Origin of the sequence: Chitinophaga sp. (assembly GCF_039596135.1) — a bacterium.
Taxonomy (GTDB): Bacteria; Bacteroidota; Bacteroidia; order Chitinophagales; family Chitinophagaceae; genus Chitinophaga.
The window spans coordinates 1-100,699 of record NZ_JBCNKH010000018.1; the positions used below are offsets into that span (position 1 = coordinate 1).

The window sequence follows — 100,699 nt, forward strand, 5'->3', positions numbered from 1 at the left end:
CAGGTAAGCCCGGCTATTCGTTGATCCGTCCAAACCAATAATACCACCTGGTCTTCGATCTATATACCCTTTTGCAAAATTCAAAATAGTCGAAAACACTATGGAATAATCAGCATGTTGTAAACTCTCCATATCTTTTATTCGACCCCTTCGATCCACCGGGCCAAATGCCAGATTATATGCATCGTCCACTAATTCATGAGGCGTGCTGGATATTCTTATCGCAATCTTCTTTTCTCTCCCACCCCTCAATCGTGTATAAAAAAATCCCTCATTCTCATTTCCATCCCGCACATTCACCGGATATACCCGTTCAAAATCTAACTTAACAATCATGAAATTTTATTTTAAAAAGCTTAAACAATACTTCCCCACCCACACTTTTGTGCGCTCAATTTCTTCCTCATATAGTATAGCTTATCTAAAAATCGGATTGTATAAATACTCCTCTAAATGGCTAAATGAATTTCCAGTTTTTCAATTGATAATAAAAACACCTACCCCCTTAAAACACAATAGCCACAAGGATCTACCGATCCGCGCAGCTATTTATATTACTTTCCAAATATACTACTCCCCTGCCTCACAAAAAACTTTTTCCCCGTTCATTTTTTGTTCATTTATAATAGGAATTTTGCCAGCCTTCTGAAAAATTCTAAATTGTTGCCAGAACAAATTTTTATGGGAGTAAGCTTATATACCATAACAGGACACAGTTTAGACTATAAAGGCATCATTGAGCTCCAAAACCGCCTTGAGTCAGACGAAGAATTATTACACCTCTATAAGTGGAAGAAAGACAATTACAGTATTTCCCCATGGACCTCTATTGCAACTGCCGAAAGACTAGAAGCCGCCTGGAAACATAACCAAACACAAAAAGAAATCGAAGCCGTTTTCCTTACCGATGAATTATCTTTCCCTACCTTCTTTGGAGAAATTCACTTTGATCGAAACCTTGTAACATTAAATGCCTTCGGACAAAAGCTTTGGATACTCGAAAGCAACTCCGACTTAAGAGCGTTTATTTTAAATTTCAATAATAGAATTGCTCAAATATTAGGTCAAAAAAAGATTATCTATTTCGGAGATAGTTCAGCAAAATCAAGTTGGATTGACAATTGGATGTACGGCAAAACGATTGATCAGATCGAAGAAAAGATCTTCTCTTTAGGTAATGGAAAAATAAAAGACATTGACACTTCTATAAAAGAAGAACATTTATACATACAAACAACTATTTCCTCTTAACCAGCTTCTTTTCAACAGGATCAAATTCTTCAAAATTTATCAGCTCCCCCTGCAAATCATAGTTCTTTCTCAATAACATAACATATGTAGCCTTTGACGTAACAACCTCATATTCAATCATGCCACCTTTCCTCCACCCAGTCACATGTATTGTTTCATCCTGCAATTCACTTCTGCTTCTCAAACTTCCATCTTCATAAAACACTTCCGAAAAATGAATGCTGTTATCAGTCCTGGATTTTTGAACTCCATCTTCATACCAGGCTTCCCCATCTATAAAATGATGATTTTTATATAGATATCGATACGCCAACTGCCCATTTTCGTACCACCCTTTGGTAACCCCTTCTATTCTCCCGTTTATATAAAAGGCCTCCTGTCTAAGCTGCCCATTATCATAAAATTCCTTATGATTACCATTTTTAATAAAGCTATGAATTTTACTATCCGGATTACTAAGCGCCTCCATTACAAAAACATCCCTATCCTCCCAGTTATTCACAATATGTTCAACCTGCCATGGATACAATGCATCGATCAGTTTTTCAATATCAAATTTCACTTCCATCAGGTTCCTTGGAAGATGCGTAATTTCTGCTACCGGAGGACTGACCTTTAAATTTTGATAAGCAAGCAACTTGTGATGTCCGTCCAACACGTAATACGCTGACACTATATCTTCAAAACAGGACCTGAGGGTAATAACAAACGGCCTTTCCCCATTACTGATCTTGTTTTCGAAATACCTCACCCGCTCCTTATTGATTTGTGATTCGGGCTGGGTTGCAATAAAGTACCAGTCATTCCCTTCGTAAAAATTGGGAGTAGTGTAATCAACAATATCACCTGAACCACCCCCCTTTTCTTTTTGCTCCTTCACCCAGTTCCTGTACTCTGCAAGCTTCCTTCCTCCATCATCAACATGAATTGGATTATTTACCTCAAAATACCACCCACACTTATCCTCCGATTCTTTACTTCGGTGAAAATTCAATGTATATTCTCCATTCTGAAACAATTTGAAAAGTGGCAGCAATAAGACATATAACTCGTCCAGGTTGTGCGTATCCAGCTCCAGGCTTCCGGTAATGTTTCGCCGTATTTCCTCCCTATACTTTTCATCATAGGGCAGCTGGCCAAGATATTTGCCAACAGAACCTCTGCAGTCATACCAAACTGCAGTCAGCGGTTGCTGAAAGCTGAAATAGCTACCAATGCTGCTAAGTGCAATTGATACAATATTGAGCCCGTTAGATACTTCAAATCTCTTCATCTGATTATGCTGTTTTATCTGAAATACTACCTCAATAAAACACATCATTTATTGAGGCACCAATTAGCAAAGAGAAATCCTTTTTATAGTGGGAAGAATAAACAGAAAGTCCAAACAATTGCAGCTTTTTTAAAAAAGCTACCGCAAAAAAAAAGCGGGAACAAATTGAATTTCAATTTGCTCCCGCTTTGTGACCCCGCTCGGGCTCGAACCGAGGACCCAAAGATTAAGAGTCTTTTGCTCTACCAACTGAGCTACGGAGTCGTCTCTTATCCCCACATTTCATGTGGTTGGGGTTGCAAAACTACAACCTTTATTAATATTTCACAAAAATAATTTAACTTAAATTTCTTTAATTTTTAAAACAGTCCGGATATACCCCCGGTAAAATATACTCAGTTATGGAAACAGCATACATTGTTGCCGGATACAGAACCGCTGTGGGAAAGGCTAAACGTGGCGGGTTCCGCTTCTACCGCCCCGACGATCTCGCCGTAGATGTCATAACAGGTTTGTTAAAAAGCGTACCCCAGCTTGACCCAAAGCGCGTCGATGACCTTATTGTAGGGAACGCCGTTCCCGAAGCTGAACAAGGTCTCCAGATAGGTAGAATGATTTCCGTCAGAGCACTCGGCATCGAAGTGCCCGGCGTAACCGTGAACAGGTACTGCGCCTCTGGCCTCGAAACCATCGCCATCGCTACTGCCAAAATTCAATCTGGCATGGCCCACTGCATCATCGCCGGTGGTACCGAAAGTATGAGCCTGGTGCCCGTAGCCGGCTGGAAAACAGTTCCTAACTTCAAAGTGGCCAGCACCACACCTGAATACTACCTCGGCATGGGCCTTACCGCCGAAGCCGTGGCCAAAGAATACAACATCTCCCGCGAAGACCAGGATGCCTTTGCACTCAACTCTCATCAAAAGGCCATCAAAGCTATCCAGAATGGCTACTTTAAGGCCGGTATCCTCCCCATCAACATTGATGAAGTATACGTGGATGAGAAAGGTCGCAAACAACAACGCACCTACACCGTCGATACAGACGAAGGTCCTCGCGCCGATACCTCCGCCGAAGCCCTCGCTAAACTCAAGCCCGTTTTTGCCGCCGGCGGCAGCGTCACTGCCGGCAATTCCTCTCAGACCTCCGATGGCGCTGCCTTCGTCATCGTCATGAGCGAAACCATGGTCAAAGAACTGGGCCTCGAACCTATCGGCCGCCTCGTAGGCTGCGTTTCCGCAGGTGTACACCCACGCATTATGGGTATCGGCCCTGTCGCTGCCATACCCAAAGTATTGCAACAGACAGGAAAAACCCTGAATGATATCAACCTGGTAGAATTGAATGAAGCATTTGCCTCCCAGTCTGTAGCCGTGATCCGCGAACTGGGCATCGACCCCGATATCGTCAATATCAATGGCGGCGCCATCGCCCTGGGGCACCCCCTCGGCTGTACCGGCGCCAAACTCACCGTACAGATCCTCAATGACCTGAAACGTCTCAATCAGAAATATGGCGTCGTCACCGCCTGCGTAGGTGGTGGCCAGGGCATAGCCGGTGTCATCGAAAGGTTATAAAAATTGAAATGACTATAATATTTGCGAAATGCCTCCTGGATAAAAGGGGGCATTTCCTTTTTATGTCTATATAGCAAACCCAATAAAGAATTGATTCTCAACCCTACAAGTTATATTTCTTCTATATTCCCCCCATACTCTTTCCCCCGCAATACCTTCCGCCCTACTTTTACGTTTTAAAAATACTCAATCAATAACCATTTAAAAATCCGCTATGAAACCACTTACCTGGCTCTGTTGCTGTGCCCTGCTACTATTTGCATGCAATAAACAACAGGAAACCAAATTGCCCTTAAACAATGAAACTGTAGCTGCCACCCCCGTCAGCAAAACCACGAACAAAAAGATCTTTATCCACTACATGCCCTGGTTCGAAACACCCGAATCCAAAGGCACCTGGGGATACCACTGGAAAATGAACACCCAGAACCCGGACATCATCACCAATGGCAAAAGACAAATCGCCGCTTACTATTATCCTAAAACCGGCCCTTACTATTCCAGCGACCCGGCCATTATCGAGTACCAACTCCTGCTCATGAAGTATGCCGGCGCCGATGGCGTATTCATCGACTGGCCAGGTACAAGAGTGCTCTACGACTATCCTGACAACCTCGCCAATTCCAATGCCCTTATCAACAAACTGAATGCTGTCGGCCTGCAATTCAGTATCGTCGAAGAAGACCGGAACTGGGATGCCGGCAATACCTCCGGCGCCCACGGCGACTTCGTCTACATGCAAAACAATTACTTCAACAAGTCTAATTACCTCACGACCAATGGTAGCCCGGTTGTGCTGAACTTTGGCCCTATCACCTTTCACCAGTCTTCTCAATGGGATGCCATCCTAAGTGGTATCAGTCCGAAACCGAAAGTGCTGCCACTCTATGGCTTCACTTCCGAAGTAGGGGCCAACAATGCTGGTGGTGAATTTCCCTGGATCTACCAGGATCACCCCACTGTTGTGAATAACTACTATGCCCAGGCAGCAAATTTTGCACTGTCTGTCGGAGTAGTATATCCCGGTTTCAATACCTTCTATGCCGCCGGTGGCGCCGATGGCCCTACCTGGCAAATCGCCTATAATGGTACTGGCTCCTTCTCTACTATGCTGGATAAGGCCCTCGCTTCTTCTGTGAGTATCATCCAATTTGCTACCTGGAATGACTATGGAGAAGGTACCATGATCGAACCTACTGAAGAATTTGGCTACTCCTTCCTGACCACCATGCAGCAAAAACTAGGCGTGCCTTATAGTCAGCATGAACTGGAAGTGATCTATCAATTATACCAGGCCAGAAAAACATATGCCGGCAATACTACCATTCAGGCCCAACTGGACCAGGTATTCACCTACCTCGCCAATCAACAGGTAGCACAAGCCGAATCCCTGCTGAATAACCTCGGCGGTAACAATAACACCACCGGCGTGTATATCAAAAACAAATGGCTGAGCACCTACCTTTATGAAGACAATGGCCAGGTGAAATATAGCTCCACCAATTCCGGTAACCAATATAAATGGGTACAGGAAACAGTGAATGGACACATCCGTTTCAAAAACCTTTCCACAGGTCACTACCTGAATATAGAACATCTCTATTCTTACGTGGAAAGCTCCGATGTACCCAATACTTTCTACAGCAGCTACTGGGTGCTGGAAAGCTATAATGGGTATACCAGGTTGAAAAATGAATGGCAGAATACTTATCTGAATCTCGAAAATCAAAGTGGATTGGCACAATGCACCGCCGTGCCGAACTATTTTGAAAGTAGTCAATGGACACTCCAGCAATAATAATATTTCCGGCCCTTTTCAATCCACTGCAAAAGGGCCGGTGTATTTTCCTCCCTAATAAGCCCCCGCCCCTAAAAATAAATTTTTAAGTGAACGATCGCTCACTTATATTTGCACTACCATGAGGCAACGCGACGAAAATAAAATCCTGACCATCACCGAAAAAGCAATCGAAATAATCGCCGATGAAGGTCTGGAAAACTTTGGTATCAACAAGCTCGCAAGGGCTGCTGGTGTATCGCCTGCCACTATCTATATTTATTACAAAGACAAAGAAGACCTGCTCACCCAACTCTCTGTTGAAGTAGGTAAAAGAATCAGCGACGCCGCCCTCAATGGCCTTGAACCCGATATGTCCTTCGAAGCCGGCCTTTGGCTCCAATGGCAAAACAGGGCTAAATATGCCATGACAAACAAGCGCAACATATCCTGCGGAGACCAGCTACAGCACTCCAATTACCGGGATACGTTCACACAAGCTATCTCTGCAGAGATGAAAAAAAAATTAGGACCGTTTTTTAAAAATGCCGTAGCCAGGGGAGAAATAAACCAAATGCCCCTTGAAATATACTGGTCAGTTGCATTTGCGCCACTATATTCACTGGTACGATGGCACAAAGATGGTTACAGCCTGGATGGAAGATCATTTACACTCACACCCAAAATCATGCGCGAAGCATTCGAATTAGTTATCAGGGCCTTTAAAAAATAAGCCCTTTTTTTTCACATGATAAGTAAGCGATCGCTCACTTAAAATATTTTTAATTCGCCTTTCTATGAACCAGACAACCAATTTTTCACCCTACCAGAAACTGGTGGTAGCCCTGCTGGCACTCACCCAGTTCACGGTTATTCTCGACTTCATGATCGTCTCGCCATTGGGAGATATGCTCATGAAATCACTCACTATCAATCCGCAGCAATTTGGATTAATCGTCTCTGCTTACGCCTTCAGCGCAGGCATTTCCGGCTTACTCACCAGCGGCTTTGCTGACCGCTTTGATCGCAAAAAACTTCTTGTATTTTTCTATGGCGGGTTCATTATCGGCACTGCCTGCTGTGGTATAGCCAACACCTATCATATGCTGGTAGCTGCACGCATCGTCACCGGTCTCTTTGGCGGCGTGATCAGCTCTATCTCTATGGCAATTGTTACAGACCTGTTTCCCATGCAGCAGCGTGGTCGTGTAATGGGATTCCTGCAAATGGGATTTGGCGCCAGCCAGGTGCTGGGTATTCCTATCAGCCTTTACCTGGCAAATGCATGGGGATGGGAAGCACCCTTTCTTTTAGTGGTCGGACTGGCTGTCATCATTATGCTACTCATCGTTGTAAGAATACAACCGGTCACTGCCCACCTCGCCTTACAGCATGATAAGTCAGCATTGATACACCTGTGGCATACCCTTACCAAAGGCAATTATGCGATCGGCTTTGCCACCACTGCCATGCTTTCTATCGGCGGCTTTATGATGATGCCTTTTGGTAGTGCATATGCAATTAATAACCTCCACATCACACAACAGCAATTGCCATTACTGTTTATAGTAGCAGGCATCGGTACACTCATCGTTATGCCGCAGATCGGAAAACTCAGTGACAAGATGGATCGCTTTACTATTACCAGTATGGCTACACTCCTCATGATTATCTTAGTCGCTATTTATACCCACCTGCCACCCGTACCACTCTATACAGTGATCACCATCAATGTACTGATGATGGCCGCTATTATGGGTCGCTCGGTACCAGCCATGGCACTTATTACAAGTGTGCCTGATATGGCAGACAGAGGCGCTTTTATGAGTATCAACTCCTCTTTACAACAGATAGCCGGCGGTATAGCGGCAGCTTTTGCAGGGATGATAGTGGTGCAGAAAACAAAGACTAGCCCGCTGGAAAATTTTGATCTGGTGGGATATGTAGCCATCGTTGTTTCACTGTGCTGCCTGATGCTCTTAGGTAGAGTCAGCAAGATGGTGAAAACGAAACTCACACCAGCGTTATAAAAAAATCCTGAGACTCGCTTAAAACGAGGTACCCAAATAAAAAGGGGATATATCATAGTTCTGATATATCCCCTTTTTTAAAAATTATTCTACCCAGTAAGTCAAGGTCACCACAATATAACCATCACTACCTACCTGGCTGTCATCCAGCGTGACAGTTTTAGAAACTACGCCATCCCAGTTACCCGGATTAGCGCCAAACTGATAAGTACCCGCCGGCAGGTCATAGATCTCGAAACCTTCACGATCAGCTTCGTAAGTAACACCGGTGGACTGATTCACAGCCCAGAAACCATGCAAACCAGTACTACCTGTGTATGGATTACCGTAAATGTCTACCAGCTCGATACGTACATTGTAAGTAGTAGCTACCGCTGGCTTTGGTGTTGCAGCAAAAGTGTTCGCAACAAATAAAATTGACAGCAAACTGCAAATGAGTGAGAATCTCATGGGCTAAAACAATTTAAATTGAGGGAATTAAATTATCAGCCCTAAGATATATTTTTTCGATAGAAATAATGCATTATCACTTCCCTCCCGTCGACACATAATCATACGGCACCTGGTCCGCCAGCTTCTCCCATCCCCAATACCCACTAAACAACATCGCCAACGGATTCACACATACCCCCTCCTTACTAAACGTACAATCCGGTTGCAAAAACCGTATCATCGACTCCTGCTCCTTCGGCAATCTCCCCATCAACCTTGCGTACTTATTCGCCTCCAACTCCTTCACATAGCTTACCAGCAACATATTCTCACAATGCAGATCATACTTATCCTCCAGCGTATCTGAAGGCTTCATCAGATCAACCGGCCTTAGCGGCGTCGGCATCCTGTAATTCACATAATTACTATCATCTGAATACGCATCCCTGTTCAACATAATCTTCCCATTCTTCACAATCGTATCCCGTACATACCCACGCTGCCGCGGCCGCCTTACAATCTCATTCACCACAAAACCTTCCTCCGCCGTATTCCCGTTGATCAGTGACCTGAAGAAATGTAAAGACGATCCATGAAACACCAGCTCCCTGTTCGCCGCCCACTGCCGCGCCTGCGATTTCTTCTTCGATGTCATATTCTCATAAAATGCATACCCGTAATAAGAGATGGTATGATCCCTGTCTGAATTCACATACTGCTTCAGCAGGAACCGGATCTTATACCCCAATGCCGCATTCATAATCACCAGGTAATCTTCCGTACTCGCCTTCAATGCCTGCTCCGCATTGTCATACCCAATATCCAGGATCTCATCATTGGTAATCACACACGTCTTTGCAAACTCCGTCTTCCCTATAAATGTCTCTTTGAACTTCTTAATATTCGCCTCTCTCTTTGGATCACGCTTCACCTCAAATGCTTTCAACACGGTCGCCTTCGGTTGCAGGGTGATCTTAATATTCACATCCTCCGTATTCACGTCCAGGTAATTCGATGCGGTCTCATACCCTACATAAGAAGCAATTAATTCATACCTGCCCGCTACAATCCCACTAATACTAAAATTCCCCTTCTCCGTCGTTGTACCACCCTTACTGGTGTTATTAATAAATACCGTCGCAAACCCCAGTGGCTTGCCATCAGTAGCTGACACCACCGTACCTGTAATTTTGACCTGTGCAAAAATAACCTCCGTCAGTGTGATTAAATAACCGAGGATTAGAATTCTTCTCATGCCCGCGAAATAACACCGAAGCCGGAAAGCTATTTTGTTAATATCGATGTAAAGGCAGGATGTGCAGACAAAACAAAGAAAAAAGGCTTTTGCAATCCGCAAAAGCCTTTTTAAATATGATCAGTAGTTAGGATTCTTCGTCTCCGCACTTCCCTCTCCTCCCGGATTCAGATCCGCCTCATCCGCCGGCACATCCCAATAATCCATAAAGTTGAAGTTGATTGTTACATTCTTATTCAGTTTTCCCGCACTTGTCAGGAAGTTATTTCCATAACTACCGCCACCGGCTCCGATATCATAAGACCATCCCCACCGGCGTATATCATAAAATGACAATCCTCTGAATACCAGCGATACCCTTCTCTCCATCACCAACTCCTGCATTGCATTCACCGCTGTCAATCCCGTACCTGTCACTGCTGTTACACCAGATCCCTGGTAACTTCTCACGGCATATACATATGCCAATCCTGCATCTGTATTTCCCAAACGGATATTCGCCTCCGCCAGCATCAGTGCATTCTCCTCATAACTACCTGCTATGTATTGTTCATAACCACCTATCGCGGTAGTACCATACACATACACGCCCGAAGTGCCATTACCACCATCTATAATACTCCACCTTGTACCAAATGATAAATCATCCAGGTATTTGGTAGCCGTATCAAAGTTGTTCGCCACGCGCTTATCTCCATCATGGAAGTTCTGCATAAACCGCTCTCCCAATCTGAAGGTAGTCGATGTATTCACACCTACGGTCAGCACTGACGCCGTACCACCTGATGCTGAAAAGAATCCATTTGCAGCAGCACTTCTGCCAGTAAACACATAGTCGCCATTCTTGATACCATTCGTAGCTAATGTCAATACTTCATTCCAATCTGCCGTTGTCATCGGCGTTGTAGAAGTTGTAGTAATAGTAGCACTCAGGTTCTTATTCACAAAAGGCGCCAGCTTATTCACCAGCAGGTTTCTCGCCAGCAATGTATTGATGTTCCTGATCCACATATCAGTCGTTAATACACCACCATGACCTACCTGGCAGAAAGAAGGAATGAGCTGCCCCAGCACAGTGCTATAATCTGAAGAACTGCTGATACCTGTCTGCAACAGGCTCGCTGCCTGGTTCAGGTAATTGTTGGACAATGCAATGATACTATCCTTAATCAGGTACCTGTTAGACGTACCGCCAAATGTATCTATCCTTAATCCTGAATAATACAGTGAACCGATTTGTGAATAAGCATATCCTTTCCACCAGTAACACCATGCCTTAATCGTATTGGCACGCGTAGTAGCATCGCCGCTGAATGTAATACCATCTGCCAGGCTCAGTACCTGGTTCAGCGTATTATTCATAGCATACATATTCAACCACTGATAATAGGTAGGGTTATAACCAGACCCTGTTTGTGCACGGGTATTATTCGCACGCATCAGGCTTACATTCGCAATACCTGTTTCAGTTTTGGTACCATCGTCAAGTATAAAGTATTCAGGAATGCTCATAGTACTTATCAACTGGTTCGATGCCTGCGCACCTACCACATCTCCCAACAGCTCTGCATATCCGAAAGGCAGTGAAAAATAACTGTCGCCCAGCCAGTCGTCGCCAGTTTTAAAACCATTGATGTATACGCCACCTGTAGCCAACGAAATGAGGCCGGTCTCCGTATTCACATTCCCTTCCACCGTAGGCAGGTTCGGGTTTCCTACATTCAGTTCTTTCTTGCAGGACAGTGTTCCCAATAATAGCAAACTGCAAACAAGAGATAAGATATATTTATTATTACTCATGATGATGTTCCCTTTTAATATAAAAATTTAGAATCCTACATTTAAGCCTACCTGGTATGATCTCATGTTAGGAATGGTACTGTGGTCAATTCCCCTGTCGAAAGATGAGTTAGCCGCACCTGAACTTATTTCAGGATCAAAGCCATTATACTTTGTCACTGTCAGCAGGTTCCTGCCGGTGAATACTACCTGCAGTTTATTGAATCGCTGTACATGAAGGAATCTTGCCAGATCAAATCCTAAGGAAACATTTCTCAGACGCAGGAAAGAAGCATCTTCATAAAAATAATCCTTGGTCGCATTGTTACCCGGTCCATACAGGCTACCCCATGAGCTGGAATAAGCACTACCATAGTAAGCAGTGTAAGCAGCCCTTCTGCCATTGATAGTAACCGGTTTGGAGAAGTCGCCATCTATACCGTCGCGGTACATCCACTCTTTGGTTTGATTGTACAGGTGGCTACCATATACCCAGTCAAACTGGAAGGAGAAAGTGAGGAAATTCTTATAGGTAAATGAATTGATAAATGATGCATTGAATTTAGGATTCGGATCCCCAAAAGCAGTGGCGGTTTCGGCAAACTGGATCGCTTTGGTTGCAGTATCTACCACACGACCTTCTACTATTTCATACTTGCCCTTATCCGCATCTGAGATGTATTTGGTACCATCTCCTTTCACCGCATCCAGGCTTCTCAATGCCTTGTAACCATAGATCTGTCCGATCTTCTGACCAGCTGTCAGTGTCAGCGCCGTACTACCTGCAGCAGATGTTAAGATGATATCTGCACCACCCCTGATTTTGTCAATTGTGGAAGTCTGCTTGCCAAAGTTGGTGGTGAAATCCCAACCGAAATCCTTTGATTTATACACTGGAATATTTACCTGGAACTGTATCCCTTTCGAAGACATATCGATGGCATTTGTCAGCACAGCTGTACTACCTGTGGATAATGCAGAGCTAACCTTGTAAATTACATTTTGTGCTTTACGTGTCCAGTATGTAAATGATCCATTCACAGAACCCAGCCAGTTACCTTTAAACAACGTCACAGAGAAATCAGTACCGATTTCAAATTCTTTAGAGACTTCTACTTTCAGGTTCGGATTCTGTGAAGTAGCAGGATTGGAATAGTATAGAGAAGATCCCAGTGTACCCTGGTTCAAGGTAGGATACCTGTCAAAAACACCCGGTTGTGTACCTGCTTCACCATACGCAGAGCGGATCTTAAAGTAAGGTACTATATGTTCCAGCCCACTCCAGAAGTTAAAGGAGGAAGGAAGCACATAACCATTCACGTGCGGGAAGGTAGATGGTTTAGACCCGCTACCAAATGTAGAAGACCAGTCACTTCTAAATCCACCGGATACACCACCCCAGTCACCAATATCAAATTTCTGATCAACGAGGTAACCAAAGGTCACAAAAGTTTCCTGGTAATCTCCGTTGGTAGGTTCCGTGCTGGAAGAAGAAGTAGGCGCTACATAAAGGGCGGAAGCAGAGGCGAGATTAATAGGAGAAGTGGTAGGCAAGCCTAAACCATATATATCATATTCCCTGTACTTTCTCTGGCGATAGTCATAAGATGCCAGCGTCGTTGTTTGAATGGGAAGGTTCCAGCCAAAGTCTTTCTTAAAATCAGTTCTGAAAAAAAGACTTCCCAGGAAGTTCTGGAACGTAGTCGTATAGTTCCACTGGTCAATTTCACCGGTGCGGTCCGTCGCAAAGTAAGAAGCCTTGGTATCCCAATATTCTGCATTCGCATTTCCGGTCTGGTTCAGGTAGGTCCATGTAGCGCGTTCTGTTCTGTAGTTGATACCATACTTCGCATCCAGTTCCAGGAAGTGATTAATCTGGTAGTTGGCATTCACGCTTTGTACGATATCAATTTTGTTGTCCAGCCCATCTGCATACTCCTGTACATAGTATGGGTTAAAGGCGTTGATACTTAAGAAATCGGCAGTCTGATAGGCAGGGGAATGTCCATCCGCCATCTTCCATTTCAAACTGAAGAAAGGAGAAGTGTTCAGGAAGCTGTAGATGTTGCCGACATTCCCTGCCATGTTACCTCTACCGTAGAGGTAACCACCTGGAGCCCCGAGGCCCGGTGTCAGTGTATTTTTGGTGTAGATAACCTGTGTGGTAGAGCGGATACGGAAACCTTTGAATACCTCAGTACCAACGTTGGCAGTCAGGTTTGTACGGTCTACATAACCGTTGTGCATAACAGGGCTGAGTGTATGATTATTGGCGAATGCAATGTTGAAATCTGTCTTATCAGTACCGCCTGAAAAGTTGATGGCATTGTTCCAGGTACTACCTGTCAGGAACATTTCTTTGAAGTGGTCATAATACTTCAGGTTCATGTTGTAAGGCTTATCCGCAATATTTTTTGGATTCAATATGCCATAGCGGGTAGCGCCACCGTATGTATAACTAATACCAGAATAATCTCCATACTGATCAAGGGCCAGTATATTGCCACTGGCATCTACAACATTATTGTTGCCATCAGTGAGGTAGGGGTGTTTGCTAGCTTTGGTCACACCACCACTGTTGATGTAGTTATTAAAGGAATAACTGGTTGTATAGTTCACTTCCATACGTCCAGCCTTCCCCTTTTTGGTGAAGAGCTGAATAGCACCATTGGCACCCTGGGCACCATATAAAGCAGCAGAAGCAGCACCCTGTATCACCTCCACTCTTTCTACGTTGGCAAGATCAAGGCTATTGAAGTCAGTCGCAGCCACCTGCACACCATCCAGCATGATGAGAGGTTTAGTACCACCCTGAATTGTATTCACACCCCTGAGGAGGATGTTCACAGGGTCACTGGGGTTACCGCTTACAGTAGAGATTTGTGCACCGGGTATTTTACCAACCAGTGCCTGGTCAATACTGGTAGAAGCACCGGCCAGTTTCTCAGCAGAAACTGATTCTACAGAAATACCCAGCTTTCTCCGGCTGGTAGGCGTTCCTGTCCCGGTGACAACAAATTCAGTCAATATTTTTTTGTCATTCCCCAATTGTACACTGATAGGTAAACCATCTATAGTGACTTCTTTTGTTTCATAGCCAACAGCAGTAATGGTGAGCTTCTGTCCCCTGGAAGCCGTAATGGTGAAGGCACCGCCGACGTCGGCTACAGTACCGCCGCCCCCTTTTATTTTGATAGTGGCACCCGGAATAGGTTGCCCCGATTCATCTTTCACCGTACCGGTGACCTTCGTTGATTGTGCAAATAATGAAAACGTAAAGACATGGCACATCAGTACCATAAGGCATAGAAAACCCTTGATTCTCATAATTGTGATTTAAAATGACAGTAGATAACCTTGTGATCAAATAATAGCCACGTATGGGTTGCTGGCATCGCCCACCATAGCAGTCTTTTTCATTGTTTCGTTATTTTCTCATAAACAAATTATAATAGTAAAAACAGGCATACCGGAATGGTGGCGGCATGCGCTACAGCACAGGAAACGGGTTTTCCCCGAAAATTGATCTTACGGTAAACGGTTCGTCTTCTAACCCCTGCCATTTGGTTGAAATGGCTTGTTCATCTGTTTAGAAATAAGTTAAATAGTCATACTGTAAAAGAAGTCTCTTACAGCGGCAATCAATAGATGTTCATCACAATGTCAGCGTAAATATTGATTCGATTTTGATTCTTTGGATTCTGATTTTGGTTGTTATGTTAAATATAGATACTTGGTTTATAATTTCATAATTTTTAGAACAAAAAAATACAAATATTGTAATATAGAATTATTTTTAATATAACAAATAGCATGACAAACATTGAAGTTCAGAAAATTATAAAGGGGGCCTGCGCCCCCCCTTACAGCGTGATGCCCATCATCACCGTCACCCTGCTGAAAGAATAATCTGTCGTGGTAAAAGTTCCTAATGGTGCCTGCGTTTGCCAATCCAGGATGGCATTCTTCGTCTTAAATGCGGCATAAGCATACCCCGCCGAAATGTGAAATGAACTATTATACCTCCACCTGAATTTATATCCCAACCCCGCATGCACATATGTACCCGCTATATTTTTATCCGGCTCCTTCGAATTTTGTAATCCCCACTGTTTGCGTGTTAACCAAGGAATGGCCTTACCCGCACCTGCATAAGAAAAAAAAGTCCGCTCCGCCTTACTGAAATCATACCGGAGATCCCCAAATACAGGAACCGACCTTGCCTGGTAATCATCTAACCCAATCCCCACACCTACCTGGTACTGATAAGCAAACCGATAACCTACTATACACCTCCACACAGATCCTTTCCTGTCAGAAAATTGCAGGCCCGCTTCATCTATATTATAAAAACCATCAGGGGTTATTTTAGGATGTACCTTCTCCTGCTTCACACTATCCATCTCTGCACGACTAAATACTAACGTATCCTTTATCCTGTTCTCCATCTTCACCACCCCATTCTCAGTCGAAAAGATATGTCCCCTGATCACACTGCCGTTCTTAAAATAAAGCACATCCAGCTTTTGCTGCGCAGTCAATACCTGCATAAGCAGCAAACCTGCACATAACAACAGTATATATTTCATAGTAATTATTTAATAACAATACCAATCTTACTTAACAATGCTGGCTCACTCAAATTAGTATAATCGTACTGGTACAAACCATCTTTGGCTGTGACCAACAGCACGTGATTATTGGGGATCACATCATACGCTTCTATGTCTTTCACAGTGTATTTTATTGTTACATTCAATGGATCAGTGGCATCCATAAAGTGCAAGCCCTTCGTACCTTCACATACAAACAGGTTGGTTCCATCTATGCCCAATCCGTATGGCCCTGACATAGGATACGTTTTTAGCAATTGCGGGCTGGCTACATTTGCTACATTCAGTACATCCAGCTGATTCAGATTACTCCCACAGATCGTACCCGATCTTAATGTTACATAAGCCGTCTTCCCTTCTACCACCACAGGATCGCATGATTGTATATGTGAGAAAGTACCTGCTGCCGCCGGCAATTCAGGGTTGCTCACATCATAAATAAGCATACCGGTGGTACTGCCTATAAAGATGTAATGATCATAAGGGAAGATGGTTTCGATATTTGCAGGAACCGAAAAGTTATTTCTCTTCACAGGTTCACTTGCCTGCTGTACACTGAAAACCTGGATACCGAAATAATCTACTGTATACAGTGTATTATTCATCAGCCCAAAGCGTGCAGTAGAACCGGCTTTGCCAGTAGCAGAGGGTACAGAGACATTTGATTTATTAGAAACAGTGACACTGTTAGTCACACCATCATACATGTATTCGCCATTCCACCTCGCTTCATTACAGGTATTTGAGAGTACGGTATCCCTGATACTAAAACTAACGATCACCCCTCTCAGGGTATCGGCCATAATACCATATTCATATTGCCGTTGCGGGAAAACGTTGTTCAGGCGTTTCGTCTGGCGAATGTTGTGCGGATCGCTGATATCAAGTGCTACCAGGTCAATATAACTATCTACATACATCACATTCCCTTTTACTGCAAGGTCTACATTACCGGGAATGTTGATAAATGCGATTTTTTGTGGGTTGGCAGGATTGGAGTTGTCTATGACGTGGATACCTTTGTTCAGCTCGTTCAGGAAGATGTAGTTGCCGTAGAGATAGATTTTGCCTGGGGATGCAATTTCATGGGGCGATTCACTACGGATAGAAGATCTCAGGGAATCGAGTTTTGCATAAACAGGTGTGTACACTTTGGAAGGAATGTTGTTAGTACATTTATCCTTCAAACAACTGCTTAGTACGAACAAATAGACAGCCAGCAGCGCTGTCGGCAACAGTCTGGTTGATGCTACATTCATGGGGAATAGGTTTCCATTAGAACGAGGTACTCAATAAAAAAGTTACAAAAGCGAGCGGTTTTTACGACCGGCGTACAGCCGGCCGTAAAAACCGCAACTAAATAAAAAAGCCCTCCCAAAAGAGAGGGCCCACTCATCGTTTTACGTTTTTATTTTACCTCATCCAAAATAGCATGATCTATCCCCTGCACAACCTGTACTTCCGGCTTTATCAACTCTAACACTGCAATACTATTCTCTCCCTTCTTCAACCACTCCGCCGGTACAAACACCGTTTGCTGTGGCCCCACTTCCCAATACCTTCCCAGGTTATGCCCATTCACCCAAACCACACCTTTTCCCCACTGGCTCATATCCAGGTAAGTATCTCCTACCGCATTCAACTCAAAATTACCTTCTCTCAACACCGGCTCATTCACCCCAGCTTTCCCTGCCTGCACAGCCGGTACATTATTAAATGGTAAAGAATACATCTCCCATCCTTTCAGCACACGACCTCCAAATACCACGCTCTCTGTAATCCCCTTCTTATTCTGCAACAGGTAAGGCCCAAAATTGACCCTGCCTAAATTCTCTACCAGTATCTCCAGGCGTACCTTACCTTTCGGCAATGTTACCTGCAGATTATCCTGCTTCAGTCTTCTATCCAATGTGCCTACTCTTTTTCCATTCACAAACACAATTCCATAATCCCTCAGCGCATTTATCTTCAGCAAACCGGTTTTACCACCATCCACGGTCGTTCTATATAAAACAAATCCATACGCCTGTTTCAAATCTTCAAAAGTCAATGGAGTTGCATTTTTTACCGCCGCCGGCAGCAAACTAAACACCCCTGTAGCCTGTGTGAGTTGAACGGGGGGAATGGTAATCACCCCTCTCTTAGCAGGTACCTCCGGCAATGTCTGCCCCGGTTGCAAATGCTTTGCAATCACAGCACGGAACTGCATAAATTTCTCCGTTGCATTGCCTGCTTCATCCAATGGCGCATCATAATCATAACTGCTGGTCTGCGGCTCATAAGGATCCTTATCATTCGCATTTGCACCATTCATAAATCCACGTGTCGTACCACCATGGAACATATACATGTTAATAGAAATACCCGCACTCAGCACACTATCCAGTCTGCCCAGGTATTGCTGGTATGGCACCGTATGATGCTTTGTACCCCACCAGTCAAACCACGCAGGATACCATTCAGCAATATAAAAAGGCCCTTTTCCGCCATGATTTTCGCGGATCAGTTTCTTTACCTTCACTGGGTTATCCTGGCCATTAATAGCCGGCAATAAGCCCGGTAAATGCCCGTTTTTAATCGCTGCTTCCGGATCGCAGGTAAAGAGCAATCCATCAAAACCTGCATCGATGAACATCTTCCTGTTAATATCCAGGTACTCCTTATCAGCAGCATAAGAACCATATTCATTTTCAATCTGCACCATCAGTATATTCCCACCATGATTCACCTGCAAAGGCGCCAACTGCTTGCCCACTGCATTGATATAATTACGGTAAGCATCCAGGTAATGCGGATCTTTACTTCTCACTACCAACCCCTTCTCATTCTGTAACCAATAAGGGTAGCCACCAAACTCCCATTCCGCACATACGTAAGGGCTTGGCCGCAGTACCACATACATTCCCTCCTCTTTTGCAATCTTCACAAACTCCGCAATATCATTGTTGCCCGAGAACTCATAATGCCCCTTCTCCGGCTCATGCACGTTCCAGAATACATATGTACCTATGGTATTAAGGCCCATTGCCTTTGCCATCTGAATTCTGGCACGCCATGCCTCGCGGGGTACCCGGGGATAATGAATCTCACCCGAAATCATCTGAAAAGGCTGCCCGTCCAATAAAAAGGCGCTGTCTCCCAACGCAAAGGTGTGCTGAGATTGCCCCATCCCCTGCATACATAAAGCTATTAGGGCGATGATCGCTACGCTTATTTTTTTCATCCTGTCTAGTTTTATTATAACGCTATCATGATTAGTGCACTAAAAGGTCACTTAAAGGTCACTTCAATATCGAAAGGGATATTGAAGTGACCTTTTGGTGATCTTTTGGCAGCGACTTATCAGTATCAGTAACCTGTATTCTGGGTCAACTGACCATTAGACGCCAATATCTCAGCTCTTGGTATTGGCAGCCAATAGTTCTTGTCTGCAAACAAACGTCCGGCCAGTGCTGTCTTCCTGGTATAGGTATACACACCGTTTGATTTGGTGATCGTCATACCATAAGCAGGCACATTCTCTGTAGTAGATGCAATCTTCCATCTTCTCACATCATAAAAACGGTGCTCTTCAAATGCCAGTTCCACCTGTCTTTCCCGCTGAATAGCTGTTCTCATTTCTGCCTGTGTCATTCCCGTAGCCAATGCCGGCTGGTTTACACTGCTACGCTGACGAACCTGGTTCACAGCTGCATACACAGATGCATCTGGTCCCGCTGCTTCATTCTGGGCTTCTGCATAGTTCAGCAGTATTTCTGCATAGCGGAAATAAATCCATGGTTGTAATCCTGCCACATTCCATGGGTTGTCAATCGGGTTGTTATCGTCCATGAACTTCTTCAGGTAATATCCTGTCTTGGAAGTATTCCAGTTAGAATTACCATCCTTGCTATCCTTACCACCTGGTGTAAATGTTTCTACGGCACGGCCTCTATAAGTAGCTCCATTGTATAGGATAGTAGCATAGAAACGGGCATCCCTGTTAGCATAAGGGTTGGCTGCATCATAGCCAGAAGCCGCATCTGTAATAGGAAGACCATTATTCATTTCATACGCATCCACCATATTCTGTAATGGTGTATTACCTGCCCAGCCACCATAACCATTTGGCCCGTTGGAAATTTCAAGACAGGTATGTCTTGTACCAGTTACATATAGTCTTTCGAAAATGATTTCTTTACTCGCAGAGTTCTTAAACAATCCACCATAATCTGCATCGATTGAATACTGCCCCAGATCCATCACAGCTTTTGCTGCTGCAGCTGCATTTGCCCAGGTACCTACATTGTAGAGCGGACTTGCAGCATACAGTGCCAGTCTTGATTTCAGCGCCAGTGCCGCGCCTTTGGTAGCACGACCCAATGCCCATGAATCATCATTTACTGACGGTAAATAATAAGCAGCTGAATCCATTTCCTTGATGGCATAATCCATACAGGTCTGCAGGGATGCACGGGTATACAATGAAGCATCACTCAGGTTATCTTCCAGGTTATACACACTATCACCTACCATCACCACACCGCCATAGTTACGAATCAGATCCTGGTAGCGGAAACCACGGATGAAGTGTAATTCACCCCTCAGCTTATTACGCAGCCCTTCACTCATCGGCACAGCGGCAATATTGTTCAGTGCATAGTTTACTTCCCTGATGCTACGATAGCTTCTGGCCCATAGTGTGCCGGTGATACCTGTATTCTCAGGTGCCAGCAAACCCTGTTGTACCAGCCAGGTATTATCATCATTATTATAAATTGATTCATCTGTGAGGGAGCTCCACATCGCATATTCAAATCCTCTTCCAAAACCCGGAGGCGTACCTTCCGCTTCTTTGTCCTGGAGCTTTACACCCATGTAACGGTTGATCACATAGTCTACAAACAAAAGGGAGTCAGACAACACTGCCACGTCAGACACGCGGTCCGTAGGCACGATATCCAGGTAATTCTTCTTGCAGGACACAAATCCTATCGCCAGAAGGTATATAAAATATTGAATCTTTCTCATGACTGCAATTTTTCAGAATTAAAACTTAACATTCAGCCCCAGGTTCACAATACGCTGTTGCGGATAGAACTGTCCGCTGCTGCTGTTTCCTTCCGGGTCGTAATCTTTCACTTTGGTGATGGTGAAGAGGTTGTAAGCGCTGGCATACACACGGAGTGCACTGATCTTTGCCCTGTTCAACAAGGTTGCATTGATGGTATAACCCAGTTCTACGTTTTTCAAACGCAGGAAAGAAGCATTGTTCAGCCAGAAATTGTTAGCATACAAACCACCGTTTACAGATGATGAAGCACGGGCGTCCACTCTTGGATAAGTACCATCTGTATGATTTGGACTCCAGCGGTTATCGGCCCAGCTGCTGTAGAAGTTTCCGATTGTACCTGATTCCGGCAGTACATACTGGCTTACATGTGTCTGACCTGCGAATACAACAGATGCATCGAAACCTTTGTAAGCACCATTCAGCAGTATACCATAAGTGATTTCAGGAATGTTGCCATACTTCGTTCTTGTCTGGTCGTTTGCAGTGATAGCTCCATCATTGTTGTAATCCTGGTAGATCAGGTCACCCAGTTGCGCATTTGCCAGGTGTGGATATTTATCCAGGTCTGCCTGTGTTCTGAAAATGCCGATCGCATTATATAATAAAGAGGTGTTCATCGGGCGACCAGTCTGGCGCTGATAGTCGAGTGTACCAGCAGCCTCGTCGATGTAGATGATCTTGCTCTTTGCATACGTGATGTTGGTATTGATACCATAGCGGAAACCACCTTTGGTCACGTTGCTATATCCCAGCGTAGCTTCAATACCATTATTGTTTACCTTACCAATGTTCTCTGCAGGTACCAGCGGATCAGAACCATTAGGGTTTACGATACCTGAAGTACCAGGAATAGATGCATTGCGCAATGTAAGGATGTCAGAACGTTTCTGCTGGAAGTAGATAAATTCCAGGTTGAAATGTTTCAGGAAAATCGCATTCAGACCTACGTCCAGTTTCTTCGCTACTTCCCAGGTTACATTCTGGTTAGCCAGTTTGGTCAGGTCAATACCCGCATGTACCGCATCGCCAATTACATACTGACTGTTGAAAGAGTAGTTGTCAAAGTACTGGAACAGGGCAATGTTATCATTACCCAATGAACCATAAGATCCACGGAGTTTCAGGTCATCAATAAACCTGATACCCTTAAACCAGGGCTCTTCTGAAATACGGTAACCAGCAGAGATAGATGGGAAGAAACCATACTGGTGTCCGCTTGGGAATGCAGATGATCCATCCACACGTGCCTGTGCTTCTAAGAGATATTTCTCCTGGTAGTTGTACGCCAGTCTGCCGAAATAACTCTTACGGGTATAGTTGTAGCTGTTACCTGAATTATTCTTGTCAGCAGCAGCCGGCCCACCCTGTGACAGTTCCGGTGTAGTAGATGAAGGGTAGTTCATGCGGTAAGCACCCAGTGAATCCTGGGTAGTTTTACTCTGCTCATAAGCCACGAACGCAGCGATGTTGTGCTTACCAAACTGATGTGCATAATTCAGTTTGATGTTGCTCACCATCATAGTTCTGTTTAATTGTCCTTCTGACAAAGTAGCCAGTCCGTTTGAACCGCCTACGATTGTTTTATCGTAAGCACCGGTAGTTGAATTGTAGTTATATACTGAATAAGGTTTGCTGAATGTCTTTATAAAACTCCAGGATTTATCTATAGAGTAAAATCCATCCAGTGACAAACCTTCTACCCCGGGAATCTGGTAAGCACCTTTCAGTACACCATTGAATACCTGTGTAGGGTTGCGGGTAGTACCACCTATGCTGGTGCCTATCAGTGCAGGGTTGCTACCTTCAATACCATAAGTAGGTAATCCATTGGAATAGTAAGGTGCTATAGTAGGATACGCCCTGTAGATAGCGCGGAAAATGTCGCCGGCACCGGTTACAGGGAAGTTACGATCTTCCTCTCTGCCGGAGAGGTACAGGCTTACTTTCAGTCGTTTGGTCACATCCGCATCGATGTTGGAACGGAAGTTATACTGGTTGTATTTTGTTGCCCCATGTTTATATAATCCATCCTGGCTAATGGTACCCAGGGATGCATAATACCTTACATTATCAGTACCACCGCTTACTGACAGGTTATGTTGCTGCTGTGATGCTGATTTTTTCAGTACCACTTTCTGCCAGTCAGTGTTCGGGTAGTTCTGCGGGTCACTACCATCTTTGAATTTCTGAATTTCTGCATCAGTATAATACTGGTTCATGCCACCGGTTGGATTGGTGTAGTACGCAATCTCATTCTGGATAGCGGCAAAAGTGGGTGCATCCGCCATTTTTGGCAGCCGGGTGGGTGAAGAAAAACCCTGGTTAAAGGTGTAATTGATCACCGGCTTACCTTGTTTACCTCTCTTGGTAGTAACGAGGATCACACCATTTGCTGCACGGCTACCGTATACTGCCGCAGAAGCGTCTTTCAGTACGCTGATGCTTTCAATATCGTTAGGGTCCAGTCTTGATAACCCACCAATCTGACCTGGCACACCATCTACCACCACCAGTACATCGTTGTTGCCGGTGGTAGCCTGACCCCTGATGTAGATGTTGGAGTTGTCATAACCTGGTTCACCGGCGCGGTTGTTGGCAATCACACCAGAGAAACGGCCTGCGAGTGAGTTAGATACGTTTGGCTGCGGACTCCTCACGATATCCGCACCTTTTACAACGGAGATAGATCCGGTCAGGGTCTCCTTTTTCTGGGTACCATAACCCACTACCACTACTTCGCCCACCTGCTGGGCTACCTCGCTCAGGGTCGCGTTCACGGCAGGACCTGCAACGGCGATTGACTGAGGCGTATAAGACATGTGATTGAAAATCAGGGTATCTCCCTGTTTAGCTGTTACGGTATAGTGACCATTGATGTCGGTCACCGCCCCCTGGTTAGTTCCTTTCACTTTCACTGTTACACCTGGAACTGGTTGCCCACCGGAAACCACCCTCCCGGAAATTTTGCCCTCCTGGGCCTGTGCAAAAAGGACAGGGAACATAAATACTAAAAGCAATGACAGTCGCAGAAACAAGGGCAACTGCCGCACGTGCCTGTGCAAGACCTTTTTCATAACGGAATTCTATTTGAATGAGTAAACGGTTGATTTTCAGTTTTTCATTGATCAACTACAGGGGCAAATTAGGGACTTTACCCCCCTTGAGAAGGGGGGTAAATCATTTAAAAGAGGGGGTAAATTCGTTCAATTACCCCTCTTTTACGACAGTAAGGTCCTGGTTAAAAGAGTGACGATATCGTTTCACATACTCTGAAGGGTTCATGCCAAACAGCTTCACAAATTGCTCTCTGAAGTACTTCACATCCCCGATTCCAACCTCAAAGGCGGCCTGGTTGATGGTGTAATCTTCCTTTATCATCAGCATCGCCGCTTTGCGAAGGCGGATAGAGCGGATAAAAGCATTGATAGTCTGGCCGGAAATGGATTTTACCTTTTTATATAAGCTGGAATGGCTCATGCCAACCGCCTGGGTAAAGGTTTTGATGGAAAACTCCTCATTTCCCAGGTTGGCTTCTACAATACTGATGCAATTATTGAGGAACTCCCGGTAGGCAGCGGGAACTTTGACAGTACTCTTTTGTAGGGTGATGCTGTCCAGGAAGTATTGGCGGAGCAGGTTCCTGTTTTTCAGGAGGGTCTGTACCTTGGCCAGCAGCAGATCTTTGTCAAACGGTTTTGTGATGTAATCGTCCGCACCTTCTTCTATCCCTTTGATTTTCAGGTCATGGGCAGAGGTCAGGAGAATTACGGGAATATGGCTCAGGGCTTCCGTGTTTTTGATCCTGTTACAAAGTTCCAGGCCATCCATACCTGGCATTTGCACATCACTGATTACGAGATCAGGCAAATGCTCCTGTACCATCGCAAAACCATCATCCCCATTTTCTGCTTCATATATTATATAATGGTCAGAAAATAACTGGCGGAGGTAAGAACGGATGTCTGCATTGTCGTCGATGCAAAGCAGCGACTTTTTCTCTGTGACCATTTCTTCCAGCTGAATCTTCTCCTCTTTTTTCACCGGCACCGTGGTTTCTTCCATCAGCTCCTGCAAAATAGCTGAGCGCTCATTGGTAGCAAAGTCATATCCGTTGAGGTGACCCATACCTTTGCGCAGGCGAATCACAAAAGTAGTACCCTCCTGCTCGCGGCTATTGTAGGTGATGGCCCCATGGTGACTCTCTATAAAGTGCTTCACCAGGTAGAGGCCAATCCCAAAACCAGTCTGGCGCCCGCCTACCCTGCTGAATTTATCAAAGATGCGGTTACCCGTGGAAATAGGAATACCACAACCAGAATCCTGGATGGATATTTCCACTTCTGTGAATAACTCACGGATTTTGAACATCACTTTTCCGCCATCAGGGGTAAATTTGAAAGCATTGGACAATAGGTTGAATAAAGCCACTTCCATTTTTTCATCGTCCACATACATTTCGATAGGAGATTGTCCACCCTCAAACTGGTAGTCGATATTTTTGAGTTTTGCCTGCTGAGAGAAGCACAAAAAGACTTCTTTACAAAGCTCCACCATGTCCAGCCGATTGATTTTCAACCTATCTCCACCTGAATCAGTTTTCCTGAACAGGAGTAACTGATCGACCAAACTAAGTAACCTACGCGCATTTCTATAGACAATACTGAGTTCCGGGTCCTGGGTGTATGCCTTAAGAGGATTGATAATCAGACTCAAAGGCGTTCTAAACTCATGTGAAATATGAGTAAAGAAAGATAACTTCCTCTCATTCAGCTCTTTTTCTTTCTCATTTTCCAGATGCGCCAGGCGAATTTCATAATCGAGGCGTTCCTGCCTGGAGCGATAACGCATGAAAGTGTATAAAAGTCCGCCTATCACCACAGTATATAATAGGTATGCCCACCAGCTTCTGTACCAGGGTGGCAGTACGATAATACGGATGGTACTGATCTCAGAGCCCCAGCGGCCCTCGGCATTGGTGGCTTTGATTTTGAAAATATAAGTACCTTCCTGCAGACGGGTATAAGTGGCGGTGCGCGATTCACCCACATAGTTCCATTGCTTATCCCAGCCTTCCAGGCGGTAGGCGTAATTGATTTTGTCAGGAGAGGTGTATTCCAGGGCCACGAAGTCCATAGAAATAGCGGCTTTGTCATAAGGGATCCGCAATTCCTCTACGTTTTCAAGGGCGCTTTTGGAAATGTACTTCCCTTCCTGTTCCACAGGGGTGTTGTTAATTCTTATGCCTGTGAGGAAAACAGCCGGCACCGTCGTCTGGTCGTAAATGCTGTCAGGATAAAAAACATTGAAACCTTTGATGCCCCCGAACATACATTCGCCGGTGCGGAGTTTAAGGGCAGCGTTGTAGCTGAACTGGTTACTTTGCAGCCCATCAGATTGTGAAAAGCTGCGGCAGACTTTTGTCTTCGGGTCAAATCTGGCCAGTCCGTTGAAGGTGCTGAGCCAAAGATCGCCCCTGTTATCTTCAATGATACGAAGAATGGCGTTGCTGGGTAAACCGTCTGTTTCTGTATAGCGAATATAGCGGCCGGTTTGCTGGTTGAATTGTAATAAGCCTCCGCCATCGGTGCCTACCCAGAAGTTGCCCTGCTTATCCTCATGAATACTGCGAACGGTGTAACCGATGTGGAAAAACTTGTGTTGTTTGTGCACCCGGTCTATGGAGATCAGGTCCTGGTAGTTACCACCCCATAAGTGTCCCTGGGCATCTTCTGCCAGGCACTGAATATTCACAAGATTATTGTCAAAGAGTTCAAACTGGTTGGTGGTTCTGTTAAAAGTATAGAGGGTACCATTATTGGTGGTACTGGCCCATATATGTTTTTGCGCATCTTCATATACTACCCATACATTGTTTTCAGTAGCGTTGGTCACGGGGTTGTTGCAATGAAAATGCTCAAAGGTATTGCTACCTTTTTTGTATCGGTTGATGCCGCCGAACCAGGTGGAAACCCATATATCATCCTGCGCATCGCGGAGAATGCAGGTGATGAAGTTGCTGCTGATGGCGTTGGGCCTGGCAGCGTCGGCAGTGAAAGCAGTGAATTGATTATGGGGCCTGTCCCAGTGTTTGAGCCCACCGCCATCGGTGCCGATCCAGATGTCGTTGTTATCACCTTCGCAAAAAGAGAGGATGAAGTTGCACACGGTATTTTCCCCATTAAAGCGATGAAGTTCGAACGGGTTGCGGCGGGGTACGACGATACTGATACCTGCTCTTAAAGTGCCGACCCACATACGACCCTCCCTGTCTTCGTATACGGCATAAACAGCATTACTGTTCAATTGACACTTATTAATATTTTCACGCGAAGAGACAATGAAGACACCTGCCCCATCGGAAGCCACCCAGATCCGGCCATTTTTGTCTATGCAGAGGCCTACTACTTTGTTGTGAGTCTGGATGTAGTTTTCAGAGTAAGTATTACTGGAGAGTTCGTAACGAAAGAGACCGTTGTCAGTGCCCAACCATAGTCCACCTTGCTGGTCGCTGCGAAGACAGTTGGCCTGGCGGATGTTTTGATTGATGATTTGAAGGGATTGTGTTTGTGAATTGTATTTGCAAAGGCCGATGTCCTGTACAAATACAAAGGCGGTATTATGATCGAAGTCAATACCAGTTACTTCATAATTGGTGATGGTAGTGGTATATTGAATGATCGGCACCTGGATGCCGGCATATATATTTTCATGAAATAACAAAAGACCGTCACGTTCGGTACCTGCTAACACTGTTTTTCCGCTATCGCCGGCACGGATAATGTGGATAACGCCTATTTCGGGGCGGGGAGTGACACTCTTGTAAGGGGAAAAACGGGCAGTGGTGAATTGTTCATTGACAGGGTTGAAAACACTAATGCCTTTGCGGCCGCCGAGCCATATACGGTGCAGGTGGTCACCTTCGATAGTGAAGTTCCCATTGTCGTTCAGAGAAGTGGTATCTCCTATTTTATTGCGGAAGATGCGGAATTTGTAGCCATCGAAACGGTTGAGGCCATCATAGGTACAGATCCACATAAAGCCTTTGTAGTCCTGGTATACATTCATGACGGCGTTATTGGATAAGCCGTTTTCAATACCGAGATTTTTTATAGGTTCGTCGTTGGCATACAGCGTTATGTATAAAAAGCAGCAACAGAACGGCAGTAGCATCCGGATCAATAATTTCATAACGTGCGCGTTTTGATGGAATGTAAAATAAGGAATGTTTTCAAATTATACCGACGATTTTCGTCAGTCTGATGCGGAAGAAATTAAACTGATATACCTGATCTCATTACGCAATCCATATTATCATTAGGAGGAAACTTAATAACGCCAGGAGCAAACACCCCCTGGGGCTACACTGCCGTCATTGCAGATCCCGACGGCAGAAAAATTGAATTGGTCCAGTCTACCTATCCCGCTCTCTAAGCGGGAAATAATGTGATACCGCCCATATTATTTTACCCAACACCTCTTCGGGTAAATCCGGCTTTGTCTCAAAAATTGGGTCCTGGCCTTTGTGTCTTAATAATAAAAACTCATCTTCCTTGAAGCGTATACGCATATGCGGAGTGCCCTGCAACTTCCTCATATAAATAACAGCGCTATCAATCGTGATTTTGCGTCCCGTCATAATAAATTCGCATTAAGGATATAGGATGGGGGGTGCCATTTATAACCTGTAAGTGTCGTTTTGGTTTTAACATGCCTGAATTGATCGGACTACAATTAACTTGCAGTAGCTCACTCGAATATTCACCTCATAACCTGGCCGAATGTAAATCTTTTTCTCAAATCTTGGGCGATCACCCAATAAATATTTTACCCAATTGCCTCAACTTGGTTGCCGCAAGAAAATGGCTCCTGAACAGGCAAAAATATTAATCGTATTCGGCAATAACCTTCGGCAACTCCGAAAGGATAGGCAGCTTACGTTACTTGACCTGGAAGTGAGCAGCGGCGTGAATCAGGGAGATATTTCGAGAATTGAAAACGGGAAGAAAAATTTGAGTATTACAACCTTGTATAAGTTAGCAAAAGGATTGGATATGCACCCCTCAAAATTATTATCAATTTCTTTTCCTTAAAGTAATTTTGAAACGCAAAAAATCATCCTGTAGTAAGCGTTGCTTTTATTGGTATCAATGCCTGAACCGCAATGGATTCATTGACCTCATCCAATTTCCATCATGCAATTTCCGCTGATGCAATATAAATCCAATCACAATCAATATACCTGCCACACCTTCTGCAAACACCACTGCACTCACTCCTAACCGCTCCGCCAGGCTCCCCATTATCAAACTCCCAATCGGCAACACACCCTGGTACGCCATGATGTAATAACTCAATGTCCTTGCCCTCATTTCAGAAGATGCATGCGTTTGCAAATACGTATTAATCGCAGAGTTCTGTACCATCAAACCCGCACCCGTAAACCCTGTCGCTACCAATGCCAGCCAGATATGAGAAGAGAATCCCAAACAAACCACCGCCACTGCAAATAAAACACTGGAGAAAATAGTCAATTGATTCAGGTTGCGTCCCGGCCTTAACATCGCCATATAAACCGCACCAAACAATGCACCTAAACCCGCCGCACTCTCAAACCAGCTAAACGTTGTTGCATTACCATGAAACACATCTTTTGCAATCGCAGGTAACAAGGTAGTATATGGAATCACCAGCAAACTGGAGGCTGCCAGCATCAATATCAGTGAAGACAAATCAGGAGACTCACGCAAATAATCATATCCTTTCTTCAAATCTGCCCATATATTCTCTTCTGATTTCTCCTGTTGTTTAATCTTCAGTTTCATCTGCAATAAACAACCAATCACAAAGAAGAAACTCAAAAAGTTGATCAGGAAACAAATATCTTCTCCAAAAGCACTCAGTATAAAACCAGCAAATGCAGGCCCTACCAACCTCGCCGCATTAAATGCAGAAGAGTTCAACGCGATGGCATTGGGCAGATCTTCCCTATCATCCACCAGGTCTACCATCAGTGACTGACGGGCCGTAGTATCAAACGTATTAATAATCCCCTGGGCCAGACTCAGGGTGGCAATCATCATAATATTATAATAGCTTAACCAAACAATGAGCGCCAGTATTCCTGCCTGTACCATGAGGCCGGTCTGGGTAATGAACACTACTTTGTATTTATCATGCCTGTCAATAAAGCTGCCGGCATAAGGCGCCAGAACGAGGGAAGGGATTAAACTTAAAAAGGTCACCAGTCCTAATAAAAAGGTAGAGCCCGTGATCCGGTATACTAACCAGCTGATAGCTACCCTTTGCATCCAGGTACCGATAAGGGAAACGGACTGACCTGTGAAGTGTAATCTGAAGTTTTTATGTTTAAGTGAACGAAATATGGATGAATTGCTTAATAATGACCTTACTATCCTCATATGCCAAACTAAATTGATAAAGTTACTTTACAAAAGTACAACTTTTTTCCCAAACAGATCAGCTAAATCACTGTTAAATCCGCCTGTGGGAAATTCAGAAAAACTAAAGTACCTTTGTAAAATGTCTAAAACCTATGAGGTAGCTGCAGCTTTGCGCAGTACCGTCACCCGCCTTACCAGGCAACTGCGAAAACAAAATATCTCCTCCGCATTCTCCAATGCCGAGCTGCTCACCATGGGTCTGCTCGATCAGCATGGCAGTATGCTCCCTTCTGCCCTGGCAGACCTGGAACGCATCTCCGCACAGGCTATCTCCCAGATTATCAACAAATTAGTAGAAACAGGTGTCGTAGACCGCACCACCGACGAGTCAGATAAACGAAAAGTGCTCATCACCCTTACCGAAAACGGTAAGAAACACCTCGAAGAAAACCGCCGGATCAAGGAAGAATGGCTCGTAAAAGCAATGGACAACGTCTTCTCCACAGAAGAGCTTGCGCTCATCGAAGCATTCCTCCCCCTCCTCCAAAGATTAACCGAATACAACGGATAACAACCACTTAATAAGCAGCCCTATCCAAAAATAAAATTATAAATGCCCTATACGTTATAATATACTTATATTTGTAAAATCAATAGTTTAAATCAGAAATTACAGGCAATCAGATACTTTAGTGTCTAAATTGACATGGGCATAAGTCAGCAAATGTCAGATTGTAGTAAAACAATGTTATTTCATCTGTTTCCGGGAACCCCTGTGCAGAAGATTAGCTTGATTATTTATCCGATCCTAGATCCTATGATGACTATGAAACATCTATTTACGCTTCTTCTATTATGCTCTTTGTCCACCACTTCCATTCTGGCTCAGAATTACAAACAGGAGTTCGAAAAATTATGTGAACAGGGGGATACGGTAAAACAAAAGAAATTGTTAGAAAAGTGGGAGAAAAGCCGTCCTAACGATGCCGAACTGTATATTGCCTATTTCAATTTCTACGTAAGCAGAAGTAAAACTGAAATTGTTACCAAAGTAACCCACCCCGACGCTGACAAAAAACCCAAAGCCAAAAAGCAAACAGGATACACCAGCGAAATCGGTTACAGGGCTGATCCACTGGGTAAAGGTTTCAAATACATCAACGCCGGCATCGCCAAATACCCCGACCGCCTCGATATGCGCTTCGGTAAAGTATACATGCTGGGCGAAACTTTCAAATACGCCGCCCTTACTCAGGAACTGGTCAACGTATTGAACTACTCCACCACCATCCAGAACAAATGGAAATGGACAGACAACAAACCCCTGGAAAAACCGGAAGAATTTATGCTCAGCGCTATCCAGGAATACGTAGCCACCATCTACAACTCCGGCAAAAGCCAGGCAGACAATATGAAGGAAATAGCCGAAACCGTACTGAAATACTATCCTAAACACGTGGAAAGCCTGTCAGATCTCGGTATCGTCTATACCATGAAAGGAGACCTCAACATGGCACTGAGATACTTCCTCAAAGCAAGCGCTATAGAGCCGAAAGACTTTATCGTACTCAACAACATCGCAAACATCTACAATAAAAAGAAAGATACTACCAATGCCGTAAAGTACTACGAACAGGCATTGAAATACGGGGACACTGAAGCAAAGGAACTTGCTAACAAAGAACTGAAAAGACTAGCCAGGAAACCAGCTGCAACCAGCACTGCTGCAAAAACAAAAACAACTGCAACAGCAAAAAAACCAGCCGCTACCTCCACAAATAAAAAGGCCCCTAAGAAAAAATCTTAAGGACCTTTAAATGTGTTTACACGACGTTCTTTTACTTGATAGATTGTAAAAGACTACAGAACTCTAACTTCTGATCCGATGTAAGGAAGGAGTTAGCTATTGTTTCATTGATTAAGTCACTGGTAAGAGAGAATTCATCATAAAGATCATTCTGTTCTACACCGTACTTTTTAGCGGTGGAAAATCTTACGGCCATTAAGATCTCTTTTGAGGGAACCTTTTTTTCTACCAGCAACGGTCGGATGGAATACAACATTTCATTATTGGCAATTTCCAACTTTTTGACATAGTCAGTCTTGCCATTTTTGGAAAAGAAATGTCGTGTCAATAAAAAGACAATCAAGGAAGCCAAAATTCCAAAGATTGCTACGTAAACAGTGCTGTCTTGTAAGTGTATCATAGGTAAACTAAAAATGAACGTATTAATACATTCAAAATATACACAATATATGGAGGACTAGTTCCATAAAATCCTATGATCCAACTACGATTTATATAATAAATAACTGGATATCAATATGATTCCAGGAAACTATTATTTCCGAACCTGAGTACTGGTACTTAAAAGCAAACGAGCGCATTTAAAAATGAGGCTTATCCCCCATCTCCAATTCCAATGTACCACCTCCCATCAAATCTTTATGCGTAAAAAATAAATCCTTTAATTCCTTCCCGTTCATCTTCACACTTTGTACATATTTGTTCACCACAGAACAATTATGTGCCACCATTGTAAAATCCTTCCCATTCTCCAAATGCACCACCACCTTACTAAACACAGGACTCCCAATTGTATACACCGGCTCACCCGCCGTAACCGGGTAAAACCCCATCGATGAAAACACCACAAACGCACTCATCCCACCTCCATCTTCATCTCCCGGTATCCCAAACTCATTGTCCTTAAACCATATATCCAGCAGTGACCTTATCAACCGCTGCGTTTTCCATCCCTTCCCTATGTAGTTATATAAGTACGGAATATGAAAACCCGGCTCATTCCCCATCGAATACTGCCCTATCAACCCCGTCGCATCCGGAAACTTAGCCCAGAACTGGTACCGCTGCCTGCCCAGGTCCGCATGAAACAGTGCATCCAACCTTTGCTCAAACCCCTGCTCCCCTCCCATCAGCCGAATCAATGCCGGAATATTAAAAGGTACCTGCCATTGATACGTCCAGCCATTATTCTCATCATAATAATCCCTGCCCCCAGGTCCGCCATCCCACCCCGGATCAATATCTATCCACTCCCCTTTCTCATCTTTCGGCATAAAAAACCCCTTCTCTCCATTCCACAAATTCATGTATGCGCCTGCCCGCGCATCAAAAAACACCGCGTCACTGTCATGCTTCAATTCCTTCGCCAGCTGGCCCAGCGCCCAGTCATCATAACTATGCCCCAACGTCACCGCTACCGACTGCCTTTTCTCAAACGTATCTACAGCCACTACTGTTTCTTTCTCACCGGGATGCAATGCCGGGTAATACCCATTCTTTGCATAAAATACATCCAACGACGTTAGTTCTCCATTTCTCCAGGGCAACATCGTTGCCTGCAATGCATTCTTCTTCATCCCCGCATATGCTTTCTCCACATCTGCTATATGCAGCCCCTTTCTATACGCATCTAAAAATACAATCGTGGAATGAAATCCATTCATACACGGATGGTCTCCATACACCCTCGGAAACGTAGGCATCCACCCGCTCTGCTCATACATCCGTACATAAGATGCTAACATATCTTCCTCCTGGTGCGGATGCAGGATCATTCTTAAAGGATGCATTGCCTGGTATGTATCCCACGTGGCATCGTCCACATAAAAAGGTCGTACATCTGCATGCACCTGTTTATCAAAACCACTGTAATAAGCTCCCTCCTCACTGATATTCACCATGCGCTCGTGACACCTGTACAGCGCTGTAAAAAACGAACGGCGCTGCGCTTCTGTCCCACCTTCCACACTGACCTGGTTCATCACATTATGCCATGCAGCTGCCGCTGTTTTCCTGATCTTCTCAAATCCTTTTCCCGCCAGCTCCTGCTCAAAACTCACTTTCGCAGCTGCTACACTGATGTAAGAGATCGCATACTTTAAAGAGACAACGCTATCTTTAAAAGCCATCGAAGCATCGTACGGCGAATCAAACTGCCCATATAAATACACCTTCGTATCGCCATGATACACACTCGTTCCTGAAATCTCCCCATCCCCATTCAGCACCCAGCAATCCACAGGTGACAACAATACGCGATGTGGAGCATGTGCAGGATACGTAAACCTGTACATACCGCATTTTCGCCCCGGTGCATATTCTACCCGGATCTGATCGCGTACCAGCCAGTTACAATAATACCATGGATGAATTTCTTCCAACTCATGGTCATACAGTTGTTTTCTTTCCCATCGTGTACTATCCGTCACAGGTTTGATACAAAACACTTCTCCCTGGTTATGGCCTACTACCTGTAATGGAAATGCAGTGATCTGATCATCAGTATAATCCTTTCGTATAGGATACACCCTGATCATCTGGTTGGGTCGGTGCAATTGTGGTTTAGTGGTCTGTAATAATGGTGAGATATTACCAATTGTTGGGTCTATATATTGCTCGTTTCCTGCTGGCGCTGCCGGGCGGCAACAGCACAGCAATAAAAGTGGAATAAGTACAGCAGGTCGCACAAATTATTATTGAAGGAATAAGACAAAAAAAAAGCTCCCTCCCAATGGGAGGGAGCCGGGTTTCCGTAAAACTGTCTGAATTTATTTATAGCTAATCACCGCCATTACAGGAAAGTGATCTGATGGCTCTCTGGCAGTGAACTTTTCCAAACCCACTTCTTTCGGGAAGTTGCCGGAATCAGTCTTAGTTACATCCGCACCTTTACTGCGATAAGAATCTGTCAGTATACCATACTTCTCTACTTTAAACTGTTTGGTCAGGAAGATGTGATCAATACGGCTGTTAGTCATGCTATTTGGCTTAAAGGCATTGAATGTACCATTCAGCGCATAGCGGATGGCAGTGGTTTCATATGCATCTTTCAGTAAACCCGAAGTATTGATCAGCTGGTAAGATTCACTGGTCTGATCTACGTTGAAATCACCTGTCAGGATAGTAGGTGTGGCACCTGCCATCGTCCTGATCTTCGCCATTACCAGCTTAGCACTTTCGGCTCTCGCTACCACACCAATATGATCCATGTGAAGATTGAAGAAGAAGAAAGTAAAACCGGTTTTTATTTCCTTAAACTTACCCCAGGAGCAAATTCTTGGCAGCACCGCATCCCATCCTTTATTAGGCTTGTCAGTCACTGTAGACATCCAGAAATCTCCCTTTTCCAGCAGTTTAAATTTAGCAGTGTTATAGAAGATAGCAGAATGTTCTCCTTTGTCATGTCCATCATCACGACCTACACCGATGTAAGCATAACCGGGCAGACTGTCCTTGATATTTTCCAGCTGATCTTTCAGGCACTCCTGTGTACCAAAGATATCAAAGCCATGAAAACGTATCAACGACGTGATCACCGGATAACGTTGCTGCCAGCCATCGCCACGCTCTACATCCCCATTGTCACGGTTGTTGTTGCGCATGTTGTAAGTGCCTACCGTAAATTGCTGTGCCATCACAGCTGTAGTCATTACGGCAAAGCCTACCATCATTAAGAACCATTTTTTCATCTGCATCTATTTTATGAAATAATAATTACAAATTCTCCCATCCCACATTCTGCACCAGCTTGGTGTTCAGCTGCAGTTCTGTGTATGGTAACGGGTACAGGTAGCGGAAGTCTGCCCAGGTTACCCTGGCTATGTTATCCAGCCACTTGATCTCTCCATAGGTGCCGTGAGAGAGCTGTGTAGGATTCGTTACCCCGTTCACGGTAGGTGCTACACTGATGTAGGTCACACCACTCTGCTGTGATGCAGGTGGCGTCTGGTAGAAACATACATCGTTTACACCATCCCCATTCAGGTCCATTGGTACATCCAGTGCTGGTACATACATACCATTCCATTGCTGTACCAACAGCTCTCCGTCATTCCATCTTACCAGGTCATAGAAGCGGAAACCTTCCAGCACCAGCTCTATACCACGCTCTCTCCTGATCTCCAGGATAGAAGGATCGGTAGGATCACCTGCTTTGTTAAAGTAGTTAGTAGTTAAATACTGATCTGCCACGGTTGGTTTTGTAGCAGTACCGCTGGTAATACCAGCCCTTGATCTCAGTGCACCTACTGTTGCAGCCCAATCGGCATCAGTCAGTGTACCCAGTTCAGCTTTGGCTTCCGCATAGTTCAGCAGTATTTCTGCATATCGCATGATACAGATGGAATTCGTATTGTTGGACCCTCCGTCATAATAGGTATCATCCAGACACCATTTTTTAGGCATATAGCCGGTGTAAGTATAAGAAAATACCGGCGGAGCAGCAACTGTTTTTCCATTGTCGGTACGGGTATAATTACCCATGCGGATAGTCTGTGACAGACGCAGGTCCCTGTTCTTTGTTTCTTCTACAAATGGCTTGGTTTCATAACCACTCACACTGGTGAAAGGCGTACCATCTATGTTCAGGTAAGTGTTGATAAACTTACGTGTCAAACTTAAGCGCACACCATAAGTAGCACTGGTGTAATACCAGTTGGCATCGTTAAAAACAGACAGGGTGCTGCTGGCCACGTTGGCCAACATTACCTCCGAAGCCACCGGCGATGCACTGATGAACAGCTGACGGTAAGATCCGCTGGTGCCACCGGCCTGGTTCAGGCTAAATCCACCCTGATCCATTACTACCTTCGCTGCATCTGCTGCCGCCTGCAACAAAGCAGGTGCATCTGCTGTCAGCCCCAGTGAAGTGTGGTATTTTCTGAAAGTACCTTCAAACAGGCATACACGTGATTTCAATGCATATGCTGTGTACTTTGTAACCTGGCTGGCAGTTGCATCAGTACCCAGCGAAATATGCGCTGCGGCATAATCCAGGTCAGCGATAATGGAGTCCATTACCAGCTTACGGCTGTCGCGTGCTGCATACAGTGCACTGTCTGCAATACCCAATGGGGTTCCGATCCAGGGCACATTACCATAGCGTTTTACTTTATCAAAGTAGAACCACGCACGGAAGAAACGTGCTAAACCATTGTAATTTTCACGAATCGTCTGCCCTACTGCAGGGTTGGTATTATTAGCCAGGAAATAGTTGATGTTACGCAGCTTGGTCCATTTCCAGTTGTCAATTTCAGCCTGTACGCGGGAGTTGTAAGCACCGTCGCGCAGAAAATCTGGTACGGCATTCACCGCACTGTAGTCTGCCATCGCATCGCCTCTGAACACATCGCCCATAGCAGGCAGTACATCGTAAAATGAGTTGGCATATAATTTCAGACCGGCTTCGTTTCCGAAGATCGCATCCCTGTCAGCAGTGGATACAGGTCGCTGATCCAGTTCTTTTGAACAGCTGCCTGCCAGTACCCACAACACCAGCACCATCGAGGTCCATTTCAACCGGGTAATATATTGTTGCATGTTGCTTGTTTTAATTTTGATTACAGCGTAATATTTAAACCTAATGTGAAGCTCTTCAGGATCGGATAGTTGTTACCGTTACCAGAACTACTGGCATCTGTAATGGTGTCGGAACGACCAATGCTTTCCACATCCAGGTTTTTGGTAACCTTGTACAGCGGAGACCAGGAGAACAGGTTCTCTGCTGACAGGTATACTTTTGCACTCTGCAGTTTTGCTCTTGATACCAACGTCTTCGGCAGACTATAACCCACCTGGATATTCTTCATACGCAGGTATCTTACATTCTGCAGATACTTCGTTTGCTTGGCATACAGCTCGCCGGAACCATTCTGTGCTACATAACCACGATAGCGTGGGAAGTATGTATTTGGATTCTCTGCTGACCAGATTTTACCTATCTGTGATTTAGGCATGTAGTTGTAAGGTCTGTTGTACTGACCCCAGAATACATCGTTCTCGTTACCAGGCCACCAGTCCTGCTTACCTACTCCCTGGAAGAATACACCAAAGAAGAAGTTGTTCCAGTCTGCATTCACACCTACACCATAAGTATAACGTGGAGTAGAATTACCAATCACTTTCATATCACCATGACTCGCCAGCGTGTTAGCACCATTGTTAATCACACCATCCCCATTCAGGTCTTTGAATTTGATATCACCCGGTAACCATTGACCACTATTAGATGCCTTGAACAGTGCCTGCTTGCTGGCAGCCTGTGTATAATCTGCATCTGTCCAGTAACCATCATTTTCATACCCCCAGATCTCACCATACTTCTGACCCGCGTAGTAGTCAGTCAGCTTGTTGTTGGTATTATTATATTTAGTGATAGTTGCAGAATAGTCAGCCAGGTTCGCTGTTACTGAATAATGGAGAGGTTTCTCCGCTACATTGAATTCATCTCTCCAGGTCAGGGAAATTTCCCAGCCTTTTGTCTTCAGGTCTGCATAGTTACCTTTTGGCACATCTGTACCGAATACAGCAGGCAACGTCTGACCTACGGTAAACATATCGGTAGTGACACGGGTATACATATCACCGCTAAATGTCAGGTGATCGTTCAGTGCAGACAGGTCCAGACCAATGTTGCGGGTAGTAGAAGTTTCCCATGTCAGACCATTTGGAATTACAGAAGGCTGACCGGTTTGCTGAGGTTTTACACCATTGATAACACGACCGCTCTGGGTGATTGCAAATTTCTCCTGGAATGCATAGGAGTTGATGTTACCATTACCCAGCGAACCCCATGAACCACGAACTTTCAGGTCAGAGATCGCTTTTGCAGGTACTTTCCAGAATGCTTCTTTAGACACTCTCCAACCACCGGATACAGATGGGAAGAATGCATAACGCTGGTCCGCAGGGAACTTGGAGCTACCATCATAACGACCATTTACCTCTAGCAGGTAACGCTCTTTGAAGGCATAGTTCAAACGGAAAAACTCACCCTGGATCGCCCATTTTTCATAACCACCGGCAGTAGTGATATTGCTACCCAGTGCCAGGTTCATATCGTTTGCATCGCTATAGATCAGGCCATTCCTGTTGAGAGAGAAACCACTACCGGTAGACTGCTCATAGTTTACACCCGCCATCGCCTTGAAGTAATGGTTAGGGCCAATGTAAGTTTCATACTCAGCATACAGGTTGGTAGCGAGATATTTGGTAGATGAATCGGAATTCATCAGGTCATTATAGCCAGTACCTACATATGCTGTTACACCAGGTGCAGCGCTATAAGGCACCTGCACTCTTCTTCTCTTCTGATCGTCAGTAATGTTCTGCCAGGTCAGGTTACCGATGATGCGCAGTTTGTTCTTAAAAACATTGGCAGTAAAACCAGTGGTATTTCTGAACATCTGCCTATAAAGGTTGATGCCATTCTTACCATAATAGAAATCACCTACGGTGTAAGCAGCAGAATAAGTGAGGGTACCATCCGGGTTCAGCAGCATGGACGAAGGATGTGCCTCATCCGCCATGTTTCTGAAAATACCGCCACCTTCACCTACGTTCAGTGGGTTGTGGTAAGAGCGGTTAGCATATTCTGTATTATTATATACCTGCAGCCATGGGGTCAGTTGAATTGTACCCTTGGCGCGCATGTTGTACATTTTGTAATCGTCAGAGTTAAAACGGAAGAGGCCGTCCTGACTATAATAACGACCGGTAATATAATAAGATGCCTTGCCACTGCTACCGGAAACAGAAAGATTCTGGTCCATCGCCGCAGTGTGGTTTTTATATAACAAGTCATACCAGTCAGTATTACCATAATATACATAGTTACCATTGGCATCCTGTTCTGTTTTAGGCAGCGCCGGGTTATCATTATGTTCTTTCAGTGCCGCCAGGTAAGCTGCAGAAAACTTCTGGGTTTTGTTGATGTTCTGAGGCGTCTGTGCATAATCGTTCCATGCAGACCAGGCATCATTGAAGTTCTTTGCATATTCGTATCCGTTGGATACCATATCAGGTACAGTAGTCGGTTTCTTGCTGGAATAGTTGGAAGAGTAGCTCACAGTCACCCTATCTTTAGAAGGTGTTTTGGTGGTGATGAGCACGACCCCGAAGGCGGCCCTTGCACCATATACCGCAGCAGAAGATGCATCTTTCAGCACACTGATGCTGGCTACATCAGAAGGGTTCAGCATGCTTGGATCGCCTTCTACCCCATCGATCAGTACCAGTGCGTTACCACCCTGGCCGATAGAGGTCGTACCACGGATATTGTAAGCCGGCGACTGGATAGGTTTACCATCACCCATAGTCAGGTTCAGGTTAGGGATCACACCCTGCAGCCCCTGGCTGAGATTTGGAATGGGACGGTTCTCCAGCACCTTGCCGGTTACCTGTGTTACAGCACCCGTCAGGTTTACTTTTTTCTGTGTACCATACCCCACTACAACTACATCATTGAGGGAAGACACATTACTTTTCATCACTACCCGCACATCAGCCTGTGCAGTTACCGGCACAGTGTCAGACAAAAAGCCGATAGAACTGATCACCAAAGTAGGATTTGCTGTTGCATTCAGACTGAATTGACCTTTCTCGTCAGTACCAGTTCCGATAGCAGTGCCCAGTACTTTTACTGTTGCACCAATAATCGGTTGCCCGCTTTCGTCAGTCACCCGGCCTTTCACGATACGCGACTGTGCATATGTGTTCAGCACGCAACATGTAAATAGAAGGATGCATAACCATCTTTTCATGAGGAATAATTTTTTTGTACTGCAAAAGAAGAATTCAGAGGTGAACAGGGCGGTTAATTAGGGATTAACGCCGGCATTAATCAAAAAAAATTATGATTCTCCGGATTAATTATTTATTTTCAGTTAGCGCAGGGGGATATTTAAAGTTAACTTAACCTTCCTTTTGCATTTAATAGACAACCAAAAACTAATTTGCCACGTTATTTAAAAAGCCAATCGGAGTATGCCAGGGCTTCCCTCATCTGTTGTAGTAAAGAACCATATATTTATTACTACTGTTCTGTTGTCAGTTTTCGCATTATTGCCATGTGGGTTATGTGCGCAGGGCGTGTATGGACTTGAGTTTGCAGGAAAAAAAATCGCACAGGAGTTACGTACTTCATTGAATCTTTTTCCAGACAAACCATTGACTGTAAAGGACGATTGTGACCTTTCATTTGATCTCTCTTTTGCACCGGGATATGATTCTTATTTCGGCTACATTTTCAGAATCACAAATGAACTGGGGCAAAATACAGACCTTATATATAGTAACCAGACACAGTCCATTAATCTCGTATCCGGAGATGAATACACAGGTATTCTTTTCAAATTTCCGCCATCAGAAGTGGTGGGAAAATGGTATCACCTGCAGTTTTCATTCAACCAGGCTACGCGTATTACCACATTAAAGATGAACGGCCAGATGGTGGGAACCACAACTATGCCCGCTGCTTTAGGAAAAGAGTTGCGTATCTTCTTTGGTGCGAATCATTATAAACATTGTAATACATATGACCTGCCTACCATGCGCCTGCGCGATGTGCAGATTGCCCAGGCGGGCAAAGTGCAATACCACTGGCCATTGCAGCAGCATGATGGAGAAAAGGAATTCGACCTGGTTAGTCATAGCAAAGCAGTGATCGAACATCCCATCTGGCTGGCAAAAGCATATAGTGAATGGAATACACGGCAGACGGTCACCGTAAATGGTAATGCAGGTGTCACATTCGACAAAGAAACAGGTATATTATATATCACAGGCAGTGACTCCCTCTATCAGTTCGCCTGTAATGGAAATAAGCTGAGTGCCATACCACTGGCCCAATCCCGGGCATTACCTGCAGGAAATATCACAGAATATGATGCGAAACGGCATCAGCTCATGAACTACTTTGTGGATGAACGGGAAGTAGCCTGCTATGATGCCACGCAACGTACATGGAACAAACCATCCACAGAAAATAAAGTAACAGGATTCTGGCAGCATAACCATTTTTATTCACCCTACGATAGCAGCTTATACATCTTTGGCGGTTATGGACATTATCATTATACCGCCGAAGTACAGCAATACTGTACAACAAATGATCAGTGGAAAACAGTGGTAGCGAAGGGAGATAAATTTGCGCCAAGATATATGGCAGCACTGGGCGCTACTGCCAATGGTGATTCCGCTTATATACTCGGTGGCCATGGCAGTGCCACTGGTGATCAGCTGTTGAACCCGGAGAACTTTTACGACCTGCTGTTATTTGATGTAAAGACGCATACCTTCAAAAAAATCTATACACTGGATAAGCCAGATGTGCCGATGGCCTTTGGCAATGCAATGGTAATAGATACAAAAGAACATGCGTATTATGCACTGGCATATGCAAATGACAGGATGGAATCTTCTTTGCAGCTAATTAAAGGATCCCTCGATAAGCCTGCATATGAAAAACTGGGCAATGAAATACCTTACCGGTTTTATGACATCAAATCCAGCGCCTCTTTATATTATTATGCAAAAGGACAGGAATTAATCGCCGTCACCTTATATAACCCCGAGAATAACATCACAGAAATAAAGATTAACACGATACTTTTTCCACCAGCATTATTAATGCCTGCCGAAGGTGTTGGGGAAAGAAATTATCAATACCTGGTATGGGGGCTGGTTCTGTTAACCAGTTTATTAATCGGGTTATCACTGAGGAGAAAGAAACGTGAACAGGCCCCACCGGTGATCACTATTTATCGTTTGCCGGCACCACCACCACAAGCACCCGTATTCAGGGTCATTGAACTCCCTGCTCCTGTTGAAAAGAAAAAAGCAGCCATCTGTTTATTCGGACATTTCACCGTCATCGACCAGGAAGGAAATGATATCAGCAAGCTATTCAGTCCTTTGGTGAAAGAATTGTTCTTATTAATATTCCTGCATTCTTCATTCGGTAGAAAAGGTATTTCCTCAGAAAAAATTAACGAAATACTCTGGACGGGGCGGTCGGTAAAAGACGCGAAGAATAACCGGTCAGTGAATATGGTGAAGTTGAAAAACATTCTCGATAAACTCGGTGATTATAGCCTGGCAAAGCAAGACGGAAAATGGAAATTAACATTTGAGGAAGACGTGTATGTGGATATCCGGCACTGCCACCAGTTGATGGAAGAACAAAATATTGCACAACTGGTGCAGGTATGTGGCCGGGGCGGATTACTGATGGAAACAGATTATAGCTGGCTGGATAAATTTAAGTCAGACCTGACGACGGAACTGCTCAATATATTTACCAAACACCTGGATGAGCATGCAGAGCAGTTGCATCCGGAAAAGATCATACAGACCTGTGACACTATGCTGCATTTCGATTCCCTCTGTGAAGAAGCCATGATATACAAATGCAGGGCCCTGGTGACCATGCACCAGCATGCAACAGCGAGAAGCCTGTTCAGAACTTTTAAAAACGAATATGAGGCCATCTATGGAGAGCCATTTGAGAAAGATTATATGGCGGTGATGGTAAATGATTAATGTATCTTTGCACCATACAGACAGGTGCCATGGAACAGGAAGCAAATAAAAAACGAAAGATCATTCATATCGATATGGATGCTTTCTATGCTTCCGTAGAGCAGCGGGATCATCCTGAATACCGCGGCAAACCTGTCATCGTAGGCGGTCCCCCCAATAGCCGCGGGGTGGTAGCCACAGCCTCTTACGAAGCCCGTAAATTTGGCGTTCGCTCTGCCATGTCTTCAAGAAGAGCGGTACAACTTTGTCCTGATGGGATTTTTGTCTATCCAAGATTTGATGTCTATAAAGAAGTATCCAGGCATATCCGGGAGATTTTCAGCAGGTATACAGACCTGATAGAGCCCTTGTCATTAGATGAGGCCTACCTGGATGTGAGCGTGGATAAACTGGGAATCGGGTCGGCCATTGAAATTGCCAGACTCATCAAACAAGCCATAAAAGATGAACTGCACCTCACCGCATCAGCAGGTGTATCGATTAATAAATTCGTTGCTAAGATTGCCTCCGACATGAATAAACCGGATGGTTTAACTTTCATTGGACCTTCCCAGATTAATCACTTCATGGAGCAATTACCTGTGGAGAAGTTTCATGGGGTGGGAAAAGTGACGGCAGAGAAAATGAAGAAGATGGGGCTACATACCGGTGCGGATCTGAAGCGGTTGTCGGAGAATGAAATAAAACAGTATTTCGGCAAACCCGGGGCATTTTACTACCGGATAGTACGCGGGATTGATGAACGTGAAGTACAGCCACACAGAGAAACAAAATCAGCAGGTGCAGAAGACACCTTTCCGGTCGATTTAACGGCGATTGAAGATATGCACAGGGAGTTGGAAAGAATTGGCGGCCTGGTCACCACAAGGCTTAAAAGGCACAATTTAAAGGGTCGTACCATCACACTAAAAGTTAAGTACAGTGATTTTAAGCAGATAACCCGTAATCAGTCATTGTCATTTGCAACCAATGACCTGGAAATTATCGTAAGAACAGCGCAGCAATTATTAGCAGCCATAGACCACGAAGATAAACCCATCCGCTTATTAGGTATTTCTCTTTCAAACTTCGGAGAAATAATACCAATAAATGGCAGTAGTACGCAGCTATCATTATTCGATTAATAACGATGGTTGACCATCGTTATGAATCAAAAAGGTTTTGCCAGAGGCAAAACCTTTTTGATTCATTAATTATCTCGGATATCCATCATTCTGCTTGAGATTCGCATTCAACTGCAACTGCGTTCTCGGAATGGGGAACAACTCCCTATAACTTTCAGAAGCCACATGATCCCACCATGTCCCCGTCGTATACTTCCCAAAACGAATCAACTCCTGCCTCCTATACCCCTCAAAAATAAACTCACGCCCCAACTCAGCCAGCAACTCATCCATCGTAAGCGTAGTAGTCGTATACGCATGCGCCGGCCAGTCTGCTGCACTATAAGCACGTTGTTTCACCGTATTCACCAGGTCAACTGCCTCCTGCGTAGCCACACCTCCATTCTTACGCATGATCGCCTCCGCCTTCACAAAATAAATCCATGACAAACGATACACCGCCCAGTCACAACTACGATAACTAGGGTCAGACAAAGGACCGAGCCTGTATTTATTAAAGCGTACCCCACTGTTCTCTTCACCCTGTGTCATATCAGTAACTGTACTACCCTGTACATTCTTACGAATGTTATCTACAAATACCAGCTGCTTGCCATCATATTCATTACCACCACTACAAATTACCGGATCAGTACCATTGGAACCATATTTCCACTGTGGGCCTATCAGCATCCACTCGCTCTTACGCTTATCAGCGTCTTCAAATGTAGTATACACACCAGGTATCACCACTACCCCATCATTACCATTGATCGGGTTACCATTGATCTGGCCCTGGTTGAAGTGATAAAAGTCACCAGGCCATTGTGGCGCAAAGCTGGAAACAACATAATCATATGCGATAGAGAAAATGATCTCTTTTGACAAATCGTTACTGGGTTTATAAGTATCTGTCAGGTTAGGATCCAGTGCCAGTGCGCCATTCATACCACCAGCAGTATTGTTGATGAGGGCATCGCAGGCTGCAATACAATCATCCCAGCGTGCAGTACCAGACCATTTCTCTGCATTCAGGTACATTTCAGCCAGCATGGCATAGCCTCCAGCCTTAGACATACGGCCCAGCAATGCCTTTGACAAATTAGGGCTCTTGTCGATATTGTCTTTGATCTCCTGTTCGATGAAAGCAAATACCTCTGCACGGGTCTTTGTTTCAGGGCTGGTAGGTTCACCTACCTTAGTCACGATCGGAATATTACCATAAATATCCATCAGGCGCAGGTAGTGAAAAGCACGCAGCAGGCGCAGTTCACCGGTAAAGCCATCTTTCTCTTCCTGCGTGAGCCCCATCGCACCGGCATCACGACCTTCGATATTACCAATGGCGTCATTACAGAAACCCAGCCCTGTCCACAACAGGTTCCAGCAATTCTGTACAGTAGATTCATCCACAGTCCAGGTATGGTAGTGCAAACGGATCCACTGACCATTATCGTAACCGTGACGACCTTTCTGCGGCCATGCCAGCTGATCAGCAGAGAGCTCGCTCAATCGCCACCAGCCACTCTGGCCGGGAGTAATCCATGCATTTGCATGTGTGTAGGGCCTGAGTACGGCAGACACTACTTCGTTTTTATTATTATAAAAGTTATTCGTGAGCAGCGTAGAATAAGCCTTTTCATCCAGGTTAGTACAGCTGTTTTGCAGTACCGGAAGTAAAGCTAAACTTGTATATACGGCTATCTTTTTAAATCGTTTCATTCGACAAGTTTTAAATGGGTACATGTTAGAATCCTACATTCAATCCAAACATAAAGCCACGGGTACCCATATATGGGGTACGGCTATCTGAAGCATTCAAGGCATCAACACCTGGGTTCAGACCTGTATCTCTTATCATGTCAGGATCGTTACCAGTGTAGTTAGTGATAGTAAACAGGTTGGTAGCAGTGAAGTAAAGTCTCATGCTCTGGATAGTCTTTTTGCTCCTGAATGGAACAGTATAACCCAGCGTCAGCTCATCCAGTTTCATGAAGTTACCTTTCTCAATGTAGTAGTCAGAGTACTGATAACCACCAGTGATCTTTCCATTTTTAGTAAACGCTGTCTCCAGCACATTGCTGGGCAGAGAAGCTTTGGAACCGTAGAACATTTCCATGGTGTTCAGAATATTGTAACCAAACTTGCCACGCATGAAGGCTCTCAGGTCAAAGTTTTTATACTTAAAAGTGTTGGTGAAAGACAGGTATACTTTAGGAACAGCATTACCAATTACAGCAAAGTCTTTTTCGCTGTCCAGCTGGTCAGCAGAAGCCTTGGTACCATCTGCTTTGTAGAACAGCCAATCGCCGGAGTCAGTCAGGCCAGCAAAACGCTTACCATAAAAGTTACCAATACGGTCTCCCTCGTAAGTACGGATCGCACTACCCAACGCACCATAACCACCAATGTCTGCATAACTAACATATTTGATTGTATACAGCGAATTGGAATAGCGGTCCAGGATATTCCTGGAAGTACTGAATGCTACATCTACATTCCAGGAAAAGTCTTTCGTTCTTACAGGTACACCACTCAGTGTGATTTCTATACCTTTTGAAGAAACCTGACCTACGTTTGCATAAATAGAGTTGGTTACATAAGGAGGCAGCTGGGTCGTTACATTTTCCAGCAGGTCGTTGGTAATACGTTTGTACACATCGATCGCACCTGAAATACGGCCTTTGTAGAAACTGAAGTCAACACCCAGGTTGTATTCAGATTTCTTTTCCCATTTCAGATCCGGGTTAGGATTCTTGTTAGGACCATAAGTCTGGCGCCATACCCCATCCGGGTTGAGATAGGTACCACCGGTACCCAGGGTTACAAGAGAGCTATAGTTGTTGATACCGGAGTTACCAGTCACACCATAACCGGCTCTCAGTTTCAGTTCATCAAGGAAAGTAACACCCTGCATAAATGGTTCATCACGCATGTTCCAACCTAAGGACAGCGCCGGGAAGTTACCCCACTTGTTGTTCGCACCGAAACGGGAAGAACCTTCATGACGCAGAATCACGCTGGCCATGTATTTATCCTTATAGTTATAGTTCACTCTACCAAAGAATGCGATGAGCTTATTATCATTTTTATAGCTGCTCATACCGGCTTTACCAGCCAGGAGCTGGTTACCTGCACCAATGTTATTTTCTTCGAAGATATCATTTACGAAGCCGTAGTTGCTGGCATCAAAATATTTTTCTACTTCATAACGGTAGCTATAACCACCAATCGCGGTGAAATTATGGTTCTTGTTTACAGTGATATTATATTCCAGGGTAGGCTCTACTGCATATTTAATATTCAGGAAAGAAGATTGCCATGCATAACCGCTGGAATCATAGTTTTCAACCGAAAGCTCAGACAGCAGGTCTGCATAGCTACTTTCGTTATAACTATCGCGGGTCACTGAACCAAAAATAGATGCTCTCAGGCCTTTCACAATATCCAGCGATACCTTGGCATCACCTGAAGTAGTTTGCTGCTGGCGGATATCAGTCTCCTGGTTCAACCTGGCCAGTTCGTTGGTACTGGTTTGCTCAAAATAATAGGAACCATCCGGATTATAGGGAGAATAAGTCGGGTTAAAAGTATAATATCCCTGCAGGTTACCACCATCTGTGAGCAGGTTCGCTTTATTGAAGTTGGTGGCCAGGTTAAACTGGGAAGTCAGGCGATCATTCAATCCTTTTGATGTGATGCTCAAACGACCCCCATACTGTTGGCGTTCATTTTCCTTCAGAATACCCTGCTGATTCAGGTAATACACACTGGCACGGTAGTTAGACTGCTCATTACCACCAGAGAAGGCAAGGTTATGATTCTGTGTTAAGTTGTCGTGATTCACGAGCAGATCTACGAAATCCGTTCTGTAGCCTTTGTCAGTTGCATTGATTTCACCATCGGCGATCTTCGCTGCATATTGATCAGGAGTGAGGAACTTGGGAATACGATATTTATACTCCTTGCGGAAGTAGTTGTTGTAAGTCACGCGGGCAGGACCTTTTGTTCCTTTCTTGGTAGTCACGATGATTACACCACCATTTGCCTGTGTACCATAGATCGCAGCAGCAGAACCATCTTTCAGTACGGAAATACTCGCGATGTCATCCTGTTGTAACAGGTCGAGATTACCACCGGGAATACCGTCAATTACGATCAGGGGCGTCATGGTACCTGTAAATGAAGTGATACCGCGCAGCTGGATAGCAGGACTGGTATTAGGATTGGAACCACCGATGCGGGTGATCTGCAACCCCGCAACTTTACCCTGTATCAGGTCAAGTGCATTACGGGCACCGCTCTGACGGAAGTCCGTAGGCGTAATGGAGGTAATAGCCGAAGTCACTTCCTGTTTCTTCTGTGTACCATAACCTACTACTACCACGTCTTTGAGAGAAGTAACGTCAGCAGATAAGCTAATATTGAGCGTGTTGGAAGTACCTAAGGGAAGTTCTTCCGTCTTGTAACCTACGAAAGTAAATACCAGGGTAATGTTGCCACCTGGAACATTCAGGGAATAGGAACCGTCTGCCTTGGTCTGGGTGCCGATAGTAGCACCTTTTACCTGTACGGTTACACCGGGTAAGGGACTTTGTCCGCCTGCATCCAAAACCTTACCGGTAATGGTGCGGGACTGGGAAAATGCCAGCATGGAGAGGAATAACATCCATATACTGTGCAGGCATATCCGAGAAAGAAAAACTAGTCTTCTCTTCATATACTTTGATTTTGGTATTAAGCTTATCCTTTTATAGTTGGCACATACATCCCCCGTTCGCTGCAGCTTGTTTTTGCAGCGATAACAATTGTTTATTTAAAAAAAGACATACGTCTCCTGTGCGATGAAATAAGGCATTTCATCGTATGCAGTTACGATCAGAAAGACACACGAATTTCCCTTGCTCACTACCCGATCTGGCAGTGGACAAAAACTATTGGTTTAGTTCTACACCTCAAAAAACAGTACTCACCTTGAGCTACGGTTTTTCAATCCGCACATAAATTTTTGAAAAATAAACTGGCAGGCATTACGCGGATTCAATCATCATCTCCATTTTAGATTTTAGTTCGGTTAAAATGACTGATTAAAAACAATGTAACTTCCAAGTTCAATAACGTCGATTAATACAATGCTGTGTACAAGTTTATCTATTACTTTGCTACTCTCTCAATGCTACATCAGTTCTCGTTTCAGCAATTTTGATTTGGCTACCGGCAGTAAAAATAGAGAAGTTTTTCACAATCCAAAACTGATAAGCCGGGTTTTAAATTGTGTTAACAATGTTTAAAATTCATTAACAATTAAATGCTTAGCAATGAAGTAAGGTATTTTTATAATACATACATCAACGTTAGGAACCGTGTTTTAATATTTTTGTAGTGACGAGCAATTGGCCGGTATGGCGCATGGTATGTTCTGCGGCGTGAAATAATAAACCGCCGAGTGTAGTGGGAATTTGTTTTCTGCCGATGCCGCGGGGTACCCCCAGGGCATATTCTTCAGTAGCTTGTAGTTTGGCAATACTGATGGTGATTTGCGCGTCGAGGGCAGCGAGTAATGAATGTATAGTGATGTCGGGCTGCTTTTTGCCTTCGGCTGCAAGGGCGGCAAGTTGTGCTTCGGAGAGGGATTTGGATTCGGCATAGGTGAAGAGGCGGTCCAATACCCCTTTGATATGCTGGAGGTGAAAAGCGACGGAGGCGCAGTCGAATGGAGTGTCCCAGAGTTTGGATGCAGGGAAGTCTTTGAGATTAGCATGGATCTCTTCCTGGGCCTGCAGGAGGGCGTGGGCAATGGGTTGGAGCAGGGTGGGGACGCCGGCAATGGGGCCACGCATCCAGACTTCTAATTGCTGACTCATATAATGATTCGTTTACTAAAACAAACTTAGCCGATTTTGATGATTTTGCCTCCGGCAAAATCATCAAAATCAGGCAAAACTTCAGGGGCAGTTATAATTTTATCACCACATGCTTAATATTCTTCCTATCATACGTATAACTAATATGTATCTCCCCATTCTTCCCCTCTATCACCGCCGGATAACTAAACTCCCCTTTCTCATGCTTCTCCAGCTCATACACATCTTCCCAATGCTCCCCATCCTTTGACACTCCTACCCGCAACTCGTTCCTCCCATCAGACCAATCCTTTCCACTCACCGCCGGGTTATAAATCAACACATGTACCCCACTCTTTGTCGTCACCGCATCAATCCCACTATTCGGATTCAACATATCCTGTTTCCTCAACTTTGACCAGGTCAACCCATTATCTGCTGACCAACTCTCCACAATCGCATTCTGCCTGCTCCTGCACAGCATTTGCAGCTTATTTCCGGGATGAAAAAGAATCGTAGGCTGAATCACCCCAAACGTATCACAATCTATATTTACCCGCTTCCAGTGCTTTCCATACACATCAGAAAACTCCACATGCACATTCCACACCTTCTCATCCAGGCTCTCTGTACTGGACGGATGCAACAATAACCCGTTAGATAACAACACCGGTTTATTCCTGATGGGGCCTAAAATACTATCCGGCAGTGGTACTGCCTTAGACCAGGTCTTCCCATTATTCTTAGAAGTCTTCATCAATCCCCACCATTCCCGTGGATTAGGTCCTACTTTATAAAACAACAGCAGCTCCCCTTTCTTATTCGTATACAGCACCGGGTTCCAGGCTGCAAACCGGGTAGAATCATTCACTACCCCATCAGCTACTACCAGGGGTGCCGACCATTTTCCTTTAGAATATATAGCAGTATAAATACATACATCCCTGGCACTCTCCCGGCTCCCGCCAAACCACGACATCATCAGCCTGCCATCTGCCAGCTCCGTCATGGTAGACGCATGTGCTGCAGGCACCGGCGGCTTATCCATTACCATTTCTTCTCGTACCAGTGTAGCCTTACGCTGTGCCATTACAGGCAGTAGCCCACATAATAATAAACATGACAATACTCCTTTCTTCATATCACAAATTTAAAACAGGAAGGCCACAAAGATAAAAATCCTTGTGGCCTTCCACCATCTAAATTATAAGTGTGGTTATTAGTTTACATCCCAGAAGATTTTTGTGGTCCTGGTATCATTTGCCTGCACGGCTGAATAGCTTGTGTTATAAGCCTTTTCACTGGCAGGATAAGTGAACCTGGTTGGAGGCGTTGGATACAGGGAAGAAGAAGACTGCCAAACGGTGATCTGTGGATACTTCGTTCTGCGGTATTCAGCCCATGCCTGTCCACACTGTGTAAATCCAAATGCCAGCCATTTTTGTGTCCAGATCTTACCCAGTTTCTCCTGCGTAGTACCGGTATAAGCAACCGCTGCTTTAGCCAAAAAAGCATCTACATCAGTAGTAGATGGCTGAGTGACAGCTTCATACTGTGTAGTATTGGTAGAGTGCAGGTAATAAGAGAACGCAATAGCCTGGCGTACTGCCAGTTCATAACTCGCAGCCGCAGTACCACCGGATAAACCCCAACGTTCAAAAGCTTCTGCTTTCAGGAAGTTCGTCTCCGCAGCACTCATCATGACACCTGGCAGGTGAGAGTTGAAACGGTAAGTGGTAGAGTCAATGGTAGAGAAGTAGTTAATACTATCACTCTGCATGGCAGATGTCCATTGCTGTGACATTGCCCTGTAAGTAGCATTCGGCGTAAATACGTTATTCAAAGTAACACCCCATTTATCAAACATCAGCGGAATACGCGGGTCATTCACCGGCAGCATTACGGTATTCAACATATAATCCGGCGCCGCCTGTGAATTGATTTCCGTAAAGGCACTATTCAGGGTATTGGTATAGTTTGTCAACTGGAATATCAGTACGTCTGTATTGTAAGGGCTATAGTTATCACCTACACCATCCCCATCTACCAGTGGGTATTGCAGTGGGTTAGACAGCATTTCCTGGATCTCGGTCTTTGCTCTTGCCTCATCATAATAAGACTGGCGCATGAGGTAACGCAGACGCAGGGAGTTAGTATAACGACGCCATTTAGTCAGGCTACCATGGTTCACAAAATCCTGGTTAGCAAAAGCGGAGGAGGCTACTGTATTCAGGGTAGCAGCCGCAAACCAGTCAGCCATTGATTTCAGCTGAGTTAATACGGTATCGTATACCTCACTCTGTGAATCAAATTTGGGATTGGAGATCGTAGCAGTGGCATCCAGGCTACCGGCTTCGGAGTAAGGAATATCACCAAACATATCTACCATCTGCGCAGCCTGATCCAGCAACAGTACCCTGCCCGCCATCATGAATACTTCCATGTTCGGACGCTCATCGATAGGCAGTTCCTTGTACAACCGCTGCATGGTACGGTATTGTGCCAGCGGACCACTACCACTACCCGCATCATTTGCATTATTACTCTGGTTATTCGGTGTGTAGAAATCATTCCAGCGATCCTCTATATAGTCATCGATCTGGGAATAAGTCGTCAACTCGTTCAGATAAGCGACCATCTGACAATACTTCCCCATCTGGTTGAACTGTAAAGTACGGAGGTCCCAGTACATAGGGCGCACACGGTTATTATCCATCATAGAGGAAAATAACTTCTCAATAGTCGGATCGGTCGTCTTATCAGGATTTGTATAATATTCTTCAAGCTGTTTCTTACAGCCGGTCATCGCAATGGCCAGTGTAAAAACGCAACCTATATGTAACAAAATTTTTTTCATGATCATGTCTGTTTGTTAGGTCTTCAGAATAGTTAGAAGCTTGCATTTAAACTAAAACCAATACTGCGGGTAGCACCGGTAGAACCTTCATCAACACCCTGGTTTAACCAGCTTTGACCTACAGGAGCTTCAGGGTCAATGTTCTTCAGAGTTCTGTAGAAGTAAAACAGGTTTCTACCGATCAATGATAAACGAATGTTCTGCATGTGCAATTTCTGGGCAGTACCTTTTGACAGGTTGTAGCTCAGTACGGCCTCTCTGAATTTGATATAACTGTTCTTGATTACCGCAGGACCATTATAACCGTTGGAAGAAGCGTCGAATACAGTCAGGTAGTAGTTAGCTGCTTCTACGATTTTATCATTGTCAGTACCGTCAGATTCCTTCTTACCAGGTAGAATAATACCGTCGTGATAAGCTTTACCATATGGAGAAGGCGTAGTGTGGCTAGCCAGTCTGGTAGCTACACCCTGTTCGTTTACATAGTAAGGAAGACCACCGTTTGCTTCGTCCCTGTATTTCATGGTAGACTTGAACATACCAGCGTTGGTACCATATTTCTGTGGCATAGACATGATCTCACCACCAAAGCGGTAGTCGATGGTGATATCCAGGGTCAGCGCTTTGTAGCTGAAGGTATTGGACCATCCACCTACTACTTTAGGCAGAATGTTACCAACCTTCTCATATTTTGACTTGTCTACATAGTAGAAACCACTGGAGTTTACCAACATGTTACCATTAGCATCTTTCGCGTAAGGATACATATAGATATTACCGATCGTCTGTCCTTTCTCTGCTACGATTTCCACAGAGTTTGCATCACCACCTCTGAACACGATCTGGTTTACACCATCAGCCAGGCTTACCACCTTAGAGTTGTTGAACGCAAAGTTGAGACGGGTATTCCAGTTTGTTTTTGGACGTTTCAGCGGGTTAGCGTTGAAAGCGATTTCAAGACCCTTACTGTTCAGCTGACCTACGTTCGTGATACGTGTCAGCGCACCGTTGGATACCGGTGTGGACAAACGCATCAGCAGGTCTTTTACATTACTGTTATAAACAGAGATGTCTACCCCAATCCTGTTCTGCAGCATTTTGGTTTCGATACCAAATTCCATTTCAGTTTTCTTCTCAGACTTCAGGTCAGAGTTACCATATGCATTTTGTGCAGTCAGTACAGGTACAGAACCGGTAGTCGTAGAGATCGGTTTCTGTGTATAAACGACGTTTGATTCATATGGCGGAGGCGCGTTACCCACCATACCATAAGATGCACGCACCTTACCATAGCTTAACCATTTTGGCATTTCAAACGCATCTGTAAAGATGAAGGAAGAGTTCACAGAAGGATAGAAATAATGGTTGTTCGCAATAGGCAATGTAGAAGAATACTCCTGGCGGGCAGTAGCCTCTAAGAACACATAGTTTCTGTAGCTTAAGTTCATAATACCCAGGTAAGCGTATTTCAACAGTTTGCTACGTACTTCTGAAGTTGTCTGGGCATTGTAAGAGTTGTTCAGGGAGAACCAGTTAGCAGTTACCAGACCACCGCTTGTAGAGGAAGTCTGATCTGTGAAACTCTCCTGGCGGCTCTGGAAACCACCACTGATGCTATAACCAAATACTTTTGTCTGGTCATTTGCATAGGTAGCTAACAGGTCGGTATATACGATCGCATAGCGGTTTTTGGTTACACCATATGAACCGGTACTACTGGTTGTATTGAACGCGATTGGATATTCGTTATAGCTCTTCGCTTCCGTATTGATGCTGGTAAAGTCATTACCTACCCTGGTACGGAGTTTCAGACCTTTTGCCAGGTCGATATTCAATGTTACACTGGACAATAAACGATCCTGGTTCTCCACTTCATTGTTGCGCAGCTGGTACCACAGGAAGTTCAGCAGTTCAGGACGAATGTTGTACGCCAGGGCTTCATCCGGGTTCAGCTGGGTATTATCATAAGGTACCCATTTGTAACCTTTGGAAGTTTTGTACTTGTCAAATACAACAGCCATATCTTCAGCACGGCTGAAGAAACCATCGAATGAATTAAAGAGACGGTTCATCAGGCGGGCCCTGTTTGTCACAGTTGTATTTACATAACCACCTACCACATCTAAGCTTACCTTACTGTGCAACTTGATCGTACTATTCAGGTTGAAGGTATTTTTACCCTGCAGGGTACCTATCTGGATACCTTTGTAATCACCGCGTGTATAAGAGAAACGATAGTTTGCTTTTTCGTTCATATTCGAAAGGGATACATTCAAATTTGAATTGTATCCCTTCTGAAACATTTGTTTATAGTTATTTGGCTGGGGAGAATAGGGGTGCATAGAGCCATCCCACCATGGTACCATCTCACCTGTCATTTTTGGACCAAACTGACCATACGCTCTGAAGAAGGGTCGGACGGTTCCATCAGTACCCACAGGTACCCAACCTTCTTCGGTCGCACCCAATGCAACGTTGCTCGCCCTGTCGTAACCAGGACCGTAAGTGTTCTGGTACTGAGGACCGTTTGCAATCGACTCTCTCGTCGCATTGTAGTTGACATCTACACCAAGACCTCTGCCTTTCTGGCCTTTCTTGGTAGTGATTACAACCACACCACTCGCCGCATCAGAACCATACAAGGCTGTCGCACTCGCGCCTTTCAATACGGTCAGGTTTTCGATGTCAGTAGGGTTAATATCCAGGATACCGTTACCACGGATACGTGGGTCGTCCCAATAACCGGTAGAGTTACCACCTGCACCACCGCTTTCGTTATTATTCCTGATCTGCACACCATCTACCACATACAGCGGCTGGGTGCTATAGTTCAGGGAGTTTACACCACGAATCTGAATGTTAACGGCACTGGTAGCACCACCTGGCGCTGTGGTGATTTTCACACCTGCCGCCTTACCATATAAGGCGGAAGCGAAGTTGGTGTTACCAGCTGCGTTGATTTGCTCTGAAGTAATGGTAGAAACTGAGTAACCGAGGGCTTTTTCTTCCCTCTTGATACCCAGCGCCGTTACTACGAACTCGTTGATCATCTTATCTGCAGGCTGCAAAGTGATAGTCAGCGCAGTTTTTCCGTTCACAGGAATTTCCTGTGTTTTAAAACCTACGTAAGATACCACCAGGATTGCATCGTCAGGTACACTTAAAGTAAAACCACCATTTTCATCTGTAGCTACCCCATCCGAAGTTCCTTTGATTTTCACTGAAGCACCAATCAAAGCCTCACCTGTCTGATCCAGTACCTTACCGGTGATTTTCACAGTAGTGATTCTCTCACCCATAGGCACAATCACAATCAGGTTATTAGCCAGCTCCTGGTAGGTATAACCTGAGTTGTCCAGGATCATATCCATCACAGTGTTGATTTGTGCATCTTTCACATTAATATCCACTTTGCTTTTGTTAGGGATATTTCTGTTGCTGAACATAAAGCGATAATCGCTCTGGTGTTCGATAATAGAAAGCACCTCCTTAAATTCAACAGAGCGGAGGTTCAGTGTAATCGTTTTTGAGGAAAGAACATTTGCAACCACATGCAGATTCAGAAAAAGGATGAACCCTAACGTTAGTTGTAAAATCAGCAATGGCCTTAAAAGCCCGTAAGGGATCTTGACGCCCCTGGGGCGTACATAAAAACTCATAACTTAGATGTTAAAGGTGATAAAAGTGTTAAAACGACAGTACTCGTGCGAAAAGGCCTGCTGTTTTATTGGAATAAGTCATCTTTCAGCGGGGGTTATTTAAATGATCCCCGCATTTATTCAGTAGTAATCGCTTTCTTTTCCCATAGACAAAATTTTAGTTGTTTTTACTTTGCTTCTGGTGAAATGAAAGGGCGATTCCATAGGTATTACACATCATAGGCATCGGCATAGGGTCCTCATCTCACCTTTCACTACTTATGAAAGGAATTTCTTGATTTACCTGGTTCTTCTTTAATATATTACGATCGTTGAATCCTCAATCTTATAGTTGAAGTTCTCTGTCAGGTGCAATGCATTCAGTGCTTCTGCAATTGTCTCCCCTTCTAAAACACCTGTAAACCGCAACTGTCTGTAACCAACCCGGTTAAAGTGGATACTGATATTATACCAGCGTTCCATTCTCTTGGCCAGCGTTCCAAAATCTTCGTCCTGAAATACCAGTTTGTTTTGTAACCAGCTGGTTTCCATCACTACCGATGAATCTTTCTTGTCATTCAGATAGGTCATGGATGTTACACTTGGTACAGCTGGCACTAAATCTCTTATGCTGACAGCTTTTCTCTTTGTAGAGTCAAAGTTGTTCAGCACCAGTTTCTGAGAAGGCTTCAATATTATTTTCTCAGATGGATTGTCGGTCACGGTCACCTCTATCGCCCCTTTAATCAGCGTAGCTTCAGAAGAAGCTTCGTCTGGATAAGATTTTACGTTGAAAGCAGTACCCAGTACCTTGATATCCATTTTGGAAGTATGGATGATAAAAGGTTTTTGTGGATCTGCATGTACATCAAAAAATGCCTCCCCCGTCAGGTATACTTCCCTGTTTTTAGTTGCAAAGTCTTCTCTATATTCTAGTTTACTGTCCGCATTGAGTGTTACTCTTGTACCATCCTCCATTATAAAAGTGGATTTCTGCCCCTTGGCAGTCACTTTTTGCATCATAGTGCCGCGCTCATATATATAATAAAATGCGCCCGCAGTAATGAGGAGTGCCAGTGATGCTGCCGCTGCTACCCAGCGCATACGGCCTGTATTACGTACAGGCTTCATCAGCGGCGCCATGACCGGCGTACCTGCTTCTTTTTCCAACTCATTGATCCTGGTCTGCACATTTTCAAAAAGCCTGCGCCCATCTATATAATCAGTCTGATTCTGAGCCCAGTAGGTACGGAACATGTCATACTGCCTTGCTGAGACAGTATCCTCACGCATAATATGTTGTAGTTCCTGGCCTTCTTGAGGTGTGATGTCACCAACCAGGTCCTTTATAACCATTTCAAAAAAACGATCGCTCATTGTCCGTTGGAATAACCCTTTGTATATAGGACAATTTTTTAATGGTAATATGCGTACAAGCTTTAAAAAAAATTTTAACATATAATTCCAAGTCCTAATTACCCATAAATATGAATAAAACTAATATAGTACTGATGAGATTGTCTGTCGCCTGTCGGTTTACCTTCTTCAAATACGGATCCATCGCCTTACTCATCTTCTTCATAGCCCGGAGCATCTGCGTGTGAACAGTACGATGCGAAATATTGAGAATCTCCGCTACCTCCTTGTATTTCATACCGTTTTCCTTGATGAGCCGGAATATGATACCACATTGACGTGGCAGTGTACCAATCGCCTGATCCATTTTGAAAATCAGTTCTTTCTTCTCCAGCTCCAACTCCGGCGAGGCCTCTGTGATCAGTACCCCACCCCCATCATGGTCCTCAATATTGACAACCTGGATACTGGAAAAACGTTTATTATAGTTCAGGGCCTGGTTTTTTACAGCAATAAAAAGGTACGTTTCGGGCTTTTCTACCACCTGCATCTGCGCTCTGTCCATCCAGCATTTCACAAATACATCCGAAACTATCTCTTCAGCAACTTGCTGATAATGAACGTACAGCGTGCAAAATTTAATGAGTCGTGGGTTTAATTCATGGAATAAAACCTCAAATGACCGGGCATCACTCCCCTTCGTGAAGCGCTCCCATAGATCATTTATATTAACCTCTTTTTGCATTCTAACTTTTCATTATATTTCGGACAGCAATGTAGTAAAAGTATATGGCAAATAAAAATAATAAATCTTTCTGAATTAATTATTTATAATATATATTATTACCGATACATTAATATTTACAGGCATCAGATTTAGCCAAAAAAAGAAGGGGGAAGTAGTCCTTGTCAGACTACTTCCCCCTTCTATATCAAGGAGTTATATTTTTCCTATTGCTGCTCCATCGTCATAATGTCACGATCGAACAAATAAAGACCACTTTTGTCATCTCCAATCAGCTCCAGCTTATCATTACACTCGCGGGCCAGTCTTTCCTCTTCGATCTGCTCGTTTACATACCACTGCAAAAAGTTGTGCGTAGCGTAATCTTTCTCCTGCAATGCAATGTCTACCAGCTCGTTAATACCTTCACTTACCTTCACCTCATGGGCAAACAGCTCCTCGAATGCCTTTTTCAGGGATGGAAAGGTGAGAACTGGCTGACCTAATGCCGGTACGATGGCAAAACCTCCGCGCTCGTTTATATAATGGATCAGTTTCAGCATGTGCATCCTTTCCTCGTCACTGTGCTTAAAGAAGAATTTTGTAACTCCTTTCAGACCCGGCTGAATGTCTGCCCAGCTACCCATTGCGAGGTAAGCCTGCGATGACTGCGCCTCCATTAAAACCTGCTTATTCAGCGCTTCTTGCATTCTTTGAGACAACATAATATTCGCTTTTTGGTGATAATTAATTGATTATCTGGGTAAAAAATCTTCTCTCATGGGATTGAAGACGTCAATGAGTACACCCTCCGCTTTACAAACTACACCGTGGATAGCCTGGGAAGGCACCGAAAACACATCCCCTGTTCGCAATACTTTTTTGTGGCCGGCAATCTCCACCTCAAACGATCCGCTTTCTATATACGATAGCTGTAAATGTCGGTGCGCGTGTAAGGTACCTACTGCACCGGTTTCGAAAGCCACTTTTACGATCATCAGCTGGTCATTGTATGCCATCACTTTTCTCTTTACCCCGGGGTCCGTTGGCTCCCATGCAATATCAGCATCTAATTTATAAAAAACAGACAAGTCCGTCATTTGTTGATAATTAATGAATTCAAATATAATTATTTCAGGAGCATTCCAAAGGCCTTCCCTTTACTACTCGATTTTACCGCCGGCGATAACAATTGATACAACGAATCCGCTTTGGTATCAGGTACTCCATTCGCATACCACTGCAAGGCGACTACACTGATAATGGAATTGGGATGCGCAGCTGCATAACTGAGGTATACCTGCTTTTCATCATTCCGGGTAATCGTGTATTCATCCGCGATCGATGACTGAAATACAGGCAGGTGCCGGGCTTCCAGCGGAGCTGAGGTATATTCGCGGTAAATGTTCTTTTGCTTGTCCCGGATGGGTTTGAGCCTGGCCTTTAGTTCCTGGTATGCCTGGTTCACAGCACCAGCTGTAAAAGTAGCTGTCACGAGGGAATCCTTCCCAATCAATTCCATCGTATCCTTTTCTATGTAAAAAAGAATAGCATCCAGGGGCAGCGCACTAATATTCTGCGGGGTTCTCAAAATCATCAGCGCATCGGAGACATCATTGATCGTTCCTTTGAATTCAAATTTTCCATCCTGCAAATGTGTGCTGTCACTGATTTCCTTTCCATTAGAAAGATAGGACAGCAACAGTTGACAATCGGAACCGAGATGGCCAATCTGTCCCCTCAGGACAAACGGGGTTTGCTGGGCGGCTACCGTGAGGGGAAACAGTAGCACAAAGAGTAGTAGCTTCATTGCGTGGCAAGGGTTAATAATTCCTAATATAGGCAAAATTCAGTTACATTCCTGCCCCCACAAAAAAGCCACTTCTGCCGAATTCAATTACATCCCCGCCCGCCGCAGGCGCCCAAACAAAAGAACCACTTCTGCCGAAGGCAGAAATGGTTCTTTTGTGAGTATCTAAAAATTATTACTTAATCCCCAACTCTTTTTGAATCGCCTCCAATGACTTCCCCTTTGTCTCAGGCATCATCTTCAAAATAAACAACAACTGCAACAACATCATCCCACTATAAAACACAAATGAATAAAAACCACCCCGCTCACTCCCCTCCACAATAATCGGGAACGTCCAGGAAATAATCGCCGCCATAATCCAATGTGTAAAACTCCCCAATGATCCTCCCTGTGATCGCACAGAATTCGGAAAAATCTCCGAAATAAACACCCATATCACCGCCCCCTGGGAGAATGCAAAGAACGCAATGAACCCAATCAGGTAAATCAACACATTACTGTTCGCAGCATGCACATCCCTGAAAGCATAAGCTGTTAAACCCAGGAAAACAATCATACCCACTGAACCAATTAACATCAGCGTCTTACGACCAAATTTGTCAATCACCGTCATCGCCAGCATAGTAAATAAAAGGTTCGCCGCACCAATGTACACAGGTTGCAGGTAAGCCTTACTCTCATCAAATCCCGCCATTTCAAAAATGCGGGGTGCATAATACAAAATCGCATTAATACCTGACAACTGGTTGAACATCGCCAGCAATACCGCATACATCACAGGTTTCATATACCTGCCCTGGAACAGTTTTTCCTGGTGCGCCTGTACTGATTCTTTGATAGCCTGAATAGCACCATTCACATCAGTTTCCAGCAAACGGTTCATAACAGGAATCGCCTCTGCCTCCCGGTTATTGAGAATCAGCCAGCGTGGACTCTCAGGTATAGCGCGGAGCAATATCCAGAAGAGCGCAGAAGGAATCACCATAATGCCCAGCATCCAGCGCCATGCATGATCTCCCAGACCTACAAAGAGAAAATTAGTAAGATAAGCAATGAAGATACCAGCCACTATGTTCAGCTGGAACATGCCTGCCAGCCTGCCTCTGAGATGTGCAGGCGCTATTTCGGAAATGTACATAGGCCCTACTACTGAAGAGGCGCCCACTGCAAACCCACTGGTAAAGCGGAAGAATACAAACAGGAACCATGCAGATACAGAAGCACAGCCAATAGACGAGATCACGAAAATAACGGCAATGGTGAGCAGAACTTTTTTACGGCCGTAAATGCGGGCAGGAGCACCTACCAGCAACGAACCCAGGACAGTACCAATCAGGCTGGCGGCCACCGTAAAGCCATGCCAGAAAGAATCGAGTGCCCATAATTGTTGGATGGTTTTTTCCGCGCCTGATATAACGGCTGTTTCAAAGCCGAAAAGAAAGCCGCCAAGGGCAGCGATCAGGGCGATACGTACAGGATAAGAAAGCATATTGACTGAGTAACGTGGTTAAAAAAATAAATATAATATGCTTTTTTCGTAAAGAGAAATCCCAAACATCTTCACTGAGCGCAAAAATGTTTGGGATTTCAGATTATGACCTGCGGCCGGCCTTTATTTGGACAATGTGTCAAATTCTTCATTTGTCAATTCCACCTCTGCAGCTTGCAGGTTTTCTTCCAGATGCGCCACTGACTTCGTTCCCGGAATCAACAGGATATTATCAGCTCTCTTCAGTAACCATGCCAGTGCAATCTGTGCCGTCGTTGCCTGATGCTTATCAGCTATCGCCTTGATCTTGTCCGCCATTTTCTGCGGACCAGATGCCAGCGGGTACCAGGGTATAAATGCCAGGTTTTGCCCCGTAGTATAGTCCAGCACATCTTCCCACTTCCTTTCCCCCAGGTTATACAGGTTCTGCACTGATACAATCGGCAAAATCTGCTGCACCTGTTTGATCTGATCTACTGTTACCTCTGATAAACCCACATAGCGGATCTTTCCTGCCTTTACCGCCTCTATCACCGGCTTTAACGTCTCCTCCACCGGCGTATTCGGATCTATACGGTGCAACTGCCACAAATCAATCGTATCTACTTTCAGTCTTTTAAGACTCCCTTCAATATTCTCACGAATAAAATCAGGCTTCCCATTTGGCACCCAATTATCAGGTCCCGGGCGCACAAAACCACCCTTGGTTGCAATAACCAGGTCTGATTTATAAGGATGCAATGCTTCTGCTATCAGTGTTTCATTCGTTTTCGGACCATATGCCTCGGCAGTGTCAATGAAATTCACACCACCTGCTACAGCAGCCTGCAATACTTTCTTTGCATTCTCACGGTCATCCACATCGCCAAATACCCCCTTGCCGGTAAGCTGCATGGCCCCATACCCAAGACGGTTTATTTCCAGTGTTCCTCCAAGTTTAAATGTTGTTGCCATTTTGCGTGCTTTTAATTTGGGTTAATTATTCACCATCTATACATGCCTCAGTACAAAATAAAAGCAAAATAGGATGCACTCTTTTCGAATGCATCCTATTTTTTAAGATAGTTTGAAATAGATAATTAATGAAGTAGCCTGCTGAACTCCTTTTCACTTACCGTAAAAATAGTCCCATGCCTGATCCCCTTCGGTAAACTGATTTTATCAGAAATATCCTTCCACTCCTTTCCATCTGCAGAGCTGATCGCACCATACTTATGCTCCGTATACTTATCAAAATAGATCAGCCAGGTATTCCCTATCTTCACAGTCGTAGGTCCCTCGGCCCAGTACTTACCGGTGATGGAAGGCCCGGCTTTTGTATACGGTCCTGTCAGCTTACTGCTGTATGCCAGCCGAAGGTATTTTGCAGGTGGTTCAATGGTTTCATCCTTCATCACCATCATGTACCTGGCACCATCTTTTACGATCGTCGCATCAATTACATTGAAACCAGGGTTGTATAAAAGTTTCGTCTCAGAATACGTTTTAAAATCCTTCGTCGTCACATAATACATCCGGTGATTATACCCGGCCTCCTTGCTGGCCGCTGTTTCTTTAAACTGGCCTGAGATCGTCGTCGCCCAGTATATCATATACGTCTTTGATGGCGCATCGTACGTAATCTCTGGCGCCCAGCAGTTCCGCGCACTATCTTCCTTCGCCATCACAGGAATAAATGCCTGTTCAGACCAGTGAACCAGGTCCTTTGACGATGCATACCCAATACCTTTGTCGTTCCAGCTCACCGTCCACACCATGTGAAATAATCCATCTCCGCCCCTGATGATACAGGGATCACGCATCAGTTTATCTTTGCTCACTGTTGGTGTTAAAAAAGAAGAATCGCCCTTTAATGCCGACCAGTTATACCCATCTTTGCTGTAAGCAAGATGTAACCCATCTTCCCCGTTTCCCTTGAAATATGCGAACAGGTATACGTTTTGAGACATGCCGGCAACAGCCAGGAACATGCAAAGGCATGATAGTAATGTACGTTTGACCATAAATAGAAAAATAAACAATTAATTTGTGAGTACATACGCTTTGCCCTTCTGCGTTGGCAAATCATATAGTTGAGTAGCGGCAACCTGCATTGGTGCTACCTTTGATGCATCTTTCACAATCGGTTGTGCAATCTCCACTACCTCGTAAAAAGGATTCGGGTTATCCCCATTCGCTGCCACCAGCCCCTTTCCCTTCAGGGTATTCGGTACACGAAGCCGGCAATTACCACCTAATGTGGAAAGGATCTTCAGCTTCACAACTTTTCCATCTTTCCATTCCAATGCAGTAATGGTAAATCCACCTCTCGCCCGCAATCCATTCACATGTCCCTGCTTCCACTCCGCCGGCAATGCAGGCAATAACTGTATCGCCCCATCATGGCTCTGCATCAGCATTTCGGTAATGCCAGATGTGCAACCAAAATTGCCGTCAATCTGAAAAGGTGCATGCGCGTCAAACAGGTTGGTATACGTACCACCACCGTGTTCGCCCACTGGCGACAACTGGTTACTGATCAGTTTCAGTGCATGCTCACCATTCTGTAATCTCGCCCACCAGTTTACTTTCCAGCCCATGCTCCAGCCTGTGGATACGTCTCCCCTTTGCAGCAGGGTAGTATTGGCTGCACTATACAATTCCGGATGCCTGTAAGGAGAAATCTGTGCAGCAGGAAACAACCCATATAAATGAGAAATATGCCTGTGATGATCTTCCGGATCATCCAGGTCTTCCATCCATTCCTGCAACTGGCCATACTGCCCCACCTGCATAGGTGGCAGCTTGTCCCTGATTACCTTCAATGTATCGGTAAAAGCAGCATCAACTTTCAGTATATTCGCAGCACGAATGGCAGCGCTCAATGCATCAAATACAATCTGGTTATCCATTGTACAACCTGCGTCAAACGATACACCCGGCCTTATCTTCGGCGCATTCTCCGGCGAAGTACCAGGATTGATCACGAGCCAGTGATGCAGGGGATCCTCTACCAGATCGTCCACAAAAAACAATGCCGCCCCCTTAATGGCAGGATATACATCCCGCAAATAAGCGGTATCACCATTGTATAAATAACGATCCCAAAGGTGCTGGCTCAACCATGCACCACCCATACTCCACACTCCCCAGAAGATTCTGTCTACAGGTCCTGTAATCCGCCACAGATCAGTATTGTGATGAGCTACCCAACCCCGCGCACCATACATGGTGCGCGCAGTACGCTGCCCTGTCACAGACAGTTCCTTCACCATTTGAATCAATGGCGTATGCATCTCCGGCAGATTATCTTTTTCTGCCGGCCAGTAATTCATTTCAGTATTGATGTTGATCGTGTACTTGCTGTCCCATGGCGGCCGCATTTCCGCATTCCAGATGCCCTGCAGGTTAGCAGGTTGTCCACCAGGCTGTGAACAGGAAATGAGCAGATAACGTCCAAACTGGAAATACAATGCCACGAACTGCGGATCATAAGTATGCGCGAAGTTTTTCAACCGTACGTCGGTAGGCAATGCCGCTGCCGGCGATGTCCCCAGATCAATAGAAACCCTGTTAAAATAATGCTGATAAGCTGCTACATGCTCCTGCAATAACGCCTGAAATCCTTTAGTACTCGCTTGTTTCAGGTAAGCACCGGCTTTTGCTACCGCATTCCCGCCGATATCCTGGTAGTTGATGTAATTCGTCGCAACAGAGATATAGATCAACGCCGTTGTTGCACCGCTGACTGTAATCGCCGTATCATTGGCAGTGAGTTTTCCATTCGTCACAATCTTTGAGATCCCATGGAATACCACCTTTCCTTCCACACCCTCATGACTGTTGGTAATACCATGAATAGACAAGGTATCGCCCCCTGCTTTCACAGGCGCATTTGGCTGTAGCGTGGATAGGTAAGCACTGAATGACAGGCTGCCTGCTTTACTGCTGCCCAGTTGTACGACAATCGCCTGCGCAGGTACGCTGGCAAAAACTTCGCGGGTATACGTCACACCATTTACGGTATAACGCGTAGTAGCTACAGCACGGTTCAGGTCCAGCTCCCTGTAATAACCAGTAAACTGATCATGACCGGGAAAGGTTAAATTCAGGTTCCCCACTGGCTGAAACATTTGCCCGCTGCTGGTTTTGCATTGCATCTTTTCAGCAGCCAGCTCCTGTGCTTCTTTTTGTTTACCTGCAAAAATCAATCTCCTGATCTCCGGCAATGCTGCCAAAGCATCAGGGTTGTCGTTGTTGTTCGGACTGCCCGTCCATACCGTGGATTCGTTGAGCTGAATGATTTCATGAGCTGGATTGCCATAGACCATCCCACCCAGACGACCATTGCCGACAGGTAAGGCAGCTGTCCATACATTTCCGGCTGGTTGACGATACCAGAGTTTGAGACCAGGTTGCTGGGCAAAGGTTTGTAAGGCGAACAGACTGCTGATTAGCAGAAATAGTTTTTTCATAACGCATGGATATGCGTATAAAAATAACCTATATTGTCAAAATGACAACATAAAAAGGATGAACGTCATCTATATCAAAAAGCCGCCTTCATTTTTCGCACGAAATAAAGACAGACATTTATCTACTTAGACAATTCATCTACTAATACCACATCCCAGGGCGCCAGGTTTTTCTCTATATACAACACACCGGTTGCACTGGATAAAACCTGTTCTTCATTCACCCCATTGGCCACCTGTTTCATCACTTCTACCTGGTCTTTGTTCAGCGGCTCTGGACTTCCAGCTTTTGTCCACTGGAAAATCGCATTGCCATCTGCTTTTGACAAAGTATCCACGTTGAAACGGGCGTCAGGATGTATATTTTGAATTTTGAATGAATATAATTTTGTATCTCCCTTTGACATGAGTGCAGTCACTGCTGCCCTGTCTCCACCAGATACACCGGTTGTCACTGTAGCAGGGATATTGTAAAGAAGGGCGGTGATTTTCTTTGAATCTTTATGACGCGTCACTACGATGCCGTCTTTATTATATAACAACTCTTCACCCAGCGCATTCAGCATACGATATGCATGAAATGCCGGTTTGGGAATACCATTGGCATTCATCAATCCCTGGCCACCGTGAAAAGTATCTTTGAGTTCTTCAGGTCCATCTATAAAAGAACTATAGAACACACCATTCACCAATCCTGCAGCATCCACATTCTCTTTCACGATGAAAGCCGCTGCAGGCAAATCGTCACGTACGGCATCAGAAGCTACCGGGCTGGTACTCCACCTGCTTACATACACCTCTGCCTGTGGAAAATTCCTGCTCACCGTATTGCGCAATGCTGTCAGATCCTTTAAAAGAGAGCCCAGTTCACGGGGCTTGCCCGCACTGTCTGCAGGATAAGGATGCGCTGTTACAAAATCAACTGCCAGCTGCTCCTGTTTGCAATAGCCCAGGAACTCATCCAGCCATGCTCCCTGCGTATCGCCCGAAAGGCCGCTGGTAGCTGGTCCTCCCACTTTAACCTTTGGCGCCACCGCCTTCATGGCAGTGACGGTTGTTTTGTATAAAGTAAAATATTGTGATTTGGTACCATCCCAGAAAGCACGCAGATCTGGTTCATTCCAGGCTTCGAAGTACCATTTGTTTACTTCATCTTCAGTATACTTACCCACAATGTGTTTGGTAAACTCTGTCACCAGCTCACCCCATTTTGTGAAGTCAGTAGGTGGCACTACCCTGGCTTTCCAGCTAAACTGGGTAGCTTCGCTGCCCGCGATATCTTTTGGAAAGAAGCTGAATGCAATGAATGGTTTTACTCCTGCCTTGAGCGTTTTATCCAGCAGGTCGTCTACAAGTGTCCAGTTATATTGTCCGCCATTATACACCCCCATGTCGTCATGAAAGATGCCCACAAAACGGGCATACTTAAAGCCACAGTTCTTAGCTGCCACCGTCAGTTGCTCCTGCCATACAGGCCTGGAGGCGTCATTGGCCCTGCCGGCGCCGACCCCTTTGTTCCAATGTGGTTCAAAGAATTTTCCGGGATTCTTAGCATCAATAATAAATGGAGGTTGTTCTTCCCATAAAGCCATGCTTTTCACTGTTCCGGGCATGATTGCACTGCCTGCCACAGTGATCAATGCCTGCTTCAAAAAGTTTCTTCTTTCCATACGAATAGGGTTCTTTAGTGCTTTGGTCCCCCTGGTCTGTGGCCTTAGTTTTTCATAGGAATGCCAGTTGGCGGCCGGGGTTCCAGATCTTTATTACTAATGTATAACTATACAAAAGACAATATGATATTAAATATACAGCTTTTTATTTATCGCGCAAGGGGCTGTACAAAATATTGGTTACTACTGTAATATGATAAATTATATTATTAACTTATGACACGTTTGGGCACGGAATGGTTAAAATAATATTATTAAAAATAAGGGTAGGCATTTACTAATTCAAGTACCTTCCCTTTTAAAGCAGGGTCCCCTGCCAGGATATGATGCAGTTCTGTATCATTATCAATATTAACACCTACCAGCAAACCTTCCCCATGTCCCGGATATCCACAGTCATAGACCTTACCCTCACTTTTCAATTGTGTATAATATTCCCATTGTGCCGCAAGATAAATTGCGCGTGTTGCAGATAGCCATTGCTCCCCTTTTTCAAAAAAAAGCAGTACACGATGCGGCTGACTAAAATCCATAAAAACTTACTTTTGTGCAAAGTTCAGCATTGGGACCCGCCCTCTGTTAACGCAATCAGTACTTTCTATAACGTAATCAGTACTATTTATGGGCTTATTTTCTTCGCATAACCAACTTTTTGTAACCTCTTCCCAAACCTGTACGGAAGCTCAGAACGGATTTGACATGTCTTTCAATGAATTGCGTATGGACAATGCCAAACTGGCCTGGGGCTCCTTCTTATCAAAAGAGGAAAGAAAAGTCAATATGGAAGTGACTTCTGCCAGGGTGGAAATGCACTACAACTTTAAAGGTTGCTCCAGCATTATCTGCGAAGACAACGGCGCCAACCTCAGAATGGACGAAAACCAACACAGTCTCTTCTACCAGGAAAACCTGAAAGGACAGTATACCATGTTCGCCGGTATGGAAACATCCTTCTTTGAAGTAGAAGTAGATGTACCTGTATTTGCCGCACTGATTTCAGAAGAAAGCCCTTTTCTGCACCAGTTTTACAACCAGATGCTGACCCAGCAGCACCACTGGCCCGGCTATAGCCTGGAAATTAATGGTAAAATGCACCAGATCATTCACGACATCACCTACACCACTTACACCGGGCAAATGAAAAGATTGTTCCTCGAAGCCAAGATGGTAGAACTCTTTCTGCTGCAGGCCAGTGTATTCGATGCACAGCTGCTGGCCCCCGCTACCGATCTTCGTGCACAGGATGTAGAAAAGTTGTATGCCGCCCGTGAATACCTGGATACCCATTATCACGACACCTGCTCCATCCTCTCCCTCTCCCTCATATCGGGACTGAACCAGAAAAAACTAAAACAGGGATTCAAGTCTATCTTCGGCCATACCGTCTTTGGTTACCTGAGTCATGTACGAATGGAAAAAGCCAGACAACTCCTGCTGGACGAGAAAAAGACCGTAGGCGAAGTGGCAGAACTGGTGGGTTACCAATATCCACAACATTTTACTGCCGCCTTCCGCAAAAAGTATGGCATATTGCCAGGGAGCCTGAAAAATTAATATCATGGTGTAGTTTTTGCCACATGTATTCGCATGAAAATTTTCTGGCAATATATGCGCCCTCATCGCTGGATGATCGTGCTTTCGCTGGTGCTCGCAGGCATCGCCCAGGTGGCCACCATGTTTGACCCCATTATCTTTGGTAAAATCATCGACAATTATGCATTGCACCCCGGCGACAAAACGGAATCCGTTTTAGTCAGAGGTGTCCTGTTCTGGTTAATCATCGCTATTTCTGTAGCCATGGTTGCCAGGTTAGCCCGCTCCCTGCAGGACTTTGTCATGCGCCTCATTGTACAGCGCTTCGGTATGCAGATCTTCAACGATGGCCTGAAACAAACACTACGCCTCTCTTTCCAGGAATTTGAAGAACAACGGAGCGGCGAAACAGTGGTATTGTTACAAAAAGTAAGAAACGATACAGAACGTTTTTTCAACGCATTTATCAACATCCTCTTTTCATCGCTGGTAGGCGTAGGTGTGCTGACATGGTATGCCCTGCATAAAAACTGGATGCTGGTACCCGTGTTTTTCGTAGGGGTAGCTGTGTTAGGTACGCTGACAAGTATGCTGAGCAGAAAGATGAAGAAAATTCAGCGCAGTATTAACAAAGAAACCCTCAAACTATCCGGTTCCATCACCGAATCATTGCGCAATATAGAGCTCGTAAAAAGCCTTGGACTCACCTTTCCGGAAATCAGGAGATTGAGAACCTTTACTAAAAACATCTTCGACCTGGAAATGAAAAAAGTAAAACAGGTCAGAACTCTTTCCTTCCTGCAAGGCACTACACTCAACCTCCTGCGCCAATCTATACTTTTCATCCTGCTCTGGCTGATCTTTCACAAAGTGCTCAGCACTGGTGAACTGATTGCCATGCAGTTTATATCCACCACCATTTTCGGCCCCCTGCAGGAACTGGGAAATATTATTCTCTTTTACAGGGAGGCCGAAGGATCCTTACAGTTATTTGATCAGCTGATGCAGAAACCTGTGGAAGATAAGCCCGAAACACCGGTCACATTGGGTCCACTGGAAAATATCCGCTTTGATCACATAGTATTCCGCCACCAGACGGCAGAACAGAATGCGCTGGACGATATCAGTTTTCAAGCCCGGCTGGGGGAAACCATTGCCTTTGTGGGTCCTTCGGGATCCGGTAAGTCTACCCTCGTGAAATTATTGCTGGGACTCTATCAACCAGTCTCGGGCCATATCTATTTCAATGATGTAGCCTCCGGCGAAATACATTATAATCAGCTGCGCAGGCAGATTGGATTTGTATCGCAGGAGACCCAGTTGTTTGCCGGTACATTCAGAGACAATTTATTGTTTGTAAAACCAGATGCCACAGAACAGGAGATGATCGAAGCCCTGCACAAGGCAGCTGCAACACCATTACTCAATCGTTCTACCCAGGGCCTGAATACCTTGCTGGGAGAAGGAGGACTGAAACTCTCGGGGGGCGAAAAACAACGTATTTCTATCGCCAGGTCATTGATCCGGCATCCCCGGTTATTGATTTTCGACGAGGCTACATCAGCACTCGACTCGCTGACAGAAGAAGCCATTACTGAAACAGTCAGGTCTATATCAGCCAGCAGAGAGCAATTGAATATACTCATCGCTCACAGGTTATCCACAATTATGCACGCAGATACCATCTATGTGCTGGAGAAAGGAAAGATCGTGGAAACAGGAACACATGATCAGTTATTGACACTCAAAGGGTTGTACTATGCCATGTGGAGACAACAAATTGGGGAGCGGAGAGTGGTCAGTTGAGTGAAATACTCATAAATACTCATTATTTTTGCCAAATGACCCAAAAAAGAATATACCATATCCTGTTGATTGTATTACTGTGCCTTCAATTGCCAGCTCATGCACAGACGATCCTTATTGATTCCTTGCAAAACTTATTGTCCCGCAAGGATTTACCGTTGGAAGACCGGGTGACCGGCACCTCCATGATGGCTCGGATCACTGGGAATAAGGATATGAAGTCGGCCATCGTGCTCAATCAGCAGGCGCTGGCACTGAGCACAGGTCTCAAAAACCTGAAATACAGGGCCAATATATTCAGCAATCTTACTCAGCAATATGCACTCGTTGACAGCTTTTCACTGGCTGCCAGGGCCATGGATAGCGCCTTGTACCTTGCCCGTAAATCGGGAGATAAGCAGGCACTCGGATTAGCGTACTTCCGTAAGGGATGGCTGCATATTATAGGCCAGCAGGAAGATAGTGCCACACATTATTTCTTTGAAGCACTACGGGTGCTGGATGGACAACAGAAATTAACCTGTGAACCGACCATTTATTACTTCACCGCTGCAACATACGGCGATTGGAATGACCTGGAAGCTCAGGAGAAATATGCACGGTTATCACTCTCTACAGCCATACAAACACAAAAACCGGATGACCTCGTAAATGGCTACCAGGCTTTGGGTACCTACCTGGAATACAAATACAGGGAGAAACATGATTCTGCATCCAAATACCTCCTCGACTCCGCCCTGTTTTGCAACAGGATGGCATTGCTGATTATTAAAACTCAGAATGAAAGATTGATCACCCGAAGTGCACCAGCGATATTGTCACTGAATACAGCAAATATGTTTGCAGAATACTGGCCGGGCCAAAAAGACAGCATCATGCATTACCTGTACCTGGCCACTGAATATGCAAAGGCCACTGAACAACAGGAAATACTGGCCAATTGCTATGGTATGTTAAGCGATATTGCTGTGCAGGATGGCAACCTGAACGAAGCGGAAAATTTATTGCAGACTGCCCTTTTTACCATAGAAAGTTATCCTGCCGGCGGTGCACAGGTGAAGGCACATATCATGCAGGCACTGGCTGCCGTAGCGGAGAAACAAGGTAACACCACAAAAGCATTAAAGTATTACAAACAATACATTGATTACTACCAACAGGCTTTTGACAAAGAAAGACTATCTACCGCCAAACGGTTAGGAGCACAGTACGAAGCAGAGAAAAAAGACAAGGAATTGCAGCTACTACAACAAAAAGCTTCCTTCAACAAAGAGCTGAATTTCTTCTACATCTGTCTGGCCATCGCAGCAATACTCGCCCTGATTTTCTTCTTCAGATCTTATCATTTCCGGTTAAGAGCCAGCCTGCAAAATCAGCAATTGTTAGAATTAGAAAAGCACGATACACAATTACAACTAAAACTGGAAGCAGAAGAAAGAGCGAGGTTAGAAGCAGAGCAACTGCTCATGCAGGAGCGGCAGGAGCGATTGCAGAAAGAGTTGCTGGCAGGTGCATTGCAGGTAGAAGAAAAGAATGAGCTCTTGCAATCATTACAGAAGAAGATTACAACCATATCCGGCACAGATCCACTGTTACGACAAATGGATCGCATCATCACCGATAGCCGGAAAATGGATGAGGAATTCGAAGCAGCCAAGGCTGATTTCAAAGAAATAGATCCGGAGTTTTTCAATCGCCTGCAACAAAAGGCAAACGAAAATCTCACAAGATTAGATTTAAAATACTGTTCCTACATAAGAATGGGACTTACGAATAAAGAAATAGCTTCCCGCCTGGCTGTAGAAGCAAAAAGTATCAGGATGGCACGCTACCGCTTAAAACAAAAGCTAAATCTCCAAAAGGAAGAAAGCCTCGATGTCTTCTTAGCTACGCTAGTTTAATTTTTCCTCTGCCGGAGGCAGGCCCCCCACCCAAAAAAATCGCTTTTGCCATAGGCAAAAGCGATTTTTTTGGCCATTTTCATACAACAAACTCTCCAAACAAAAAATAGCCGATCGCCTATATTCCCCCTACAGCCCCGCCCGCCGCTAGCTAACAATATGTTAATGCTGAATACTTTAACTAGCTATTAACTGATTTAAGTAACCAACTCCCTAATATTGTTGTAATAATAAAAAGCAGCCTGAAGCTTTTTATGGATTTGTTTTCATAACGTGGAATTATTATAAACGACTGCCTTTCCAGGCAGTCGTTTTTTGTTACTACCTTTGTCCTCACTTTGAGTACGCAACCATACATAACGTTATCACAACTGGCTGCCCACATCCAGGGCACTATCAAAAACGCCTTCTCCCGTCAAAGCAGCTGGATCGTGGCCGACATCACCAGCCACTCCTTCTACCCTGCCAAAGGCTACCACTACTTCGACCTGGTCGAAAAAGATCCCCGCACCCACCAGCTCACCGCCAAAATCTCCGCCACCGCGTGGGGAAACGGCAGCCATCGCATCAGGGACTTCGAAGCCGCCACCGGTCAGCGTTTTGGCAACGACATGCACGTACTGCTACAGGTACAGGTAGAATACCACGCCGTATACGGCCTCAAACTGTCCGTGCTGGACATAGATCCCAGCTTCACCATCGGACAGCTGGAACAGCAAAAACAAGCCACCCTGCAGCGCCTCGTTACCGAGTGTGGAGATATTGTACAGCAGGTGGCCGACGGCTACCTGACCCGCAATAAAAAACTCTCCCTCAGGGCCGTTCTGCAAAAGATTGCCGTCATCTCCTCCCCTTCTTCTGCCGGCTACCAGGATTTTATGCATACCCTCCAGGCTAACGCACACGGGTATATTTTCCATACGGACAATTACTTCACCACCGTACAGGGCGAAGCCAATGCCGCACAGGTATGTGCACAACTCCAGGCTGTAGCAGATGCCGGAAAGCACTACGATGCTGTCGTCATCATCAGGGGCGGCGGCGCACAAACAGATTTATTACTCTTTGATCAGTACCAGCTGGGTAAGGCAGTGGCAGGATTTCCTATCCCTGTCATCACCGGCATCGGCCACCATAAAAATGAAACCATCACCGATATGATGGCCCATACCGCCACCAAAACTCCTACCCGCGCGGCAGAACTGATCATCGCTCATAACCGGCAGTTTGAAGATGCCCTGATCAGTACCCAAAAACAACTGATCATCCGCTTACAACAATCTGTCTCCGGCAAACAACAACAATTGTCTGCCCTCCACAACGCTATTATCAACAGAAGCAGGGACGTGGTGATCCGGCAAAAAGAAAGCCTGATCCGGTACAACCAGTTATTGCCACAGCAAGCCCGCCACCTGTTATTAAAGCAGCGAAACGGGATGATACAACTGTCAGCACAGGTATTGTCCAAACCCAAACAATTAACTGCCGCGAGACTACAGGATTTATCCTACCTCCGGCAAAACATCCATAGCTTTAGCCGTAAATTGCTGCAGCAACAGCAGCAAAAACTGCAACACCACGAAACAGTCGTACGCCTCATGAGCCCAACGACCTTGTTACAAAAAGGGTTTGCACTGGTATACCACCAGGGTAAACTGATTACAAACGCCAGGGCCCTGCAGCCAGGAGAAGACATCACCGTACAGATGGTAGATGCCTCCGTACAGGCCACTATTCACACAATCAACCCAGATGGAAACGAATCTCACATATGAAGCAGCTTATAAAGAGCTGCAACAGATAGCCAGGGAAATAGAAACGGAATCCGTTTCTGTAGATGTGCTCGCAGCAAAAGTAAAGCGGGCTTCGGAACTGATCACTTTTTGCCAGACCCGGTTACGGGCCACCGAAGCAGAAGTTGAAAACATCATTCAACAAATGACAATCACCCAATAGTGGGTTTCGGCGGCTTTCAGCCGCCGAAACCCAAAACTCCCCTCCAAAAGGTAACCCCCAACCATTCTATTTTTAATCTCCCTTAAAATCCCCTAACATCCCCAATCCTTTACCAGTCAAACATTTCCTCCCTAATTTCTGTTATATCCATTTTAATAATATAATTAAAAACGGGTTAAAATCAACCGCCCGCCTTCCTCTCGTTAGGACCATTATTGAAATTTGCAGTTATTGACAAATAAAATGCGGACAAACAGCATCACATGAAGAAGCTCTTCCTATTGGCTGTAGTAACCAGTGTACTCACATGTATACACTACGTTGCTGTCGCCCAAACCAACTTCACACTGGCAGCGGCCATCGACACCGCCAGAACCAACAGCCCGGTGCTTAAGGCCCAGTACATGAACATCGCCGCCGCACAGGCCGACGTCACTACCGCCAAACTCCGGCCTAATCCCAACCTGAACAACCAGACCTTACAACTGGCCAATTCTGCTCACTTCGCCCCCAACACCCGCTGGTCTTCCAACTCAAACCGGCAGGTATGGTATCAGCTCACGAAACCCATTCAGTGGCCCAACCAGCGCAAGTACAAAATTGAAACAGCCTCAAAGGATGTAACAGTGGCGGACAATGAATACCAGGAAAACGTACGCAACCTCTCCCTCAACGTCGGTAACAGCTGGATCACCTGCTGGGTGCTCAAAAAGAGACTCTCCCTCCTGCAGGATAGCAAAGGCAACCTCGATACCCTCGTGAAGATCAATGAGCTGCGCTACAAGAACCAGGTAATTACCCAAACTGACCTCGCACGTACCAAAGTATTGCTGGATCAGTACAACCTGCAACTCAGCGTATTCCAGCAGGACTACCTGAACGAACTGCAAAACCTGCGCCTCCTCACCGGTATCCCCTCCAATGTAGATGTCGATACCCTGAGCGATGTGCAGACACTCACCCCCAGCGCTACCCTGGACAGCCTCATTGCCCAAACGCTGGACAACCGCTCTGACATCGCCCTCGCAAAGAGTAACATCGACGAGCGCAACAGCAATGTGAAATACCAGAAAGCACTCGCTGTACCACAACCACAGGTTGGTATCATCTACAACCCGCAAAATGCTGTGCCTTACCTCGGCTTCTATGCTGCCATCGATCTCCCCTTCTTCAACAGGAACCAGGGTGAAATCAAAAAGGCAAACATTATGGCGCAACAGGCTAACCAGGAACTGAATACCACCCAGCGCACCATCCAGACAGAAGTGACCACCGCCTACAACACTTACCAGCTGCAAAAACAAAACCTGGCTAAGTTCTCCGGTATCCTCTCCCAGTCCCAACAGATCCTGGACAATGTGAAGTATGCTTACCTCCGCGGTGGCACCACCATCATTGACTTCCTGGATGCACAGCGCAACTGGTACGACACCCGCCTGCTGTACTACGATGCACTGCAATCTTACTATCAAAGCTATATTCAACTTTTATTCGCTACGGGCCTTATAAACCAATTATAATTATGCAACGCATTACCGGATATTTTTTAGTGGCCTCCCTCCTGCTGGCAGGATGTGGTCAGAAAGAACACAAAAAAGAAGTGACGGACGATCCCGGTCCTGCCATTACGAACAATGGACAGCAGATCACCTTCCCCGATACTGCTTCGGCCAACTTCTTCCTCACCGAACCTGTAGGTGACTCCGCCCTGAGTGGTACCCTGCACGCTCCCGGCAAGGTAGCGGCAACTGTTGTCCGCTCCCAGGAAGGTGCACAAAATGTAGTGCTGTTCGACAATCCAGACCTGGAAAGTGATTATACACAGCTGGTGCAACACAAGATCAATGTGAACCATATTGCTGAAATCAATATCAAGCAACGTAAAATAGAACTGGACCGCACCCAGGATCTCTTCGACCACGGGGCAGCCTCCGGCAAAGACCTGCTGGAAGCAAAATCCAACCTGGCCATGGAACAAACCAACCTGGCCAACGAAAAAGCACAGTTGATTCAGCACGAATCCGGTCTGAAAGCTGGTGGTTTCGATCCTGAAATACTCCGCGCCACCGCCCCTGGTAATGCCTTCGTGATCTGCGACATCCCCGAAACCCAACTGAGCAACGTAAGTAAAGGAACTGCCTGCACTGTTATACTATCTTCATTTCCCGACAAACCGCTTGCGGGGAAAGTAGAGGCCATCGCCGATGTAATCGACAACGTTACCCGTATGGTGAAACTGCGCATCCGGCTCTCAGCCCCGGATTCAGAGATCCGTGCGGGTATGTTTGCGATGGTAAACTTTACTGTTACAGCTGCTAACAAAGGTACTGGCAGCATCAATGTAACAAGAGATGCCCTCATCACTGCCGAAGGCCTGAACTATGTGTTTGTAAAAACAGCACCTAACACCTTCGTACGAAAACAAGTCAGCACCGGCCAGCAGATAGGTGACCGTGTTGCAGTATATAACGGCCTTCAGAACGGCGACAATGTGGTGATCAAAGGTGTGATGCAGCTGAAAGGCTTAAGTTTCGGATACTAATTAAAACCCTTAACCACAATGTTACAAGCACAGATCTATATAGACAAAGATGAAGTTCATGGCACACAGCCCCTGTACGAATTCATTGTACAGTTCCTGCTCAAACAAAAGGTAGCCGGCGCTACTGCTTTTCGTGGAGTGATCGGATTTGGGGAACACCATCAGCTGAAACGCCCCGACAGCATCTTCAGCTTCGATGAACCACCTATCATGATCACCTTCATCGATGAAGAAGAAAAAGTGCTGCATACCCTGAAAGAACTGCGCAAGCGGGTCACCAGCGGGTTCATCATCACCACCAAAGTAGAACGATTCCAGATTTGACCGAAATTCTCCGACAATGATTCGTAACCTTTTAATATTTTCTCTAAAAAACAGGTGGGTTGTCATCCTCATGGGACTTGGCCTGATGGGTATCGGCTACTGGTGTTTTACCCAGCTGAAAATTGAAGCCTACCCGGATATTGCTGATACCAACGTTATCATCGTGGCACAGTATCCCGGCCGTGCTGCTGAAGAGGTAGAGCAACAGGTAACCATCCCCATCGAAAGGGCACTGCAAAACACGCCAAATGTGCTTGATCGCCGTAGCCGTACCATCTTCGGCCTCAGCGTAGTGCAGCTCACCTTCACCGATGGCACAGACGATTACTTTGCCCGCCAGCAGGTAAATGAAAGACTGGCTGCTGCCGAACTCCCCGATGGCGTCTCCCCGGAACTGGCCCCGCTCACTACTGCCGTAGGTGAAATCCTTCGTTATGTAGTGGAAGCGCCCCCCGGCTATACCCCTACCGAAATCCGTGACCTGCAGGATTGGGTCATTAAACCTTACCTCTTACAGGTACCCGGTATCGCGGATATTACCACCTTCGGTGGCCCACTCAAACAGTTTCATATCTTAACCGCTCCTGATAAACTGCGTAAATACGATCTCACCCTGCAGGATGTGATCGATGCCGTGCAAAAGAATAACCAGAACACAGGTGGTAACGTAATCAGCCGTGGTGAACAGGGTTTTGCTGTGCGTGGTCTCGGTGCGGTAAAGACAGAGGCCGACATTCGCAATATCGTACTCAAAGCAGCCAACGGCAACCCCGTTTACCTGCGCGATGTAGCGACAGTAGAAGTAGCGCCACCACCACCAAGTGGTGTAATGGGCTACACTTTCAACTCAACAAAAACCAATGTGAGTAATGGTGTGGAAGGTATCATCCTGCTGCGCAGGTATGAAAACCCCAGCGAAGTGTTGAAGATCCTGAAAGAAAGAATTAAGGACCTGGAAAGAGATGAACTGCCCAAAGGCGTACACCTCCGTACCCTGTACGACCGTAGTTTCCTCATCGATCACTCACTGGAAACCGTAGGCCATACCCTGTTAGAAGGTGTGTCTATCGTAGTCATCATCCTGATCTTCTTCCTGGGTAGTCTGAGAAGTGCACTCGTAGTAGCGCTCACTATTCCATTCTCCCTCCTCTTTGCGTTTATATTAATGCGGTTAACCGGTATTCCGGCAAACCTCTTATCACTCGGTGCCATCGACTTTGGTATCATCGTGGATGGAGCCTGTGTAATGGCAGAGCACCTGATACGAACGTACCGAACAGCACCACCAGAAGAAAAGAAACGGGGTATCATCGCACTCACTCTCCGCTCTTCACAGGAAGTAGGCCGTGAAATCTTCTTCTCCGTCACCATCATCATCCTGGCTTACATGCCTATCCTGCTGATGACACGTGTAGAAGGTAAACTGTTCTCTCCAATGGCGCTGACCCTGGCATTTGCGGTAATCGGCTCTATGCTGGCTGCACTCACCCTCATACCGGTACTGATCTCCTTCGCCTTTAAAAAAGCATTTAATAATACCGACAAGCCCATGAAGGAGCACAAAAACATTGTGCTGGACTTCCTGAGCAAACAGTATGGTAAATTGCTGGGCAAGACGCTGAAACGTCCGAAAACGACGGTACTGATAGGCTTCTCTGTGGTAGTGCTGTTAGTATTATTCGGTGGAAAACTGGGTTCTGAGTTCCTACCGGAACTGGATGAAGGTTCTATCTTCCTGCGTGGTAACTTCCCCGCTGGTATTACCATCCAGGAGAATGCGAAATACTCTCCAAAAATCAGGGAGGTCATCGCTAAATATCCGCAAATCGCATTCGTGATCACCCAGGCCGGTCGTAATGATGATGGTACGGATCCATTCCCTACCAATCGTAACGAAATCCTGGTAGGTCTGAAAGAATACAAATTATGGAGCGATACCATTTCCAAAAAACAATTGGTTACAGACATCAGGCACGACCTGGAAAAAGCTATGCCTTCTGTGAAGTTCTCTTCCGGCCAGCCGATCATAGACCAGGTAATGGAAATTGTAACCGGTAGTGCGGCGGATCTCGCCATCTCTATCGTAGGCGACGACCTCACCATGATGCGTGCCAAAGCAGATACCATTGCCGATATCGTAAAGCATATGCAGGGTTCTGAATCTGTAAATATTGAGCAGGAAGGTCCGCAGGAGCAGATTGCGATCAATATTAACCGTGAAAACGCTGCCCGTTTCGGTATCAATGTAGCCGATATACAAAGCATGATCGAGGCCGCAATCGGGGGTAAAACCATTTCTACATTGTATGACGGTACCAAGCGTTACGACCTCGTGATCCGCTATACACCTGGTGAACGTAGTACAATCGAGTCCGTAAAAAACTTACAGGTACCATCCGCTACCGGTGCATTGATCCCAATGAACCAACTGGCAGATATCAGTTATGTACAGGGGCAAACGAACATCTATCGTTATAATAGTAAACGTATGGTAACGGTGAGAACAAATATCCGTGGCCGTGACCAGGGTGGTTTTGTAAGTGAAGTAGGTCAAAAAATCAATACACAACTGCATATACCAAAAGGATACTCCATTATCTATGGTGGTCAGTATGAGAACCTGGAACGTGCAGGTAAGCAATTGTCCTTCACCATTCCGCTCACCATCATCATGGTGTTCTTAGTGCTGTTTATCCTCTTTAGAAATATGCCGCAGACGGTTGTAACAGTAAGTTGTATCCTCTTCGCACTGGCTGGCGGTATCGTCGCACTGCTCATTCGTGGATATCACTTCAACGTATCTGCGGGTGTGGGCTTTGTGAGCATCTTCGGTATCTCTGTAATGGCAGGTGTACTCCTGGTATCGGCCATCAACCGGCTACGGGAGAAACCGGATCATACCCTGCAGGACAGTGTATTCCTGGGTGCCAGGGAGCAATTGAGTGCATTGTTATCTATCCTGATCGTGGCCATCGCTGGTCTCATTCCAGCAGCTACATCCTCAGGTATCGGTTCTGATGTACAACGTCCGCTGGCAACCGTAATCATCGGTGGTCTGACAAGTACACTGATCTTTGCGCCACTGTTGATACCACCATTGTACGCATGGGTGGAAAGAAACAGGAAAGCGAAAACAGTGAATAAGGATGATGAAGAAATAGAGTAAGTGTTAAAATGAGCAATACACCAGGGAATAGCCGCTTCGAAAGGAGCGGCTTTCCTGTTTATATAGAAAGCCCCTCGCAGCTGGCGAAGGGCTTTCTATAAAAGTATCTTTTAATTAATCTTTCTTCCAAAAAAATCCACTCGGCTCACTCACCAGCTCACACTTCAAATTCGCCTTCTCTCCCACCTTCTTCGTTATATCCACACCACCTTCTGTTACATTCGCCACTGAAAAATTCTCATCTTCTACCTTCGTCACCACTATCTTACCCAATGTCTTTTTTCGCTGCATCACCTTTCCATCCACCGTAATCTCCGTCACCTCGTACACCCGGAACTCATCATTCACCTTTAACCCTAACAATGTTCCCCCGGCTATCAATACCGAAGTCGCTGCCCCCAAACTATTCTTATCCTCAATCTCCGCTATAGACACCGTCAGCTTAAAGTTCTCTTTCATAAACTTCTCTACCTGCGACTTTGCATCGCTAACCGCCCCGTCATAAGCATTCTTTCCTTTTCCCGAAGCATTCACCGTTGTCGTAGCAACAATCTCGCCGCGACCGGCATCTGTTACATTTAAGGTAAAGGAAATCTCCGCCACATTCGTATTGGTCGTACCTACAATCGGTACATTGGTTTGCCGCATCTCCATCGTCGCTTTCGCAATATTTCCGGAGATAATAAATTGAGCACCAGCCGCTTTGGATTGTTCAAAAGAAGTATCAGTTTGAGAAACGACTGATAAACGCTTGTTTTTCAGGAATACATCTGCCACCGCATCCTGGATAGCAGCTACATTGTTCGTATTCTGAGAAGCGCCGGATTGAAAACGAAGGATTCCTACCGTAGTTTTACTCTGAGCAAACGCCGAAGCTCCAAAAATAAAGCCGGCAAATGCGAAAATTACACTCTTCTTTGTCATGGTTCAAAAATAAGGACTTCTATTAATATGTTGGCATTAAAATAAGATCACCCTATTTCCTGCTCCTGCTTTACAGGCAGGATAATAGTAAATGTCGCCCCCTCTTTTTCACGGCTGTGCGCCGTGATAATTCCGTGGTGTTTTTCAATGATCTTACGCGTAACCGCAAGTCCTATGCCAGTTCCCTCATATTTGTCCTTGGTATGTAAACGTTGAAAGAGTACAAAAATTTTATCCAGGTACTTTTCGTCAAACCCAATCCCATTGTCTGAAATGGTAATACAGGCAAATGGCCCCTCCGGGTCTGCGTGACTGTCAAACCGCTTTTCTGCAATCCGGGTCGCCATAATGCTGATCAACGGCTGTACATCCTTGCGGGAAAACTTGAAGGCATTGCTCAGCAGGTTCTGGAATACCTGCCGGATCTGCGATGGCACCGCCTCTATTGTTGGCATCTGCCCTACTGTCACGATTGCATTCTTTTCTTGTATCAACACCTCCAGGTCAGACAAAATTTCCCTGATCACCGTCTCCAAAGACACCTTTTCGAAGAAATTCATTTGCGATAACCGGGAAAATCTTAACAAATCATTGATCAGGTTTGTCATCCTCGACGAAGAATTGATAATCCTGTTCAGGTAGTCTACCGCCTTTTCCTCCATCTGATCCTGGTAGCGCTCCCTGAGCATATTCCCAAACATATGGATCTTGCGCAAAGGCTCTTTCAGGTCGTGAGATGCCACAAAGGCATATTGCTGCAACTCCGCATTGCTGGATTCCAGCTCATAATTCGCCTTTTGCAGGGCATTGGTACGCTCCTGCACCCGCTGCTCCATCAGTTCTGCCAGCATCTTCTGCTCATGGATATCTGTATTGGTACCCACCCACAGCATAGCCGTGCCTGTGATATCTTTCTGTACCCGGGTACGCAGCAGGAACCAGTGATATTGCCCATCATTCCTGCGCATCCGCACTTCCAGCGGAAAGTCTTCCTTCTTCCTGAGTGCATCGTTCCAGGTACGGCTCCATACAGGGATATCATCGGGGTGTAATATGCTTTCCCAACCAGCATCCCTGATTTTCTCCATGGTCAGACCTGTATAGTTAATAAACTGCCTGTTCACAAAATTGATCTCGCCATTCGGCCGTGCCGTCCACAATATCAATGGCATAGACTCTGCCAGGAAGCGTTTTTCTTCCAGGCTCATTACCGCCTGCTCCTCCGCCGCCCGCAGGGTCGTTACATCCAGCATAGACCCCAGCATACGATAAGGGGTAGCATATTCGTCCTGCAACAGGTACCCCCTATCCAGGATATGTGCATACGTACCATCTGCCTTCTGCAGGCGATACTCCTCCGACCACTGGCTCTGTTTCATATTCACGGCACAACTGATGCTTTCCTGCACTCTCGCTCTATCGTCCGGGTGGATTTTCTCCAGCCAGAAAGTTCGGCTGCAGGATTCCTGACCAGGACTATAACCATAAATGTTAAAAAAGTTATCACTCCACCATACCGTATTGTCCCCCAGGTTCCAGTCCCAGATCGTGTCGTTGGTCGCTTTCGATACCAGGCGAAAACGCTCTTCACTCTGTGTGAGTTCCCGGGTACGTTCCAGCACTTTATCTTCCAGCGCAGCATTCAGGTTACGCAAACTTTCACGCGCCTGTACCAGTTCGTTGTAGTGATGGCGTAAGCGCTCTTCTGCATCTTTCTTCTCTGTCTCGTCAGAGCAGGTGATCACAATGCCATCCGCTGTTTTCACGGCCGACATCTCATACCAGGTCTCTTCTTTGTTAAAATCCACCAGTACCTCTGTATGCAATACAGCCCCCTCCTCTACTACCTGCACATATTTCTCAAACAACCCCTGCTGCATAAGCTGGGGCATAGATTGCTTCATCGACGGAGACTTGTGCAACAGCACATCTTTGCCCAGCAATTTCTCAGCTGCACTATTGGATGTAAGCAATCGGAAATCAGTTACATTGCCATTGTTATTCACCACAGCCCTGAAGGCCATAATCAAACTGGTGCTGGCATTAAACACCCCCTTTAGCAGCATATCCAGTTCCTTCACCGCCGTAATATCCACAAAGGTGATCACCACTCCATCCGCCTGTTTATCCTGCCTGACATAAGGCATAATCTTCATCAGGCACATACTGCCATTACTCAGTACCAGTTCTTTTTCTAAAGTATGCTGCTGACGGATAACCACATTGATATCATCGATCAGGCTATCCTGCTGGATATTCGTAGAGATATGACTGATAGGACGCCCGATATCCGCAGCAATCAGGTTGATCATCTTCACCGCTGCCGGGTTGAACTTACGGATATTCATCTGGCTATCCACAAATACCTGCCCGATGTCGGTACTGCGGAAGTAGTTGTCCATATCGTCATTCAGCTCTATCAGCTCTTTGATTTTGAGCTGGTGTTCTGTATTCAAAGTATGCAGCTCCTCATTGAGAGATTGCAGCTCTTCATTACTGGATTGTAATTCTTCGTTGGCAGAGAGCAACTCTTCATTACTGCTTTGCAGTTCTTCATTGGAAGTCTCTAACCCTTCAATGGCCAACTGCAGGTTGGTACGCGTTTCACCCAGCTCTGCTTCCAGCGACAGGATGTGTTCATTCACATCAGCCGGATAACTCGTTTCCTCTTTTAGGCCGGGTAACGTTGGCGTTCTTTCAGGTTCCTCACCAAATACTATAAGCGTATATTGTCCATTGCCGGTACCAGGTTTAATTAAAAGATTTACCAACCTGTGACCTTCTTTTGTATTGAGTTTAATCCCTCTCAGCGTAGCCTTCTGCGCAGTTTTCCATGCCTGTCGCAATGCCATGTTCAACGCCATAGACAGGTCGCCGGGCAGCATTTTCAGCAGGTTCAGGTTCAGCTTTTTATCCGGCAGCGAAAGGTATTTTTTATAGTTACCCGTCGCTTCCCTGATCTCGTAATTCTTGTCAATGTATACCGCGGCATAGCCAAATTCTTCTGCCATCACCTCCCTGAATTCGTCTGCCAGTTCCAGGGCCAGCCGCTTCTCCTGGCCTACACCAGGGCGCATCTCTCTCGACTGGCGAATGTATTCCAGTGGACTATACAGGTTGTCAGGAGGTGCAGACCGGGTAGTATCCGTTTTGCGATAAATCTTCCACCTGGCATTTATTTCTTCCATGCCGCCCCTTATCAGCGCGGCAGATTCGCTCGTACCCAGGAAAAGGTAACCATCTGTATTCAGGGCAAAATGCAGGGAAGCCAATACCTGTCTTTGCAGCACATTGTCCATATAAATGAGCATGTTCCTGCAACTCACCACATCATTCTTAATGAATGGAGGGTCTTTTAGAATATTATGCCTGGCAAATACAATCTGCTTGCGCAGGCGGGGTACAACCTGGTAATGCTTTTCTTCCTTCAGGAAATATTTCTTTACAACTGCCGGCTCCACCTCTTTCAGTACTGCTGCAGCATACATTCCTCTGGCAGCAAACTCTATTGCATTGCCGTCTATATCAGTAGCAAAGATCTTTACATCCAGCCACTTGCCTTTCTTTAGCAGCAGCTGGTCTATCAGGATAGCCATTGAGTAGGCCTCCTCTCCCGTACTACAGGCAGTGACCCATACTTTCAGAATAGCGCCTTCTTCCTTGCTGTCGATCAGCTTATCCAATACCTGGTCTCTCAGTACATCAAAAGCCGTTTTATCTCTGAAGAAACGGGTAACCCCAATCAGGAACTCTTTGGCTAATGACTTACTCTCTTCCGGTTGCTGCCTGAGCAATACCAGGTATTCTTCCAGGGTTTTGAAATTAAATTGCGTCATGCGCTTTTCAATACGGCGCGTGATAGTAGGTGACTTGTAATGATGAAAATCCTGGCCGCTGTTTTCCTGTACCAGTTTGAATACCTCGGGCAACAGGCGTTCTTCAATCCTGCCATTGAAGGCATGGAGCGGCAGGTCTTGTACATAATTAAAAATCTCGCCCGGCATAAATTCCGGTGCGAGTATATAATCGATATTGTCTGAACTGATGGCACTGCGTGGCATGCCATCGAACCTGGCCGATTCAGGGTCCTGCACCATCACTATTCCCCCGGCATCCCTGATAGCACCGGCGCCCCTGGTACCATCCGTACCAGTACCGGAAAGGATGATGGCGATCGCCTGGCGGCCCTGATCTTTTGCCAGTGAAAATAAGAAGGTATCAATAGCCGTATTCGGCGCCTTCTCCACAGGTTTCTGTATTAGCTTCAGCCGGCCTTTCTCAATGATAATGTCCCTGTTGTTCGGAATTACATACACACAATCACTCTCTACAGGCATATCTTCTTCCACCTCACGTACCTGCATGTGGGTATGCCTGGATACCAGCTCCACCAACAGGCTCTTATAGTCCGACGACAGATGCTGAATAATCACGAATGATAGGTTGCCGTAATTCGGCATGTTATCAAAAAATTCATGAATTGCTTCCAGGCCACCGGCAGATGCCCCAATTGCCACTATGTAATTCGCCTTCTTCATCTAAAGGTTTTATACCATAAACAAATGATGGGCCGGAAAGCCAGCATCCATTGCTTTTGCCTTGTAATAGTGCGCAAAGCTGTTCCATTTGGCTCACTGTAGCCATTAAAAAAATGATAAAGCCTGCGTAATTTCAGGCACAGGGAAATATTGTTGAATAATCTGACGGGTGTTGGCTTTCCCGCACATACATGCCCCTTGGGCCTGTGCGTTATCAATGACTCCGACTAAAGTAATATGTATATCGATGTACCGCCTGTGGAAATAATTCTACGGCAGTTGCACTACTGTAAACCAATAAGTATGCAGCATGCGGGCAAATGAGACCAGGTCTGAGAAATTGGAAGGCTTGATGGTATAACTATTCACTCCCAATTCATAACATTTTGAAATATCCTTTGCTTCAGTAGAAGTAGTCAGGATAATAATGGGCAGCCACTTTAGATTTGCATGTTCCTTGATTTCACGTAATACTTCCCTACCGTCTTTACGGGGCATATTCAGGTCAAGTAAGATAATACTGGGGAAGGGGTATTTTTCTTCATCCACATATTTTCCCTGCCTGTTCAGGTAATACATTATTTCTTCTCCATTCTCAACAAAACGCAATTCAGTTTCAGTCCCACTCTCCTCAAAAGCCACTTTTATCAGCTCCCGATCGTCTGCGTCATCATCAGCAACCAGTATACATTTTCTGGTACGTTGCGCCTTCTTGATCATCCAGATTTTAAATTTGACGGCTAAAATTACTTAAATATTGTCGCATATTACCAGGAATGGATAGAATAAGGCCCATTATTGGGTAAAATTCCCCGGAATAGTACCTACCCCAATGTTCATTTGTATTCAACAGGAAACTGCTCCCCATGGAAAATTCCCCAAATAGTGCCTACCCCGATGTTCATTTGCATTCAACAGGAAACTGCTCCCCATAGAAAATTCCCCAAATAGTGCCTACCCCAATGTTCATTTGCATTCAACAGGAAACTGCCCCCATGGAAAATTCCCCAAATAGTGCCTACCATCCCGTTTAAACAGGATGGTAGGACTTGGTACTTTTTAAAGAGATTATGCTTGTGTAGTTTTTTGGGTGTTAACAAACAGCAATTTGATAAGGAAGCTTCACAAATGTACACCTGATCTCATTTGCAGCCTGATCGGATCGGGAAAAGAAAATACGCAATCGGGAAAAAATACGCATTACTTTGTGTGCAATCTATCAATCCTACCAGAAAAATGCGCATTACTTCGTATGCAATCTATCCTCGATCATACCCGAAAAAGGCACAGGCCCCATATGAATAATCGGTGCTACAGCTGTTGCAGCCCCCATCCTCCCGGACCCAGCCAGGTAACTCAATGCCGCAGCTATACAGGTTTCATTTGCATCACCGAAGTCATGCGTCACATCATCACTGGCAGCTATATCCGGCGTCATACCCTGAAAATAATCACCATCTCCATTTGCATTCTGCATATAAAAGTTTGACATATAAACCGTGTAAGCGTCAATTTTAACACCAAAAAAACCAACAGGTTTTCCATAGGTTTGACTACCTACAAGCTTTACAGTCAGGTAAGGTTTTAAGCTGTTGATCACCAGTTCACTTGCAGAAGCAGTATTGCCACTTACGATGAACACAACCTGCTTCACACCGTTCAAACTCCCTGCCTTACTGAACTTATAAGTATTACCGCTTACTGAATAATCAAGGTCTGCATAGGTCGCCGTATGACCATTATATTGAACAGTATTACCATTTGCATCCAGGTAAACCTGTTGTTTTAAGATGGGTGCTTTACCATCCTGGAGCAGTTGGTTGAAATACTCTGTATACATTGTCTTGCCATTCAGGGTAGAGGGTGCAATGAGGTTCACCAGTTCTTCGGCCGTTGTCGTATAGCCCCCGCCATTATATCGCAGGTCGATGATGAGCGAAGTCACACCAGATGCCACAAATTTGCTAAATGCACTTTCCAACGGCGTCTGCGAACTGGACAATACGGAAAAACGGCTATAGGCAAGATAGCCTACCTTTTGAGATCCAGCGGTCAGAACAGTATCTTTCATGACCGGATTGGTTGAATAATTTGATTTAGTCAGGTTCACTTTACCTGTAGTACCATTGTTGTCCACAATAGTCATGGATATTGAATTGCTATTAAGTGCAGCTTCAATAAAGGAAGTATTGGAAGTGGATACAGCAGTGCCATTGATCTGTGTCACCTTAAACCCTCTCTGCAGGCCAGCCTGCGCTGCAGGAGAATTGGGATTCACATAGCGGATGCGGATATCAGAACTGGCACTGAGGCTAAGGCCGAAATCATCTCCTTTGTCTGCAAGAGAAACCGTACCAAGACGGCCACCTGTCAGGGAACCGTCGTCGATAAAGGAATATTTTGGCGTACCGGCATAACCAGAGTACTCATATGAGTAGCCGGTACTGGGATTAGTTTTTAATTGGGTAATGACGTACAGTTCCTTCTCGTAGTTCGTCAATACATTGCTGCCGGTAGCATACTGACGGGGATTGAAGGTAGTGTAGTCAGGCAAAGCATCGTACCAGAGGTAAATTTCCTTTGCATAAAGATAAATAGAGTCCAGTGTGAATTGCTCACGGGTGCCTTCTGTTGGGGATACGGGCGTTTCAGTATCAGTATCGTGGTCCTTGCGGCAGGCTACGAATACAGTGGCACAGGATAGGAGTGCAAAAAGAATGGTTTGTTTCACCAGTGTGGATTTTAATGGGAATTTACGGAATTTTTGTTTGTATAGCAGCACCAATACTCAAAATATAGCCTGTTTCCAGCCCGCCGCAGGCACTACCCAAAACACAAAAGCTTCTGCCATAGGCAGCCTGCTCCCCGCCCGCCGCAGGCACCACCCAAAACACAAAAGCTTCTGCCGTAGGCGGAAGCTTTTGTGCCATATCATAATTATCCAAAATTATTTCGTCGTTAAATCTGTACTCCCTTTATCAGAAATAAAATATTTAAACGTCCAATACCCAAAGTCATTCTGATGAATGGTCGCAGTCGGCGTTTCAGGAGCTCCCTTATAAATACTTATATACTGGAACTTCACATACCTGCCATCATTCAGCTTAAAAACAAATACAGTGTTTGCAGGAAAGTTAAAATACAACAAATCTCCCGTCTCTGCATTAAACACCGGTTGTGATACATCCATACCCAATGTATGAATCAACTCACTCTCCGCCGGCGCAGCCGTGATCTTATCAAAAGTCGTATCCTCATACCCCACTACCTTTACATCTGAAGCATTCATCGCAAATTTATCCACACCATCCCAGTAATTAGGTGCCGTACCACCCCAATTTGGCGCCATAGTCAATCCAGCCCCCTGGAAAGCAAGATCCCATGACGCTGTATTAATACTATCCTCCCCAGCACCCACCAATCCCATTTTCGCAAAACTAAACAGGTTATAATTCAACCTGGACGCTGTAGGCACTGGCAAACTATTGATCTCCACCACCCCATTCGCTTTGATAGTTACATATTCATTCACAATCGAATCTTTCTTTTCATCCACAGGTGTCACATCAGTGTCTTTATCATCCTTACAGGCGAAAATAGCCCCTGCCAGACACAGTGTTAAAAAAGCATACTTGAATTGCAGTTTCATTTCATTATTTGTTTTTAAAAAATACAGGAAAACGGCCTTCCGGCGGTACCTCACACCTTACAGCGCCTGGTACTGGAAGTTATAGTATGGATAGTTGGTAGCAGAGCTACTTGCATTTGGTGTGCTGTTGGAATAAATGCTGGTGATGCTCACCTTCCAGACAGCTTTACCAGTAATACGATCTTTCAGAATAATCGTACGTGGTTGATGGGCTGTAACAATATGCGTGGCGATATCATAATCGTACCAGCCAGTACCTGCACTGATCAACACACCATTTGAATAAATATTGTTAGTACCCAGTTTACCACCTGGAGCAGCAATCGTAGTTACACCTTTTGCACTGGAGAAAGCTGAATCCTGGTATGCCAGTATGTAAGTACTGGTATACGCATAAATATCACCGTTGGCACTACCGGTGAAACGCAGGTCAAAAAATACGCTGGTCGCTGAAGTAGAATCACCACCAACATTATTTGTCAGACTGAAATAATAAGTGCTCGCAACATTTGCCCATTGTGTACTGTCAGCCGGTGCAGTTACAGTACCCTGTGCAAAGTTGGTAACCGTGTATACTGACCCTGATCTGGATACAATACCTTTTGTTTTGCTGGCATATGGGCCTGCTACTGACAGGTTAATGGAGCCACCATCTGGTACAGTTACAGCCAGTCCACCACCTACGGTGAGACCGCTGTTAGGTGTAGCTACGTCATCTTTTTGGCAGGAAGAAAATAAAGCAATAGTTCCCGCTACCAGCAGGGCAGCGCTAAAACGAAGTGTTTTCATTAGATTTGTAGTTTAAGAATTCTCAATAGTATGGCATCTTGTGCGGGACAGCATTCTCCCGGGCGCTTTCGGACCGTCACATCCAGCGTCTGTGGTTAACGCAGCCTGCATAAGGCCATACTTCTTTTTCCAATTAGTGGTTATTCCCGGTCACCGGCCGTTTCCTGTATGTTATTTTTCTATTTTGTCTTCAAATCCAAATCCCCCGCTGTCTCCTGCACATAATACCTGAAATTGAACCAGGGCGCCAGGTTCTTCGTATTCTCATCCTTATAATCAGGTGCTGTCGCCGGGTTATCCTTATACAAATTCACCAGCTCCACCTTTACATACCTGTTATCTTTCAATAAAAAGATCAAAGACCTATCCTTATAAGGTACCAATGAATGATCGCTGAACTGGTAATACCCCCAGCTATCTATCACATCATTGATATCAAAAGAAATAGGTACACTATTCCTGATCATAGAATCAGCCGGTGCCGCCGTCAGTTCATCAAAAGCTGTTCTCACTACCCTGATCTTACCCAATCCATTCTTTCCATCTGCCGTAGTTGCATCTGCATTCACCTGTGAATTATAAATACTGTTGAACATAATATGCCAGGTAGCTGCACCATCTACTGCTGCCGCACTGTCTACCGCCTTGTGTGTATCAAAATTAAAATACCATGCACGATGACCTTCTGATGCAGAATGCCCTACATCCGGTGCCGGGTAATTCACCACATACACCACATTGTATTTTTCATCCAGGTAAATATGTTCATCCAGTTTCTTTACACGGCTGGGTACCCAGTTGGTGCCTTCTAAATAGGTTGCTTCAGGTGTGGTAGTATCATCATCCTTGCTGCAGGCGCAGAGCAATAACAGCGTCAGTGCCAGTAAACTATTGGTTAAATGTCTTATCGCCATCTTTGTTAATCGTGTATTTAAAAATGATGTAAGGTGCCGTTATAAGATTAGTTAAAAGTCTTATCCCCATCCTTATTTATCGTGTATTTAAAAGTGATATAAGGTGCCGCAGTATGAATGTCCGGGTTAACCGGGCTATCTTTATAGAAACTATAAATCACCAGTTTTGCATAATTCCCCTTCGCAGTTTTAACAATGATCGTACGTGGCAGATTATACACCACATGCGCCTTTTCACTATTCCCAGGATACATCTGCCCATAAAAATCATAAAAGGCATACCCATCCGTACTCCCATTGAAATGATCTAAGGTGAGATAACCATTTATCAACAGCTGTTCATCTGTAACAGGTACAGTAGTCACTTTATTAAAAGCTGCTTCCATTAAACTTTGTGCAATAGGCACCGCAGCAGGGCGCTGGTTTTCATAATCAAAATACTGCTTATCCACAGCACTGTCTACCACGAGGTAAATGCCACCTTTACCAGGCCCCCCTTTACCGGGATTGTAAGTAGCAGTACCATTATTCGCCCATATACTGCTGTTGTAAATGCTGGCAAATGCAATGTCCCATTTGTCAGTAGCAGCATAAGCATCGGGTATCACACGGCCATCTTCCAGGCTATAATACACCGTTTTGAAAGAGGCGCTGCCACCGGCTCTGGCCACCGTATCACCCAGTAAGTTGTTCACAGTATAGGTACCGCTGGTGGTTACAGTAACAGCAGGTAAATCAGGCAAAGAAGGGTTGTCTTTTTTATCGTTATCCGAACAGGATGCGAATAAAAAAACGGTCAACAAAATAAAAGATATACGCATTTGAATCAAGGTGTTTTCAGGTTATGACTACCATCCTGCTGTACAAAATAACGGAAGGTAAAATAAGGTGCCGGCCAGAAAAGGTCTGTCACAGCCGGTGGATTTCCCTGGTATACATTGATCAGTTCCAGCTTACCATATTTCCCATCTGCCGTACGGATGATGAAAGTGCGATTCTTGATAGGCACTGCCAGATGCGTATTCAATGAATAGAAATACCACCCGGTGTTATAAGGTTGTGGATAACCATCCCATCCCGCAAACCGCAGATTTTCCGTTTCGAATGCCTCCTCCTCAGGCGCCGTCGTCACCTTGCTATAAGCAGAATCCACAGCAATGATCAATCCTTTACCAGCACCACCTTTCCCTGGTCCCTCTCCACTACCGTTATTCACATATACAAGCGCATTATAGATATCTGTAAATGCCAGATCCCAGTTACTACTCTGCTTAAATGCGTCGCTACTATCCCATGATTGCAGTTTGGCAGACAGCTTGAAATAAAAGCTCCTGAACGGACGTTTCTCCTTTCCTTCCACCCCATCAGCCACAGAAGCCTCTGTATCGCCAGCCAGGTCATAGATGACAGTGCTCACACCATCTTCATAATTTAGTTTGGTTACATTGTTGTCGTCTTTCTTACAGGCCATAGTCAGCAGTAGGATGGCTGCCAACCATTGCCATTGGGCACGCTTGTACATATTGGTTATTGTTTAAACAGTCGCCATTTCAACCCGGCCATCAGAATACGACCGGGCTGTCCTGGCATCAACATATCCGTATAATTCATCAGGTTGTCTGCTGTAATTTGAACAGCCAGATGACCTTTGCAGAGTTTCTTTTCGATAGAAGCATACACCAGGCAATAGGCATCTATAAACGTATCGTATGTGTCCAGAAACCGGTTATTGTTTGCATCATCGTAGCCAGACCTGCTCTTATAGTTAGCTCGGAATGTAGCACTGATACCCCAGGGAGCATATTCGTAAAACACGCGCAGGTTCAGCATATGCCGGGAGCGGTTTTCAAGACCAATGTAATCACTCACTTTCGAAGCCCTGGTCTCTCCCGTATTGTTATTACGTATCTTATTGTATGGATAGGCACCAGCCCTGATAGAATCCATGATCCCTCTATCTTTGGCATATAGTAACTGGTAACCAAAAGACATATCCAGTCCTTTCAGTACATGCGTACTAACGCCGGCTTCTATGCCCCCTGTAAAAGATCTGTCCAGGTTGATATAGGAATAAACAGGTTGAAAATTAGTGCGGGTGGCAATCTGTACAGTGTTAATAAAGTTGTGCAGCTGGTTGTAAAAGCCATTTACATCAATACGGATATTTTGAACAGGCGCATAGCTGACTCCAACATTGTATGAAACAGCCATCTCAGGTTTCAGTGCTGCACTGATATCTTTTGCCACAGGTCTTACCTCGCTGATCAACCCGGCTGCCTGCATGGCCGCGAGCTGCGTAGCTACTTCTTCTACACCGAGTACAGTATATCCTGCCTGCGGGTTGGTAAACACCTGGTATCTTTTCTGAAAATCAGGTGTCTTATAACCCGTTCCAACAGCAGCGGTCAACAATATTTTTTTCGACAGACTATATTTCAACCCTGCGCTGGGATTGAGTCTGCCACCATAAAAATCAGCATGATCATAGCGAAAGCCTAAGCGGGTACTGAATTGTTTGTTCACTTTCCAGTCACCTTGCAGATAAGCATACTCACTTTTTAAATCATTGCCATCCATCACCTCGAGATTACCACCTACGCCGCCGGCAAATGATAACTGATTCGAAACAACATATTGTACCTGCTCTTCAAAGCGATGGTAGTATTGTGTAAAATCATTTGTGTTCAGCTGTGTAGACTTACCAGTGCTTACATCCTGTGTGGTACTATACCTCGTTAAATAATACTGGGTCTTCAGTTGCCAGCCTTTATTGAGATTGGCCTGCCACACCATCGCTCCATTCACATCGCTCTCATGCAGTACGTCCCGGGTGGTATTTATCACCTGGCTACTGCTATATACAGACTCATTGATAGAATTGCGGAGCGCCCAGCGACCGGCAATGTTCAATGAATTTTTTGCATTCAGTTTGTAGCGAAGCCTGCCCTGCAGGCTATAACTATCGTAAGGTGGTGCAGTCGCACCCTTGCTTAGAAAAGAATTTACATTGTACCCGTCGGTGTGATAAAAATTACCTGACAGGTTGAGAGTACCATTGTAATCAGCGATAGTAGCATTATCAGCGGCAACTATTTTACCAGTTCTACTTTTAGCCGCAAAAGGTGTTTCACCTTCCAATGTAAAATCCTGCGTATTCTGCGAACCATATCTTACAATGGCTTGCCCCTGTGCCGCATCAATATGCTGACGGGTAATAATATTCACCACCCCTCCCAGCGCTTCACTCCCAAATAAACTGGAACTGGCGCCTTTTACGATTTCTATTCTTTCAATATCAGAAACAGTGATTCTTGATAAATCGAAATTACCGGCATTTCTACCTATCATAGGTTGACCATCAATCAATATCAGAATATAATCAGCACTAAACCCCTGTAGTTGCATACCAATAGCCCTTGAGCCCGCGGAGATATCATTGACAATAGCAATGCCCGTCTGTTCACGCATGACTTCATCAAGACGACGGCTCCCCATCATATCCAATGTCTTTCGGTTAATCACAGTTACAGGCATAGCAGCACGGCTGGTGAGTGTTTCCAGGTGCACAGCTTTTACTTCCACACCTTTTAAAGTACGGGAAGAATCTGATTGGCTAAAGGCACACAAACTGCTACAACACAATATGATAAGTGTGTATAAATCTTTGCTGGTACGCATGAAAATTGAAGGGTACAATAATATATTTTGGTTCGGGGCGGAGTAGTGTAAAAGTAGGAAGCGGATATGACAGGGAAGTGACGAAAAGGGAAAACAATTTACGCAATCGGGAAAATAAGGAGTGCTTATCAAAATTCGAATGCTCCGGCGTTTTGCGAATGCAAAACGCCGGAGCATTCACTCCGCGGATTTTCTGAGGCTTGCGAAGCAAACCTCAAAAAATTCACCTATTCTTTAATCAACGCATATTCCACCACCGGATACCCTCTCTCTCCACCATCATTAATCCCCATACTCACAAACTTCAACTTATAATAATTCCCCGCGGGGTCCCTCACAACATAATAATACTGCTTATAAATCCCACTACTGGTAGACCTCCAGCTACTCCCAATCGCATCTCTCTTAGCAGAAAAAGTCAGCGAAGCAGTATCCGCTTTCGTAAAACTTGCATACCCCACCACGGTAGAATCCACCTTCGCTGCCGCCACACCACCATGTTGATTAATCACCACAAAATCAGAGAAGAAATAAGGAATAGTAGCCGTATAATATGCCGCATAAGACCATGCAAAATCCCACTCAGCTTTCTTAGGTTCTACACTCACAACAGCATTTGTAGCAAATGAGAAGAACACAAAGTTGTAACTGGAATTCTTAGTGATCGTAACAGAATTAACAGTAGTAGCACTCAGCAAAGCATACTGTAAAGTATAACCGGTAGTGCCATTACGTGTCACCTTCACCTTATACCAGGTAGCTGGATCAGTAGTACCATCTTCCGGCTTCACCAGGTATACATAGTTCGCATCATCAGTAGCCGATACTTCCGCAATCACAGTACCACTCAATTCACCATATACATCATCAATCATGCTAAGTGTACCCTGCCCCTGACCAATCGCCATGCTCACACCGCTGGCATCGTCAGTAGTCACAGCAGTAATGTCAGTCTTGGTAGTCACCTTCGCACTCATAGCGCTAAAGCCATTCAGAATCACCCTGTAATCACTACCACTATAGAAACCCAGCGACCAGCTGAGACGTTTTACAGCAGTCGCTGAATCAGTGCTCATATCCACATACACCGTGTTAGGAGCACCGGTACCACCGCCACCATCTAAAGTTAATTCGGATCCATCAGAAGGAGCAATCACCACAGTGCCGTCATCATCTTTACTACATGCACTAAATAAACCAGTAGTAGCAACCGCGAGCACGAGTAAAAGTCTGCTTAATTTCATAGAGTTTTTGATTTTTGAATTGTATTTTATGAGCAATCGAATTATTTTCTGTTCCATGTGAAGTTCACCCCAAAGAAGTAACTCCTTCCATACCACATCGGCAACTGCGTTCCCGCGCTATGCGCCATCCCACTATTCAGTGTACTATTATTAATATTCGTCACATCGAATATATTCCTCACCCCGGCATTGATATTAACCATCTTTGTCAACGATTGCATCACCGTAAAATCCGCCATATTATATGCCGCTGACTTTACCTGGTGTAAATAAGTCGTACCATCTGTAGCCGTCGCCGACTCATACGTAGGTCTCACCCCATTATATTTATAAGAGAGATTCAACGTAGTTCCTATCTTCCTCAGGTTATAAGTAACATTCCCATTCATCTCCGGCGTCCACGTAAAAGTTGGCGTAGGATCTGTTGCCTTGTACGTATCATCGTCAGAGAATTTATTGTACCGGCCTATATAAGAACCCCCTACACTCACATCCAGGTTCTTCCATGTCAGCTTACCCATCAATGTACCTCCTGTCGTCTTGAACTTACTGATATTCACATAAGTCATCGTATCACTATTCGCCACATACGCATAGTCAATCATATTATCAAAGTCATTATAAAACCCTGTCGCCGTTACATTCAGCTTCACCTTCCCTGACTGAATCGCCTGCCAGCTCAGTGAACCTGTAAAACTGTTAGAATATTCTGCCTTCAGGTCCGTATTCCCTTTAATAGCATGACTCGCATCAAAGAAGTTGAAATATAGCTCCCGCAAAGCCGGTGCCCTGAAACCCCGTGCATATGACAATCGGAGATCCAATGTTTTAGACAATCCAAATTTTACATTCAAAGAAGGGATCACCGGTGGCGCGTCATAAATAGAATTCTTACTTAAGCGAATACCCGGGCGGATATTGATACCCTGAACCGGCTTTAACTCTGCTGATGCAAAAAAGGAATAGTTAGAAATGCTGGGCGTACCTTCTATACGCTGTCCTGACGAGGCGTCGCGACTATACTCAACACCCGGCTGAAAAGACAGGTGAGAACTGACAGTATACTGTGCCGTACTTCTAAAAAACACAGCATTGTATTTAGTCACATCCTGGGCGCCGGATGCGGTAGACAACGTCTCCGTTCCATTCGTAAAGTCTTTGATAGTAGTACGGGTATGTCTGTTATAATCCTGGTAAGACAAAGCCCCATTGATACCCAGGTTATCATTCACCTGCCACATAGCTTGTGCCTGGTGTGTATATCTTTTAGTCAGATAATGTGCATCTGTAGCCTTCCCATTATCATAGTTAATATCTCCTTTTGCAGCCAGGTCTTCATCGAGATAATCAAGACGATACCAGGCTTTAATATTTTTTCTGTCAATACCTACCGTACCATAAGTCATGAGCTGGTCTTTGGGATGCCATGCCTTGGCTCTGCCAGTCAGCGTATCACTCCATCCGCCAAAGTTATTGCGTGTAATACCACCACCTGCAAAGTAACCATGATCGCTCCAGCGCAGGCCCAGCGACGCATTGTGCTGACCTTCGCCATCCAGTGCTGCATATTCATTGCCTACAGTTTCTTCCTGTACACTTGCATTCACAGACAACTGCTTATCTCCATTGTACTTTTTGGTAATGATATTGATCACACCTGCCAGTGCATCTGTGCCATATACTACCGACATCGGTCCTTCTACAATCTCAATGCGTTCAATACTATGCACATCTATCTGGGCAAGGCTCTGACGGGTACTGCCACGATCTACCAATGGTACACCATCCAGTAAGATCTTCACTTCAGCACCGGACATTCCCATGAGTTCCACATCGGTTTCACCCAGGGTGTTGTCATTAGAAAAACGAATACCCAGCTGATTATCCAGCACACCTAATATATTGGTAGCACCCCGCATTTGAATATAATCTGCGGTAATAGTCCTGACCTGGTATACAGAATGTTTTAATGACTGTGGAGTGTACTGGCCTGTTACCACAACATCATTTAACTGGACAGAATCCATTCCCTTCCGGGTTTGTGCCCGGCTTTCGTACGAACATGCGAATAGCAAGGCTAATAGTAGAATTACCCTAAACTTCATAAGTATTTTTTGATTGCAACCGAGATACCTTCTCCTGTCTGCATGCGGCGAAAACACAGGCAGGTAAGGGACAAAGGGCATTAGTCCATGATACCGGAAAACATTAAAATATTGTGCAAGCTGTTGCGGAGAACACAGTCACACAATACAGAACACTGGCGGAGTAAAATTGTGAAGCAAAGATCTTAAAGAATCCTTGCTTCGTATAATCTGATCAGGAAAATGATTTACGCAATAAGGAAACTTTAACGTATCAATTCATATACCTGCTGTAACAACAATGCTTCATCGATAGCATCTCTGAGATCATTAAATTCATCTCTTGTAAATGTGAAGCTGATTTCTTTGCAGGGCGCATGAATAATCACTCTTTCTTCTCCATCAGGAAATACCATACAACAGTCTACAAAATCTTGTCTATTCATCGTTTCGCGAAAAAACTGAAAATCCTGGGGAGAGAAATTGAGTAACAAATTATTATGCCAGATAAAAACCGTCTGACAGTGCATACAATGGCTGATTTGCGCCGTATTCTTTATACATAAAGTCCTGATGTCACACATATAATATCTTGTTTAAAAAATAGGGTTTCGTGGGATATTAATAGGAACAAAAGTAAGCGGGAATAAGAAGGCGGATGGATCGATTCGGGAAAAGGATTTACCATATTGGGAAAAAGTCATTTTGAGCTATCCCCATTAAATTTTCACGCCCCCACAATTTAAAAAGCTCCTGCCTTTGGCAGGAGCTTTTTAAATTGTTATAATTTCGCTACTAACTCTCTCCACTCCTCCAACTCCCTCTCCCCCGGCTTCCTCTTCCCAAAAAACTGCACAATCATCTCCCCCTCTCCATCAAACACCTCCACCGATTCTCCGAAGCAATTTCCGGCAGCGA

The 100,699-nt window shown here is 45.1% G+C and carries 68 protein-coding genes and 1 tRNA gene; 18 read left to right on the plus strand and 51 right to left on the minus strand.

Annotation, left to right across the window (positions count from 1 at the left end; translation table 11 throughout):
- The coding region (locus tag ABDW16_RS13170) for a hypothetical protein (protein WP_343670316.1) at positions 1 to 336 on the minus strand (336 nt) is incomplete at its 3' end.
- Positions 337 to 663: 327 nt separating this feature from the next.
- Between ABDW16_RS13170 and ABDW16_RS13175 the strand changes: the two genes are divergently transcribed.
- Positions 664 to 1,251, plus strand: a complete 588-nt coding sequence (locus ABDW16_RS13175) for a hypothetical protein (protein ID WP_343670317.1) — start codon at positions 664 to 666, stop codon at positions 1,249 to 1,251.
- Here the strand turns inward: ABDW16_RS13175 and ABDW16_RS13180 are convergent.
- Positions 1,238 to 2,524 (minus strand): hypothetical protein, encoded by a 1,287-nt coding sequence (locus ABDW16_RS13180; protein ID WP_343670318.1) that lies wholly within the window; start codon positions 2,522 to 2,524, stop codon positions 1,238 to 1,240. The genes ABDW16_RS13175 and ABDW16_RS13180 overlap by 14 nt on opposite strands.
- A gap of 191 nt (positions 2,525 to 2,715) precedes the next feature.
- Positions 2,716 to 2,788, minus strand: a tRNA-Lys gene (locus tag ABDW16_RS13185).
- A gap of 137 nt (positions 2,789 to 2,925) precedes the next feature.
- Between ABDW16_RS13185 and ABDW16_RS13190 the strand changes: the two genes are divergently transcribed.
- From ABDW16_RS13190 to ABDW16_RS13205, 4 genes are all read left to right on the plus strand, one after another.
- Entirely contained in the window at positions 2,926 to 4,101 is a 1,176-nt protein-coding gene (locus ABDW16_RS13190) for an acetyl-CoA C-acyltransferase (RefSeq protein WP_343670319.1), read from the plus strand.
- 214 nt (positions 4,102 to 4,315) lie between these two features.
- Positions 4,316 to 5,899, plus strand: coding sequence for a glycoside hydrolase family 71/99-like protein (locus ABDW16_RS13195; RefSeq protein WP_343670320.1), 1,584 nt, complete (start codon positions 4,316 to 4,318; stop codon positions 5,897 to 5,899).
- A 121-nt stretch (positions 5,900 to 6,020) separates the two neighbouring features.
- Positions 6,021 to 6,611: a TetR/AcrR family transcriptional regulator gene (locus ABDW16_RS13200; protein WP_343670321.1), complete on the plus strand. Its 591-nt coding sequence runs from the start codon at positions 6,021 to 6,023 to the stop codon at positions 6,609 to 6,611.
- 64 nt (positions 6,612 to 6,675) lie between these two features.
- The gene (locus tag ABDW16_RS13205) at positions 6,676 to 7,908 is read left to right on the plus strand and encodes an MFS transporter (protein ID WP_343670323.1); all 1,233 of its coding nucleotides are present in this window, start codon (positions 6,676 to 6,678) and stop codon (positions 7,906 to 7,908) included.
- A gap of 84 nt (positions 7,909 to 7,992) precedes the next feature.
- On the opposite strand, the gene ABDW16_RS13210 is transcribed toward ABDW16_RS13205, so the two are convergent.
- The 12 genes from ABDW16_RS13210 to ABDW16_RS13265 all read right to left on the minus strand — a co-directional run bounded on the left by ABDW16_RS13210 (position 7,993) and on the right by ABDW16_RS13265 (position 30,459).
- Entirely contained in the window at positions 7,993 to 8,358 is a 366-nt protein-coding gene (locus ABDW16_RS13210) for a hypothetical protein (RefSeq protein WP_343670324.1), read from the minus strand.
- Between the two features lie 76 nt (positions 8,359 to 8,434).
- Positions 8,435 to 9,595, minus strand: a complete 1,161-nt coding sequence (locus ABDW16_RS13215; RefSeq protein WP_343670325.1) for a carboxypeptidase-like regulatory domain-containing protein — start codon at positions 9,593 to 9,595, stop codon at positions 8,435 to 8,437.
- A 120-nt stretch (positions 9,596 to 9,715) separates the two neighbouring features.
- Positions 9,716 to 11,395 (minus strand): RagB/SusD family nutrient uptake outer membrane protein, encoded by a 1,680-nt coding sequence (locus tag ABDW16_RS13220; RefSeq protein ID WP_343670327.1) that lies wholly within the window; start codon positions 11,393 to 11,395, stop codon positions 9,716 to 9,718.
- Positions 11,396 to 11,422: 27 nt separating this feature from the next.
- Positions 11,423 to 14,701, minus strand: coding sequence for a SusC/RagA family TonB-linked outer membrane protein (locus ABDW16_RS13225; protein WP_343670329.1), 3,279 nt, complete (start codon positions 14,699 to 14,701; stop codon positions 11,423 to 11,425).
- Positions 14,702 to 15,237: 536 nt separating this feature from the next.
- Positions 15,238 to 15,963, minus strand: a complete 726-nt coding sequence (locus ABDW16_RS13230) for a hypothetical protein (protein WP_343670330.1) — start codon at positions 15,961 to 15,963, stop codon at positions 15,238 to 15,240.
- A gap of 5 nt (positions 15,964 to 15,968) precedes the next feature.
- Positions 15,969 to 17,246 carry a hypothetical protein gene (locus ABDW16_RS13235; RefSeq protein ID WP_343670331.1) on the minus strand — a complete coding sequence of 426 codons (1,278 nt, stop codon included), beginning with the start codon at positions 17,244 to 17,246 and terminating at the stop codon, positions 15,969 to 15,971.
- A gap of 149 nt (positions 17,247 to 17,395) precedes the next feature.
- Positions 17,396 to 19,210, minus strand: coding sequence for a beta-galactosidase family protein (locus tag ABDW16_RS13240; protein ID WP_343670332.1), 1,815 nt, complete (start codon positions 19,208 to 19,210; stop codon positions 17,396 to 17,398).
- A 125-nt stretch (positions 19,211 to 19,335) separates the two neighbouring features.
- Positions 19,336 to 20,997, minus strand: a complete 1,662-nt coding sequence (locus tag ABDW16_RS13245; RefSeq protein WP_343670333.1) for a RagB/SusD family nutrient uptake outer membrane protein — start codon at positions 20,995 to 20,997, stop codon at positions 19,336 to 19,338.
- A gap of 18 nt (positions 20,998 to 21,015) precedes the next feature.
- On the minus strand, positions 21,016 to 24,114 hold the full coding sequence (locus tag ABDW16_RS13250) for a TonB-dependent receptor (protein WP_343670334.1): 3,099 nt from the start codon (positions 24,112 to 24,114) through the stop codon (positions 21,016 to 21,018).
- Between the two features lie 133 nt (positions 24,115 to 24,247).
- Positions 24,248 to 28,228, minus strand: a complete 3,981-nt coding sequence (locus ABDW16_RS13255) for a two-component regulator propeller domain-containing protein (protein ID WP_343670336.1) — start codon at positions 28,226 to 28,228, stop codon at positions 24,248 to 24,250.
- Positions 28,229 to 28,451: 223 nt separating this feature from the next.
- Positions 28,452 to 28,676, minus strand: coding sequence for a hypothetical protein (locus tag ABDW16_RS13260; RefSeq protein WP_343670337.1), 225 nt, complete (start codon positions 28,674 to 28,676; stop codon positions 28,452 to 28,454).
- Positions 28,677 to 29,184: 508 nt separating this feature from the next.
- Positions 29,185 to 30,459: an MFS transporter gene (locus tag ABDW16_RS13265; RefSeq protein WP_343670338.1), complete on the minus strand. Its 1,275-nt coding sequence runs from the start codon at positions 30,457 to 30,459 to the stop codon at positions 29,185 to 29,187.
- 121 nt (positions 30,460 to 30,580) lie between these two features.
- On the opposite strand from ABDW16_RS13265, the gene ABDW16_RS13270 reads away from it, so the two are divergent.
- Together ABDW16_RS13270 and ABDW16_RS13275 are read left to right on the plus strand one after the other, a co-directional pair.
- Complete coding sequence (locus ABDW16_RS13270; RefSeq protein WP_343670339.1) at positions 30,581 to 31,012, plus strand: MarR family transcriptional regulator; 432 nt, start codon at positions 30,581 to 30,583, stop codon at positions 31,010 to 31,012.
- A gap of 255 nt (positions 31,013 to 31,267) precedes the next feature.
- A complete protein-coding gene (locus ABDW16_RS13275; RefSeq protein WP_343670340.1) occupies positions 31,268 to 32,248 on the plus strand; it encodes a tetratricopeptide repeat protein in 981 nt (326 codons plus the stop codon).
- 31 nt (positions 32,249 to 32,279) lie between these two features.
- Here the strand turns inward: ABDW16_RS13275 and ABDW16_RS13280 are convergent, their stop codons facing one another.
- The 5 genes from ABDW16_RS13280 to ABDW16_RS13300 form a co-directional block, all read right to left on the minus strand.
- On the minus strand, positions 32,280 to 32,648 hold the full coding sequence (locus ABDW16_RS13280; RefSeq protein WP_343670341.1) for a hypothetical protein: 369 nt from the start codon (positions 32,646 to 32,648) through the stop codon (positions 32,280 to 32,282).
- Positions 32,649 to 32,829: 181 nt separating this feature from the next.
- A complete protein-coding gene (locus tag ABDW16_RS13285; RefSeq protein ID WP_343670342.1) occupies positions 32,830 to 34,935 on the minus strand; it encodes a GH92 family glycosyl hydrolase in 2,106 nt (701 codons plus the stop codon).
- An 81-nt stretch (positions 34,936 to 35,016) separates the two neighbouring features.
- Positions 35,017 to 35,937: an endonuclease/exonuclease/phosphatase family protein gene (locus ABDW16_RS13290; RefSeq protein ID WP_343670343.1), complete on the minus strand. Its 921-nt coding sequence runs from the start codon at positions 35,935 to 35,937 to the stop codon at positions 35,017 to 35,019.
- Positions 35,938 to 35,962: 25 nt separating this feature from the next.
- Positions 35,963 to 37,786, minus strand: a complete 1,824-nt coding sequence (locus ABDW16_RS13295) for a RagB/SusD family nutrient uptake outer membrane protein (RefSeq protein ID WP_343670345.1) — start codon at positions 37,784 to 37,786, stop codon at positions 35,963 to 35,965.
- 20 nt (positions 37,787 to 37,806) lie between these two features.
- Positions 37,807 to 41,007 carry a TonB-dependent receptor gene (locus tag ABDW16_RS13300; protein ID WP_343670346.1) on the minus strand — a complete coding sequence of 1,067 codons (3,201 nt, stop codon included), beginning with the start codon at positions 41,005 to 41,007 and terminating at the stop codon, positions 37,807 to 37,809.
- 223 nt (positions 41,008 to 41,230) lie between these two features.
- On the opposite strand from ABDW16_RS13300, the gene ABDW16_RS13305 reads away from it, so the two are divergent.
- Positions 41,231 to 43,786: a hypothetical protein gene (locus ABDW16_RS13305; protein WP_343670347.1), complete on the plus strand. Its 2,556-nt coding sequence runs from the start codon at positions 41,231 to 41,233 to the stop codon at positions 43,784 to 43,786.
- A 29-nt stretch (positions 43,787 to 43,815) separates the two neighbouring features.
- On the plus strand, positions 43,816 to 44,910 hold the full coding sequence (dinB, locus tag ABDW16_RS13310; RefSeq protein ID WP_343670348.1) for a DNA polymerase IV: 1,095 nt from the start codon (positions 43,816 to 43,818) through the stop codon (positions 44,908 to 44,910).
- Between the two features lie 69 nt (positions 44,911 to 44,979).
- Here the strand turns inward: dinB and ABDW16_RS13315 are convergent, their stop codons facing one another.
- The 17 genes from ABDW16_RS13315 to ABDW16_RS13395 form a co-directional block, all read right to left on the minus strand.
- On the minus strand, positions 44,980 to 46,611 hold the full coding sequence (locus ABDW16_RS13315; RefSeq protein WP_343670349.1) for a RagB/SusD family nutrient uptake outer membrane protein: 1,632 nt from the start codon (positions 46,609 to 46,611) through the stop codon (positions 44,980 to 44,982).
- A gap of 25 nt (positions 46,612 to 46,636) precedes the next feature.
- Entirely contained in the window at positions 46,637 to 49,609 is a 2,973-nt protein-coding gene (locus ABDW16_RS13320; protein ID WP_343670350.1) for a SusC/RagA family TonB-linked outer membrane protein, read from the minus strand.
- A 634-nt stretch (positions 49,610 to 50,243) separates the two neighbouring features.
- Positions 50,244 to 50,753, minus strand: a complete 510-nt coding sequence (locus ABDW16_RS13325) for a DinB family protein (protein WP_343670351.1) — start codon at positions 50,751 to 50,753, stop codon at positions 50,244 to 50,246.
- Positions 50,754 to 50,844: 91 nt separating this feature from the next.
- Positions 50,845 to 51,873, minus strand: coding sequence for a sialidase family protein (locus tag ABDW16_RS13330; protein WP_343670352.1), 1,029 nt, complete (start codon positions 51,871 to 51,873; stop codon positions 50,845 to 50,847).
- Positions 51,874 to 51,951: 78 nt separating this feature from the next.
- Positions 51,952 to 53,589: a SusD/RagB family nutrient-binding outer membrane lipoprotein gene (locus ABDW16_RS13335; protein WP_343670353.1), complete on the minus strand. Its 1,638-nt coding sequence runs from the start codon at positions 53,587 to 53,589 to the stop codon at positions 51,952 to 51,954.
- A 32-nt stretch (positions 53,590 to 53,621) separates the two neighbouring features.
- On the minus strand, positions 53,622 to 57,248 hold the full coding sequence (locus ABDW16_RS13340) for a SusC/RagA family TonB-linked outer membrane protein (protein ID WP_343670354.1): 3,627 nt from the start codon (positions 57,246 to 57,248) through the stop codon (positions 53,622 to 53,624).
- Positions 57,249 to 57,542: 294 nt separating this feature from the next.
- Complete coding sequence (locus tag ABDW16_RS13345; RefSeq protein WP_343670355.1) at positions 57,543 to 58,604, minus strand: FecR domain-containing protein; 1,062 nt, start codon at positions 58,602 to 58,604, stop codon at positions 57,543 to 57,545.
- A 94-nt stretch (positions 58,605 to 58,698) separates the two neighbouring features.
- The gene (locus tag ABDW16_RS13350) at positions 58,699 to 59,328 is read right to left on the minus strand and encodes an RNA polymerase sigma-70 factor (RefSeq protein WP_343670356.1); all 630 of its coding nucleotides are present in this window, start codon (positions 59,326 to 59,328) and stop codon (positions 58,699 to 58,701) included.
- A 206-nt stretch (positions 59,329 to 59,534) separates the two neighbouring features.
- A complete protein-coding gene (locus ABDW16_RS13355) occupies positions 59,535 to 60,032 on the minus strand; it encodes a ferritin (protein WP_343670357.1) in 498 nt (165 codons plus the stop codon).
- 30 nt (positions 60,033 to 60,062) lie between these two features.
- Positions 60,063 to 60,407: a cupin domain-containing protein gene (locus tag ABDW16_RS13360; RefSeq protein WP_343670358.1), complete on the minus strand. Its 345-nt coding sequence runs from the start codon at positions 60,405 to 60,407 to the stop codon at positions 60,063 to 60,065.
- Positions 60,408 to 60,436: 29 nt separating this feature from the next.
- On the minus strand, positions 60,437 to 61,117 hold the full coding sequence (locus ABDW16_RS13365; RefSeq protein ID WP_343670359.1) for a DUF4369 domain-containing protein: 681 nt from the start codon (positions 61,115 to 61,117) through the stop codon (positions 60,437 to 60,439).
- Between the two features lie 175 nt (positions 61,118 to 61,292).
- Positions 61,293 to 62,609: a sugar porter family MFS transporter gene (locus tag ABDW16_RS13370; protein WP_343670361.1), complete on the minus strand. Its 1,317-nt coding sequence runs from the start codon at positions 62,607 to 62,609 to the stop codon at positions 61,293 to 61,295.
- 123 nt (positions 62,610 to 62,732) lie between these two features.
- The gene (locus ABDW16_RS13375; RefSeq protein ID WP_343670362.1) at positions 62,733 to 63,563 is read right to left on the minus strand and encodes an aldo/keto reductase; all 831 of its coding nucleotides are present in this window, start codon (positions 63,561 to 63,563) and stop codon (positions 62,733 to 62,735) included.
- Positions 63,564 to 63,688: 125 nt separating this feature from the next.
- Positions 63,689 to 64,612: a glycoside hydrolase family 43 protein gene (locus ABDW16_RS13380; RefSeq protein ID WP_343670363.1), complete on the minus strand. Its 924-nt coding sequence runs from the start codon at positions 64,610 to 64,612 to the stop codon at positions 63,689 to 63,691.
- Positions 64,613 to 64,630: 18 nt separating this feature from the next.
- Positions 64,631 to 67,063, minus strand: coding sequence for a glycoside hydrolase family 95 protein (locus ABDW16_RS13385; protein ID WP_343670364.1), 2,433 nt, complete (start codon positions 67,061 to 67,063; stop codon positions 64,631 to 64,633).
- Positions 67,064 to 67,185: 122 nt separating this feature from the next.
- Positions 67,186 to 68,733: a glycosyl hydrolase gene (locus tag ABDW16_RS13390; RefSeq protein ID WP_343670366.1), complete on the minus strand. Its 1,548-nt coding sequence runs from the start codon at positions 68,731 to 68,733 to the stop codon at positions 67,186 to 67,188.
- Positions 68,734 to 68,987: 254 nt separating this feature from the next.
- Positions 68,988 to 69,266 carry a hypothetical protein gene (locus ABDW16_RS13395; protein ID WP_343670367.1) on the minus strand — a complete coding sequence of 93 codons (279 nt, stop codon included), beginning with the start codon at positions 69,264 to 69,266 and terminating at the stop codon, positions 68,988 to 68,990.
- A gap of 88 nt (positions 69,267 to 69,354) precedes the next feature.
- On the opposite strand from ABDW16_RS13395, the gene ABDW16_RS13400 reads away from it, so the two are divergent.
- The 9 genes from ABDW16_RS13400 to ABDW16_RS13440 all read left to right on the plus strand — a co-directional run bounded on the left by ABDW16_RS13400 (position 69,355) and on the right by ABDW16_RS13440 (position 81,961).
- On the plus strand, positions 69,355 to 70,287 hold the full coding sequence (locus ABDW16_RS13400; protein ID WP_343670368.1) for an AraC family transcriptional regulator: 933 nt from the start codon (positions 69,355 to 69,357) through the stop codon (positions 70,285 to 70,287).
- A 33-nt stretch (positions 70,288 to 70,320) separates the two neighbouring features.
- Positions 70,321 to 72,072, plus strand: a complete 1,752-nt coding sequence (locus ABDW16_RS13405) for an ABC transporter ATP-binding protein (protein WP_343670369.1) — start codon at positions 70,321 to 70,323, stop codon at positions 72,070 to 72,072.
- Positions 72,073 to 72,107: 35 nt separating this feature from the next.
- Positions 72,108 to 73,973 (plus strand): LuxR C-terminal-related transcriptional regulator, encoded by a 1,866-nt coding sequence (locus tag ABDW16_RS13410; RefSeq protein ID WP_343670371.1) that lies wholly within the window; start codon positions 72,108 to 72,110, stop codon positions 73,971 to 73,973.
- Positions 73,974 to 74,311: 338 nt separating this feature from the next.
- Positions 74,312 to 75,748, plus strand: a complete 1,437-nt coding sequence (gene xseA, locus ABDW16_RS13415; RefSeq protein ID WP_343670373.1) for an exodeoxyribonuclease VII large subunit — start codon at positions 74,312 to 74,314, stop codon at positions 75,746 to 75,748.
- Positions 75,726 to 75,929 (plus strand): exodeoxyribonuclease VII small subunit, encoded by a 204-nt coding sequence (gene xseB / locus ABDW16_RS13420; RefSeq protein ID WP_343670374.1) that lies wholly within the window; start codon positions 75,726 to 75,728, stop codon positions 75,927 to 75,929. Before xseA ends, xseB begins: the two co-directional genes overlap by 23 nt.
- 263 nt (positions 75,930 to 76,192) lie before the next feature.
- On the plus strand, positions 76,193 to 77,449 hold the full coding sequence (locus ABDW16_RS13425; RefSeq protein ID WP_343670375.1) for a TolC family protein: 1,257 nt from the start codon (positions 76,193 to 76,195) through the stop codon (positions 77,447 to 77,449).
- Positions 77,450 to 77,451: 2 nt separating this feature from the next.
- Positions 77,452 to 78,471 (plus strand): efflux RND transporter periplasmic adaptor subunit, encoded by a 1,020-nt coding sequence (locus ABDW16_RS13430; protein WP_343670377.1) that lies wholly within the window; start codon positions 77,452 to 77,454, stop codon positions 78,469 to 78,471.
- Positions 78,472 to 78,489: 18 nt separating this feature from the next.
- Positions 78,490 to 78,795: a DUF190 domain-containing protein gene (locus tag ABDW16_RS13435; RefSeq protein WP_343670378.1), complete on the plus strand. Its 306-nt coding sequence runs from the start codon at positions 78,490 to 78,492 to the stop codon at positions 78,793 to 78,795.
- 16 nt (positions 78,796 to 78,811) lie between these two features.
- Positions 78,812 to 81,961 carry a CusA/CzcA family heavy metal efflux RND transporter gene (locus tag ABDW16_RS13440; protein WP_343670380.1) on the plus strand — a complete coding sequence of 1,050 codons (3,150 nt, stop codon included), beginning with the start codon at positions 78,812 to 78,814 and terminating at the stop codon, positions 81,959 to 81,961.
- Between the two features lie 114 nt (positions 81,962 to 82,075).
- Here the strand turns inward: ABDW16_RS13440 and ABDW16_RS13445 are convergent, their stop codons facing one another.
- The 14 genes from ABDW16_RS13445 to ABDW16_RS13510 form a co-directional block, all read right to left on the minus strand.
- On the minus strand, positions 82,076 to 82,885 hold the full coding sequence (locus tag ABDW16_RS13445) for a hypothetical protein (protein ID WP_343670382.1): 810 nt from the start codon (positions 82,883 to 82,885) through the stop codon (positions 82,076 to 82,078).
- 47 nt (positions 82,886 to 82,932) lie between these two features.
- Positions 82,933 to 87,423 carry a CheR family methyltransferase gene (locus ABDW16_RS13450; RefSeq protein ID WP_343670383.1) on the minus strand — a complete coding sequence of 1,497 codons (4,491 nt, stop codon included), beginning with the start codon at positions 87,421 to 87,423 and terminating at the stop codon, positions 82,933 to 82,935.
- 270 nt (positions 87,424 to 87,693) lie between these two features.
- A complete protein-coding gene (locus ABDW16_RS13455; protein WP_343670384.1) occupies positions 87,694 to 88,143 on the minus strand; it encodes a response regulator in 450 nt (149 codons plus the stop codon).
- 523 nt (positions 88,144 to 88,666) lie between these two features.
- Positions 88,667 to 90,154, minus strand: coding sequence for a S41 family peptidase (locus ABDW16_RS13460; RefSeq protein ID WP_343670385.1), 1,488 nt, complete (start codon positions 90,152 to 90,154; stop codon positions 88,667 to 88,669).
- A 22-nt stretch (positions 90,155 to 90,176) separates the two neighbouring features.
- Positions 90,177 to 90,353, minus strand: coding sequence for a hypothetical protein (locus tag ABDW16_RS13465; RefSeq protein ID WP_343670386.1), 177 nt, complete (start codon positions 90,351 to 90,353; stop codon positions 90,177 to 90,179).
- A 17-nt stretch (positions 90,354 to 90,370) separates the two neighbouring features.
- Positions 90,371 to 91,072 carry a hypothetical protein gene (locus tag ABDW16_RS13470; protein ID WP_343670387.1) on the minus strand — a complete coding sequence of 234 codons (702 nt, stop codon included), beginning with the start codon at positions 91,070 to 91,072 and terminating at the stop codon, positions 90,371 to 90,373.
- Positions 91,073 to 91,129: 57 nt separating this feature from the next.
- Positions 91,130 to 91,861, minus strand: coding sequence for a hypothetical protein (locus ABDW16_RS13475; protein WP_343670389.1), 732 nt, complete (start codon positions 91,859 to 91,861; stop codon positions 91,130 to 91,132).
- Positions 91,862 to 92,040: 179 nt separating this feature from the next.
- Complete coding sequence (locus tag ABDW16_RS13480) at positions 92,041 to 92,775, minus strand: hypothetical protein (protein ID WP_343670390.1); 735 nt, start codon at positions 92,773 to 92,775, stop codon at positions 92,041 to 92,043.
- A gap of 47 nt (positions 92,776 to 92,822) precedes the next feature.
- Positions 92,823 to 93,596, minus strand: a complete 774-nt coding sequence (locus ABDW16_RS13485; RefSeq protein WP_343670391.1) for an HmuY family protein — start codon at positions 93,594 to 93,596, stop codon at positions 92,823 to 92,825.
- Between the two features lie 5 nt (positions 93,597 to 93,601).
- On the minus strand, positions 93,602 to 94,297 hold the full coding sequence (locus tag ABDW16_RS13490) for an HmuY family protein (protein ID WP_343670392.1): 696 nt from the start codon (positions 94,295 to 94,297) through the stop codon (positions 93,602 to 93,604).
- A 5-nt stretch (positions 94,298 to 94,302) separates the two neighbouring features.
- Positions 94,303 to 96,453 carry a TonB-dependent receptor gene (locus ABDW16_RS13495; protein WP_343670393.1) on the minus strand — a complete coding sequence of 717 codons (2,151 nt, stop codon included), beginning with the start codon at positions 96,451 to 96,453 and terminating at the stop codon, positions 94,303 to 94,305.
- Positions 96,454 to 96,680: 227 nt separating this feature from the next.
- On the minus strand, positions 96,681 to 97,697 hold the full coding sequence (locus tag ABDW16_RS13500) for an HmuY family protein (protein WP_343670395.1): 1,017 nt from the start codon (positions 97,695 to 97,697) through the stop codon (positions 96,681 to 96,683).
- Positions 97,698 to 97,738: 41 nt separating this feature from the next.
- On the minus strand, positions 97,739 to 99,724 hold the full coding sequence (locus tag ABDW16_RS13505) for a TonB-dependent receptor (RefSeq protein ID WP_343670396.1): 1,986 nt from the start codon (positions 99,722 to 99,724) through the stop codon (positions 97,739 to 97,741).
- Positions 99,725 to 100,047: 323 nt separating this feature from the next.
- Positions 100,048 to 100,365, minus strand: a complete 318-nt coding sequence (locus tag ABDW16_RS13510; RefSeq protein ID WP_343670397.1) for a DUF6686 family protein — start codon at positions 100,363 to 100,365, stop codon at positions 100,048 to 100,050.
- Between the last annotated feature and the right edge of the window lie 334 nt (positions 100,366 to 100,699).

Bases quoted from the DNA above. Each gene is read 5' to 3' on its own strand.
- ABDW16_RS13180 (WP_343670318.1), bottom strand. From the start codon at position 2,524: ATGAAGAGATTTGAAGTATCTAACGGGCTCAATATTGTATCAATTGCA.
- ABDW16_RS13190 (WP_343670319.1), top strand. From the start codon at position 2,926: ATGGAAACAGCATACATTGTTGCCGGATACAGAACCGCTGTGGGAAAG.
- ABDW16_RS13195 (WP_343670320.1), top strand. From the start codon at position 4,316: ATGAAACCACTTACCTGGCTCTGTTGCTGTGCCCTGCTACTATTTGCA.
- ABDW16_RS13200 (WP_343670321.1), top strand. From the start codon at position 6,021: ATGAGGCAACGCGACGAAAATAAAATCCTGACCATCACCGAAAAAGCA.
- ABDW16_RS13205 (WP_343670323.1), top strand. From the start codon at position 6,676: ATGAACCAGACAACCAATTTTTCACCCTACCAGAAACTGGTGGTAGCC.
- ABDW16_RS13210 (WP_343670324.1), bottom strand. From the start codon at position 8,358: ATGAGATTCTCACTCATTTGCAGTTTGCTGTCAATTTTATTTGTTGCG.
- ABDW16_RS13215 (WP_343670325.1), bottom strand. From the start codon at position 9,595: ATGAGAAGAATTCTAATCCTCGGTTATTTAATCACACTGACGGAGGTT.
- ABDW16_RS13220 (WP_343670327.1), bottom strand. From the start codon at position 11,395: ATGAGTAATAATAAATATATCTTATCTCTTGTTTGCAGTTTGCTATTA.
- ABDW16_RS13225 (WP_343670329.1), bottom strand. From the start codon at position 14,701: ATGAGAATCAAGGGTTTTCTATGCCTTATGGTACTGATGTGCCATGTC.
- ABDW16_RS13230 (WP_343670330.1), bottom strand. From the start codon at position 15,963: ATGAAATATATACTGTTGTTATGTGCAGGTTTGCTGCTTATGCAGGTA.
- ABDW16_RS13235 (WP_343670331.1), bottom strand. From the start codon at position 17,246: ATGAATGTAGCATCAACCAGACTGTTGCCGACAGCGCTGCTGGCTGTC.
- ABDW16_RS13240 (WP_343670332.1), bottom strand. From the start codon at position 19,210: ATGAAAAAAATAAGCGTAGCGATCATCGCCCTAATAGCTTTATGTATG.
- ABDW16_RS13245 (WP_343670333.1), bottom strand. From the start codon at position 20,997: ATGAGAAAGATTCAATATTTTATATACCTTCTGGCGATAGGATTTGTG.
- ABDW16_RS13250 (WP_343670334.1), bottom strand. From the start codon at position 24,114: ATGAAAAAGGTCTTGCACAGGCACGTGCGGCAGTTGCCCTTGTTTCTG.
- ABDW16_RS13255 (WP_343670336.1), bottom strand. From the start codon at position 28,228: ATGAAATTATTGATCCGGATGCTACTGCCGTTCTGTTGCTGCTTTTTA.
- ABDW16_RS13260 (WP_343670337.1), bottom strand. From the start codon at position 28,676: ATGACGGGACGCAAAATCACGATTGATAGCGCTGTTATTTATATGAGG.
- ABDW16_RS13265 (WP_343670338.1), bottom strand. From the start codon at position 30,459: ATGAGGATAGTAAGGTCATTATTAAGCAATTCATCCATATTTCGTTCA.
- ABDW16_RS13270 (WP_343670339.1), top strand. From the start codon at position 30,581: ATGTCTAAAACCTATGAGGTAGCTGCAGCTTTGCGCAGTACCGTCACC.
- ABDW16_RS13275 (WP_343670340.1), top strand. From the start codon at position 31,268: ATGAAACATCTATTTACGCTTCTTCTATTATGCTCTTTGTCCACCACT.
- ABDW16_RS13280 (WP_343670341.1), bottom strand. From the start codon at position 32,648: ATGATACACTTACAAGACAGCACTGTTTACGTAGCAATCTTTGGAATT.
- ABDW16_RS13290 (WP_343670343.1), bottom strand. From the start codon at position 35,937: ATGAAAAAATGGTTCTTAATGATGGTAGGCTTTGCCGTAATGACTACA.
- ABDW16_RS13295 (WP_343670345.1), bottom strand. From the start codon at position 37,786: ATGCAACAATATATTACCCGGTTGAAATGGACCTCGATGGTGCTGGTG.
- ABDW16_RS13300 (WP_343670346.1), bottom strand. From the start codon at position 41,007: ATGAAAAGATGGTTATGCATCCTTCTATTTACATGTTGCGTGCTGAAC.
- ABDW16_RS13305 (WP_343670347.1), top strand. From the start codon at position 41,231: ATGCCAGGGCTTCCCTCATCTGTTGTAGTAAAGAACCATATATTTATT.
- dinB (WP_343670348.1), top strand. From the start codon at position 43,816: ATGGAACAGGAAGCAAATAAAAAACGAAAGATCATTCATATCGATATG.
- ABDW16_RS13315 (WP_343670349.1), bottom strand. From the start codon at position 46,611: ATGAAACGATTTAAAAAGATAGCCGTATATACAAGTTTAGCTTTACTT.
- ABDW16_RS13320 (WP_343670350.1), bottom strand. From the start codon at position 49,609: ATGAAGAGAAGACTAGTTTTTCTTTCTCGGATATGCCTGCACAGTATA.
- ABDW16_RS13325 (WP_343670351.1), bottom strand. From the start codon at position 50,753: ATGAGTCAGCAATTAGAAGTCTGGATGCGTGGCCCCATTGCCGGCGTC.
- ABDW16_RS13330 (WP_343670352.1), bottom strand. From the start codon at position 51,873: ATGAAGAAAGGAGTATTGTCATGTTTATTATTATGTGGGCTACTGCCT.
- ABDW16_RS13335 (WP_343670353.1), bottom strand. From the start codon at position 53,589: ATGAAAAAAATTTTGTTACATATAGGTTGCGTTTTTACACTGGCCATT.
- ABDW16_RS13340 (WP_343670354.1), bottom strand. From the start codon at position 57,248: ATGAGTTTTTATGTACGCCCCAGGGGCGTCAAGATCCCTTACGGGCTT.
- ABDW16_RS13345 (WP_343670355.1), bottom strand. From the start codon at position 58,604: ATGAGCGATCGTTTTTTTGAAATGGTTATAAAGGACCTGGTTGGTGAC.
- ABDW16_RS13350 (WP_343670356.1), bottom strand. From the start codon at position 59,328: ATGCAAAAAGAGGTTAATATAAATGATCTATGGGAGCGCTTCACGAAG.
- ABDW16_RS13355 (WP_343670357.1), bottom strand. From the start codon at position 60,032: ATGTTGTCTCAAAGAATGCAAGAAGCGCTGAATAAGCAGGTTTTAATG.
- ABDW16_RS13360 (WP_343670358.1), bottom strand. From the start codon at position 60,407: ATGACGGACTTGTCTGTTTTTTATAAATTAGATGCTGATATTGCATGG.
- ABDW16_RS13365 (WP_343670359.1), bottom strand. From the start codon at position 61,117: ATGAAGCTACTACTCTTTGTGCTACTGTTTCCCCTCACGGTAGCCGCC.
- ABDW16_RS13370 (WP_343670361.1), bottom strand. From the start codon at position 62,609: ATGCTTTCTTATCCTGTACGTATCGCCCTGATCGCTGCCCTTGGCGGC.
- ABDW16_RS13375 (WP_343670362.1), bottom strand. From the start codon at position 63,563: ATGGCAACAACATTTAAACTTGGAGGAACACTGGAAATAAACCGTCTT.
- ABDW16_RS13380 (WP_343670363.1), bottom strand. From the start codon at position 64,612: ATGGTCAAACGTACATTACTATCATGCCTTTGCATGTTCCTGGCTGTT.
- ABDW16_RS13385 (WP_343670364.1), bottom strand. From the start codon at position 67,063: ATGAAAAAACTATTTCTGCTAATCAGCAGTCTGTTCGCCTTACAAACC.
- ABDW16_RS13390 (WP_343670366.1), bottom strand. From the start codon at position 68,733: ATGGAAAGAAGAAACTTTTTGAAGCAGGCATTGATCACTGTGGCAGGC.
- ABDW16_RS13395 (WP_343670367.1), bottom strand. From the start codon at position 69,266: ATGGATTTTAGTCAGCCGCATCGTGTACTGCTTTTTTTTGAAAAAGGG.
- ABDW16_RS13400 (WP_343670368.1), top strand. From the start codon at position 69,355: ATGGGCTTATTTTCTTCGCATAACCAACTTTTTGTAACCTCTTCCCAA.
- ABDW16_RS13405 (WP_343670369.1), top strand. From the start codon at position 70,321: ATGAAAATTTTCTGGCAATATATGCGCCCTCATCGCTGGATGATCGTG.
- ABDW16_RS13410 (WP_343670371.1), top strand. From the start codon at position 72,108: ATGACCCAAAAAAGAATATACCATATCCTGTTGATTGTATTACTGTGC.
- xseB (WP_343670374.1), top strand. From the start codon at position 75,726: ATGGAAACGAATCTCACATATGAAGCAGCTTATAAAGAGCTGCAACAG.
- ABDW16_RS13425 (WP_343670375.1), top strand. From the start codon at position 76,193: ATGAAGAAGCTCTTCCTATTGGCTGTAGTAACCAGTGTACTCACATGT.
- ABDW16_RS13430 (WP_343670377.1), top strand. From the start codon at position 77,452: ATGCAACGCATTACCGGATATTTTTTAGTGGCCTCCCTCCTGCTGGCA.
- ABDW16_RS13435 (WP_343670378.1), top strand. From the start codon at position 78,490: ATGTTACAAGCACAGATCTATATAGACAAAGATGAAGTTCATGGCACA.
- ABDW16_RS13440 (WP_343670380.1), top strand. From the start codon at position 78,812: ATGATTCGTAACCTTTTAATATTTTCTCTAAAAAACAGGTGGGTTGTC.
- ABDW16_RS13445 (WP_343670382.1), bottom strand. From the start codon at position 82,885: ATGACAAAGAAGAGTGTAATTTTCGCATTTGCCGGCTTTATTTTTGGA.
- ABDW16_RS13450 (WP_343670383.1), bottom strand. From the start codon at position 87,423: ATGAAGAAGGCGAATTACATAGTGGCAATTGGGGCATCTGCCGGTGGC.
- ABDW16_RS13455 (WP_343670384.1), bottom strand. From the start codon at position 88,143: ATGATCAAGAAGGCGCAACGTACCAGAAAATGTATACTGGTTGCTGAT.
- ABDW16_RS13465 (WP_343670386.1), bottom strand. From the start codon at position 90,353: ATGGCACAAAAGCTTCCGCCTACGGCAGAAGCTTTTGTGTTTTGGGTG.
- ABDW16_RS13470 (WP_343670387.1), bottom strand. From the start codon at position 91,072: ATGAAACTGCAATTCAAGTATGCTTTTTTAACACTGTGTCTGGCAGGG.
- ABDW16_RS13475 (WP_343670389.1), bottom strand. From the start codon at position 91,861: ATGAAAACACTTCGTTTTAGCGCTGCCCTGCTGGTAGCGGGAACTATT.
- ABDW16_RS13480 (WP_343670390.1), bottom strand. From the start codon at position 92,775: ATGGCGATAAGACATTTAACCAATAGTTTACTGGCACTGACGCTGTTA.
- ABDW16_RS13485 (WP_343670391.1), bottom strand. From the start codon at position 93,596: ATGCGTATATCTTTTATTTTGTTGACCGTTTTTTTATTCGCATCCTGT.
- ABDW16_RS13490 (WP_343670392.1), bottom strand. From the start codon at position 94,297: ATGTACAAGCGTGCCCAATGGCAATGGTTGGCAGCCATCCTACTGCTG.
- ABDW16_RS13495 (WP_343670393.1), bottom strand. From the start codon at position 96,453: ATGCGTACCAGCAAAGATTTATACACACTTATCATATTGTGTTGTAGC.
- ABDW16_RS13500 (WP_343670395.1), bottom strand. From the start codon at position 97,697: ATGAAATTAAGCAGACTTTTACTCGTGCTCGCGGTTGCTACTACTGGT.
- ABDW16_RS13505 (WP_343670396.1), bottom strand. From the start codon at position 99,724: ATGGATTCTGTCCAGTTAAATGATGTTGTGGTAACAGGCCAGTACACT.
- ABDW16_RS13510 (WP_343670397.1), bottom strand. From the start codon at position 100,365: ATGTGTGACATCAGGACTTTATGTATAAAGAATACGGCGCAAATCAGC.